Genomic DNA, 109399 nt, shown 5'->3' with positions numbered 1-109399 from the left:
TACCCCGCCGCCCCCCCCCCCCCCCCCCCCCCCCCCCCCCCCCCCCCCCCCCCCCCCCCCCCCCCCCCCCCCCCTGCGCGTACCCCGCAGCGGCCGTGCGACAGGGAAGTTGCGAGGTGTGCGGGGCGGAGTAGCCTGGATTTGATCGACGCCACCCGGTTCTGGAGGTAGGCGATGTTCATCCGATTGCTGCGGCTGCGTATGCCGCGTGGCCTTGTTCTTCTCGGCGGTGGCCGTCTGATCCGGGGTTACAGCGGCGGCGACTACGACGGTCACGGGTACCAGGCCTGAGTCCGTGCACCGGGGCGTGGGAGGTTGTGCGGTGACACAGGACCCCGAAGCCCTGGTGGCCATGACACGGATCCTCAAACCGCACTGCCGCGTCACCAGGCTGTCCGCGGGGGCGCTCATCGCCGACTGGAAGCGGACGCGATTTCTCGGAATGACGGCGGCGGACGTCGAGAAGTTCGCCGCCGGAAGCCACGAGAGCGACGAAAGGTCCGAGGAACGTGCGGAACTCGTCGCCGGTCTCGTCCGAGCCGGATGCGCGACGCCCCGCCGGCAGGCGGACACGGACGCCGAGGTCGGACTCTGGCTGCGCAGCGCGCACCTGACGATCCGCACGCTCGGGTTCGGGCGGGTCCTTCGGCTCATGCCCTTGGCGGCCCCCGCGTACGGCCGGACGGACACCCCTTGTGCGGCGGACGTGGCACGGTTGAAGCGGGCGGTTCACACGCACAGCCGGAGAAGCTGGCTCGTCAACGGCGACTGCAAGGCCGAGGCCGTCACGGCCTTCGTCCTGTTGCGGCGGCGCGGTTTCGAGGCCGTCCTCCATGTCGGTGTGCGCGAGCACCCGTTCGCCCTGCACGCCTGGACGTCCGCGGCCGGCCTGTGCATCCCGGACGCCGATCCGCGAGGGCACGCCTTCACACCGGTCCTCTCGATCGGCTGCTGAGGGCGTCGACGTGGAAGCGCTCCGAGTCGAGTTCGCCGGGGGCGCCCCCGTGCTCCGGACGGCCGAGGCCATGGTCCGGCAGGGACTCGTGACGACGGTGTCCTCGCCGGCCGGCACCGCGGCGGTCGTCGGCTGGACCGGCTCGGTCCACGACCGCGTGGCGGGCGCACGTGCTCTCCTCGGCGCCTTCGCCCGGCCGGGGTCCGAACCGCCACTGCCGCCCGGTGACTACGCCGCGGTCCTGGTGTACCAGGACCGCGTCCTGCTGATGCGGGACGAGCAGGCACGTATCCCGTTGTTCTTCAGGCAGTCCGGCGGCCGGGTGAGCGCGGTCAGCACCTCGGCCCGCGGCCTGGGCAGCGCCACGGAGCTGGAACGCCGCTACTTCTGCCGGTACCTGACCGGGAACATGGCGCAACCGCACACGGAGCTGAGCCCGTTCACCGGGGTGCACCGGATCCTCGGCGGCGAGGTGGTCGAGCTGTCCGGCACCGGGCGGAGGCGCGGCCGGCGGCTGAGCCATACCGCCGCGTGCACCGACGTTCAGCGGATGGCGGACGGATCCGGTCCGGGGCAGGAGTTGCGCCGCGCGCTGGAGCACGCCGTCGGGCGCCGCCTCGGCCGGACGGTCGCCTGCCATGTCTCCGGCGGCACCGACTCCACCAGCGTCGCGTTGCTCACGGCGCGTCTCCTGGCCGCGGGACGAGGCGCCACCGGGGACCTGGTCCTGCTCACCGGGCGCTTCGGCGGGGGAGAGCTGGCCGGGGAGCGGCCGTACCTGGAGGAGGCGGTGGAGGCGGTCCGCGGACTGGCACCCGACGCCCGCCCGGTGATCGTCGACGCCGACGACGTGGCCGACTTCGATGACTTCCTGTACCACGCAGGGGACTCGGACGAGCCTCACGCCCACGCCTTCCGTGCCCCGTTCTGGAGCAGGCTGCACGCCGCCGCGGCGGAGCTGGGCTGTGACACCCTCCTGACCGGATGCGGCGCCGATCCGATCGTGGACGCCAACCTGTTCCATCTGCACCGGCTGGCCCGCTCCGGGCGACTCCGGCAGATGACGCGGCAGTCGCGGGCGTGGGCAGTGGCGAGCGAACGGGGGGTGCGGGACGTCGTCCGCACCCACGTGGTGGGCCCGGCGTTTCCGTTGACGGCCGAACGGATCACCAGGCTCGTCCACCGTGGCACGGTCCTCGGGGGCCTCGGCCACTTCACCCGCCCGCCCTGGCTCCGACGCGCATTCGCGCGGGATCACGGCTACCACGCGGAGGCCGTCGACGAGAGCCGCTTCCTGTTCGGGCGCGAGCCGGAACAGTCGCTCTACGACGCGGCGAACTACCTCGCCGCACCCGACCCGCTGTCCTGGCGCTGCGCACGGCAGAACGGGTTCTTCCTCTCGCACCCCTTCCTCGACCCGGAGGTCATCGCCGTGATGCGCCGCCTCCCCGCCGACGCCACCTTCCGTCCGGGCCCTCCGAAGGCGGTGCTGCGTGAGGCCATGGCGGATCTGCTCCCGCCCCGGATCCGCGACCGAACGGACAAGATCCCCTTCAACGAGCCCTACGTCCGTGGCCTGCGGGCGTACGGCGACCAACTCATCGACCTCTGCCGCTCGGCACGGCACCCGCTCATCGCGGAGATGTTCGACATCGACACGCTCTGCCAGGCGGTGCGGGAGGCCCGGCTGGGCCTGGGCGACTCCGCCTCCTGGGACCGTATGAACGGCTCGCTCGCTCTGGTGGTGTGGCTCGAGCGGCTGCTGGACGAGCGTCCATCAGCGCCCGGCGCGGCCGTGCCGGTCATCGTTGGTCCTTGATGTCCCACAGAGTTCTCTGGACCGGGCCCGTCTCGACCGAGCGCACGCCGTAGCGGTTCTCCACCACTTCCTGGGGCTCGTCCTTGTCCTCCGCCGCTTTGATCGATTCGCTGATGATGACGCCATGCTGACCGAACCGCCAGTAAACGGTGATGGTCCGAGGCTTCCTCGTTCTCGCGTCGATCGAGTTGTTCTCCCTGATCCGACCCGCGTAGACGATGGCGTCGAAGTCGTCCTTTTTCACCCATCCGGGCACGTGGGCGTCTTCCCAGGAATACCCCTTCCGGTCGAGTTGCCGCAGAGAAGAGAGGTCCTTGCGTGTGAGGTGCGCACTGGCGTAGAAAGTCAGCTGGTCGTACGGGGTGTCGAGGGGGAGTTGTACGACGACTCGCGCCGAGAACGTGTCCTTGGCGTAGAACCACCGTCCGAAGGGCATCCATGGCTGAGCCGACACCAACAGTCCGGGCTGGTGGATCTCCCAGCGGGAGACTGGATTGGACGCCCGGTACTTCGCCCATGCCTTCGCGTCGGCTCGCCACTTCTGAGGGGGCCGGTCCTCCGGGCTCAGCGGTACGTGCTCCCCCATGGCGTGGAATTCAGTGCCCAGAACGTAGAAAGCCGCATCCCCGGGGTTATCGATCTTGATGTCCACCGGCACGGAGAACGTCGTGCGGTTCGCATTCTTCATGGGTTTTCCCACGTTCAGTTCGATGACAGGCGTGGTTTCGTGCTGGGACGGCTGGTAGAGGTTCTGGTAGCCGAAGTTCGCCACCGCGATGACCGTGGTGACGACCAGCGTGGCGGCCACCCGCTTGGGAGCGGGGATCGCGACCGATGTGCGGCACACCGCGAAGACGGCCCAGGCCGAGCCCACCGTGAGGAGGATGAACAGCGCCTTGAAGTACCAGTAATCGCCGTCCTTGAGGATCTCGGCCATGACGAGGAGGTTGGTCAGCGCGGCAGCGAACGCGCCGATCAGCGTGACCACGCCGGAGTGCTCGTACTTGTGCCACAGCCAGTGGTCCGCGGCCGCGAAGGCGCCCAGCAGCGCGGTGAAGGCCACCACGATGAGTACGGCACCGGTGATGCGGCCGTCGAACGTCAGCGCGCCCATGAAGTCCTCGTAGCCGAACCAGCCCAACAGGCCGGCCGTAGCCAGGAGGACCAGGATGATCAGTGCCAGGGACACCCGCGAGGGCCGGCACTCCGCTTTCGCCAGCGTGCGCTGCGCCCGCAAGCGCGAGCTGTTGGCTGCATTGGGGTGAATCCTCACACCACCACCGCCGGTAAGAGCACAACGGGTCCGAACCGGCGCGACTCAACGCTTTCCACGGGGTGCCTCCTTCGCGGCCCGCGGCGGACCGGCAGATCTGCCACCAGGGATGCGTACTCATCCTCGGTGGTGATCGGTCCGCTCGCCATCCCCGTGCCTCCGGACGGGCGCTGGGTTCCCTCGGCAGGCTGCGTGGTCAGTCCCGCTCCACGGTGACGGTGACCTCGCTGTCCGGGGCGGCCAGCACCCGGGCCCGGCCCGCCGGCCCGCGCAGGACGCGTGCGTCGCCGTCGGCCGTGATCCGCCAAGTGCCGGGCGGGAGGGACAGGGCGGTCACCCGGGGCCCGGCGGGGGTCGTGCGGTAGGACAGCCGGTACACGCCGGTCCCGGAGTCGTACCCGGCGGAGCGGACCGTGCCCGCCACGGTCTCCGCGTACGGCTCGGCGGTCAGCTCCTTGTTGGTGCGGAAGGCGCCCGTGTCGTCCACCGCGCAGTACCCGCCGCCGTAGCACCAGACGTAGCCCGCCCAGCCGGAGGCGTAGCGGCTCAGGGAGGCCATCGCGTCACGGTAGAAGCGGTTCATGTGGGGCAGGGCGTTGTTCAGCGGACCCCATTCGCCGACCACCACCGGGACCCCGTACCGCTTCGGGTACTCGGTGACGGCCCGCTCGTAGGCCTCGATCCAGCCGGCTCCGGGATCGTAGTCGGCGCCCGCCTCCATGGCGGTGTTGTAGAAGTGCGGCGCGTACACGACCCGGGGATCCTCGATGCGGCCCAGACCCGTGGGCACGCCCTCACCCACGATCGGGGTCGGCTCGACGAACAGCCAGGCGTCCCGGTCGGCCGGACGGACGGCGCCCGCAAGGCGGTTGTACATCGGGGTGAGCTGGTCGCGTTCGATGCGGCGCGCGGCCGTCGCCAGGTCCTCTCCCGGTTTCTGTTCACCCATCGGCTCGTTGATCAGGTCGTAGCCGAGCACGGCCGGATGGTGGGCGAAGCGGGCGGCCAGCGTGCGCCACATCGCGGCCTGGGCGCGCCGGAGGTCCGCGTCCCGGTAGAGGTGGGTGAAGGCGCGCTGCACGGCGGGCTCGAAGTACTCGGCGAACCAGTCGTCCGGGTGCGGGGTGAAGGGCAGTCCGTCGGTCCTGGTCGCCCACTCGGGTATGCCGCGGTGGCCGAAGGCGGGGCCGAACACGTCCTGGTGGGCGTCGATGACGACCTTCACGTCATGGCGGTGGGCCCAGTCCAGGACGCGCTCGATCTTCCGGAGGTAACCGCGGCTGTAGTGCCCGGGGGTCGGCTCCAGGTCGTCCCAGAAGACCAGCAGCCGGGCGAAGTCGAAGCCCTGGGCCCGCATGTCGCGCAGGTGGCGTTCGGTGATGGCGGTCAGGGCCGCCTCGCCTCGGTGCGTCTTGTCCTCGATGTTCCAGCCGTGCAGGGTGAGCACCCGCCCCTGCCGGTCGGTGAGCGGCGGGATGCCCGGCCCGGTCTCCTCGGCGTGGGCGGTGGCGGGGGCCAGCAGGGCGGCGAGGACCGCGCCCGCCGTGAGTATCGCTCGCAACACAGGAAACCTCCGGGGAGCCGGCCTAAGTTCTGTGACTTCGCGTGCAGTTCGAGCTGAACACTCCCGTGCTATCAGCCGAGCGAGGAGAGAACCAGTACGAAGGCCCGGCTGGACGCGGGTCACTGACCGCGCGGCTCCCGGACCACGGCCACGTCCCCGGGCGCGACGGCGACCGTGCGGGCGGTCTCCTTGCCGGTGAGCAGTTCCAACGAGCCAGGCGCCACCGGAAGTTCGGCTCCCTGGCCGGTGTGGTCGATCACGAACAGGTAGTCCGCCTCGGGGCCGCGCCGGCGGACCACCTCCACACCGGGTGGGGCCGTGCGTACCGGCTCCACGCCCGCCTCCGCACGGATGCGGTCCAGCAGCGCGGCCAGCGTGGCCGGGTCCGGCAGGGTGGCCAGGTACCAGGCGCTGCCGGTGCCGTGCGGGCGGCGGGTCACCGCGGGGACACCGGTCAAGGGGCCGTCCGCGTACGAGACGACCGTGTCGGCGCCCGCCGGTCGCAGCCGCTCCGACCACAGCGTGCCCGTCGCCCCTTCCGGGACCGCACCGGTCAGCGCGACCGACTCGCCGGGCAGCAGGGGGAACGGTTCGTCGGAGCGGACGCCCAGTACCTCCCGGAAGGCTCCCGGGTGACCACCCAGCCGCACATGGCAGTTCTCGTCCACGGTCCCGCTGTGGAAACCGACGGCGAGGGTGCCGCCGCGCTCGGCGTACCCGGACAGGTTCGCCGCGCCCGCGTCGTCGACCAGGTACAGGTTCGGGGCGAGCACCAGCCGGTACGCCGACAGGTCCGCGTCCGGCGCCACGAAGTCCACGGCCACCCCGGCCCGCCACAGCGGCTCGTACCAGGCCCGCACCAGGTCCAGGTGGCGCAGCTCGCCGCTGGGCTGGGCGGGCAGCTCCAGCGCCCAGCGGGCGGTGTAGTCCCAGACGATCGCCACCTCGGCCGGGGAGGTGCTGCCGCGCACCTCCGCCAGTGCCTTCAGGTCGGCGCCCAGGCGGACCACGTCCTGCCAGATCCGGCTGTCCGTCCCGGCATGAGGCACCATCGCCGAGTGCCACTGCTCGGCACCCGCCTTCGACTGCCGCCACTGGAAGAACGCGATGCCGTCCGCGCCGCGCGCCACGTGCGCGAGCGCGTTGCGCCGCAACTCGCCCGGCTTCTTCGCCCGGTTGACCGGCTGCCAGTTCACCGCGCCGGTGGAGTGTTCCATCAGCAGCCACGGACCGCCCGCCAGCGAACGGGTCAGATCGCCGCTCAGCGCTATGTCGATCTGCGACTCGGGGTCGGTGGAGATCAGGTAGTGGTCGTTGGAGACGATGTCCAGCTCCGGCGCCCAGCGCCGGTAGTCGAGGGCGTCGAAGGTCGCCATCACCATGAAGTTGGTGGTGGCGGGGACCGCCGGCGCCGCCGCCCGCAGCACGTCCCGTTCCGCCGTGCACAGCGACAGCAGCTCGTCGGAGCAGAACCGCCGCCAGTCCAGCTGGTGCGTCGGGTTGGGTACGGCACCGGTGGCGCGCGGCGGGAGGATCTCCTCCCAGTCGTAGTACCACTGGGACCAGAAGGCCGTCCCCCAGGCGTCGTTGAGGGCGGCCAGGTCGTCGCCGTACCGCTCCCGCAGCCAGCGCCGGAAGGCCGCCGCGCTGGTGTCGCAGTAGCAGGCCGCGTTGTGGCAGCCGTACTCGTTGTGCACGTGCCACATGCGGACCGCCGGGTGGTCCGCGTACCGCTCGGCGAGCGCGCCCGCGATGCGCAGCGCGGCCCGACGGTAGGCGGGCGAGGAGGGGCAGAAGGTCTGGCGGCTGCCGTAGGAGAGGGTACGGCCGTCCCGGTCCACCGGCAGCGCCTCGGGATGGGCGCGGAAGAACCAGGCCGGCGGTGCCGCCGTGGGCGTGGCCAGGTCGGCGGCGATGCCGTTCTCGTGCAGCAGATCCAGGATCTTGTCCATGCGCGAGAAGTCGTACACGCCCTCGGCCGGCTCCAGCAGCGCCCAGGAGAAGATGCCGACGCTGACCAGGTTCACCCCGGCCTCGCGCATCAGGCGCATGTCCTCGGCCCACACCTCCTCGGGCCACTGCTCGGGGTTGTAGTCGCCGCCGTAGGCGAGACCGGGGACGGACAGGGTGCGCTTCACGGTGATCTCTTTCCGGTGCGGGCGCCTCAGCCCTTGTTGGAGCCCAGGGTCAGGCCGCTGACGAACTGGCGCTGGAGCGCGAAGTAGACCACCAGGGTCGGGATCGCGGTCAGCAGGGATCCGGCGGCGACCAGGTTGGGGTCGGTGAAGTACTGGCCGGAGAGGTTGTTCAGCGCCGAGGTGATCGGCATGTTCTCGCCCGTCGAGATCAGCACGAGGGCCCAGAAGAAGTCGTTGTAGATCCAGATGGACAGCAGGGTCGCCAGGGCGGCCATCGCCGGCTTGCACAGCGGCAGCGTGATCTGCCAGTACAGCCGCCACACCGAGGCGCCGTCGACCAGCGCGGCCTCGGTCAGCTCGTGCGGCAGCGAGCGCATGTAGTTGCTCAGCACGAACGCGCAGAACCCGGACTGGAACGCCACATGGATCAGCACCAGGCCCAGCGCCGAGTCGTACAGCTTGCCGCTCGCGGTGATGCCCGGCAGGTCGGTGAGCAGGTACAGCCGGTACAGCGGGGTGATGATGACCTGCTGCGGGAGCAGGTTGCCGGCCGTGAACACCAGCAGCAGCGCGAGGTTGAGGCGGAAGTCGAACCGGCTGACGTAGAAGGCGACGCAGGAGGACAGGAACAGCGTCAGCAGCACCGCGGGGATCGCGATGACCAGCGTGTTGCCGAAGTAGTGGAGCATGTCCGACTGCTGGAACGCGTTGGTGAAGTTGTCGAAGCCGAGCTTGTCCGGCCAGGAGACGTAGCCCTTGGCGCTGGTCTCGCTGTACGGGCGCAGGGCCGAGAAGACCGCCCAGAGCAGGGGCGCCAGCCAGGCCAGGGCGGTGCCGGCGAGGAAGACGTGCAGCAGGATCCGGGCCGGCCGGATCGGGGCACGCCGCTTCCCCAGCGCGCTCACGGTGCTCATGCGCGCCGCTCCTTCCGGAAGGTGGCGATCAGGTACGGGATGATGACGGCGAGGGAGATCACCAGCAGGACGACGGCGATGGCGGAGCCGTATCCGATGCGGCTGGACTCGCCGATGATGTTGTTGGTGACCAGGATCGACAGCAACTCGGTGCCCTGGGCGCCCTTGTTGAAGACGAAGACCAGGTCGAAGGCGCGCAGGGCCTCGATGATGGTGACGACCAGGACGACCGTGTTGGTCGGGCGCAGGGTCGGGAAGATGACGTTCTTGAACGTCTGCCACTCGTTGGCCCCGTCCAGGGCGGAGGCCTCGCGCAGTGACGGGTCGACGCTCTTCAGACCGGCCAGGTAAAGGATCATCATGTAACCGGTGTGCCGCCAGGACGCGGCGATCAGGACGGCCCACAGGTTGAGGTCGGGGTCGCCGATCCAGTCGATGTAGTGGCCGGGTTCGTTGGCACCGATGATGCTGTTGATCAGGCCCGTGTCCGGGTTGTAGACCAGCTGCCAGACGAATCCGATGCACGCCATCGAGATGACGACGGGCAGGAAGAACGCGGTCTGGTAGACGCGGCTGAACCGGATCCGCTTGTCCAGCTGGACGGCGAGGAACAGGCCGAACGGCGTCGGGATCAGGATCAGTACGACGAACCAGATGACGTTGTGCTGGACGGCCGGCCAGAACTGCGGGTTGTCGGTGAAGAGCTGTTCGAAGTTGTCTAGGCCGACCCACTTGATCGAGTCGAACCCGATGCCGTCCCAGGTGGTGAAGGCGAGGAAGATCGAGGCGAGGGCGGTGACCCAGACGAGGATCACGTGCAGGACCGTGGGCACGCCCGCCATCACGGCGAGCGTGAACCGGTCACGGCGGGTCAGCAGGCGCCGGTGGCCCCCTGTGACCCGCTTCTTCCGGGGCGCGGCCCCCGGAGCCGGCACGGCCGCCGGCTCCGGGGTCTTCGTCGTCGTGTCGGTGGTCATCGGGCCGCTCACGAGGACGCGAAGATGGTCTTCTTCTGGCGTTCGACGGACGACAGCAGGCTGTCCACGCCCTTGGGGTTCTGGAGGAACTTCTGCAGGCCGGGCTGCATCACCGTGGAGGTGAAGTCGGGGCGGCTGTCGCGGTCCATGAACTGGGTGAGGCTCTTGGCGCCGCCGATCATCTCGAAGGCCTTCTTCTGCAGCGGCGAGTACGCGGCGGTGGAGGCCTTGTCGGAGGCGGCCACCACGCTCGGGTCGCTCTTCAGGTAGATCTCCTCGGCCTGCGGGGTGCCGAGGAACTCGAGCAGCTTCAGCACACCGGCGTGGTTCTTCGGCGACTTGCTGACCATGAAGCCGTCGGTGGGCGCCTCGACGGTGTCCTGGCCGTACGCGGAGTTGATCTCCGGGAAGGGGAAGAAGTCCAGGTCGTCCAGGTCGGCCTTGTTCGTGAACTGCTGGGCCACGAAGGAGCCGAGGAGGTACATGCCGGCCTTCTTCGCCACCAGCGTCTGCGCGGCGTCCTGCCAGGTACGGCCCATGAAGCCGTCCTGGTGGTAGGGGAGGATCTCGGCCCAGTGGTCGAAGACGCCCTTCACCTTGGCGTCGGTCCAGGACGCCTTGCCCGCCATCAGCTCGACGTGGAAGTCGTAGCCGTTGAGGCGGAAGTTGATCTGGTCGAAGGTGCCCATCGCCGGCCAGGCGTCCTTGTCGCCGAAGGCGATCGGGACCAGGCCGTCCTTCTTCATCTGCTTGCACAGGGCGACCAACTGGTCCCAGGTGGCGGGGACTTCGTAGCCATGCTGCCGGAAGACGCTCTTGCGGTAGAAGACCGCCCAGGGATACGTGGTCAGCGGCACGAAGTAGTACTTGCCGTCCGCGCCCTTGCTGAGCTTCTTCATCGCCTCGGGGAAGTTGCCCCCGATCTTCTCCCACACGTCGTCGATCGGGGAGGCCAGGCCCTTGGACGCGAAGAACTGCATGCGGTAACCGGCGAACCAGTTGAACAGGTCGTCCGGCGTGCCCTGCAGATACGAGTTGATCTGCTCCTGGAAGGTGTTGTGGTCCTTGGTGTTCACGTCGACCGTGATGCCGGACTGCTTGGTGAAGGCCGTGTAGATCTCACCGTAGGCCTTCTTCGGCACGGCGTCGGACTGGTTGGAGCCGAGGGTGACGGTCTTCGGGTCAGAGCCGGAACCGCTTCCTCCACAGGCGGACAGCAGGGGTATGCCGGCCCCGGCGAGCAGGGCGGTGCCGCCGGCTCCGCGGAGCAGGGAACGGCGGCTGGGACCGGGGACGGAAAGACCGGAGGGGGAGAGGCGCATGGCGGCTCCTGAGGAATACAGGGTTCGGCCAAGGGGATGAGTTGATCACCGAAAGGTCTTCGAAACCGATCAGAAACCAACTCGACCGAACATCGTGGGCGTAATAACAGCCCCATGTCCGCTCATGCGTCAATAGCTCCGGTCGCAACGACGGGTCTCTTGCCCGAAACGTAATCGTCACCGTAATCGTCACCGTCACCTGCGCCGTTGCGGGCGATTCCGGCTTCTGGTCAGGCCCGCGTCGTCGCAGGTGGTGCGCTCCCTGGTGAGCGGGGCCGCGCCCTCCCGCTCGTCCAGCAGGGCGGCCTCCTCGGCTCCGGCGGACCGGGCGCCGCTGGACTGCCGGGCGCGGTGCAGCGTGATCCCTGCGGAGCGCGGCATCCGGTGCAGGCCCGTCGACTCCAGCCGCTCGGTGCCGAGTTCCAGGAGGGGCGCGGGCAGGTGGTCGCGCAGGAACGCCACCGGCTGTCCGTGGGTGCGGCGCGGCCGCTTCGGCACGGTGATCTGGGCACCCACGGGGAGGCGGCCACGTCGGCGGGCGCCGGGATCCGCTCGTTGCGCTGCACCCTGGTGGCCGGGCCCTGTCCGGCCGCCTCCACGTCGTCGTAGAGGCTGCTGAGTTCCAGCGCGCGTTTGACCTTGCTGTGCACGACCCGCGTGCCCATCCGCGGCGGCGCGCGAGCAGCCCCTTGTCGGCCAGGGACTGGTTCGCCTGGCGGACGGTCGGCCGGGACGGCCCGAGCCGCGCGGACAGGTCGATCTCGTTGCCCAGGAGGTTGCCGGGAGTCGGGACGCCCTGTTCGATGGCCGCCTCCAGCTGCTGGGCGAGCTGGTGGCACAGCGGCACCGGGCTCGCGCGGTCCGGCGTGAAGGTCAGGGGGCGAGTGCGCGATCACCCGGTGCCGTTCGGTGCGGGGTGCGGTGTACTGGGCTCATGCCCCTCAGGTGTAGGCCGCGCGCGAGGGGAGTGTCCATGGTTTGTACTTACATTCGGACCACCGCGTGAAATGATGTCTTAACAAAGTATTGACAGCGGGCTCGACAGAGGCTTGTATCCCGTCCCAACGCAACCAGCGTCCCTTGCCCCGTCGCACGCACAGTGAGGTGCAGGAAAGATGGACCGCTCTTCTCGCCCCCGTTCCCGCAGACTGGCCCCCCTCGTGGCCGTGGCCGCTGCGGCAGCCCTCACCCTGGCCGGCTGTTCCAGCAGTTCCGGCGGCAAGAAGGCCGAGGAGGGCGCGGCGAACGCCTCCGCGGGCAAGGCCGACACCCCGCGCATGACCGTCGCGCTGGTCACCCACCAGCCGCCCGGCGACACCTTCTGGGACACCGTCCGCAAGGGCGCCGAGGCCGCCGCGGCCAAGGACAACATCAAACTGATCTACTCCTCCGACCCGAACGCGGGCAACCAGGCCAACCTGGTGCAGAACGCGATCGACCAGAACGTCGACGGGATCGCGGTCACCCTGGCCAAGCCCGACGCCATGAAGGGCGTGCTCGGCAAGGCGAAGCAGGCCGGCATCCCGGTGGTCGGCCTCAACTCGGGACTGAGCGACTGGAAGAAGCTCGGCCTGCTGGAGTTCTTCGGGCAGGACGAGAGCGTGGCGGGCGAGGCGTTCGGCAACAAGCTCAACACCACCGGCGCCAAGAAGATCGTCTGTGTGATCCACGAGCAGGGCAACGTGGGCCTCACCCAGCGCTGCGACGGCGTGAAGAAGACGTTCAAGGGCACCACTGAGACCCTGTATGTGAACGGCACCGACAAGCCGTCCGTGAAGTCGACCATCACGGCCAAGCTGACGCAGGACAAGGACATCGACACGGTCGTCACGCTCGGCGCGCCCTTCGCCCTGACCGCGGTGGACTCGCTGCGCGACGCGGGCAGCAAGGCCAAGGTCGCCACGTTCGACCTCGACAAAGAGCTGGTCAAGGCGGTGCAGAAGGGTTCCGTCGAGTTCGCCGTCGACCAGCAGCCCTATCTGCAGGGCTACCTGGCGATCGACTCGCTGTGGCTCTACAAGAACAACGGCAACTACAGCGGCGGCGGTGAGGAGCCGGTGCTCACCGGCCCGGCCTTCGTCGACAAGTCCAACGTCGACAAGGTCGCCGAGTTCGCCGCGAAGGGCACCCGGTGATGAGCATGACCCAGCAGGCTGAGCCGGCGGTGGGCAGGCCGCCGGCGTCCGGCCCGAAGCAGACCGACGGCCGCACCGCCCGGCGCCCGCTGGCCCTCAGGCTGCTGGCCCGGCCCGAGGTGGGCGTCTTCCTCGGCGCCGTCGCCGTCCTGGTCTTCTTCCTGATCACCGCTCCGCCGGTGCGCGACGGCAGCTCGATGGCGAACATCCTCTACCAGTCCTCGACCATCGGCATCATGGCCCTCCCGGTGGCCCTGCTCATGATCGGCGGCGAGTTCGACCTGTCCTCCGGCGTCGCCGTGATCTCCTCGGCGCTCACCGCGAGCATGCTCAGCTACCAGCTGACCGTGAACGTGTGGACCGGTGTGATCGTTGCCCTGATCGTGTCCCTCGCGATCGGCGCCTTCAACGGCTGGATGGTGGTGAAGACCGGGCTGCCCAGCTTCCTGGTCACCCTGGGGACCTTCCTGATCCTCCAGGGTGCCAACCTCGCCGTGACCAAGCTGGTCACCGGCAACGTCGCCACCGACGACATCAGCGACATGGACGGCTTCGACCAGGCCAGGAAGATCTTCGCCTCCACCTTCGAGGTCGGCGGCGTCCAGGTGAAGATCACCGTCATCTGGTGGCTGGTCTTCGCGGTCCTCGCCACCTGGGTGCTGCTGCGCACCAGGTACGGCAACTGGATCTTCGCCGTCGGCGGCAACAAGGACAGCGCCCGCGCGGTCGGCGTCCCGGTGAGGTTCACCAAGATCTCCCTGTTCATGCTGGTCGGCTTCGGCGCCTGGTTCGTCGGCATGCACAACCTGTTCTCGTTCAACACCGTGCAGTCCGGCGAGGGCGTCGGCCAGGAGCTGATCTACATCGCCGCCGCCGTCATCGGCGGCTGTCTGCTCACCGGCGGCTACGGCTCCGCGATCGGCCCGGTCTTCGGCGCGTTCATGTTCGGCATGGTGCAGCAGGGCATCGTCTACGCCGGCTGGAACCCCGACTGGTTCAAGGCCTTCCTCGGCGTGATGCTGCTCGGCGCCGTCCTGATCAATCTGTGGGTCCAGCGCACGGCGACCCGGAGGTGACCGATGACTGACAAGAAGACCCATGGCGCCGTCCTGCAGGACAGCGCCCCCGCCGCCGACGGCCCCCTGGTCGAACTGCGCGGCGCCGGCAAGTCCTACGGCAACATCCGCGCCCTGCACGGCGTCGACCTGAAGGTCCACGCCGGCCAGGTCACCTGCGTGCTCGGCGACAACGGCGCCGGCAAGTCCACCCTCATCAAGATCATCTCGGGGCTGCACCAGCACACCGAGGGTGAGTTCCTCGTGGACGGCACTCCGGTGCGCTTCTCCACCCCGCGCGAGGCCCTCGACCGCGGCATCGCCACCGTCTACCAGGACCTCGCCACCGTTCCGCTGATGCCGGTGTGGCGGAACTTCTTCCTCGGCTCCGAGATGACCAAGGGCCCCTGGCCCCTGCGCCGGCTGGACATCGCCCGGATGAAGGAGACCGCCGACCAGGAACTGCGCAACATGGGCATCGTCCTGGACGACCTGGAACAGCCCATCGGCACCCTCTCCGGCGGCCAGCGCCAGTGCGTGGCCATCGCCCGCGCCGTCTACTTCGGCGCCCGCGTCCTCATCCTGGACGAGCCGACCGCCGCCCTCGGCGTCAAGCAGTCCGGCGTGGTCCTGAAGTACATCGCCGCCGCCCGCGACCGCGGCCTCGGCGTCATCTTCATCACCCACAACCCCCACCACGCCTACATGGTCGGCGACCACTTCAGCGTGCTGCGCCTCGGCACCCTGGAACTGAGCGCCGAACGCAGCGAGATCGGCCTCGAAGAGCTGACCAACCACATGGCCGGCGGCGCCGAACTCGCCGCGCTCAAGCACGAACTGGCCCAGGTGCGCGGCGTCGACACCGAGGAGCTGCCCGAGGAGGGCGACCTCACCGCACCCGTGGCGACCACCCCCGAAGGGACCTCCTGACCATGCCCCACGCCCTCGACCGCATCCGGGTCGGCTCCGCCCCCGACTCCTGGGGCGTCTGGTTCCCCGACGACCCGCAGCAGGTGCCCTGGGAACGCTTCCTCGACGAGGTCGCCGAGGCCGGCTACGACTGGATCGAACTCGGCCCGTACGGCTACCTGCCCACCGACCCGGCCCGGCTCGCCGACGAGGTGGCCAAGCGGAACCTGAAGGTCTCGGCGGGCACGGTCTTCACCGGCATGCACCGCGGCCCCGCCGTCTGGGAGGAGACCTGGGCGCACGTCAGCCAGGTCGCCGCGCTCACCCAGGCGATGGGCGCGAAGCACCTGGTGGTCATCCCCTCCTTCTGGCGGGACGACAAGACCGCCGAGATCCTGGAGCCGCCCGAGCTGACCGCCGGACAGTGGGCGCACCTGACCAAGGGCATGGAGCGGCTCGGCCACGAGGTGAGGGAGACCTACGGCCTGGACATCGTCGTGCACCCGCACGCCGACACCCACATCGACACCGAGGAACACGTCGAACGGTTCCTGGACTCGACCGACTCCGAGCTGGTCAACCTGTGCCTGGACACCGGGCACTACGCCTACTGCGGCGGGGACAGCGTCAAGCTGATCGAGACCTACGGCGAGCGCATCGGATACCTGCACCTCAAGCAGGTCGACCCCGACATCCTCGCCGAAGTCGTCGCGGGCGGCGTGCCGTTCGGGCCGGCGGTGCGGCGCGGGGTGATGTGCGAACCGCCCTCCGGGGTCCCGGAACTCGGGCCGGTGCTCGAGGCCGCGCAGCGGCTGGGCGTCGAACTGTTCGCGATCGTCGAGCAGGACATGTACCCGTGCGAGCCGGACAAGCCGCTGCCGATCGCGGTACGCACCCGGCGCTTCCTGCGGTCCTGCGGGGCCTGAGGAGCCGGCTGGTCCCACGGAACCGGGCCGCGGTGGTGACCGCGCCCCGGTTCCTGCGCTGTCCCGAGGGATTCGGTCACCGGGCGGCCGGGAACCAACGGGGGCACGCGGGCGTTCTGACTGACAACGGGGAACGCCCGCGCAGACGGGAGGACGAGATGACACACCGTACGGACGCTCGCAGCACCACCCAGGACCCGGCCGACGCCGAGGCCCGGCGCCGCGACCGCTTCGGCGCGCTGCCCGAGCGGATACGCCCGCAGGACACGGTGGAGACGAAGCCGGCGACGGTGCCGGACCCGGCGCGGGACACCTACAACCCGGACGAGTGGCTGATCCGCTACTGCGGCTGACCGGCACGCCGACGGCGCCGGGCGGGTGCCCGGCGCCGTCTCCCTGGCCAAGCCCCGGCTCAGCCCCGCCGCACCTCCGCCAGTGTCACCGGCCGGTGCTCGTGCAGGGACAGCGTGCAGGCCTCGGCGATCCAGCCGGCCTCCAGGGCGTCCTCGATCGTGCACGGGGAGGGCCGGGTGCCGGCCACGACCTCGGTGAACGCGGTCAGTTCGGCGCGGTAGGCGTCGGTGAAGCGGTCCATGAAGAAGTCGTGCGGGGTGCCGGACGGAAAGGTCACACCGGGCTCGACCGAGCGCAGCGGCAGCTTGTCGTCCAGGCCGACGGCGATGGAGTCGGCGAAGCCGTGCAGTTCCATGCGTACGTCATAACCGCGCTTGTTGTGCCGGGAGTTGGACACCACCGCGATCGTGCCGTCGTCCAGGGTCAGGATCGCGCCGGTGGTGTCCGCGTCGCCCGCCGCCCTGATGTAGTCGGCGCCCCGGTTGCCGCCCACCGCGTACACCTCGGTGACCTCACGGCCCGTCACCCAGCGGATGATGTCGAAGTCGTGTACGGAGCAGTCGCGGAAGATACCACCGGACGCGGCGATGTACGCGGCCGGCGGCGGCGCCGGGTCCAGCGTCGTGGACCGCACGGTGTGCAGCGTGCCCAGCTCACCGGCCTGGACGGCGGCCCGCGCGGCGACGAAGCCCGCGTCGAAGCGCCGGTTGTAGCCGATCTGGATCGGCACGTCGCCGCCCTGGACGGCCCTCAGGACCTCGACGCCCTCGCCCATCGTCCTGGCGACGGGCTTCTCGCAGAAGACCGGCACGCCGGCCTCGACACCGGCCAGGATCAGGGCGGGGTGGGCGTCGGTGGCCGCCGCGACGACGAGACCGTCCACGCCGGCCGCCAGCAGGGCCTCGGGCGAGTCCGCGACCTCGGCCCCGAACCGCTCGGCGGCGGCCTTGGCCGCGTCCGCGAACGGGTCGGCGACGACGAGCGACTCGACGGCGTCGAGGCCGGAGAGGGTCTCGGCGTGGAAGGCGCCGATACGGCCGAGGCCGAGGATTCCGATACGCATGCGGTACTGCTCCTAGGGTGGGTGCTTCAGTTCTGGTCGAGGCCGCCGAGCACGTTCTGCTCCCAGTCGATCACCGACCCCGTGACCACCCCGGACCGCTCGGACGGCAGGAGGACCACGAAGTCGGCGATTTCGTCCGGCTGGCCGATCCGGATCCGGTCCCAGCGGTGCGCGTGCGCGGGGTAGGCGGCGGCCACCGCGTCGCTGAGGAAGCCCAGGTGGTGGTCCCGGTGCGCGGTCTGCCGCGAACCGCCCGGGTTGACCACGTTGACCTGCGAGGTGACCTGGTGGCCCGGGCCCAGCCAGGCCGTGGCGAGCCGCGCCAGGACCTCGCCGGCGGCCCGCTGCTCGGCGATCAGCGCCTCGAAGACCGCCGTGACCCGGTCGACGACGGCCGCGTCCGGGAAGGCGCCCCGGACGACGACGATCCCGGCGCCGTGCGCGAGCGCCCGCACCAGCTCGGCCCGCAGGACGTCCGGATCATCGGCGGCGCGCAGCCGCTCACCCTCGTACACCAGGACGTTCTCCGCCACCGAGGCGGCCTGCGGGTAGTCCGCGAGGTGCGTCGCGCGGCCGACGGGCGCGCGGAAGGTGCCGAGGTCGCAGTCCTGCTCGGGCAGCCGGGTGCGGTCCGGCAGGGAGGAGACGGACATCGGTGTCCCTCTTTCGGTCACGGAAGCCGGCCTTCGGCGACGGGCGCGGCGCGGCCCTGTCATTCTTGTCAGTACAAACCCCTCGAACAACCAGCAGGCAGCCATCAAAAACCCCTCAAAGAGCCGAGGAGCCGGTCCATGGGCCATCCGTTCCCCATTCGCGAGATCGCACGTCAGGCCGGTCTCAGCGAGGCCACCGTGGACCGCGTGCTGAACGGCAGGGGAGGGGTGCGGGAGAACACCGCGCGCGAGGTGCACCGGGCCATCGCCGACCTCGACCGGCAGCGCACCCAGGTCCGGCTGGTCGGCCGTACCTTCATGGTCGACATCGTGGCGCAGGCGCCCGAGCGGTTCACCACCGCCGTACGCGCCGCCCTGGAGGCCGAACTGCCCGCACTGCACCCGGCCGTCGTCCGCTCCCGCTTCCACTTCCGCGAGACCGGCCCGGTGCGGGATCTGGTCGGCACGCTGGACCGGATCGCGCGGCGCGGCTCACAGGGCGTGATCCTCAAGGCGCCGGACGTCCCCGAGGTCACCGCGGCCGTCGGCCGGCTCGCCGCCGCCGGCGTCCCGGTCGTCACCCTCGTCACCGACCTGCCCGCGAGCGGACGCGTCGGCTACGTCGGCATCGACAACCGGGCGGCCGGCGCGACCGCCGCCTACCTGATGGGCCAGTGGCTCGGCGACCGGCCCGGCAACGTCCTCACCAGCCTCAGCAGCGGCTTCTTCCGCAACGAGGAGGAGCGCGAGATGGGCTTCCGCAGCGTGATGCGGGTCCGGCACCCGCAGCGCGCGCTGGTGGAGATCGCCGAGGGACAGGGCCTGGACGCCACCCAGTACGACCTGGTCCGCGCCGCCCTGGAACGGGACCCGGAGATCCGCGCGGTGTACTCCATCGGCGGCGGCAACAACGCGACCCTGCGGGCCTTCGCCGACCTCGGCCGCGACTGCGCGGTGTTCATCGCGCACGACCTGGACCACGACAACACCCGCCTGCTGCGCGAACACCGCCTGTCCGCCGTGCTCCACCACGACCTGCGGCACGATCTGCGCGAGGCCTGCCACGAGGTGATGCGCTTCCACGGTGCCCTGCCGCCGGCCGGGCCGGTCCTGCCGTCCGCGATCCAGGTGGTCACGCCGTACAACATGCCTACAGGCTGACCCACCGGCCGCTCGCCGCCGACTGCGTCATCGCGTCGAGCACGGTGGCGCTGCGCACCGCGTCCGCGAGGGTGGCGCCGTACGGCGTGCCCTCGGCGATGGAGCGGACGAAACGGTAGGCCTCGATCACCTTCAGGTCGTCGTAGCCCATCGCGTTGGCCGCGCCCGGCTGGAACGCGGCGAACTCGCCGGCGCCGGGGCCGACGTACACCGTGCTCACCGGCTGGTCCTGGTACGTCGTACCGCGGCTGACCCTCAGTTCGTTCATCCGGCGGAAGTCCCAGAACACCGCGCCCCTGGTGCCGTGCACCTCGAAGCCGTAGTTGTTCTGTTCGCCGACCGAGACCCGGCAGGCCTCCAGGACGCCACGGGCGCCGGAGGCGAAGCGCAGCAGGCAGCTGACGTAGTCCTCGTTCTCGACCGGGCCCCGCTCGCCGCCGGCGGCCAGGGCGTGACCGGCCGTGGCACCGCTCGGACGGGCGCGCTCCGGGACGAAGACCGCCGTGTCGGCGGTGACCGAGGCGATGTCGCCGAGCAGGAAACGGGCCAGGTCGGCGCCGTGCGAGGCGAGGTCGCCGAGCACCCCGCTGCCGCCGCGCTCGCGCTCGTACCGCCAGGTCAGGGCACCCTCCGGGTGGGCCGCGTAGTCGCTGAAGAGGCGGATGCGGACGTGCGTGACGGTGCCGATCCCGCCGGAGGCGATCAGCTCGCGGGCGGCCTCCACGGCGGGCGCGTTGCGGTAGTTGAAGCCGACCGTGCCCTGGACACCGGCCTCGGTGACCGCGTCGGCGACCGCGCGGGCGTCCCCGGCGGTCAGGCCCACCGGCTTCTCGATCCACAGGTGCTTGCCGGCCTCGGCCATCGCCACGCCGATCTCCCGGTGCAGGAAGTTCGGAGCGGTGACGCTCACGGCCTGGACGCGCGGGTCGGCGGCCACCTCGCGCCAGTCCCGGGTCGCCGAGGCGAACCCGAACCGCTCGGCGGCCTCCTCCGCCCGCCCCGGCACCTCCTCGGCGACCGTGACCAGCCGGGGCCGCAGCGGGAGCCGCGGATAGTGGTGGGGGAGGCGGGCGTAGGCCTGGGTGTGTACCCGGCCCATCCAGCCGAACCCGATGACGGCGACACCGAGCGCGTCCGCCATGACAGCCTCCCTTTTTGGACCGGTCCACATGCGATCCAGGCCACCTTTGTTCGGACATGACCAGCGTGTCAACCCTTTGACAGCCCGGCACGCCGCATGGAACGGTCCACGCATGAGACCGCCGACCATCCGTGATGTGGCCGAACGCGCCGGCGTGTCGAAGTCGCTGGTGTCGCTGGTGCTGCGCGGCTCGGGCCCGGTGCGGCCCGAGAAGCGGGAGGCCGTCCTGCGGGCCGTGCGCGAGCTGGGCTACCGGCCGAACGCGGCGGCCCGCAGCCTCAGCGAGCAGCGCACCCGCACGGTCGGCGTCCTCCTGGACGACCTGCGCAACCCCTGGTTCGTGGAGTTGCTCGACGGGCTCAACTCCCCGCTGCACGCGGCCGGTCTGCACATGCTCCTCGCCGACGCGCGGCTGAACCGCCGGATGGGCCACGACCTCGCCGAACCCTTCCTGGACCTCGGCGTCGACGGCCTGGTGGTCGTCGGCACTGTCCCGGACGCGGGCGCGCTCGGCGCGCTCGCGCGGCGGATGCCGGTGGTCGTGGCGGGCGCGCGCGAGGCCCAGCCGCCGGCGGTGGACGTCGTCGCCGGCGACGACGAGCGGGGCGCCCGGCTCGCCACCGAGCACCTGCTGGGGCTCGGCCACCGCCGGATCGCGCACCTCGCGGGCCACGGCGCCGTCGGCGCACTGCGCCGGCGGGGCTACGAGGCAGCGATGCGGGCGCACGGCGCCGAGCCGCTGGTCGAGCCCGGCGACCTGACCGAGGAGGGCGGTTACCGCGGGACCGTACGCCTGCTCAGCCGCCCCGAACGGCCCACGGCCCTCTTCGCCGTCAACGACATGGCCGCGGTGGGCGCGCTGTCGGCGGCCGGGGAGCTGGGGCTGCGGGTGCCCCACGACCTGTCGGTGACCGGGTACGACAACACCAGCATCGCCAGGCTGCGGCACGTCTGGCTGACCACCGTCGACACCTCGCCGCACGAGATGGGCCGACGCGCCGCGCGCTGCCTGCTGGACCGCTTCGAGGGGCCGACGGGCGAGGGGCGGGTGCACCTGGCCGTGCCGGCCCTGGAGATCCGGGGGACGACGGGACCGCCCGGGGACGGCCTCACAGGGTGATGGCGTAGGCCTTGCGCAGCGTCTCGTGCACGGTCCACGTCGTACGGTCGCCCGCGCGGAGCACCGCCATGTCGCCGGGTCCCACCGTCAGCGTCGGCCCGTCCGCCACCTCGATCGTCGCCGACCCGCTGATCACCACGAACAGCTCGTCCGCCTCCGTGTCGGTGACCACGCCCGGGGTGATCTGCCAGATCCCCCGGATCTGGCGGCCGTCCGCCGACTCCCAGACCACCTTCCCGGTCACCTCGGGGTTCCCGGAGACGATCTGCGCCGGGTCCAGGGGCTCGGGTTCGAGGTCGGCGTCGGGGATGTGGAGCGCGAAGCTGTGCGTCATGCGGCCGACCCTAGTGGGCGTGCGAGCCGTGCCGCCGTGGACAGTGTGTGGGGCATCGGGCCTGGTCGGAGGACACTTCGTCGGGGCGCGCGAAGTGGCGGGGGCGCCCGGTCCGGGTGATCGTGAGGACATGGCTGACTCCCCGGCGGCCGGCACGGCACCGTCTCGGCACCACGACACGCGCGAGGTCGTCCTCTTCGGCGGGGTGTACGGCGCCGTCCTCGCCAGCTCGCTGGTCGCGGCGCTCACCCAGTACGGGCACACCTCGGCCGAGGTCCGCGGCTACGACGCCGCCTGGGTGCTGGTGACCGCGTGCGCCTCCGCCCTCGCCCACGGCTACGCCCACTACATCGCCGAACGCACCCCGCACCGCCGCCGGGACGTCCTGCTGGCGATGCGCAACGAGTGGCCGCTCGTCACGGCCGTGCTGCCCACGGTCTTCCTGCTCTCGGGCGCGCGCTGGGGGTGGTGGCCCGCGAAGGGGGTCGAGTACGCGGCGTTCGTCCTCAACATCACGATCCTGTTCGGGCTCGGCCTCGTCACCGCCCGCTGGTCGGCGCGGAGCTGGCCGGTCGCCGTCCTCGTGGGACTGGGGGACGCGCTGCTCGGGCTGATCGTGGTGGTGGCGAACGCGCTGATCAAGTAGCCGGGCGCGGTCAGCGGCCCGTGCGGACCCCGTCCAGGGCGATCGACAGGACCCGGTCGCGCTGGGCGTCGCTCTCGAAGGCCGTGGCCGTGATCCCAGCGACCATCCGCAGCAGATCGCCGAAGTCCATGTCCGCCCGGGCGACGCCGGCCTGCTGGGCACGCTCCAGCAGCGGGCCGCCGGCCGCGTACATGGAGTCGCGGCAGGACTGGAAGATGTCCGACTCGCCGTCCAGGGCCTCGCGCACCGCGCGCTTGGTGACCATGTACCCGGTGAACCGGTTCAGCCAGGCCGTCAGCGCTTCCCACGGCTCCCGCTCGGCCAGCTCGACGGCCGCCCGGCACAGGGCGTTGACCTCGTCGGCGTACACGCTCTCGAACAGGTCGCGGCGGGTCGGGAAGTTCCGGTAGAGGGTGCCGATGCCGACGCCCGCGCGGCGGGCGATGTCCTCCAGGGAGGCGTCCGAGCCGTGCTCCGCGAACGCCTCGCGGGCCGCGGTGAGCAGGGCGTCGTAGTTGCGGGCGGCGTCCTTACGGTGCGGCCGGCGAGCCGCCACGATCTCGCTGACGGGGAACGGCGTGGCCGTCACTGCTGCCTCCCGGGGAGGGGAATCGACTGGAACCGGAGGTCCACCTCCGCTACAGTGGAGGGGTACCTCCACTTTAACAGTGCGGGGTCGGCTCCGCCGTGGCCGGACGCGGCCCGCCCAGCCGGCTCCCCACCTCCACGGCACGGCCCGTACGACCGTGCCCCTCGGCTTTCCGATTCCCCGCGTCCCCGATCCGGGAGAGGCCTCTCCATGCCCCGCGCGTCAACCCGCGTCACCTTCACGGTCCTCGCGACCGGTGCCGGCGTGTTCTCCATGCTGCAGTCGCTGATCGCACCGGCCCTGCCGACCGTCCAGCACGCCCTGCACACCTCCCAGTCCACCGCGACCTGGGTGATGACGGCCTATCTGCTGTCCGCCTCGGTCTCCACCCCGATCCTCGGCCGGGTCGGCGACCTCGTCGGCAAGAAACGGACCCTCGTCGCGGTCCTGGTGGCCGTCCTCGCGGGCTGCCTCGTCGCCGCGCTGGCCCCGAACATCGGCGTGCTCATCGTCGCCCGGGTCGTCCAGGGCGTCGGCGGCGCCCTGTTCCCGCTCTCCTTCGGCATCATCCGGGACGAGTTCGCCCCGGGCGAGGTCAGCGGGAGCATCAGCAACCTCTCCGCCGTGATCGCCGCCGGCGGCGGGGTCGGCATGGTGGCCGCCGGGCCGATCGTGTCCGCGCTCGACTACCGCTGGCTGTTCTGGATCCCGGTGGCCATCGTCGCCGCGACGGTGCTGATCGCCCTGCGCTACGTCCCCGAGTCGCCCAAGAGGGCCGACGGCAGGGTCAGTTGGGGCGGCGCCCTGCTGCTCTCCGGCTGGCTGGTCGCCCTGCTGCTGCCGCTGAGCCAGGCCGGGCGGTGGGGCTGGGGCTCGGCGAGGGTGCTCGGCCTGCTCGCCGCCGCCGTCGTGCTGTTCGCGGTGTGGCTGACGGCCGAGGCCCGCTCGCGCACCCCGCTCATCGACCTGCGGGTGCTGCGGCTGCCCGCGGTGTGGACGACCAACGCGGCCGCCCTGCTGTTCGGCGCCGGCATGTACTCGATCTGGTCCTTCCTGCCGGGCTTCGTCCAGACGCCGACCGAGGCCGGCTACGGCTTCGGCGCCAGCGTGACCGCGTCCGGCCTGCTCATGCTGCCGATGCTCGTCGCGATGTTCCTCTCCGGCGTGCTGTCGGGCCGCCTGGAGCCGCGCGTCGGCGCCAAGGCGCTGCTCACCACGGGTGCCGCCCTCGGCGCGCTGGCCTGCGGCTTCCTCACGCTGTGGCATGACGCCCCGTGGCAGATAGCCGTCGTCGCCGGTCTGTTCGGCCTCGGCATCGGACTCGCCTTCGCCTCGATGGCCAACCTCATCGTGGGCAGCGTGCCGGCGGAACAGACGGGCGCCGCGACCGGCATGAACGCCAACATCCGCACCATCGGCGGCTCCATCGGCGCCGCGCTCACCAGCGTCCTGGTCACCGGCCGGCTCCAGCCCTCGGGCCTGCCGTACGGCTCCGGCTACACCCACGGCTGGGCCCTGCTCGCCCTGCTCTGCCTCGCCGCGGCCGGCGCCGCCCTCCTGGTCCCGGTCCGCCGCACCACCCGCCCGGCCACGACGGCCCCCGCACCGGCCCCGACGCGGGCACCCGCCCAGGTGCGGTAGTGTTGACCTGCGTGATCACGCGGAACGCCCCGCGTGAGACCGCAACGGGACGTGGCGCAGCTTGGTAGCGCACTTGACTGGGGGTCAAGGGGTCGCAGGTTCAAATCCTGTCGTCCCGACGGGAGCACCGCTCCGACGTCGCAGATCAGGGCCCTGCCTCACCATGGTGAGGCAGGGCCCTTCTGCATGCTCCGGAGGGCGGCTCAGCCGGCGCCGGGCCTGGCCACGGCCTGTTCCCAGAGGTCCAGTCCCGCGCGGAGGAGTTCGCGCACGGCCGCGGTCTCCTCCTCCGTCCAGGCTCCGTCCCCCACGGTCGGTTCGAGAGCTTCGCCGCCGAAGATCTTTTCGTAGGCGTCGTCGTGGATCGCCCCTCGGGAGGGAAGGGGTGGGACGGCCTTCAGGCTGTGGGAGAGGTCCTCGAAGAAGTTCCACGCGTCCAGCAGCAGTCCTGCCGGGACCGGGCCAGGGGCAGGGTGCTCGAACCACCGCCGCACGACGGCCAGATCGAGAGCGGCTCCGTCCTCCCCATCAAGTTTCCAGGCGTTGCGATCACCGTGTTCCTGCAGCGCCTCGAGGTCGTGGAACGTGAGGAGTCTTCCGAGTGCGTCCACGAGGAACTCATCGGGGGCGTCGCCCTCTCCCGGCCGCCAGACCAGCGTCAGGTCCTCCCCTTTCCTGGTCGTGACGCGGTACGGATAGTAGTCAGCCATGCGGGGTCTCCCTGGTGCTGCGGCGGCACGTGCCGCAGGGGTCATCCTGCCGTGCGATGTCTACGCCACGCTCGGCACGTACGGGCACTTGGTCCGCGACCTGGAGATGTTGCTGAGATCCGCCAGTGACGGGCAGAGGAACCGGGTGTAGCGGGTGTCGTTGTCGATGAAGATCTTCAGCCAGGGGATCATGCGGCGCGTCACGTTCGAGTTCCCCCATGTCGGGAAAGCGTGGCCGCCGCTGGTGAGTTCCAGGAACGCGCTCTGTGTGCCGGCCGGCACGCCGGCGTAGAGGCCGTCGAGGTAGGACGGGGTGACGGTGCCGTCGTCCCGCGCGCCCATGATCATCGTCGGCACCCGCAGGGTGGACAGGTTCTGCGAGGGCGAGAAGGGCGCGAGCGGGACGGCGGCCTTCAGTGACGGCCGCCGTTCGGCCGCGCTGATGGCACCGCCGCCGCCCATGGAGTGGCCGATCACGCCCAGCCGGTTGGGATCGACCCGGTCGCGCACCGGGCTCTTGCGGGTGAGGTAGTCCAGTGCGGCGAGAAGCTGGGTTCCGCGAGCGGTGTCCCAGTCGGTGGGGCTGTTGGTGTCGATGCCGATCACGACGAACCCGAAGGAGGCGAGCCAGTGCCCCATCCAGGCGCCTTCCGCGTCGAACCGGGCGGTGTAGCCGGGCACGATCGCGACCGCGCCCCAGGTGCCGAGGCTGGTGTCCGTCGGGTAGTAGATCCGCCCGCCATTGAAGCCGTTCCCGGGCGGCACCCGAAGCTCCGCGGTGGCGAACGTGCCCCTCTGGGCGGCGACACTGCTCACCGTGGGATCCGGGCCCCGCTGGTAGGGGTTGTCCTGGGCCGAAGCCGCCGGCGCCGACACCAGCACGGCGATCAGGCCGATCACGGCCGCGACGACGACCGCCCTCACACGTATGACAAGGGGGAGCATTCTCCTGTCCTCCGTACTCTTGTCGAGTCCTGCTACCTGAGATGCGCGGCGAGCGGCAGGTTCTGCCGGCGTACGTCACCCGCGACGAGCCCGGCGATCCGCTGGGCGCCGTAGGCTTCGAAGTGCGTGTGGTCGTCGCAGAAGAACGCGCCGACGGGGCCCGATGCGTAGTCGCCGTCGTTCGGGCAGAAGCGCAGGCTGTTGTAGAGGGAGATGCTCAGCGTCTGGAGGTCGACGACCGGCGCGCCGGTGGCGCCCCCGGCCGCGAAGGTCTCCGTGACGAAGCCGCGGTTCCTGGTCGCCGTGCTGCCGGAACAGGTGATGGCGGCCACCGGGGTGAGCAGCACCGGGTGTGCGCCCCGGGCCAGCGCGGCCCGCGCCATCATGGTCATCAGCTGTTGGTAACGGGCCGCGCCGACGTGCCGGGGGCAGGTGCGGGAGGAGTCGTTGATGCCGAACTGGATGAACAGGTAGTCGCCGGCCTTCATCCCGGTGGTGGCGTCCAGCATCGCCTGCCAGCGTGCCGAGTACGTGGGGGACGTGAGGACGCACTCGCCGTCGGAGCCCATGGTGCCGCTCACGTTCGACTCGTACAACCAGGTCTGGATGCTGCGTCCGGCAACGGCCTGGTTCTTGACGGTCACGCCGCTGTCGAACAGGGCGGCGAACCGGCTGCCCCAGCCGACCGGGCAGCGGCTGCTCGGATTGGCCATGGTGGAATCGCCGGCCAGCCAGACGGTGACCGGCTCGGCCGCCGCTCGTACGGCCGGTGCCGCGGCGCGGGAGGCGCCGGTGCAGTTCGCCGCAGTGCTGCCGGCCGCCGAGGCGGCGCGGACGCCGAGGCTCGACAGGGCGATCACCAGTGCGGTCGTGAGGAGGATCCGAAGCCTTTTCACCGGGGTTTCTCCAGGGACGGGCGCCGCCGGGCGTCGGTCAGCGCAGATGGGTGGCCAGGGGCAGCCGTTGCTCCCGGATGCTCTGGAGCACCAGCTCGCCCATCCGGGTCGCGCCGTACTGCGAGAAGTGGGTGTTGTCCGTGACACCGTCGACGGAGGAGCGGAGGAAGAGCTGGGCGGAGGCGGAGGGGCCGAGGGACTCGACCAGCGCCTTGCTCCTGGCGGTCAGATCGATGACCGGCACCTGCTGCGCCGCGCCGACCGAGCGCATCTGGGCGGGCAGGTCGACCCCGAGACCGTTGACGTGGAGGGCCGTGGGCGTGAGCCGGTCACCGTCGAAGAGCCGGCGGACCGGTGGCGTCACCAGGACCGGTACGCCGCCTCTGGCACGCACCTGCGTGATCATGGAGGTGAGGTTGCTCCGGTAGGCGGAGGCGCTGGTCTGCTTGTCGTTGTGGCCGAACTGGACGAAGACCGGGTCGTTCGGCCGGATCTTCGCCGCCAGGGCGGGGAACAGCGCCGGGTTGCTCAGGAAGCTGCCCGAACTCTCGCCCGAGTCGGCGTAGTTGGCGATGGCCGCCCCCGGTGCCACCGCAGTGGTGAGCGTCTGGCCCCACCCGGTGTAGGGAGCGGCCGGCTGGTCGCACACGGTCGAGTCGCCGGCCAGGTAGGCGACCAGGGGCTGGGTCGCCGGTCGCACGGAGACGGCCGAGACCTGTGGGCCGGAGCCCGTGAACCGGAGGTCCAGGCCGGGGTTCCCGGTGCCGCCCTGACCGGTCGGCTGCCCCTCCGGCTGCCGTACGTTGATCGTGAAGGAGTAGGTGGCGACGGCTCCCGCCGCGGTCCTCGTCACCGGGAGCATCAGCCGCCGTGCCTCCGCCCACATCCCGGTCTGCCCGGCGACGGCCCCGCCGACGGAGACCGTGACGTCGTACTCTCCGGGCGGGACCGCGTAGTGGCAGGTGATCGACGAGGTGCCGGAACAGCCGGCCGGGAGGGCCCGCGGTGCGGCCGCGCCGGCATGCGCCGCGCTCGTACCGGCTACGGCCGCGAGGGTCAGGAGCCCCGCTGTTCCCAGCCGGGCCGCGTGTCGGCCTCGGCGCATTGATGTCATGCCCATTACAATCAAGTCTTCGCCTCCTGGACCTGAGGACGGGGCGGGGGGAGGTCCGACGGCCTGTTGTTCAGGCCTGGGTGAAGCCGTTCATGATGACCGTGGGCCGCTGGGTGGCCGAGTCCCAGGCGCCCATGGCGTAACCGGTGAACGGGGACATGCACTCCGGCTCCCAGTAGAAGATGCCCTGCCCGCCGGTGGCCTTCAGGGCCTTGATGTAGGCGACCAGCGCGGCTTGGGTGGAGGAGGCCCGGTCGACCCGGCCGCCGAACTCGCTCTGCAGGAACGGTTTGCCGTGCGCGGCGGAGATCTTCTGCATGTTGGCCACGATCCCGGGGGCGTACTCGGCGCTGCCGTAGGAGGAGAACACCGACATGTCCCACTTGCCGCCGTTCGCGGCGTAGCCGTCGAAGAACGTCGTCATCACGTCGTACTTCTGCGGCTGGGCCAGGTGGATGCACACCGTCGTGTTCGGGGACACCGCCTTGACCTGGTCGTACGCGGCGTTGAGCAGCCCGGTCATCTGCGCCGGGTTGGAGACGCTGCCGACGGGCCGGCAGATCCCGCTGTTGATCTCGTTGCCGATCTGCACCCAGGCGGGGAGCACGTCGTTGTTCTTCATGACGGTCATCGTCTGGTTCACGTACGCGCTCATCGCGGTCCGCATCTGGCTGTAGGACATGTTCTTCCAGGCGGCGGGCGGGTTCTGCACGCCGACGGAGTTCCATGTGTCGCCGAACATGTAGTCCAGCATGATCGACATTCCGGCGGCCTTGACGCGCTTGGCGAAGGCGGCGACCTCGTTGATGCCGCAGTGCCCGTTTGCCGGGTCGCCGGACGGGTTGACGAACGTGCGCAGCCGTACGGCGGTGATGCCGTACCCCTTGAGGACGGCCAGCACATCCTGCCGCTGCCCACTGGCGTTCCGCCAGAAGTAGCCGTGCGCCTCCATCTGCGGGACCCAGCTGATGTCGACGCCCTTGACGAACGGGGTGGCGGCCGCGGCCGGCGTCTCGAACTCGGCGAGCGCGGCAGCCGTGGCGATCGTGCCGGCGGTCGCGGTGCCGGCCTTGAGCAGGGTCCGGCGGCTGATCCGCCCGGAACCGGGCGGGGGGATCGGGGGCATGGTCGCTCCTTTCCGCGCACGGGTCGCAGCGGAGGCGCCGCGGGCTGCGCGGAGTTGGCCGTGGGGGGTACCGGGATGTGGGGGTGGGGGAGCGGTGCCGACCGTGATCCGAGTGCGGCTTGTGAGCGTTCCCAGAAATCAACAGAGAGCAGGGTCTTTTACGGTCGTGGTCGGCTGGGATCGTTCCCGCAACGCCCTTACGCACCACGCAGTTTCCCGACCGGACTCCTGACTGTCAATCAACTGCGCACAACAAAGTCACGGATCCGAACATTGTCCAACATCGACGTCACGGAGTCCTTGATCGTGGGTGGTGAAACGGTCGCCGGCCGGGAGCTGTTGCTTTGGTTGGGGGGTGCGTACACTCCACTGCGACGTGTGATCATCGCGGTCGGAGGACGCGGCATGGGTGCACCTGGGACTCCTCGGCGTGAAGTGGTCACGGGGACTCCGCGTGGCAGCCGTGCGGTCCGGGGAGGCCGTGCGGCCCCCGGCCCCGCCGTCGACTCCCTCGCCCTGCGGATCCTGATGCGTCGTCAACTCCGGCTGGGCATCACGGCCTTCGGAGTACTCGTCGCCCTGCTCGGGCTGCTGCCCCTCGTCTTCACGGCCCTGCCGGACCCGGCGGACTCGCCGGGCAGCGCCCTGATCGTGTGGGCCCTGCTCGGTGTGGCCGCGTACCCCGCACTCGTCGTCATCGGCCGGTGGTACGTCGTACGCGCCGAACGCAACGAACGGGACGCCGTGGACCGCACCGAAGGGGACTGACGGTGACCGGCGTTCGGCTGGACCGGCCCGGCCGCGCATCCGGGGCGGCCGGGTGAACCAGGCGTACGGCATCGTGGCCGTCTCGGCGGCGGTCGTCGCGACGCTGGTGATCGGCTCGACGGGACTGCGCATCTCCCGCACCACCTCCGACTTCTACGTCGCCTCCCGTACCGTCCCGCCGTACCTCAACGCCATGGCCATCAGCGGCGAGTACCTCTCCGCGGCCTCATTCCTCGGCATCGCCGGACTCGTCGCCGCCCAGGGCGTCGAGATGCTCTGGTTCCCCGTCGGCTACGCCGCCGGCTATCTCGTCCTGCTCGTGTTCGTCGCCGCCCCGCTGCGCCGCTCCGGGGCCTACACGCTGCCCGACTTCGCCGACTCACGGCTGGAGTCCCGGGCCGCCCGGCGCGTGGCCAGCGTGCTCGTCGTCGGTGTCGGCTGGCTCTACCTGCTGCCCCAGCTCCAGGGCGCGGGCCTCACCCTCGGCCTGGTCACCGGCGCGCCGCGGTGGCTCGGCGGGGTGCTCGTCGCCGTCGTCGTCACCCTGGCCGTGGCCGCCGGCGGCATGCGCAGCATCACCTTCGTCCAGGCCTTCCAGTACTGCCTGAAACTGACCGCGCTCCTCGTGCCCGCGGTCTTCCTGGTGCTCGCCTGGCACGGTGACCCACGCCCCGCCGGCGCCCTGGACGAGCCGCCCACCTTCCGCCGGCACACCCAGGTCACCGTCGAGACCACCGTCCGGATCAGGATCGAGGCTCCGCTGCGGGCGGTGGTGAGCGGTGCCGTGGACGGGCGGGGGTACGACGACGGCCGCCTGGTGCTGGAGCCCGGCGTGCACGAGGTACGGGGCGGGACGACGCTCCGGTTCGCGCCCGACACCCCTGTGCCCGAGCGCGAGAGCGGGGACGGGCGGCGGGACGGGGCGTCCAGCTGGGCGGCACCGCTGTCGGGCGGCCGGGACGACCATCCGCTGTACACGACGTACGGGCTGATCTTCGCCACCTTCCTCGGCACCATGGGGCTGCCCCACGTCCTCGTCCGCTTCTACACCAACCCCGACGGCCGCGCCGCCCGGCGCACCACGGTGATCGTGCTCGCCCTGGTCGGCGGCTTCTACCTGCTGCCGCCGCTCTACGGCCTGCTCGGCCGCATCTACGCCCCCGACCTGCTGCTCACCGGCACCACGGACGCCGCCGTGCTCGTCCTGCCGGAACGTCTCGTCGGCGGCCTCGGCGGCGACCTGCTCGGCGCCCTCATCGCCGCCGGCGCCTGTGCCGCCTTCCTGTCCACCGCCTCCGGGCTCACCCTCTCCGTCGCGGGCGTGCTCAGCCAGGACGTGCTGCCCTCGCTCGGCGTCCGCCACTTCCGGCTGGCGACACTCCTGGCCGTCGCCGTGCCCGTCACGGTGAGCGTGGCCGCCAGCAAGCTCCCCGTCGCCAACGCCGTGGGGCTCGCCTTCGCGGTGGCCGCCTCCTCCTTCTGCCCGCTCCTGCTCCTCGGCATCTGGTGGCGCGGCCTCACCGCGCCCGGCGCGATCGCGGGGCTGCTGACCGGCGGGGGCAGCGCCCTCACCGCGGTCGCCCTGACCATCGCCGGCCCCCTGACCGGGCCCCTGTCCGACGGCTGGGCGCACACCCTGCTCGCCTGGCCGGCCGTGTGGTCGGTACCGCTCGGCTTCCTGACCATGATCCTGGTCTCGCTGGCCACCCGGGACCGGATCCCGGCCGGCACCGAGGCCGTCATGGCCCGCCTCCACCTGCCCGAACGCCCGGTCGGCCAGGGCGCGTCCGCCACCCGCCGAGGAGTGACCACCCCATGAGAATCCGCCGGCCCGCCGTCCCCGGGACCCCCGCGTGAACGGGCTCGCCCTCCTCGCCGCCGGAGCCCCCGTGCTGTTCGCCGCCGGCCTCGTCGCCGGCCGCCTCCTGGCGCGCCGGACCGACCGGGACGGCACCGACCACGGCACCCCCGTGGAACGCGCCACCTTCCGCACCCTGCACACCGCGTCCATGGCCGCGCCCCCGCTGCGCGCCGGACTGACCGAGGACGCGGCCCGCAAGGCGGTACGACGGCTCCGGCCGCTGTTCGCCACGGCCGCGCTCGGCCTCACCGCCGAGGACCGGCTGCTGGCCTGGGACGGACCGGGCCGGCACCACACGGACACCGTCCTGGACCGGGTCCGCCAGGTGCTGGACACCGGCCGTACCCAGACCTTCACCGTCGGCTGCCCGGACCCGGACTGCCCCGTACGCCGGGGCGCCGCCGCCCCGCTCACCGTCGACGGACGGGTGCTCGGCGCCCTCGTCGTGCTGGGCGCCGGGGGATCGGCGTCCGTGGTGCGGGCCACCGAGGAGGTGGCGCGCTGGGTCTCCGTACAGCTCGAACTCGCCGAACTCGACCGGACCCGCACAGGACTGATCGAGGCGGAGATCCGGGCGCTGCGCGCGCAGATATCGCCGCACTTCATCTACAACTCGCTGGCGGCGATCGCCTCGTTCGTGCGGACCGATCCCGAGCGGGCCCGGGAACTCCTGCTGGAGTTCGCCGACTTCACCCGCTACTCCTTCCGCCGGCACGGTGAGTTCACCACGCTGGCCGAGGAGTTGCGCTCCATCGAGCAGTTCCTGGAGCTGGTCCGCGCCCGGTTCGGGCAGCGGCTGCAGGTGACCTTGCAGATCGCCCCCGAGGTACTTCCTGTGGCGGTGCCCTTCCTGTGCCTCCAGCCCCTGGTGGAGAACGCGGTCAAACACGGGCTGGAGGAGAGCGTCGAGCGCAGCCGCATCGGCATCACCGCGCAGGACGAGGGGGCGACGGCCCGGATCGTCATCGAGGACAACGGAGTCGGCATGGAACCGGACCGGCTGCGCCGCATCCTGCGCGGCGAGGGCAGCCCCTCGGCGGGCATCGGGCTGCGCAACGTGGACGAGCGGCTGCGCCAGGTCTACGGCGACGAGCACGGGCTGGTGATCGAGACCGGTGTCGGAGCCGGGATGAAGATCACGATCCGTGTCCCCAAGTACCGGACCGGAGTGCACAGCGCGCCCCCGCGTCCCGCGTCCGGGAGCGCGAGGGCGTCCGCGCCCGGCGTCGCGTCGAGCGACGGCACGGCGCCCGGCAACGGCTGACGGGCCGCCGCCGGGGAGGGCCACCGGTTTACGGTGCCTCGACCGCCGATGGCTGCTTCCGTTGGCGCAGGGCCGCCATCACCGCGTAGACGATGATGCCGATGAAGAGGAACAGCACGCCCTGGTAGACCGCCGCGTAGCCCGCGCCCGCCATCAGCCAGATCGAGAAGGCGGCGGCCACCGCGGTGATCACCGAGTCCCGTACCAGTCGTGCCCGGTCCACCGTCTCGCCGCGGCCGGAGACCAGGTGGAAGATCTGCGCGGCGGTGGCCAGGAGATACGGGACGGTCGCGGTGAACGTGGTGACCAGGACCAGGATCTCGAAGACCTTGCCCGAGCCGGAGGCGTAGTTGTAGACGGTGAGCAGCGAGGCGAGCACGACCGTGACGCCGACGCCGACCGTGGGCACGCCCCGCCGCCGGCGCGTGAAGGCGCTCGGGAACAGGCCGTCGCGGGCCGCCGCGTACGGCGTCTGGGCGCTCAGCAGGGTCCAGCCGTTGAGGCAGCCGGTCATCGACACCAGGGCGGCGAGCGCCACCGCCGTACCGCCCCAGCTGCCGCCGAACATCGTGTTGACGGCGTCCGAGAACGGTGCGGTGGAGGTCACCAGACGGTCGTGCGCGACCGTGCCGAACACGGACACCGTGCCCAGCAGGTACACCAGTGCCGCGCCCGCGGTGCCGATCACGGTGGCCCGCCCCACGTTGCGGCGGGCGTTCTCGACCTCGCCCGCGCTGACGGCGGCGGACTCCACCCCGAGGTAGGAGAAGAGCAGCAGGGCGGCGGAGGCGGACACCGCGCCGATCGCGCCCTGGCCGCTGGTGCTGAACGGCCCGAGCCGGTCCGGGTCGAAGAAGAACAGTCCGCCGACCGCGACGAGCAGCAGCGGTACGAACTTCAGCACCGTCGACACCAGCTGGACGGCGCCCACGTACCGGGTGCCCGCGAAGTTGGCGAGCGCGGGCAGCCACTGCAGGGCCAGCGCGGCCAGGCAGGCGGTCCAGCGGTGTCCGTTCACCGGGACCAGCACGTCGAGGTAGCCGACGGCGGCCACGGCGAGCGCGGCGTTCGACACCCAGGTGGTGATCCAGTACGACCAGGCCGCGAGGAATCCCGCGAAGTCGCCGAACGCCTCGCGGGCGTAGACGTAGGGGCCGCCGGTGCGCGGGTCGCGCGCCGCGAGCCGGCCGAAGACCAGGGCGAGCGCGATGGCGCCGACGGTCAGCACGCCGAAGGCGACCAGGCTGACCGTGCCGTACGGGGCGATGGAGGCGGGGAGCAGGAAGATGCCCCCGCCGATGATGTTGCCCATGACCAGCGCGGTGGCGACGGGCAGGCCGAACCGGCGGGCATGCCTGCCGGTGTCGCCGTGCGGGTCCTCGGCGGGAAGCGTGGGGGACTGGGCGGGGACCCCCGCGGGGGCCGGAGCCGACTGCGGGACGGTTCCGGTGCTGTGCATGGGTGGTGCGCCTCTCATGGAACTGACGTTCCCGGGATCGCCGGGACGGCCCCATGGTCGGGGATGCGTCGATGTGGCTCAAAATCGCCGTTTGTTGTTCTGTGCGGGCCGCCTGATCGCGGAAAAAGCGTCGTGGCGCGGCCCTCACGCCGCGAGATGTCCGGCGGGGTCAGTCCCGCGCCGCCCAGAGGCTGCGCACATGCCCCAGGTGCCGGGTCATGATCGCGTGCACGGCCTTCTCGTCGCGCTCCAGCAGCGCGTCCAGCAGCTCCAGGTGCTCCTCGGCGGAGGCGAGCAGCCGGCCCGCCTCCACCAGCGCGGTCAGGCCGTACAGACGGGAGCGTTTGCGCAGGTCGGCGACGACCTCGACCAGGTGGGCGTTGCCGGCCAGGGCGAGCAGCCCGAGGTGGAAGCGGGTGTCGGCCTCGACGTAGCCGATCAGGTCGCCCGCCACCGCGGCGGTGACGATCTCCCGGGCCGCCGGGCGCAGCGCCTCCAGCGAGACGCGGTCGGCCGTGCGGGCCAGCTCCACCACGGTGGGGATCTCGATCAGCGCCCGGATGTGCGTGTACTCGTCCAGCTGCTTGTCGGAGACGACGGTGACCCGGAAGCCCTTGTTGGGCACGGTGTCGACCAGCCCCTCCTTGGCCAGGTCGAGCATCGCCTCCCGCACCGGCGTCGCCGAGACGCCGAACCGGGTGGCCAGCGAGGGCGCCGAGTACACCTCGCCCGGCCGCAGCTCGCCCGCGATCAGCGCGGCGCGCAGGGCGTCCGCGACCCGCTCGCGGTAGCTGCTCCGCCGGCCGCCCAGCCGGGGGAGCGCGGGCAGCTCCGCGCCCCGCGCGTCCTGAGCCGTGTTCTGTGCCATGTCACGCATCACCGGGTGAGTCTAGAGGAGCCCTAGAGGACGAACCCCTCGGGGAACGGGTCGGCCGGGTCCAGCAGGTACTGCGCGGTGCCCGTGATCCAGGCGCGCCCGGTGAAGCTGGGCAGTACGGCCGGCACGCCGGCGACCTCCGTCGTCCCCAGCAGCCGGCCGGTGAACCGGGTGCCGATGAAGGACTCGTTCACGAACTCGGTGTGCAACGGGAGTTCACCGCGCGCGTGCAGCTGGGCCATGCGCGCGCTGGTGCCCGTGCCGCACGGGGAGCGGTCGAACCAGCCCGGGTGGATGACCATGGCGTGCCGGGAGTGCCGGGCCGTGGCGCCGGGCGCGTACAGGTGGACGTGGTGGCAGCCGCGGATGGACGGGTCCTCGGGATGCACCGGCTCCGACTGCTCGTTGATCGCCGTCATCAGGGACAGGCCGGCCGCCAGGATGTCGTCCTTGCGGGCGCGGTCGAAGGGGAGCCCGAAGGTGTCGAGCGGCAGGATCGCGTAGAAGTTGCCGCCGTAGGCCAGGTCGTAGGTGACGGTACGGCCGTCGGGCAGGGTGGCCTTGCGGTCCAGGCCGGCCGCGAACGACGGGACGTTCCGCAGCGTCACGTCGCGCGCGGCGCCGTTCTCCACCGCGACCTCGGCGACGACGAGCCCCGCCGGGGTGTCGAGCCGGATGACGGTCACCGGCTCGGTGACCTCCACCATGCCGGTCTCGACCAGTACGGTGGCCACCCCGATCGTGCCGTGCCCGCACATCGGCAGATAGCCGGAGACCTCGATGTAGACCACGCCCCAGTCGCAGTCGGGGCGGGTGGGCGGCTGCAGGATCGCTCCGCTCATGGCGGAGTGGCCGCGCGGCTCGTTCATCAGCAACTGCTTGACGCCGTCGCGGTGTTCGCGGAACCACAGCCGCCGTTCGTTCATGGTCGCCCCCGGGACGGTGCCGATCCCGCCGGTGATCACACGGGTCGGCATGCCCTCGGTGTGCGAGTCGACGGCGTGCAGGACGAGCTTGCTGCGCATGGTCCGGCTCCTTACGCGAGGCCCGCGGCGACGGCCTTCTCGGTGGCCGCGCGGACCGCCACCTCCTGTTCGGGCAGCAGCGGCACCCGCGGTGGGCGCACCGGGCCGCCGTACCGTCCGACGACGTCCATGGAGAGCTTGATCGCCTGTACGAACTCCACCTTCGAGTCCCAGCGCAGCAGCGGGTGCAGCTGCCGGTACAGCGGGAGCGCGGTGGTGAGGTCACCGGCCAGCGCGGCGCGGTACAGCTCCGCCGAGGCCCGGGGGAGCGCGTTCGGGTAGCCGGCCACCCAGCCCTTGGCGCCGGCCACCGCCAGCTCCAGCAGCACGTCGTCGGCGCCGATCAACAGGTCCAGTTCCGGGACGAGTTCGGCGATGCGGTAGGCGCGGCGGACGTCACCGGAGAACTCCTTGACGGCGCGCACGAGCCCCTCGCCGTGCAGCCGGGCGAGGAGTTCGGGCACCAGGTCGACCTTGGTGTCGATCGGGTTGTTGTACGCCACCACGGGCAGGCCCGCCTTCGCGACCTCCGCGTAGTGGGCGAGCACCGACCGCTCGTCGGCGCGGTAGGCGTTGGGCGGCAGCAGCATCACCGACGCGCAGCCGGCCTCGGCCGCCTGCTCGGCCCAGCGGCGGGCCTCGGCCGAGCCGTACGCGGCGACCCCCGGCATCACCCGCTCGCCGCCGATCGCGGCCACGGCGGTCTCCACCACCCGGGCCCGCTCCTCGGGGGTGAGCACTTGGTACTCGCCGAGCGAGCCGTTCGGTACGACGCCGTCGCAGCCGTTCGCGACGAGCCAGGCGCAGTGCTCGGCGTAGCGGTCGTGATCGACCGAGAGGTCGGCGCGCAGCGGGAGGGCGGTGGCGACGAGGATGCCGCGCCAGGGACGGTGCTGTGCCTCGGACATGGATGATCCCTCTTCAGTAGGGTGTGACATATTACTGAGCGGTCAGGCGTGCCGCCCTCAGTCCGTCTCCGGCAGGGCGGCCAGGACCCCGAGCGGTACCGGCCTGGCGAACGGTCGGCGTCCGGCGGCGAGCGGGCAGCCGGCCAGGCCCGCCACCGCGGGCCCGCACATCCGGCCCTGGCACCAGCCCATCCCGGCCCGGGTGAGCAGCTTCACCGTGCGCAGGTCACCGGCGCCGAGCGGGCCGGTGGACTCGCGGACCCGTCCAGCGGTGACCTCCTCGCAGCGGCAGACCACCGTGTCGTCCGGGACCCGGTCCGCCCAGCCCGCCGGCGGGGCGTACACCGCGTCCAGCGCCGTGGCGAACTCCCGCAGCCGGGTCCGGGCCCGGTCGGCGGCGGCCCAGCGGCGCGGGTCGGGGGCGGTGCCGTGCAGCCGGGCGGCGGCCGAGCGGCCGGCGATGTGCCCCTCGGCGAGCGCGAGCGCCGCCCCGCCGACGCCGGTGGCCTCCCCGGCGGCCCAGACGCCGGGCACGTCGGTGCGCTGCTCGGCGTCCACCCGTACGGCGGTGCCGGACAGGGTGCAGCCGAGGGTCTCGGCGAGGTCGGTGTGCGGCAGCATGCCGTGGCCGACGGCGAGGGTGTCGCAGGGGATGCGCCGGACGCTGCCGGGCCGGAGGTTCCCCTCCCGGTCGAGCGCGGCCACCGTCACCGCCTCCAGCCGGTCGGTGCCGTGCGCCGCGACGACGGTGTGCCGGGTCAGGGTGCGCACGCCGTGCCGCAGCAGCCGGGCCGCGTATCCGGCGCCCTCGGCGAGTTTGCCGGGCTGTGCGGCCAGGGCGGGCGCCCGGCGCAGCAGCGCGGCCGGATCGGCGGACTCGACCAGCGCGGCGACCCGGGCACCGGCCGCGGCCAGCCCGGTGGCCACCGGCAGCAGCAGCGGCCCGGTCCCGGCGACCACGGCGGTCCGGCCGGGCAGCACCAGGCCGCCCTTGAGCATGGCCTGCGCGCCGCCCGCCGTGACGACCCCGGGCAGCGTCCAGCCCGGGAAGGGCAGCACCCGCTCGTACCCGCCGGTGGCGAGCAGCACGGCGTCGGCCCGGACGGTGACGCCCTCCTCCTGCGCGGGGCCGCGCAGGGCGTGCACGGCGATCGACCCGGAGCCGGACTCCCGCCGCACGCACCAGACGTGATGGTCCGTCAGGTGGATGATCCGGCCGGCCGCGCGGTGCCGGTCCAGCGCGTCCCGCAGCCGCTCCCAGGTGCGCCACTGGTGGTGCAGGGCCTGCGGCCGGCGTGCGCCGAGGGCCGGGGCGGGCTGCCGGTAGAACTGCCCGCCGGCCTGCTCGGCCGCGTCGACCAGGGTCACCCGGACGCCCCGTGCCGCTGCCGCCAGCGCCCCGGCGAGGCCCGCCGGGCCCGCGCCGACGACGGCGAGTCGCGGTGGTTCAGTCATCGCCCCGGCCCGTCCCCTCCTGTGTGCGGATCACGTCTCCCGGGCGCACCGGCACCAGGCAAGCCCGTTGGCCGGGACGGTCGTTGACGGTCACCAGACAGTCGAAGCACACCCCGATCCCGCAGAACACCCCGCGGGGGCCGCCGGTGCCGCGCGTGCTGCGCCAGGCCGTCACGCCCGCCGCCCACAGCGCCGCCGCGACCGTCTGGCCCGGCAGCGCCGGCAGGGGCCGGCCGTCGAAGGTGACGGTGCAGGCCTCGCCCGGCCGGGCCCGGACCAGCTCCATCGGATTCACCGTGCGTCGCCTCCCTCGGTGTCGAACCGCTCCGGCCGGAACGGCGTGAGATCCAGCTCGGGTGCCTTCCCGGTGAGCGCCTGCGCGATCAACTGCCCTGTGCCGGGGGCGAGTCCGATGCCGGCGCCCTCGTGCCCGCAGGCGTGGAACAGGCCGGGCGCCCGCGGATCGGGGCCGATCGCCGGCAGGTGGTCGGGCAGGTACGGCCGGAAGCCCGCGTACGTCCGCAGTGCGCGGACCCGCTCCAGGAACGGGAACAGCCCGATCGCCCCGGCCGCGAGCGCCCGTACCGCGTTCAGCGACAGCGAGCGGTCGAAGCCCACCCGTTCCCGGGTGGCGCCGATCAGCACCGGACCGGCGGCCGTGCCCTCCACGACCGGCGAACTGCGCAGGGCGGCCGAGTCGCTGGCCACGTCGGCCACGTAGTCCGCGGCGTACACCTTGTGCCGGACCATCCGCGGCAGCGGCTCGGTGACCAGCACGAAGCCGCGCCGCGGCATGACCGGCAGCCGGACACCGGCGAGCGCGGCGAGGTCGCCGCCCCAGGTGCCGGCCGCGTTCACCACCGCCGGTGCGTGGATCTCGCCCCGGTCGGTGCGGACGCCGTACACCGTGCCGTCCGCCGTGCGCAGCACCCCGGTCACGGCCCGCCCGGTGTGCAGGGCGGCACCCGAGGCGCGGGCCAGGTGGGCGGCGGCCAACGCGGGCATGACCTGGGCGTCCTGCGGGTAGTGCACGCCGCCCGCCATGCCCGGTGCCAAGTGCGGTTCCAGTCCGGCGAGTCGGTCACCGTCGACGGGTACGGCGGTGACGCCGGCGTCGCGCTGGCCGGCCGCGAAGTCCTCCAGCGCGGCCAGGGCTCCGGGAGTGGAGGCGACCACGAGGCCGCCCTTGGGCTCGTACTCGATCGCGGCGCCGTGCTCACGCGCCAGCTCGGCCCACAACCGGGCGGACAGCAGGGCGAGTTCGAGTTCCGGGCCCGGTTCCTTGTCGGACACGAGCAGGTTGCCCTCGCCGGCGCCGGTGGTGCCGCCGGACACCGGGCCCCGGTCCACCAGCCGCACGTCGAGTCCGGCGCGCGCGGCGTACCACGCACAGGCGGCGCCCACCATTCCGGCTCCGACGACCACGACATCGCAGGTCAGTCGCTTCGTCACGGCAGTACTATGTCACATGTTCCTCGCTCTGAGGAGTCCCCCGCGCCGGCCCCGAGTCCCAGGCGTGGACACCCCCTTGACGTCGTACCACGCCGGATTGACACTCCAGAGAGGGAATCCTAGTGAACAGGTAGGGAATCATGACGCGCCTCGCGACGGGCACCGGCCGTACGGGCCGGACGCCGTTGCGCGCTCCCCTGCTCACCTCCCGCCGCCACATCGACCTGCAGCGCGTCTGCAGCGCGATCAGCCGCCACCGCTGACCCGGGCGCCCCTTCGCCCCCCCCGCCGACCGGCCCAGTCCGCGCCGGCGCGCCCGTCCGCACGCCCACCATCCGGGGAGACGCATGTCCATCACTCCGCTCGCCGCCGTCCCGTCCACCCGCCGCACTGCCCCCCTCTTCCGGGGCCGGATCGGCCGGGACGCGCGCAGCGGCCACTACGCCGTGCCGCACCGCTACCGGCTCCATCTGTCCACCGCCTGCCCCGACGGACTGCGCCTCGCCGTCGGCCACAGCCTGCTCGGCCCCGACACCGACTGTCCCGTCACCCTCCTGCCCGCCGTCCCGGACTGTCCCGACGGCGGCCACTCGGCCCTGCGCCCGCTGTACGAGGCGAGCGCCCACCACTACACCGGCCCCGCCCTCGGGCCCGTGCTCAGCGACGACTGGTCCGGACGCATCGTCAGCACCCATACGCCCGACATCCTGCGCGACCTGGACCGGTTCCGGCCGGGCGGCGGCGCCCGCCTGTACCCCGCCGGACTGGAGTCCGTGATCGAGGCCGTCGAGCGGATGTGCGCCGAGGGCATCGAGGAGGCAGCGCAGCGCGCCGGCCGGGCCGGTGCCGACCCGGCCGAGCGGGCCGCCGCCCTCGACGTGCTGCTCGACACCCTGGGCCGGCTGGAGCGGCGGCTGGACGGGGAGCCGTACCTCACCGACGACCGGCTCACCGCCGCCGACATCGAGCTGTGGGTGACCCTGGTGCAGCTCGACACCGTCCACCGCTGCCATCTCGACGCCTCCGCCGTGCACCGCATCGCCGGCCACCGCGCCCTGTGGGCCTACGCCCGCCGGCTGGCCGCCCACCCCGCGTTCGGCCGCCACCTCGACCTGGACGGCATCGCCCGCCGCCACCACGGCCGTTGCCAGGGTCTGGAGGCCGCCGGAGCCGCTGTCCAGATCCTGGACTGGGCGGGCCACGCCGCGGAAGCCCCGGATGCTTCCCGCAGGTGAGAGCGATTCCCCGAGGTCCAGTGGGCGGACGGCCGTTGACAATCGAACGGGCAACTGCCTTACTTACGGCTCAAGAACGGTCATGAGCGTCAGCGCCAAGCCCTGGCTCGCTGACCGGCAACCCTCGCATCGCGGTGGGGTGCCCCAGGTGACGACCGGACCGGATGACGTTTCGGTAAGCGCGCGGCCCCATGGGGCCCGGAACAGTGACAGGTGACGCCATGTACGCAGCTCCCAGGACGGCCGCGAGCCGCCCCCAGGGCTGCGTACCGTCGTACGCCGGTCTCCTCGTCGCCGACCGCGCCGTCGATCTGCTCCGCGTGAACAGCGCACTGTGTACCGCACCGGGCTCTGCCCGCCGTCAGGGCTGACGTCTCCTCCCAGCCCCCGCGTTCCCGCCGCACACCGTCCCCGCGGTGTGCCGCTGTCCGCCCAGCCCCCGGTTCCGTGCCTGTCCGTGCGCCGCCCCGTGCCGTAGTGCCGCCGTGGCCCACGCCCGCTCGTGCGCGGCCCCCGGGGTGTCCGACTTCGCCGGAGCCTGCCATGAGTGAACCACCGGGCGCCGCCGTCTCGCTGGCCGAGGCGCCGCCGACACCGACCGACACACCGTCAAAGCCCTTGTCCGCGCAGCGGGTTCAGCCGCTGCGCCGGCCCGGCCGGTGGATCGTCACCGCCGTCGTCCTCGTGCTCGTCGCCCAGATCCTGCACGGACTGGTCACGAACCCCTTCTACCAGTGGGACCGCTTCCGCTACTGGTTCCTGCGCCCCACCGTCCTCGACGGCCTCCTCATCACCCTCGAAGTCGCCGCGCTCAGCGCCGTCCTGGGACTCCTCGGCGGCATCCTGCTGGCCCTCGGACGGCTCTCCGGCAGCCCGGTGCTGCGCGCGGTCAGCTGGACGTACACCTGGCTGTTCCGCTCCGTGCCGCTGATCGTGGTGCTGATCTTCCTCTACAACTTCGGTGCCCTGTACAAGACGTTGAGCCTCGGTGTGCCCTTCGGCCCCGCCTTCGTCACCTTCGACGAGTCGAAGCCGGCCACCGACATGACCATCGCCGTCATCGGCCTCAGCCTCAACGAGGCGGCGTACGCGGCCGAGGTGGTGCGCGGCGGCATCCTCTCCGTCGACCAGGGACAGCACGAGGCTGCCGCCGCGCTCGGCCTGCCCAAGGGCTACCAGTTCCGCCGGATCGTCTTCCCGCAGGCCCTCCGGTCGATCACCCCGAACTACGTCAACCAGCTGATCGGCCTCATCAAGAGCACGTCCCTGGTCTTCTACGTGTCCCTGCTCGACCTCTTCGGCACCGTCCAGTCGATGAGCAGCACGTACCCCGGTGACGTCGTGCCGCTGCTGATGGTCGCCACCGTCTGGTACCTGATCCTCACCAGCGCCGTGTCCGTCGTCCAGTTCCACGTCGAGCGGTACTACGCCCGGGGCGCCACCCGCACCCTGCCGCCGACCCCCTTGCAGAAGGCCCGGGCCGGCCTGGCCTCGCTGCGCGACCGGCTGCGCAGGGAGGCCGCCGTATGACCACCGCACAGCACCTCGAAAAGACCGCGGCCGCCGCACTGGAGGTGCACGGCGTCCACAAGTGGTACGGCGCCCACCGCGTCCTCGACGGCATCGACCTGACCGTCCGCCCCGGCGAGGTCACGGTGATCCTCGGGCCCTCCGGCTCCGGCAAGTCCACGCTGCTCAGGGTCATCAACCACCTGGAGAAGCCGGAGATCGGCCACGTCAGTGTGGGCGGCGAGCTGATCGGGGTGAAGCGGCACGGGGACCGGCTCAAGGAACTCGGCGAGCGCACCATCCTCGCCCAGCGCAGCCGGATCGGCTTCGTCTTCCAGAACTTCAACCTCTTCCCGCACCTGACCGTCCTCGACAACGTCGCCGCCGCCCCCGTCGCCACCGGCAGGCTCAGCGGGCCGGCCGCCCGGGAACTGGCCCGCGAACTGCTCGACCGGGTCGGCCTCGGCGACCGGACCGGCGCCTACCCGCGGCAGTTGTCCGGCGGCCAGCAGCAGCGCGTCGCCATCGCCCGCGCCCTGGCCCTGCGGCCCGGGATCATCCTCTTCGACGAGCCGACCTCGGCACTCGACCCCGAACTCGTCGGCGAGGTGCTGGCCGTCATCAAGGACCTGGCGACCAGCGGCACCACCCTCGTCATCGTCACCCACGAGATCGGCTTCGCCCGCGAGGTCGCCGACCGGGTCGTCTTCATCGACGGCGGCCGGATCGTCGAACAGGGCCCACCCGGCCAGGTGCTGGACCACCCGCGGCACCAGCGGACCCGGGAGTTCCTCGCCAAGGTGCTCTGACCGCACGCCCGTTGTCACACCCCGCTCCCCACGCACGCCCCCCCACGCACGCCCCCCCACGCACGCCCCCCCACGCACGCCTCCCACTCACGGCCCCCACCTACGACCTTCTCCACGACCCCCCGGACGACAAGGACAGCCATGCCCAGCCAGCTCACCCGACGCGGCCTCCTGCGCGGCCTCACCGCGGCCACCGCTGCCTTCTCCCTCGCCGGCGGGCTCACCGCCTGCGGTGGCGACAGCGAGGCCGCCGCCACGACCGACACCACGGGCACGGTGACCGTGGGGCGGCTGTCCAACGGAGCCGCCACGGAGACCCGGCTGAAGGTCTCGGAAGTGAAGTCCATCAGCGCCCACCTGCCCGCGTCCGTCCGCAGGAGCGGCAGACTCGTCATCGGCATCGGAGCCCTGCCCTCGGGCTCCGCGCCGCTGACCTTCCTCGGCAGCGACCAGAAGACCCTCACCGGCTCCGAGCCCGACCTCGGCCGCCTGGTGGCCGCGGTACTCGGGCTCGAACCCGAGATCAGGAACTCGACCTGGGAGAACCTCTTCGTCGGTATCGACAGCGGCAAGGTCGACGTGGCCTTCTCCAACGTCACCGTCACCGAGGAACGCAAGACGAAGTACGAGTTCGCCTCCTACCGGAAGGACAACCTGGCCTTCGAGGTGCTGAAGAAGAACCCCTGGAACTTCGACGGCCGGTACCAGAACCTCGCCGGCAAGACGGTCAGCGTGGGCTCCGGCACCAACCAGGAGAAGATCCTGCTGGAGTGGAAGGCCAGGCTCGCCAAGGAGGGCAAGAAGCTCACCGTCAAGTACTTCCCGGACCAGAACGCCACCGACCTGGCGCTGAAGAGCGGCAAGATCGACGCCTACTTCGGCCCCAACCCCACGGTCTCCTACCGCGTCCGGCAGACCGCGAAGACGCCCGAGCCGACCCGCAACGCGGGTACCTTCTCCGGCGCCGGCGCGACGCTCCAGGGCCTGATCGCCGCCACCGCCAAGAAGGACAGCGGGCTCGCCGAGCCGGTCGCCGAGGCCGTCAACTACCTGATCGGGCACGGCCAGTACGGCAGGTTGCTGGCCGCGTACGGCCTCTCCACCGAGTCCTTGGCGAAGTCGCAGGTCAACCCGCCCGGGCTGCCGTTGGACAACTCCTGACGGACGCCGGTCCGACGACGTCCGGCTCGCCGGGCAGGGCACCGGGAACAACCGGCGCCGGCCGGGCGTTGAACGTGACGACGAGGTCCGCATCCGACGGAGGGAGGTGACGGCCGTGACCCGAGTGCCCCCGCAGGCACGCCCGCCGCGCGCCGTGCCCCCGTACCGCTCCGTCCGTCTGCACTCCCGGCCGCACATAGACCTCCAGCGCGTGTCCGCCGCGCTCTGTCGCCCCTGACCTTCCCCCGGCCCTCTTCCGCCCGGCCCGGGTCTCCTCCCGCCGCGCTCGCCCGCGGCCGACGCCGCCTGCCCCGGCGGCCGCCGCCGGCACCGCGAGCCGTGTTCTCGTACGGACATCAAGGAAGGCACCGACGTGTCCTCAGCTTCCCTCGCACCTCTGCACCTCGCCGTCGCCCTGGACGGCACCGGCTGGCACCCCGCGTCCTGGCGCGAGCCGGTCGCCCGCCCCCGGGACCTGTTCACCGCCGGCTACTGGGCCGACCTGATCACCGAGGCCGAACGCGGCCTGCTCGACTTCGTCACCATCGAGGACGGCCTCGGCCCCCAGTCCTCCCTCCCCTTCGCGCCCGACGAGCGCACCGACCAGGTCCGCGGCCGGCTCGACGCGGTCCTCATCGCCTCCCGCGTCGCCCCGCTCACCCGGCACATAGGCCTGGTGCCGACCGCGGTGACCACACACACCGAGCCGTTCCACCTCTCCAAGGCGATCGCCACCCTCGACTACGTCAGCGCCGGGCGCGCCGGCCTGCGCGTGCGGACCACCTTCCGCCCGGACGAGGCCGCGCACTTCGGCCGGCGCACCGTCCCCCGGTTCGACGGCTTCGACGGCCCCGACGCACAGAAGGCGCTCACCGAACTCTTCGACGAGGCCGCCGACTACGTGGAAGTGGTCCGCCGGCTCTGGGACAGCTGGGAGGACGACGCCGAGATACGGGACGCGGCGACCGGCCGCTTCATCGACCGGGACAAGCTGCACTACATCGACTTCGAGGGCCGCTTCTTCAGCGTCAAGGGGCCCTCCGTCACGCCCCGCCCGCCGCAGGGCCAGCCGCTGGTCACCGCCCTCGCCCACCAGACCGTCCCGTACCGGCTCGTGGCCCGGCAGGCCGACATCGGCTACGTCACCCCGCGGGACGCGGACCACGCCCGGGCGATCGTCACCGAGATCCGCGCCGAGCAGGAGGCGGCGGGCCGCGCCGGGGAGACCCTGCACGTCTTCGGCGACCTCGTCGTCTTCCTGGACGACAGCCAGGCCGAGGCGGAGGCCCGCCGGGACCGCCTCGACACGCTCGCGGGCGAGCCGTACACCAGCGACGCCCGGGTCTTCACCGGCACGGCCGCCCAACTCGCCGACCTGCTGGAGGAATGGGCGGACAGCGGGCTGAGCGGATTCCGGCTGCGGCCCGCGGTCGCCGGCCACGACCTGCCGCGGATCACCCGGGACCTGGTCCCCGAGCTGCAGCGCCGCCACCGCTTCCGGGACGCCTACGAGACCGGCACCCTGCGCGGTCTCCTCGGCCTCACCCGCCCCGCCAACCGCTACGCAGCCGCCTGAAACGCCGGAGAGGACGACCGTACGCCATGAGCAAGCCGCTGAAGCAGATCCACCTGGCCGCCCACTTCCCCGGCGTCAACAACACCACCGTGTGGAGCGACCCGGCCGCCGGCAGCCACATCGAGTTCTGCTCCTTCGTCCACTTCGCGCGGACCGCCGAACGCGCCAAGTTCGACTTCCTGTTCCTCGCCGAGGGACTCCGGCTCCGCGAACAGGGCGGCCAGATCTACGACCTGGACGTGGTCGGCCGCCCCGACACCTTCACCGTGCTGGCCGCGCTGGCCGCCGTCACCGACCGGCTCGGCCTGACCGGCACCATCAACTCCACGTTCAACGAGCCGTACGAGGTGGCCCGCCAGTTCGCCAGCCTCGACCACCTCTCCGACGGCCGGTCCGCGTGGAACGTGGTCACCTCCTGGGACGCCTTCACCGGCGAGAACTTCCGGCGCGGCGGCTTCCTGCCGCAGGAGGAGCGCTACTCCCGCGCCAAGGAGTTCCTCGCCACCGCGCACGAGCTGTTCGACTCCTGGCACGGCGACGAGATCCTCGCCGACCAGTCCACCGGCACCTTCCTGAGGGACGCCCGGGCCGGCGCCTTCGTGCACCGGGGGCAGCACTTCGACATCCACGGCCGGTTCAACGTCCCCCGCTCCCCGCAGGGCCGCCCGGTCATCTTCCAGGCCGGGGACTCGGACGAGGGCCGCGAGTTCGCCGCCGCCGGCGCCGACGCGATCTTCAGCCGGTACGCCACGCTGAAGGAGGGCCAGGCCTTCTACACGGACGTCAAGTCCCGCCTCGCCAGGTACGGCCGCCGCCCCGACCAGCTCCTGATCCTGCCCGCCGCGACCTTCGTGCTCGGCGACACCGACCAGGAGGCCGCCGAACTCGCCCGGGAGGTCCGCCGGCAGCAGGTCAGCGGAGCCACCGCCATCAAGCACCTGGAGTTCGTCTGGAACCGGGACCTGTCGGCGTACGACCCGGAGGGCCCGCTGCCCGACGTCGACCCGGTGGTGAGCGAGGAGCACATAGCCCGGGGCCGCGCCCAGGTGCGGATGTACCGGGACCCGGTCGCCATCGCCCGCGAGTGGCGGCAGCTCGCCGAGGCCAACAAGTGGTCCATCCGCGACCTGGTCATCAACACCGGCAACCGGCAGACGTTCATCGGCTCCCCGGCCACCGTCGCGCAGACCATCAACGACTTCGTGCAGGCCGACGCCTCCGACGGCTTCATCCTGGTCCCGCACATCACCCCCGGCGGACTCGACCCGTTCGCCGACAGGGTCGTCCCGCTGCTCCAGGAACAGGGCGTCTTCCGCACCGACTACGAGGGCACGACCCTGCGCGACCACCTGGGCCTCGCCCACCCCGACGCCGGTGCCGCGCCGGAGCGGGCCGCGTCCTGAAGTCCCCGCAAGGCGTACGGATCCAACGGCGTGGGGGGGGGGGGGGGTGGCGTGCCCCCCCCCCCCCCCCCCCCCCCCCCCCCCGCCCCTTCCCCCGGCGCCGGACTGTGGTTCCCCGCCGTCCGTGTGCTGTCACCAGCACATGACCGCTGTCTCTCCCGACCCCCACGTGGAGTACAGGCGGACCCGGACGACGTAGCGGCGGCCCTTGACGAGCCGGACCCGGACGGCGGCGTTGTCCGGCCTGCCGCCGTCGTCGTGGCCCGCGAGGAAACGAGGCTCCCCGTCCCGCTCCTCGAAGACCACCAGCACGGTGTCGGCGTCGCCGAAGGTGCCCACGGTGTACGCGCGGGTCTCCGGCGGCTCGACGGTGAAGTCGGCCTGCTCGCCCGGCCCGAGACCGAGCGGAGCGGACCGGAACGGCACCAGCGCGGCCGGCCCGGAGGGCGCGGCGGGCGGGTACCAGCGGAGCACGAACTCCTTGTCCGCCGGGGAGGGGGTGCCGGGCGGACGCAGTCCCCCGCGGTACTGCTCCGGCTCCAGCACCAGCCCCGGCCCGAACGGCAGCGTCATGACCGACTGCGGGTCCCACACCGAGGCCCCCGCCTCGCAGGCGTCCAGCGGACGCAGCACGTTCGTGTACGTCGTCTCCCGGCTCCAGAAGTTCGGCGGGCCCGCCAGCTCGGCGTACACGGCCTCGTCGTCCCAGTGCAGCCCGGCGAACGGACTCTGGTGCTCGTGCACCATCCCGAGCGCGTGCCCGATCTGGTGCAGGACGGTCCCGCGCTCCCCGGGCGCGGTCACGTCCCAGCCGAGGTTCATGGTGCGCTCGCCCCGGCCGGCCGACAGCGCGTCCCGGCCCACCGCCGACCAGGACCCGGCACCCGCCTGGAACCCGATCCGCAGCTCCGCCTCCTGGCGGTCGCCGACCTCGGCGAAGGTGACGCCGATGCCGAGGTCCTGCCACTCGCGCAGGCACTCGCGGACCACGTCCCGCTGCTCCTCGCCGCCCGCCCACGGCACCCGGCGCAGCTCCCCGGTCCCGGGGACCGGGACGACCGAGGCGTCGGTGGGGGCGTCCAGGAAGCAGTAGTGCAGCACCGTGCCGTTGACCCACATCCGCCGCCCGGCGAGCAGCGCGCCCAGCCGCTCGGCGGTCAGCCCCGGTGCGAACGACGGGGCCGGCTGCCGCGGAAGCGAGCAGAGGCGTCGGGTCATGCGGCCAGCGTGCCGCCCGCCCCGTCCGGACGCCTGAGTCGGGGGCTACTCAAGTCGCCCTGTATCAAACCTGAGTACGCGCGCTCTGCTTGGTGTGAGGACTTACGGACAGGACGCGAAGACCGCGAAGACCCTGGAGCTGCCGTGGCCGTTCACCGGCCGCGCGGACGAACTGGAGCGGGTGCGCGCCGCGCTGACCGCCGGCCGGCCCGGCATCGTGGTGACCGGGCCGGCGGGCCGCGGCAAGACCCGGCTGATCACGGAGGCGGTCCGGGGCATGGACCACGCCCGGGTGACCGGCACGCCCGAGGCCCGCGACCTGCCCCTCGCGGCCTTCGCGCACCTGCTCCCGGACACCGTCTCGCTGCACCGCGCGGTCCGCGCGCTGTCCGGCGTACGGCTCCTCGTCGTGGACGACGCCCAGCTGCTGGACGAGACCTCCGCCGCCCTGGTCCACCAGCTGGCCGTGCAGGGCCGCACCCGGCTCGTCGTGGCCGCGGCGGACGGGCCGCCCGCGCCGGGCGCGGTGTCCCGGCTGTGGACCGGGGAGCTGCTGCCCCGGCTGTCCCTCGACCCGCTGTCCCACGAGGACACCGCCCAGCTCCTCGCCGGTGCGGGTCTGGAGCCGCTCACCGTGCGCCGGCTGCACCGGGCGTGCCGGGGCGATCTGCGGCTGCTGCGCGACCTGGTGACCGCACTCACCGGGTCCGGCCGGCTGACGCCCGTCCCGGGCACCGGCGAGCGGGCCTGGCGGGGCGCGCTGCCGGTCACCCCGGCCGTCCGCGAGCGGCTCGCCCCCGGCCTGGAGCGGACCGTGCCCGGAGAACGCGAGGTCCTGCAACGCCTCGCCTTCGCCGAACCCCTGCCGCTGCCGGCGGACGAGCTGGACCTCGACGCCCTCGAACGCCTGGAGGCGGACGGCCTGATCGACGTCGACGAGCAGGGCTCCGTCACCCTCGCCCACCCCCTGCACGGGCCCGCGCTGCGCGCCACCGCCGGCCGGCTGCGAGCCCGGCGGCTGGCCCGCGCGCCTTTCGCGTACGGTCCCGCGCTGGCCGCCGAACAGCGCACCCTGGCCCGGCGGATGGACCAGCTCGACGTCCGGCCGGTGCCGACGCCGGTGGGGGACTGGCTGCTGGCGGAGGGCGGCCCGCTGCCGGCCCGGTACGCCGAGGTCCGCGCCCGCTTCGCCCGCCTGCGCGGCGAACTGCGGGAGGCGGCGGCCTGGGCCCGGGAGGGGCTGCGGGGGGCTCCGTCGGACAGCGGGTGTCTGAGCCAACTCTCCCTGACCACAGCGAAGTTGGGTGAGGTGGCCGATCCGGACGGCGTCCACGCGCTCTACGACGCCGTACGCCTCGGCGAGCCGGAGCGGGCGGTCGGGCGCCTGCCGGCCGGGAGTGTGTTCGCCCGGCACGCGGACGCGCTCGCGCGCGGGGACGGGGCCGCGCTGGACCGGGCCGCGGAGGCGCTGGCGGAACGCGGGTTCCTGCTGTACGCGGCGGAGGCGCACGCGCAGGCGGTACGGGTGCACCGGGATCCGCGGGCCGCGCGGCTGTCCCGTACCCGGGCCGTCGCTCTGGCCCGGCGGTGTCCGGGGGCGAGCACGCCCGCGCTGGCCGGGCTGGTGCTCGGTGAACTCACCGCCCGGCAGCGGCAGATCGTCACACTGGCCGCGGCGGGGCTGAGCAACCGGGAGATCGCGGAGAGGCTGACCCTGTCGGTCCGGACGGTGGGAAACCATCTGTACAGCGCGTACACGCGGCTCGGTACGGGGGACCGGGGGGCGTTGCCCTGGCTGGTGGACGTGCCGGAAACGGCATAGCGGGTCCTGAGCGGACCGTCACGCCGCCCCGAACGCCGCGAATGCCCACCCCGTCGCCTGGTGCACCGCGTCCCCGGGCAGCGCCGCGCGCGCGTCCCGGAGGGACTCGGCCAGGGACAGGCCCGCGCCGAGGCCCTTGTGCAGGGCCAGCATCAGCGGGACCACCGCCGCGTCGTTGACCGGCGCGCTGCTCGCCACCACCCCGGCCGTGCCCAGCGGCAGCAACGCGGTGACCACGCCGAGGAGTTCGTCGGCGCCGACCGTGGCCAGGCGGGCGGTGTCGCAGCTGGAGAGGATGATCCGGTACGGGCTGCGGGCCAGGCGCTCGAAGTCGTGGACGATCAGCGGGCCGTCGGCCATCCGGAGGGCGGAGAACAGGGGGCTGTCGGCGCGGAACGTGCCGTGCGCCGCGAGGTGGGCGAGGCACGCGCCGTCGAGTTCCGCCAGCACCCGCGGCACCTGGGCGGCGTCGCCCTCCAGGACCGTCGCCGTGCCGTACCGGTCCGCCAGTTCGGGGACCTCCGCACCGCCCGTCGCGAGACCGGGGCCGCGCACCAGCACCGGCCGGCCGTCCCCGTCCGGCGGCGCCGGGGTCTCGCGGGCGCGCAGCCAGCTGCCCGCCGAAGGCGACACGCTGAGCACCCGCTCCCGCAGCGCGGGCAGCAGCGCCCACGGCACCCGGTGCAGCGCGCCCGGCGGCACGATCACCACCTCGCCCGAGCCGAGGTGCGGCACCGCCCCGGCCAGCAGGAGTTCCTGCAGGCGCAGGCCCGCGGCCTCCACCAGCGGCAGCCGTGCCTCGGCCCCGGGGTGCGCGAGCCGCCGCAGTCCGGCCTGTACGTGCTCGGCCTCGGCCACCGCCTCCGCCAGCGAACCGCCCGCGAACCGCCGTACCCGGCCCTGCCCGCACAGCAGGACGTGCACCCGGCCGTCCACCACGGCGAGTTCGACCAGCCGTCCGTCACCGAGCCGGTCCAGCAGCCGGCCCACGTCGAAACGGTCGCACGCGTCGGCGGCGGCCCCGCCCATGTGCCGGGTGCGGGAGCGGATCTCCCGTTCCAGGCGCCGCTTCTCGCGCTCCAGCGCGGGCACCGGGCGGCCCTCCATCCGGGCGGCCTCCGCGCGGGCCGCGATCTCCCGGTAGCCGGTCAGCCCGCTCAGCAGCGCCGGATCCTCCGGCGGCCGGGTCGGCGGGGTGGACAGCACGGTCGCCCGCCACCGCTCACTCCACTCCAGCAGCCGCCGCGGGCTGCCCTGGGCGAGGGTCACCTCCTGGGCCAGCGCGGCCAGTTCGGCGCCCTGCGCGGTCGCGTGGGCGCGCAGCTCCGAGGCGCCCAGCGTCATCCGGTGGTCGTCCAGCACGTCCAGGCCGCGCCGGCACGCCTCCAGCACACCCCGCCGGGAGCCGGCCGCCCGCGCCCGCAGCGCCTGCGCCGCCCAGCCCGTCATCCGGGCCGGCGGCGGGCCGCCGTGCCGGCTGCGCGCGGCCACCGCCAAGTGCCGTTCCGCGTCCGCCGTCCAGCCCAGCGCCAGCGCGATCCGGCCCGCGACCAGCGAGGCCTGGGGTGCGGCGGGCGAGCCGAAGGAGTCCAGCCGCTCGGCGACCGCCGCCGCGTCCGCGACCATCCGCCCCGACCGGCGCCCGGCCGCCACCCGCGCCTCCAGCAGCACCAGCCGGGCGTGCGTCTCCCACCACGTCCGGCGCTGCGCCGCGAACAGCCGTACGGCGACGGCGGCGCGGGCTGTGGCGGTGTGCGCGTCGCCCGCCGAGCGGGCCGCCCACGAGGCGGCGAGCAGCAGCTCGGCCTTGCGGGTGGACTGCCCGCCGATCCGGTCCAGCAGCGCGATCGCCGCGTCCGCCTCGGCCAGCGCCTCCGGGGCGAGCCCCGCCGCCATCAGCACCTCGCAGCGCCGGATCGACAGGTTGTACGTCGGGGTGCCCAGCTTGGCGTAGCGCTCCTCGGCCTCGTCCAGCAGCCGCAGCGCCGCCGGGATGTCCCCGGACCGGAACGCGGCGAGGCCCCGGCTCTCCACCGCGTCCGCCTTGTCGTGCTCCTGGCCGGTGGTGTCCCACAGCCGCTCCGCCGCCGTGAAGTCGGCGACGGCCCGGTCCACCGTGCCCAGCGCCAGATGCACGGTGGCCCGCAGGGTCAGCGCCCGCGCGGTCCAGATGTCGTCGGCGGCCTGCCGCAGGACGGGAAGGGCCCGTCGTACGTCCTCCAGGGCCTCCCGGTGATGCCCCAGCACCCACCACACATAGGCCCGCCGGTACAGCACCCGGGCCCGGGTGTGGCCGCTGCCCCGGGCGACGCCCCGCTCGAAGGACGCGAGCCCCTGCCGCGTGCGCCCCGCGTGCACCAGTGCGACCCCCAGCGTCGCCAGCACATCGGCCTCCCGGTCGGCCGACTCGGCGCGCGCGGCCAGGTCCCGGGCCCGCCGCAGGTGCCTGAGCGCGATCCGCAGATCGCCGAAGTCCCGCTGCCAGATGCCCAGCACCTGGTGGGCCACGCTGGCGTGCAACGGCGGCGGACCGGCTCCCAGGACCTGTTCGGCGCGTGCCCGGGCCTCGCCCGGGTCGGCGAACACCAAGGGCAGCAGTTCGAGAACCGACTCGCTTCCCGCTGTCACGTCTCGCATGGTAGTGGCCTGCTGTATCAGACGGTGGCCCCACGACTCTCACTGTCGAACGCCGTCTTGAGGGGGAGGACACCACATGGCACCACAGCGATTCCACGAGCAGTTCCACCACATCCAGCGCTCCCTGCCGGACGTACCCCTGACCATGGGGCCGGACGACTCGGCAGGGTTCCTCTACGAGAAGGGTGTCGTCCTGGTCCGGGACGGCGAGGAGGCCCGGTACGTCGAGGACGCCGTGCGCACCCACTTCACCGAGACCCAGGGCCTCGTCCCCGACCATGTGCGCCGCGTCGGCCCGCGGGCCGGCCGTACCGGCGTCACCCGGATCCGGGTCGGCGACCCGGCCGAGGGCGAGGACACCGTGCCGCACGCCCTGCGCGCGGTGCGGGAGGCCGAGGAACGCCAGGGCCGGCGGCTCGTCGGCCGCAACCATGTGGTGCACATCGCGGTCAACGCCTGCCCCGGCGACGAGCCGGTGCCCGTCCCGCGCACCGAGCCCGCCAACCCGGCCGCCGCCGAGGGCAGTTACGACCCGGCCACCGCGGTCGGCGTGCTCGTGGTCGACACCGGCCTGGTGCACGACCACCGCTCCTACCCGCTGCTCGCCCACACCACCGGCGACGCCCAGCTGACCGAGACCGACGGCGACGGAGTGCTCCGCCAGTACGTCGGCCACGGCACGTTCATCGCCGGGGTCCTCGCGGCCGTGGCGCCCAACACCGACATCACCGTGCGCGGCACGCTCAACGACGCCGGGGCCGTGCTGGAGTCCGAGTTCGGCGGGCTGCTCTTCGAAGCCGTCGACCGGGACGGCTGGCCGGACATCCTCAGCCTCTCCGCGGGCACGCCCAGCACGGACACCGACGGCCTGATCGGCCTGGACGCGTTCATGCGGGAACTGCGCGAGCAGCGCACCCTGCTGGTGGCCGCCGCCGGCAACAACGGCAGCGACACCCCGTTCTGGCCCGCCGCCTACGCCGCCCTGCCCGAGTACGCCGACTGCGTGCTGTCGGTCGGCGCCCTCCGCGCGGACGGCGAGTTCGGAGCCTGCTTCACCAACCACGGGCCCTGGGTACGCGTCCACGCCCCCGGCGAGCGCCTCACCAGCGCCCTCACCGGCTTCACCACGCCCGTGCCGTACGTCTACCAGCACTCCACCTACGACAGCTGCCGCTTCGGCGACACCGACTACCCCTGCACCTGCCAGTACCCGCGCCACACCGGTGTGCTGAGCGAGGGCCGGGAGAGCACCGGTGCCAAGCCGGACCAGGTGATGTTCGACGGCCTCGCGCAGTGGAGCGGCACCTCCTTCGCCACCCCGGTGGCCGCGGGGCTCGTCGCCGCGCGGATGACGGCGTACCGGGAGCGCGACCCGCGTGCGGCCGGCGCCGGGCTGCTGGCGGCGGCCACGGACCGGGCCGAGGTGCGCGGGGCGCGTGTGACGGCGCTCCGTCCGCCCACCTGGCGACCCGTCCCGGCCATGATCCCGGCACTGCCCGCATGAGGGCCGGAACGCTCCGCTCCACGGCGTACGATGACAGGCCGTACACAAGGGGTGGAGCCGTGGACCGAGCAGAGGTCGGCGCGTTGGTCCAGTCCGCCGTCGACGGGGACGCCGCGGCCTGGAAGGCGCTGGTGGAAGGGATGAGTCCGCTGGTGTGGTCGGTGGTGCGCGCACACCGGCTGTCGGACGCCGACGGGCACGAGGTCTTCCAGACCACGTGGTTCCGCTTCGCCCAGCATCTGGGCCGGATACGGGAACCCGACAAGGCCGGTGCCTGGCTGGCCAGTACGGCCCGGCACGAGTGCCTGAAGGTGCTCAAGGGCCTGGCGCGGCTGACCCTGACCGACGATCCGCGGGTGCTGGACCGGGCCAGCGAGGAACGGACGCCCGAGGAGTCGCTGATCGACTCGGAGGAGGAGGCGGACCGGGCCGAGCGGGTCCGCCGCCTGTGGCAGGAACTGGACGGACTGGGCGAGCGCTGCCGGCAGTTGCTGCGTGTGCTGATGGCCTCGCCGCCGCCCAGCTACGGGGAGATCTCGGCCGCGCTCGGTATCGCGGTCGGCAGCATCGGTCCGCTGCGCCAGCGCTGTCTGCGCCGGCTGCGGGCCCGGATGAACGCGCGGGGTGCGGTGTGAACGGCGACGGGATGCCCGAGGGGCCGGAGGAGTTCGCGGACGCCCTGCTGGAGGAGGAGCTGCGCCAGGCCGCCGCCGTCCTGGACCCGGTCCCGGCCGAGCTGCTCCAGACGGCCCTGGACGCCTTCGCGTTGCACGACCTGGACGCCCGCCTGGCCGAGCTGACCTTCGACTCGCTCGTGGACGCGCTGCCGGTCCGGGGGGTCACGGACGCGCCGCGCATGCTCACGTTCCGCGCGGGCGGGACGACCGTCGACGTGGAGGTCACCGAGGACGGCCTGATCGGCCAGCTGCTGCCACCGCAGTCGGCCCGCATCGAGGTCCTCGGCGGCCCCCAGGCCACCCGTCCGCTCACCGCCGATCCCCTGGGCCGCTTCACCAGCGACACCCCACCGTCCGGTCCGTTCGCCCTGCGCCTGCGGACCGGCGCGGAGCTGATCGTCACGGAGTGGCTCAGGGCCTGACCGAGTCGACGAGCGCGGCCAGCGCGGTGGCGAGCCGGTCCAGGCCGGGACCGGCGGGGCCGCCCGGCTCCGTCATGTACGTGTCCCGGCGGATCTCCACCATCAGGGCGCTGACCCGGGCGTCCGTGCCGTAGAAGTCCAGCGGTACGTATGTGCCGGCGAACGGGCTGTCCAGGCCCGTCCCGCCGCAGGCGGCGAACGCCTCGCGGGCGGACGCCGTCAGCCCCGGCGGGGTGTGGAAGGTGTCCGTGCCGAGGCAGACCGGAGGGCGCGGGCCGGCGCCGTGGAGTTCGTACGGGAGCGGTTCGGCCGGGTACGAGTGGACATCGATGATCACGGCCCGGCCGGTCGCGGCCAGCCGGTCGGCCACCGCCTGCGTCATGGCCGCGGCGTACGGCCGGAAGTAGCGGGCGAGCAGGGGCTCCGGGTCGGTGTCCGCGGGCCGCAGCTCGGACCGGTGCGTGGTCCGCGTGTACACCGCGCCCATGCCGACGGCCGTCATCTCCTCCCGCTCGTCCGGGAACCGCTCCGGGTCCACCACCAGCCGCGAGAGCCGGTTCACGAACCGCCAGGGGCGGACCCCGGCGAGCGCGGCGGCCCGCTCGGCGATCTCGGCGGTGTGCGCGTCCGTGATGTGGTCCAGCTCCCGCTCCAGCTCCGCGCCGTCCAGCACGATGCCGGCCCGCACGTCGTCCGGTATCGCCCGCGCGGAATGCGGCACATGCAGCAGCACCGGCGAGTCGGCGGCACCGGGGAGGAGTGCGAACGAGGGGGCGGTCTGGGACACCGGCTGCTCCTGGGGTGGTGGGGGCGTGCACGATCAAGGTGCCATACGGCACCGACAACGGCTCCCGCCCCGCACGCCTCCGCCCCGGCCGGGGGTTCCCGGCCGGGGCGGAGGGCACGTCGGCTCGGCGGCCCAGGCGCCGCAGGCGCCGGCTCAGGCCGCCGCAGGCACTAGCTCAGGGACGCCAGCGCCTCGTTCCAGGTGGCCGACGGGCGCATGACCGCGTCCGCCTTGGCCTTGTCGACCTGGTAGTAGCCGCCGATGTCGGCCGGCTTGCCCTGGACCGCGTTCAGCTCCTCCACGATCTTCTGCTCGTTGGCCGCGAGGGTCTCGGCGAGCGGCGCGAAGGCCTTCGCGAGGTCGGCGTCCTCGGTCTGCCGGGCCAGCTCCTGCGCCCAGTACAGGGACAGGTAGAAGTGGCTGCCGCGGTTGTCGATGCCGCCGACGCGGCGGGTCGGGGACTTGTCCTCGTTGAGGAAGGTCGCCGTGGCGCGGTCGAGGGCGTCGGCGAGGACCTTGGCGCGGGTGTTGCCGGTGGCCTCCGCGTACTGCTCGAAGGACGGGACCAGGGCGAAGAACTCACCGAGGGAGTCCCAGCGCAGGTAGTTCTCCTTGACCAGCTGCTGGACGTGCTTCGGCGCGGAGCCGCCGGCGCCCGTCTCGAACAGGCCGCCGCCCGCCATCAGCGGGACGACCGACAGCATCTTGGCGCTGGTGCCCAGCTCCAGGATGGGGAAGAGGTCGGTCAGGTAGTCGCGCAGCACGTTGCCGGTCACCGAGATGGTGTTCTCGCCGCGGCGGATGCGCTCCACCGACAGCTTGGTGGCCTCGACCGGGGACAGGATGCGGATGTCCAGGCCCTCGGTGTCGTGCTCCGGCAGGTACTGCTTGACCTTGGCGATCAGCTGCGCGTCGTGGGCGCGGTTCTCGTCCAGCCAGAACACCGCCGGGTCGCCGGTGGCGCGGGCGCGGGTGACGGCCAGCTTGACCCAGTCGCGGATCGGGGCGTCCTTGGTCTGGCAGGCGCGGAAGATGTCGCCCTGCGCGACCGGCTGCTCGATCAGCACGTTGCCGGCCTGGTCGGTCAGGCGGACCGTGCCGGCGGCCGGGATCTCGAAGGTCTTGTCGTGGGAGCCGTACTCCTCGGCCTTCTGCGCCATCAGGCCGACGTTCGGGACCGAGCCCATGGTCGACGGGTCGTAGGCGCCGTTGGCCCGGCAGTCGTCGATGACGGCCTGGTAGACGCCGGCGTAGGAGGAGTCCGGGATCACGGCGAGGGCGTCGTGCTCCTGGCCGTCCGCGCCCCACATGTGGCCGGAGGTGCGGATCATGGCCGGCATCGAGGCGTCGATGATGACGTCCGACGGCACGTGCAGGTTGGTGATGCCCTTGTCCGAGTCGACCATGGCCAGGTCCGGGCCCTCGGCGATCTCGGCGTCGAAGGAGGCCTTGATCTCGGCGCCCTCGGGCAGGCTCTCCAGGCCCTTGAGGATGCCGCCGAGGCCGTCGTTCGGGGTGAGGCCGGCGGCCTTGAGGGTCTCGCCGTACTTCGCGAACGTCTTCGGGAAGAAGGCGCGCACCACGTGACCGAAGATGATCGGGTCGGAGACCTTCATCATCGTGGCCTTCAGGTGCACGGAGAACAGGACGCCCTCCGCCTTGGCGCGGGCGACCTGCGCGGCGAGGAAGGTGTTCAGCTCGGCGACGCGCATGACGGAGGCGTCGACGACCTCGCCCGCCCGGACCGGTACGGACTCCTTCAGCACGGTGGTGGTGCCGTCCTCGCCGACCAGCTCGATCTTCAGCGTGCCGTCCTCGGAGACGACGACGGACTTCTCGGTGGAGCGGAAGTCGTTCTCACCCATGGTCGCCACGTTGGTCTTGGACTCGGGGGTCCAGGCGCCCATGCGGTGCGGGTGGGTCTTGGCGTAGTTCTTCACCGAGGCGGGGGCGCGGCGGTCGGAGTTGCCCTCGCGCAGGACCGGGTTGACGGCGGAGCCCTTGATCTTGTCGTAGCGGGCGCGGATCTCGCGCTCCTCGTCGGTCTTCGGGTCGTCCGGGTAGTCCGGGAGCGCGTAGCCCTTGCCCTGCAACTCGGCGATGGCGGCCTTCAGCTGCGGGATGGACGCCGAGATGTTCGGCAGCTTGATGATGTTGGCGGCCGGGGTCTTGGCCAGCTCACCCAGCTCGGTCAGCGCGTCGGGGATGCGCTGGTCCTCGTTCAGGTACTCCGGGAAGACGGCGATGATGCGCCCGGCCAGCGAGATGTCGCGCGTCTCCACGGGCACACCGGCCTGCGAGGCGTACGCCTGGATCACCGGCAGGAACGAGTGCGTCGCCAGGGCCGGGGCCTCGTCTGTGTAGGTGTAGATGATGGTCGAGTCAGTCACCGGGTGCTCCGCTCCACGTCTGTAACATTGCTCGACATCAAGATATCTCGTGATCGGGGTCGGCTCGACAGGGGTCCTGGCCGGAAAAAGTGCCGTCCGCCATCTCGCGCGCGATCCAGCGGCAGATCACGTCCACCACGTACACGTGTTCGGGCCGGGTCAGCTCCCGCCCCTTGGGGATGCCGTGCCAGCGCTCCAGGCAGCTCCGGCAGCAGGTGGCGGTCGCGTGCTGGGCCACGAACACCGGGTGACCGCGGTACGGCGTCTGCTTCCCGTCCTTGTACGGCTCGGCCGGCGCCAGCCGCCGCGCGATCAGGTCGTAGGCGTGCCACCGGATGGTCGCCGGCCCTTTCAGCCGGGCGGTCGCCCGGTCCCGGCCGCGCAGGTGGAACCTCGCCCGGAACGGCTGGCGCGCGAGGGCGTCCAGGCGCTGGTCCAGCGCCCGGGGATCGGGGGAGGGCCGCCCGGGCGAGCCGGGGCCGGGGGAGGAGGTCATGCTGCTTCGAGCGTAGCCCGGGTCCGGGCCGTCCGGTCAGGGCCCGACATCCGTCCGGTGCCAGGGGCTGTGGCCCGTGCCCAGGTGCCAGGCCCGGAGGTCGTCGCCGTTCACGCAGACGATCCCGCACATCCGGGCGTACTCCAGAGCGGGCTCGGTGAAGTCGCTGGTGGTGACGACCGCCGCGACATCGGCCTCGTGGATGGTGAAGCAGGTTCCCCCGAAGCGCTGCATGTCCTGGGAACCGACCTTGTTGTCGTCACCGTACTGCTTACACTGGATGACCAGACGCCGCCCGTCCGGGGTGACCGCGACGACGTCCGCCCCGAGGTCGCCGGCTCCTCCCACCACCTCCACGTCGCGGCAGCCGCCGCGGACACACAGCTCCGCCACGGCCTGCTCGAAGGCGTCGGGGGCCAGCTCGGCGTAGTCGGCCGTGAGCGGGAAGGGGGCGGGCTCGTCCGCCGGTGCCGCCGCTCCGTCCGGCGCCGTGGCGCGGAGTGTGCCGGCGGCGGTGTCGGCGGCTTCCTCCAGCGCCCGGGCGGCCCGGCGCGCGTACCTCCAGGCGGAGAAGCGGCGCCGCCCGGAACGGAACCTCAGCGCGGCGGCCAGGCCGAGTACCGCCAGCACACAGGCCCACAGCGGGCGGCGTTCGACCATGCCGGCAGCCGTACGCGCCACGAACGCCAGGACGCACAGGATGATCGCGAGCAGGACGAAGAACATCGCGGTGCTGCGCAGATCGAAGCGCCGCCGGCGCTCCGCCCGACGGATGCGGCGCACGGGTATGGTCATGCCGGCTCCTCCTGACAGCGACGACGATCTCTGGCTACGGATGCCCAAGATCGCCGACTGCTCCCATGAGGAGGGGCGGCGACGGGGCGCCGCCGGCCGCTCCTAGTCGGACAGGGCCGCCTCGTCGGCGATGTCCTGCCCGCTGCGCTGCTGCGGAATCACCACCGAGCCCTGCTGGAGGGAGACCGTGCGAGCGGGGGCCGGGATGCGGATGCCCTCCTCGCGGTAGCGGCGGTGGAGGCGCTTGATGAACTCGTGCTTGATCCGGTACTGGTCGCTGAACTCGCCGACGCCGAGGATCACCGTGAAGCCGATCCGGGAGTCGCCGAAGGTGTGGAAGCGGATGGCGGGTTCGTGGTCGGGCACGGCGCCCGTGACGTCCGTCATGACCTCCGTGACCACCTCCGCGGTCACCCGCTCGACGTGCTCCAGGTCGGAGTCGTAGCTCACCCCGACCTGCACCAGGACGGTCAGTTCCTGCTCGGGGCGCGTGTAGTTGGTCATGTTCGCCTTGGCGAGCTGGCCGTTGGGGATGACCACCAGGTTGTTGGAGAGCTGGCGGACCGTCGTCTGGCGCCAGTTGATGTCGACGACGTAGCCCTCCTCACCGCTGCTCAGCCGGATGTAGTCGCCCGGCTGGACGGTCTTGGAGGCGAGGATGTGGATGCCCGCGAAGAGGTTGGCGAGCGTGTCCTGCAGGGCCAGGGCGACGGCCAGACCGCCCACGCCCAGGGCGGTGAGCAGCGGCGCTATGGAGATGCCGAGGGTCTGGAGGACCACCAGGAACCCGATCGCCAGGACCAGGACCCGGGTGATGTTGACGAAGATGGTCGCCGAGCCCGCGACCCCCGAGCGGGACTGGGTGACCGAGCGGACCAGGCCGGCGATCACCCGGGCCGCGGAGAAGGTCACCACGACGATCAGCCAGACCTCGAGCACCTGGTCGACGTGGTGCTGGACGGTCCGGGTGAACGGCAGTACGACCGTCGCCGCCGCCGCGCCGCCCGCGATCGCCGCCCACGGGACGACCGAGCGCAGCGCGTCCACGATGACGTCGTCGCCGCTCCACCGGGTTCGCTTGGCGTGCTTGGCGAGCCAGCGCAGCAGGGTGCGCGACATGAAGGCGAGCACCAGGCCGGCCGCCAGGGCGATACCGGCGAGGACGAGGTCGTCCAGGGTCAGCGCGCGGTTCACCGGTCACCTCCGGGGCGCGCGGCCGCTGCGGAGAGCCGTTTGTGAAGTCTCGTCACGTTGTCACCTGCTCGATGTCCGGGATGTGCGATCGCGCCGGCCGAAAGGAACTCCGGTGACCGGCGCGCTCGTTCATCCTGCCGTATCCGGCACTCCAGTTCGTACCGGGACCGGTGCTCTTCGGGCAGTCGGGCTCAGATGATGCCCTCGGCGAGTTCCGCCTGGTCGCGGTCGCTGCCGTACGCCGCCGTGGTGGGGGTGCCGTACGAGCGGCGGGCGACGTACCACCAGACGCTGGCGAGGACGAGGACCACGGCGAGGGCGACGGAGGCGTAGTTCATCGTGCCGACCGTGACCGGCGACGCCTGCGGCAGGCAGAACAGCACCGTCACACAGGCCACCCAGACGACCGCGATCCAGCCGATGGGCCTGCTCCAGCGGCCCAGGTGCCACGGACCCGGCTGGAAACGGTCGCCGGCGCGCAGCCGCAGGAACACCGGGATGGCGTAGGCCGGGGTGATGCCGATGACGTTGATGGCGGTCACCGCGTTGTACGCCGTCGCCGAGTACAGCGACGGCAGCGCGAGGACGCAGGCCACGACGACGGACAGCCAGACGGCGGCCACCGGGGTCTGGGTGCGGCCGCTCACCTTGCGCCACAGGTGCGAGCCGGGCAGCGCGCCGTCCCGGCTGAACGCGAACACCATCCGGCTGGCCGCGGCGACCTCGGCGTTCCCGCAGAACAGCTGCGCGACGACGACCACGAGGAGCAGGGCGCCGGCGCCGTCGGTGCCGAGCCCGTCCAGCAGGATCTGGGCGGGCGGCACACCGGTGTCGGTGGTGCGCGTGGCGTCGTAGTCCTGGATGGCGAAGGTGAGTCCGGCCAGCAGCACGAAGCCGGCGAGCCAGGACGCCCAGATGGCGCGGACGATGCCTCGGGACGCGGCCACCGAGGCGTGCGAGGTCTCCTCCGAGAGGTGGGCGGAGGCGTCGTAGCCGGAGAAGGTGTACTGCGCGAGGAGCAGGCCGATCGCGGCGACGTACAGCGGGTTGTCCCAGCCGGTCTCGTTGACGAACTCGGTGAACACGAAGGACGGCGACCGGTGGTGGTCGGGGAAGATCGCCAGCGCGCCGACGATCAGCGCGACGCCGGCCAGGTGCCACCACACGCTGACCGAGTTCAGCAGGCTGACCAGGCGGACGCCGAACAGGTTCAGCACCGCGTGCAGCAGCAGGATGGCGCAGAAGATCAGCATGGTCCTGCCGGGCGTCGGCACGAAGCCCCACTGGAGGTTGGCGAACGCGCCGGCGAACAGGGCGGCGCCGTAGTCGATGCCGGCGATCGCGCCGAGCAGGCCGAGCAGGTTCAGCCAGCCGGTGTACCAGCCCCAGCGCCGGCCGCCGAGCCGGTCCGCCATGTAGTACAGCGCGCCGGAGGTCGGGTAGGCGCTGGTGACCTCGGCGAGCGCGAGGCCGACGCACAGCACGAACAGGCCGACGCCGGCCCAGCCCCACAGCATCACGGCGGGGCCGCCGGTGTTCAGGCCGAAGCCGTACAGGGTCATGCAGCCGGACAGGATCGAGATCACCGAGAAGCTGATCGCGAAGTTGCCGAAGCCGCCCATGCGGCGGGCCAGCACGGGCCGGTAGCCGAGTTCGCGCAGCCGCTGCTCCTCGTCCTGCTGCGGCAGACCGGGGGAGGGCGCTGGATCGGGGGTGCGGGACATGCGGAAACCTCCGGGATCGACAGGCTTGCGAACGGGAGCGCGTACGCGTGGTGAGTTCAGGGGCCCGAGCCCTCCGCGGCGGCCCGGCAGCGCTCCCGGGCCTGTACGAAGACCTCCACGGCACGCTCCCGGTCCGGGGTGCGGTACATCCAGGGCGGGGGCGTGAAGTAAGGGCCGATCGCCTCGAACACCCGTGCCGCTTCCCGGAACTGAAGGGAGCCCCACAGGGCGTGGGCCAGGTGGTTGAGGTCCGGCAGCGCGCGCTCGGCGGGCCGGGTCCGCTCGAACCAGGAGTGCAGCGCGCGCCGCGCCTCCCGGGCCGCCTCCTCCACCACCCAGTGCAGGTCCAGCGCCGCGTCGTGCCCGCTGTCCCGGCGGTACCGCTCGACCCGGACGTACAGCGGCAGCAGGTGCAGCGCGGAACCGGGCGGGGCCTGGCCGGCGGCCCACTGCGCGTACCCGGCGGCCTCCGCGAGCCGGCCGGAACCACCGCGGGCGTACAGGAACTGCAGCATCCGGTGGTGGGCCTCGCGGTTGAACGGGTCGCGCCGGCCGGCCTCGGCCAGCAGCCCCCAGGGGCCCGGCGGCAGAACCGGCTCGGGCGCGGCGGCCCGGTGCTCCTCCCAGCGCTGCTCCGGATCGAGCTGGGCCAGCGCCAGCAGGCACACCCAGGGCACCGGGTCCCGCGGGGCGGCCGCGGTGGCCGACTGGGCCGCGTCCCACGCCTCGATCCACAACTCGTGGGTACGACGGTGCCGTTCCCGCCGGGCGCGCAGGGCCCGCTCCACGCCGACCCGGGCGTGCATCACCACCGCGTGGGCGCTGCCCGGCTCCTCGGCGAGCCAGGCCCGCACCACGTCGGTGCCGGCCGCGGCCGCCGCGAGGACCTGGGTGCGCTGGGTCCACTGCCACCACTGCGTGGTCTCCGCGAGCAGGGTGCGCATGGCCATCCAGCGGCCGGTGCGCAGATCCTGGAGGGCGGCGCGCAGGGCGTGGTCGGGTCCGGCGGGGTCGTAGGAGGGGCGGGCTCCGTCTCTGGCCATCAGCCGCAGGCCCCCGGCCACGGGCGCACGGGCGTGGTGGCGGGGTGACGTTGCAACAGCCCTCCCCTGGGCGGTGACGGAGATACCTCGTGTGGTCGGCGGTCACTATAGAGGTGCGGGTTGCGACGGACCATTGTTGCCAACTCAACAACCGGGTCCGCGAGTTGGTGGCCGGGAGGAAGACCTTGACTCCGGGACCGGGGCGGCGGCAGGCTGGCGCGGTGATCTTCGGGACGGGAGCGGAGGACGTGTGATGACCGGGCCGGTGCTCGCTGTGGACCAGGGCACGTCCGGCACCAAGGCGCTCGTGGTCTGCCCGGAACGCGGGATCCTCGGCAGCGGATTCGCCGAGGTGCGCCCCCGTCATCTGCCCGGCGGCCTGGTCGAGGTGGATCCGACGCAGTTGTACGACTCGGTGGTCGAGGCCGGCCGGCGTGCGCTCGCCGAGGCCGGTGAGGACGTCGTCGCGCTCGGCCTCGCCAACCAGGGCGAGACCGTCCTCGCCTGGGACCCGGCCACCGGCCGCCCGCTGACCGACGCCCTGGTCTGGCAGGACCGGCGGGCCGAGACCGTCTGTGCCGGACTCGCCGACCACGCGGAGGAGTTGCGGCAGCTGACCGGGCTGCCCCTCGACCCCTACTTCGCCGCGCCCAAGATGGCCTGGATCCGCCGCCACCTCACCCGCGAGGGCGTCGTCACCACCTCCGACGCCTGGCTGGTCCACCGCCTCACCGGCGCCTTCGCCACCGACGCCGCCACCGCCGGCCGCACCCAGCTCCTGGACCTGGACCGCGCCGAGTGGTCCCCGCGCGCCCTCGACCTCTACGGCCTGGCCGGCGAGGACCTGCCCGAGGTGACCGACGCCGCGCAACCGGTCGGCACCACCCGGGCGTTCGGCCCCGAGATCCCGCTCACCGGACTCATCGTCGACCAGCAGGCCGCCCTGCTCGCCCAGCGCGTCACCGCCCCCGGCACCGCCAAGTGCACCTACGGCACCGGCGCGTTCCTGCTCGCGCACACCGGCGACCGCCCCCGGCGCGGCGGCTCCGGCCTGGTCAGCTGCGTGGCCTGGCGGCTCGCCGGAACCACCAGCTACTGCCTGGACGGCCAGGTCTACACGGCCGCCTCCGCCGTCCGCTGGCTCACCGACCTCGGTGTCATCTCCTCCGCCGCCGACCTCGACCGGGTCGGCGACGCCGTCCCCGACAGCGGCGGGGTCACCTTCGTCCCGGCCCTCGCCGGACTCGCCGCCCCCTGGTGGCGGGGCGACGTACGCGGCTCCCTCACCGGACTCGGCCTCGACACCACCCCCGGGCACCTCGTGCGCGCCCTGTGCGAGGGCATCGCCGCCCAGGTCGCCGAACTCGCCGAGGCCGCCGCCGGCGACCTGGGCGCGCCGCTGACCACGCTCCGCGTCGACGGCGGACTCACCCGCTCCGCGCTCCTCATGCAGACCCAGGCCGACCTGCTGCAACGCCCCGTCGAGGTGTCATCGCTGCCCGACGCCACCGCGCTCGGCGCCGCCACCCTCGCCCGCCTCGGCGCGCACCCTGGGCTGGGCGTCGAGGAGGCCCTGCCCGAGGGAAAGCCCGCCGTCGTGTACGAGCCCCGTGTCCCGGCCGGTCAGGCGGCCGAGCGTCGTGCCCGGTTTCGTGGTGCCGTCGCGGGTCTTCTGGGCTCGTGAGGGTCACCGCGGGCGGTCCGCTGCCGTCGACGCCGTACGACGTGGCGATCGTCGGCGCCGGCGTGGTGGGCTGCGCCATCGCCCGTGAACTGGCCCGCCGGCCCCGGCTGCGCGTCGCCCTGGTCGAGGCCCAGGACGACGTCGGCCAGGGCACCTCCAAGGCCAACACCGCGATCCTGCACACCGGTTTCGACGCGACCCCCGGCACCCTGGAGGCCCGGCTGGTCCGCGAGGGGTACGCGCGGCTCGGCGCCTACGCGGCCGAGACCGGCATCCCCGTCGAACGGGTCGGCGCGCTGCTGGTCGCCTGGGACGAGGAGCAACTCGCCGCGCTGCCCCGGCTGGCCGAGAAGGCCGAGCGCAACGCGTACCCGGACACCGTCCTGCTCGGCCCCGAGGAGCTGTACGCCCGCGAGCCGCATCTCGGCCCGGGCGCGCTCGGCGCCCTGCACGTCCCCGGCGAGAGCATCATCTGCCCCTGGACCACGACCCTCGCCTACGCCACCCAGGCGGTCCGCGCCGGAGCCGACCTGCACCTGAACACGGCCGTCCGGCAGGTGCGTCCGGCGGACGGGCACCTGCTGACCACCAGCCGGGGCACCCTGCGCGCCCGCCACCTGGTCAACGCGGCCGGGCTGCACGCCGACACCCTGGACCGCGCCCTCGGCCACGACGACTTCACCGTCACCCCGCGCCGCGGCCAGCTCCTCGTCCACGACAAGCTCGCCCGCCCCCTCGTCCGGCACATCCTCCTGCCCGTGCCGACCGCCCTCGGCAAGGGCGTCCTGGTCGCCCCGACCGTCTACGGCAACGTCCTGCTCGGCCCCACCGCCGAGGACCTGCACGACAAACGGGCCACCGGATCCACCGCCGACGGGCTGGCCGCGCTGCGGGACAAGGGCCGGCGCATCCTGCCCGCCCTGCTGGAGGAGGAGGTCACCGCCGTCTACGCCGGGCTGCGCGCGGCCACCGGACACGAGGACTACCGCATCACCGCGCACCCCGGGCAGGCGTACGTCACCGTCGGCGGCATCCGCTCCACCGGGCTGACCGCGTCCCTGGCCATCGCCGCCCACGTCACCGGCCTGCTCGCGGAGAACGGACTCGACCTCGGGCCGGTACGCGAGCCGGAGCCACTGACCATGCCCAACCTCGGCGAGGCCTTCCCGCGCCCCTACCAGCGGCCCGACCTCATCGCCGCCGACCCCGAGTACGGCACCCTCGTCTGCCACTGCGAGCGCGTCTCCCGCGGGGAGATCCGCGACGCCCTCGCCAGTACCGTCCCGCCCCGCAGCCTGGAGGGCCTGCGCCGCCGCACCCGCGCCGGGGCCGGCCGCTGCCAGGGCTTCTACTGCGGGGCGGCCGTACGGGAGTTGTTCGAGCGGGGGCTGACGTCATGACGACCCCGCGTCACGTGGACGTCCTCGTCGTCGGCGCCGGTCCCGCCGGGCTCGCCGCCGCCGCGCGGCTGGCCGCCGCCGGTGCCGGACGCGTGGAGGTGCTGGAGCGGGAGCAGCAGCCCGGCGGAGTGCCCCGGACGTGCGCGCACGGCGGCTTCGGCACCTGGACGCACCCACTGACCGGGCCCCGCTACGCCCGCCTGCTCACGGAGGCCGCCGAGCGGGCCGGTGCCACCCTCCGGACCGGGGTGACGGCGCTGGACTGGGCGACGGCGGGACCCGTGCTCACCACCGTGGGGCCCGGCGGCCCGGAGACCGTCGAGGCGCGGGCGGTCGTCCTCGCCACCGGCGCCCGCGAACGCCCGCGCGCCGCCCGCCTGGTGCCCGGCACCCGCCCCGCCGGCGTCTACACCACCGGCGAACTCCAGCAGGCGGTCCACCTGTTCGGGCAACCCATCGGCACCCGCGCCGTCGTGGTCGGTGCGGCGGACGTCTCCTACGCGGCGGCCGGCACCGTCCGCGCGGCCGGCGCCGAGGTCGTCGCGCTGGTCACCGAGCACCCGCGCGCCCAGACCGGTCGCGCCCGTGCCCGGACGGCCCGGCTGCGCCACGGCATCCCCCTGCTGACCGACACCACCGTCACCGAACTCCTCGGCCAGGGACGGCTGTCCGGCGTCCGCGTCCGCCACCGGGACGGCCGTACGACCGTACTGCCCTGTGACACCGTGGTGTTCACCGGCGACTTCGTGCCCGAGCACGAACTGGCCCGGCGTGGCGGCCTCACCCTGGACCCGGGCACCCGCGGTCCCGCCGTCGGCGCCACCCTGCACACCTCACGCCCCGGTGTCTTCGCCGCCGGCAACGTGCTGCACGCCGTGGAGCCCGCCGGCACCGCGGCCCGCGAGGGCGTCCGGGCGGCCGGCGCGGTGCTGGAGTTCCTGGCGGGCGCGCCCTGGCCGGACCCGGGCGTCCCCGTGGCCGTCGAGGCGCCGCTGCGCTGGATCGCCCCGAACCGCGTCACCCCGGCCGGCCCGCCGACCCGTCACGTGCTGCGCACCGGCATCCCGCTGCCCCGCCCGGTCCTGTACGTCCACCAGGACGGCCGCCTCCTCCACCGGGAGCGAGGCGCCACCGCCCTGCCCGACCGCACCGTGACCCTCACCGCCCGCTGGCACGACCGCGTCGACCCCGGGGGCGGGGAGGTACGGGTGAGCACCGGCTGACCGCGGGGCTGCCGGGGGAGCGGCGGTTCACGAGTCCGTGAACGACCCGTGCCGTCCGGCACCCGACGCGAACCGGGCGGCGCCCCGCGCGCTCTCGGCCAGCACACCCATGCCCCACCGGAGTTCGCCGCGCAGCGCCGTCTCCTCGTCCTGCCCCTCCTGGTTCAGGACCGACGCCCGGTCACCGCGCAGACAGGCCTGCGGGAAGCGGGCGATCTGCGCCGCCAGCGCCTCCGCCTCGGCGCGGGCCCGTCCGGTGGGGACCAGCCGGTTCGCCAGACCCATCTCGTGCGCCTCGCGGGCCGGGACCGGGCGGCCGGTGAGGATCATGTCCAGGGCCCGGCCGGTGCCGATCAGCCGGGGCAGCCGTACCGTGCCGCCGTCGATCAGGGGCACGCCCCAGCGGCGGCAGAACACCCCGAACACCGCGTCCTCCTCGACGACCCGCAGATCGCACCACAGGGCCAGTTCGAGCCCGCCCGCGACCGCGTGCCCGGCCACCGCCGCGATCACCGGCTTGGACAGCCGCATCCGCGTCGGCCCCATCGGCCCGTCGCCTTCCTCCGCCACCCGGTTGCCGCGTTCCGTGCCGATCGCCTTCAGGTCCGCGCCCGCGCAGAAGGTGCCGCCCTCGCCCCACAGCACCGCCACCCGGGCGCCGTCGTCCGCCTCGAACTCCCGGAACGCGGCGGCGAGTTCGGCGGCCGTCGGACCGTCCACCGCGTTGCGGGCCTCCGGCCGGGACAGGACGACCGTGGTGACGTACTCCTTGCGTTCTGCGCGGACCGGCACGGTGCGTGCTCCTTCTCCGGGGGCGGCTCGGAGGGCCACTGTGCCTCAGATGACCTTCAGCCGCACCAGCGCCCCCAGCGTCAGCGCCCCCGGCACCAGCGGCAGCCACACGGTGATGATCCGGTAGGCCGGCACCACCGCCGTGGCCACCGCCGCCGGGCCGCCCACCGCGATCAGCGCCACCACCAGCGCCGCCTCCACGGAACCCAGCCCGCCGGGCGTCGGCACCAGCGCCACCGCGACCGTCGCGGCGAGGTAGGCCAGCACCGTGTGCGCGGGCGGCACCGGCAGCCGCAGCGCCTGCCCGACGGCCGCCAGCCCGGCCGCCTGGAGCGCGGGGAAGGCCGGCGAGCCGCCCCACAGCGCCAGCGCGCGGGCCGGCCGGGAGTGCACCGACCGCGCCTCACCGACGGCGTCCCGCGCGAGCGCGAGCACGCGCGTGCGGAACCGGCGTACGACCGCGAGCACGGCCCCCGCGACGACCAGCAGGCCGGCCGCGCCCAGCAGCAGCGGGAGCGCCGAGCCGTCCGGCAGCAGGATGCCGAGCCGCAGCGCGTCCGGGAACGCGATCAGCAGCGCGGCCAGCAGCCCGAGCCGGCCCACGCACTCGGCCAGCAGGTACAGCGCGAGCGCGGCCGAGGAACGCGCCGGCGGCACCCCGCACACGGTCATGAAGCGCAGGTTCACGGCGCCCGCGCCCAGCCCGGTCGGCAGCAGATGGTTGGCCGCGGCCGCCGCGAACTGGGCGGCCAGCAGCCGTCCCTTCGGCAGCGGCTGGAGCACCGCGCCCTGCCGGGTGACGGCGGCGGCGACCCAGGTCAGACAGGTGGCCCCGGCCGCCGCCAGCAGCCACGGCCAGGAGGCGGTCCGCAGCTGCCCGAAGCCCTCGGCGAGCACCGAGCGGTGCCGTACGGCGGCCACGGCGACGAGCACGAGCGGCAGCAGGCACAGCACCGGGCGGACGGGGAGGCGACGGGGCGGGCGCCGGCGGGGGAGGGGGACGGCAGTCACATCCGCACAGGTTCTCCGCGGCACCCCGACAACGGGTGAACCGTCGCGGACATTGACCTCAACGAACCTTGAGGTTCTACGGTCTCTTCCATGAGCATGGAGACCACCGCCTGGACGCAGCTGCACAGCGTGATGAACGCGCAGTCCGAGCGTCGCCCGTTCGCCCGCGCCACGCTGCGCCGCATCGCCGCCTTCGCCCGTCCGCACCGCGCCGGCATCGTCCGGTTCGTCCTGCTCGGGGTGGTGACCGCCCTGCTCGCCGTGGCGACCCCCGTGCTCGCCGGCCGCGTCGTCGACGCGATCGTGGCGGGGCACGACTCCGGCACGGTGGTCCGGCTCTCCCTGCTCATCGCGCTCGTGGCGCTCGTGGAGGCGGGGCTCGGCATCCTCGGCCGCCGGCTGTCGGCGACGCTCGGGGAGGGACTCATCCTCGACCTCCGCACGGCCGTGTTCGATCATGTGCAGCGCATGCCCGTCGCGTTCTTCACACGTACCCGTACGGGAGCGCTGGTCAGCCGTCTCAACAATGACGTGATCGGCGCCCAGCGGGCGTTCGCCAACACCCTCTCCGGTGTCGTCAGCAACCTGGTCACCCTGCTGCTCACCCTCGCGGTGATGCTCACCCTGTCCTGGCAGATCACCCTGCTCGCACTCGTTCTCCTGCCGGTGTTCGTGCTGCCCGCCCGCCGCATGGGCAGCCGGATGGCCCGCATGCAGCGGGAGGCGGCGGCGCTGAACGCGGCCATGGGCACCCGGATGACCGAGCGGTTCTCCGCCCCCGGCGCCACCCTGGTCAAGCTGTTCGGGCGCCCGGAGGAGGAGTCGGCGGAGTTCGCTGCGCGGGCCGCCCAGGTCCGGGACATCGGCGTCCGCACGGCGACGGCCCAGTCGGTCTTCATCACCTCCCTCACCCTCGTCTCCGCCCTCGCCCTGGCCCTCGTCTACGGCCTCGGCGGCTGGTTCGCGCTGCGCGGCACCCTGGAGGCCGGCGCGGTCGTCTCCCTCGCCCTGCTGCTGACCCGGCTGTACGCCCCGCTGACCGCGCTCGCCGGGGCCCGGGTCGAGGTCATGAGCGCGATCGTCAGCTTCGAGCGGGTCTTCGAGGTGCTCGACCTCGAGCCGCTCATCGCCGAGAAGCCGGACGCCCGCGAGGTCCCCGACGGCCCGGTGGCCGTCGAGTTCGACGACGTCCGCTTCTCCTACCCCGCCGCCGACCAGGTCTCCCTCGCCTCCCTGGAGGAGGTCGCCGCGCTCGACACCCGCGGCGGCACCGAGGTGCTGCACGGCATCTCCTTCCGCGCCGAACCCGGCCGGACCGTCGCCCTCGTCGGCTCCTCCGGCGCCGGCAAGTCGACCATCGCCCAGCTGCTGCCGCGCCTGTACGACGTCGACGCCGGCGCGGTCCGCATCGGCGGGGTCGACGTCCGGGACCTGACCGCCGCCTCCCTCCGGGCGACCCTCGGCATGGTCACCCAGGACGGCCACCTCTTCCACGACACCGTCCGCGCCAACCTGCTGCTGGCCCGCCCGGACGCGAGTGACGACGAGCTGTGGGACGCCCTCGGCCGCGCCCGCCTCGCCGACGTCGTACGGTCCCTGCCCGACGGTCTGGACACGGTCGTCGGCGAGCGCGGCTACCGGCTCTCCGGCGGCGAACGCCAGCGCATGACCATCGCCCGGCTGCTGCTGGCCCGCCAGCGCGTGGTCATCCTGGACGAGGCCACCGCCCACCTCGACAACACCTCCGAGGCGGCCGTCCAGGAGGCGCTCACCGAGGCCCTGGAGGGCCGCACCGCCGTGGTCATCGCCCACCGCCTGTCCACGGTCCGGGCCGCCGACCAGATCCTCGTCGTGGAGTCCGGCCGCATCGTGGAACGGGGTACGCACGAGGAGCTGCTGGCGGCGGACGGACGGTACGCGGAGCTGTACCGCACGCAGTTCGCGGGCCGGGACGAGACGGAGGGGGCGGGAGGGCCGGCGGTCTGAGCGGGCGGGGGTGCGGGCGGTCTGAGGGGGCGGGCGTGCCGGGTCGTCCGCCGGTCGCGGCCGGCAGGGCCTGGGACGCCTCGGCACGGACCCAGGGCTCGCCCTCGGCGGTCAGCGCCCGGAGCCGGTCCGCCCAGGGAGCGGCGTGCGGGCCCGGGCCGGCCAGTCCGCGCCGGGTCTCCAGCGGGACGTGCCAGGAGCGGGCCGGGCTCCCCGGTGACCTTCCAGTACGCCCGGACAGCGAGGTCCGCGTCCGGGCCGGCGCCGGCACCGGCACCGTCAGTCACGTCAGGGGATGACCTTCCGGACGTGTGAGCCCGGCGTGAGCTGGATACGCGGTCTGCACGGCTCCACCGCCCGTCCGGAAGGTCGTCCCCGCCATGACCAGCGCATCCCGGCCCGGCCACCACTCCGAGGTCACCCTCCGGGTCAACGGAAAACCCCACACCCTGCGCGTCGACCACCGGCGCGTCCTGCTGGACCTGCTCCGTGAGGACCTGGATCTCACCGGGTCCAAGAAGGGCTGCGACCACGGCCAGTGCGGTGCCTGCACCGTGCTGGTCGACGGGCGCCGCGTCAACAGCTGTCTGCTGCTCGCCGTGACCCTCGACGGCAGCGAGGTCACCACCGTCGAGGGCCTGGGCGGCGACGGCGAGGAGCCGCACCCGCTGCAGCGGGCCTTCCTGGACCGCGACGCCTTCCAGTGCGGCTACTGCACCCCCGGCCAGCTCTGCTCCGCCGTGGGCATGCTCGCCGAGGCCGCCGCCGGGCACCCCTCCCACGTCACCGACCCGACGGCCCCCATGGAGGGGCCCGTACCGCTGGACCGGCCCGAGATCCGCGAGCGGATGAGCGGCAACCTGTGCCGCTGCGGCGCCTACCCGCGCATCGTCGAGGCGATCGAGGACGTGATCTGAGTGAACGGCTTCGGATACCTCAGGCCCGGCAGCGTCCAGGAGGCCGTCGAGGCCTACGCCGCCCACCCCGGCGCCCGCTATCTGGCCGGCGGCACCAACCTGGTCGACCTGCTGAAACTCGGCGTGGAACGGCCCGCCCTCCTCATCGACATCGGCCGGCTGCCGCTGGACGGCATCGAGGAGCTGCCCGACGGCTCCCTGCGGGTCGGCGCCACCGTCCGCAACAGCGACCTCGCCGCCGACCCGCGGGTCCGCGAGCGCTGGCCGGCCCTGTCCCAGGCGCTCCTCGCGGGCGCCTCCGCGCAGCTGCGCAACGCCGCCACCACCGGCGGCAACCTGCTCCAGCGCACCCGCTGCCCCTACTTCCAGGACCTGGGCAAACCCTGCAACAAACGGGAGCCGGGCAGCGGCTGCGGCGCCCGGGACGGCGTCCACCGCGACCACGCTGTCCTGGGCCACTCCGAGCTGTGCATCGCCACCCACCCCTCGGACATGGCCGTCGCCCTCGCCGCCCTGGATGCCCAGGTCGAGCTGTACGGCACCGACGGCCCCCGGCGCCTGCCGGTGGCCGACTTCCACCGGCTGCCCGGCGAGCACCCCGAGCGGGACACCTGGATCGGCCCCGGCGAACTCATCACCGGCGTGCTGCTCCCGGCCGCCACCGCCGGCGTGCCCTCCGCCTACCGCAAGGCCCGGGACCGGGCGTCGTACGCCTTCGCGCTGGCCTCCGTGGCCGTCGTGCTGCGCGTCGCGGACGGCGTCATCGACCAGGTCGGGGTCGCCTTCGGCGGGCTCGCCCACAAGCCCTGGCGGGCCCGGCACACCGAGCTGGCCCTGTTGGGCGCCCCCGCCACCCACGCCGCCTTCGAAGGGGCCGTCGACCTGGAACTCGCGCACGCCGAGCCCCTGCGGGACAACGCCTACAAGGTGTCCCTCGCCCACAACCTCGCTCTCGACGTCCTGAACCGTCTCGCCCCGGCCCCCGCACCGGCCTGAGCCGTCACAGCCCGCGAGCCCGTCACAGCCCGAGCCGTCACAGGAGGAGCAGGAGGACCCCATGACCGGCACGACCGGCAGCCCCCTGGGCGCCCCCGCCGAGCGCCGCGAAGGACGTCAGAAGGTCACCGGCGCCGCCCGCTACGCCGCCGAGTACACCCTGCCCGGCCGCGCCCACGCCTGGCCCGTGCCCGCCGCCGTCGCCCACGGCCGGGTCCGCGCCGTCGACACCTCGGCCGCCCTCGCCCTGCCCGGCGTCCTCACCGTCCTCACCCCCTTCGACGCCCCCCGGCTCGCCGAACCCGAGGACGGCACGCTCGCCGTGCTCCAGCGCCCGGACGTGCCGCACCGCGGCTGGTGCGTCGCCCTGGCCGTCGCCGACACCCTGGAGGCCGCCCGCGCCGCCGCCCGGGCCGTCCGGGTCACCTACGACAGCGCGCCTCACGACACCGGCCCCCTCGAAGGCCACCCGGGCGGCTACGAGCCCGAGGACGTCAACGGCCAGCCCGGCCGGGTCGAGCACGGCGACCCCGACGCCGCCTTCGCCTCGGCCGAGGTCCGCGTCGACGTCACCTACCGGGTGCCGCCGCTGCACAACCACCCCATGGAGCCGCACGCGAGCACGGCCCACTGGGACGGGGACCGGCTCACCGTGTACACCTCCAGCCAGGGCGGTACGGCCGTGCGGTCCGTGCTCGCCCAGCTGTTCCGGCTGCCCGAGGAGCGGATCACCGTCGTCGCCGAGCACGTCGGCGGCGGCTTCGGCTCCAAGGGGACCCCGCGCCCCGACGTCGTCCTCGCCGCGCTGGCCGCCCGGCACACCGGCCGGCCCGTCACCCTGGCCTACCCCCGCCGGTACCTGCCGACCGTCGTCGGCCACCGCGCCCCCACCGTGCAGCGGCTGCGGCTCGGCGCACAGCCGGACGGCCGGCTCACCGCCGTACTGCACGAGGTCACCACCCAGACCTCCCGGGTCAGGGAGTTCGTGGAACACGCCGGCGTGGTCTCCCGCGTCATGTACGCCACACCGAACCTGCGCAGCACCCACCGCGTGGTGCCGCTGGACGTGCCCAGTCCGTCCTGGATGCGGGCCCCTGGCGAGGCACCCGGCATGTACGCCCTGGAGTCCGCCCTGGACGAACTCGCCGACGCGCTCGGCCTGGACCCGGTGGAGCTGCGTGTCCGCAACGAACCGGAGCGGGAGCCGGAGAGCGGCAGGCCGTTCAGCAGCCGGCATGTCGTGGAGTGCCTGCGCGAGGGCGCCCGCCGCTTCGGCTGGGACGGCCGCGACCCGCGCCCCGGCGTCCGCCGCGAGGGCCCGCTGCTGCTCGGCACCGGCGTCGCCGCCGCCACCTACCCCGTGCAGGTCGCCCCGTCCACCGCCACCGCCGAGGCCCGGCCCGACGGCACCTTCGTCGTCCGGCTCAACGCGGCCGACATCGGCACCGGAGCCCGTACCGTCCTCGCCCAGATCGCCGCCGACGCCCTCGGCGTGCCCCTGGACCGGGTGCGCACCGAGGTCGGCCACACCGATCTGCCGCCCGCACCGCTGGCCGGCGGCTCCATGGGCACCGCCTCCTGGGGCTGGGCCGTGCACGAGGCGTGCGCCCGGCTCGCCGCCCACCCCGAGGAGGGGCCGACGGTCCGCGCGGACACCACCGGGACCGCCGACGCCGACAGTCCCTACGCGCGGCACGCGTTCGGCGCCCACTTCGCCGAGGTCGCCGTCGACACCGTCACCGGCGAGATCCGGGTACGCCGGCTGCTGGGGATCTTCGCCGCCGGACGGATCCTCAACGCCCGCACGGCACGCTCCCAGTTCACCGGTGCCATGATCATGGGCCTGGGCATGGCCCTCACCGAGCACAGCACCCTGGACCGGGCGTTCGGCGACTTCCCCGAGGCCGACCTCGCCTCCTACCACGTGCCCGTGCACGCCGACGTCCCCGCCGTCGAGGCCGACTGGATCGACGAGGACGACCCCCACCTCAACCCCATGGGGAGCAAGGGCATCGGCGAGATCGGCATCGTCGGCACCGCCGCCGCCCTCGGCAACGCCGTCCACCACGCCACCGGCATCCGCTTCCGCACCCTCCCCCTCACCCCCGACCGGATCCTCGCCCGCCTGCTGTCCGAGGGCTGACGGTGGACGGGCCCAGCTGGGAGTACGAGGGCTACCGTCCCGCCGAGGAACGCCTGCGGGAGTCGCTGTGCACCCTCGGCAACGGCTACTTCGCCACACGCGGGGCGCTGCCCGAGTGCACCGCGGACCACGTCCACTACCCGGGCACCTACGCGGCCGGCTGCTACAACCGGCTCACCTCCGAGATCGCCGGGCGCCGGGTCGAGAACGAGGACATGGTCAACCTGCCCAACTGGCTGCCACTGCGCTTCCGGCCCGCCGGCGGGGACTGGCTCACCCCGGACACCACCCCCGTCGCCGAGCACCACCAGATGCTCCACCTCGATCCCGGCCTCCTGGAGCGCCGCACCCGCTACCCCCTCGGTGCCGGCGCCAGCCTCGTCGTCCGGCAGGAGCGCCTGGTCCATCTGGACGACCCTCATCTCGCCGCGCTGCGCACCGAGTTCACCGCCGAGGGCCGCACCGTCGACCTGGACGTGGAGGCCGCCCTCGACGGGAGTGTCACCAACTCCGGTGTCGCCCGCTACCGGGACCTGGACGGCCGGCACCTCACCCACGTCCAGGTCGGCACCGCCGCACCCGGCGTCGTCTGGCTGCGCTGTCGTACCCGGACCTCCGACATCGGTTTCGGACTGGCCGCCCGGCTGACCGCCGAGGAGCCGGTCACCCATGCCAACGAGGTCCACCGCGCGGTACAGCGGCTGCGGCTGCGGCTGCCGCCCGGGCGGACCGTCACCGTCGACAAGACCATCGCCCTGCACACCTCCCGCGACCCCGCGATCAGCGACCCGCTGCGCGCGGCCGTCGACCGGGCCGCCGCCGCGCCCGGCTTCGAGGAACTGCGGGAGACGCACCGCGTGGCCTGGGAGCAGCTGTGGCGGCGCACCGCCCTCGACGTGCCCGGCGAGGCGGGCAGCATCCTGCGCCTGCACCTGTTCCACGTGCTGCAGACCCTCTCGCCGCACACCGCCGACCTGGACGTCGGCGTCCCCGCCCGCGGACTGCACGGCGAGTCCTACCGCGGGCACGTCTTCTGGGACGAACTCTTCGTCCTGCCCTACCTCAACCTCCATCTGCCCGAGGTCTCCCGCGCCCTGCTCCGCTACCGCCACCGCCGCCTGGACGCGGCCTGCCACGCGGCCCGGGAACTCGGCCGGTGCGGCGCGCTCTACCCGTGGCAGAGCGGCAGCGACGGCCGCGAGGAGACCCAGCAGGTCCACCTCAACCCGCGCTCCGGCCGCTGGATCCCGGACCACTCCCGGCTCCAGCACCACGTCGGCTCGGCCGTGGCCTACAACGTCTGGCAGTACTGCGAGGCGACCGGTGACATCGACTTCCGCAACGGCGAGGGCGCCGAGATGCTCCTGCAGATCGCCCGCTTCTGGGGGCAGTCGGCGGTCTGGGACGGCCATCTCGGCCGGTACCGCATCCGGGGCGTGGTCGGCCCCGACGAGTACCACGACGCCTATCCGGGCGCGGCCCGGCCCGGCCTGGACGACAACGCGTACACGAACGTCACCGCCGCCTGGGTGCTCAGCCGCGCCCTGGAGCTGCTGCACGGCCTGCCCGAGCCGCGCCGCCGCGAACTCCAGGAACACACCGGCCTCGCCGAGGACGAGCCGGCCCGCTGGGCGGAGGTCTCCCGCGCCCTGCACGTCCCCTTCCACGACGGGGTGATCAGCCAGTTCGACGGCTACGGCGACCTCGCCGAACTGGACTGGGACGGCTACCGCACGCGGTACCCGGACATCCGGCGCCTGGACCGGATCCTGGAGGCCGAGGGCGACACCGTCAACCGCTACAAGGCGTCCAAACAGGCCGACGTCCTGATGCTCGGCTACCTCTTCTCACCCGCCGAACTGCGCGGACTCTTCCAGCAGTTGGGCCACCACCTGGACGAGCACACCTGGCATTCGACCGTGGACCACTACCTGCACCGCACCAGCCACGGCTCCACCCTCAGCGGCCTGGTCCACGGCTGGATCCTGGCCCGCGCCCGCCGCGCCGACGCCTGGAGCTTCGTCCAGGAGGCGCTGCGCGGTGACATCGCCGACCTGCAGGGCGGCACCACCGGCGAGGGCATCCACCTCGGCGCGATGGCCGGCACGCTCGACCTCGTGCAGCGCGGGCTGACCGGTCTGGAGACCGGCGGCGGCGGCCTGTGCCTCGACCCCGTCCCGCTGCCCGAGCTGTCCTCCTACGGCTTCAGCATCCGCTACCACGGCCACTGGGGCGTGCGGCTGCGGCTGCGCAGCGGACTGCTGGAGATCGCCGTACCGGAGTCCGACCAGTCACCCATCGACGTCCGTCTGCGTGACTGGGTGATACCGGTGATGCCGGGGGAGACCGCCCGGCTGGTCCTGCCCGACTGAGCCGGGGCCTTCACCTTGCTGCCCGGCGACAGCCGTCACGCGGGGCCGGGGGGCAGGTGGACGGTCATGATCAGGTAGCAGGTCTCGGTGCCCGCGCCGCGGTAGGTGTGAGGGGCGTCGGCCTCGAAGGTGGCGGTCTGACCGGCTTCGACAGAGTGCTCGGTGCCGTCGACGACGAGTGTCATCCGGCCGGCGGTGACGCTGACGGTTTCGGTCACGCCGGCCTGGTGGGGGTGGCTGGGGTACTCCTCGCCGGGTTCGAGTGTCCAGCGCCAGACCTCGGTCGCCGCCGGGCCGCTGGTGGTCAGCATGAGCCGGGCCTCGCTGCCGTGCTCGCCCTTCCACAGGGGCATGACGGTGTCGGCGCTCACCACCCGGACTCGTTCTTCGGCTCGGCCTTCCATCAGGGCCGAGACGGAGACGCCGAGGGTGTCGGCGAGGCGGACCAGGGTGGCGAAGTTCGGGTTGCCCTGGGCCTTCTCCAGCCCGACCAGGGCGCCCTTGCTGACCTTGGCGCGGCGGCCGAGTTCGTCCAGGGACAGCCCGGCGCGGGTACGGGCCGCCCGGACGTTGTGCGCCAGCGTCCGCAGGGCCGCCTCGGTCTCGGTCATCGCTTCACCCCTCCAGGACGGTCGGTGGAATGCACCACACGGTCGTTCGGTTGACGGACGGCGGTCGATGCGTTGTACGGTGCAGTCGTTCCATTGATAGTAAGGGATGTACCCGTGACCGCTCTGCTGCTGGCCCTGGGCAGTTCCCTGGCCTACGGATGTGCCGACTTCCTGGGCGGCCTCGGCGCCCGCCACCCTCGCGTGGGGCGCGGCGTCCGGTGTGGCGTCGGCGGCCGCGTTCGCCCTGCTCTACCGCACGCTGGCGATCGGCCCGATGAACGTCCTGTCGCCGGTCACCGCGCTGGTCTCGGCGATGCTGCCGGTCGCGGTCGGGCTGGTGCAGGGCGAGCACCTGGGGCCGGCCGGGCTGATCGGCCTGCCGCTGGCGCCGGCGGCGGTGGTGCTGGTCAGCGCCGGACACGGCGCGAAGTCGGCCCGCCCGTCGCACACCGCGCTGCTGCCGGCCTTCGGTGCCGGAGCCGCCATCGCCCTGCAGCTGGTCTTCCTGCACCAGGCGCCGTCCGACAGCGGCGTCGGCCCGCTGATCACCGGCCGCGCCGTGTCCTCCGCCGTCACCCTGGCCGCCGCCGGACTCATGTACCGCCGGCTGGGCCCGGAGAAGCCGGCGTACGCGATCTCGGCGACGGCCGGCGTGCTGGACTCGGTGGCCAACCTGCTGTTCCTGCTCGCCGCCCGCAGCGGCGACCTGGCCGTTGTCGCCGTGATCACCGCCCTGTACCCGGCCGGCACCGTCCTGCTCGCCCGCGGCGTGCTGGCCGAGCGCGTCCACCGCGCCCAGCTGATCGGCCTGGGCACCGCCGCCGTCGCCGTCAGCCTCCTCGCCCTCACCTGACCCCGCACCACGCCCGGAGGAACCGCGCATGTTCATCCAGCCCTGGGACACCGCCCTGGACGACGCCGAGTGGCAGACCTGGATCGCCGACGGCCATGACTTCGGCGTCCTCAGCGTCAACGGCCCGCCCGGCCAGGCACCGATCGTCGTGCCCACCCACTTCACCGCCGACGGCAGCACCCTGCTGATCCACCTCGCCCGTCCCAACCCGGTCTGGAAGCCGATCGAGGCCGACCCGAACGTCACCTTCACCGTCACCGGCGACTACGCCTTCATCCCCGGCCCGTGGCGCGCGGGGCCCGGCATCCCGCCCACCGACGGTGTCCCGACCAGCTACTACGCGGCCGTCCAGTTCACCTGCCGGGCCGCGATCATCGACGAGCCCGGGGCCAAGGCCGAGCTGCTGCGCCGCCAGATGGCCCACTTCCAGCCCGAAGGCGATCACGCCCCCATCGAGGTCGACCAGCCGCCGTACGGGCGGATGCTGCCCGGAATCCGCGGCCTGCGCCTGGACGTCACCGAGGTACGGGCGAAGTTCAAGTACGACGACCACAAGCCCGTCGAGCAGCGCACCGACACCGCCCGCCGGCTCACCGAACGCGGCACCGCCCTGGACGCGACCACGGCCGACCGACAACTACGCCGTCTCGACCGCATCGGCACCTGGAAACCCTGACCCGATCTCCCGCCCGCTCTCGCACCATCCTGGAACGGACCTCCTGTGACCACCTTCCGCCTCAGCCCCGCCGTCGCGGACGCCTTCCCCGACACCCTCATCGCCGTCGTCACCACCGCCGGCCTGCGCGGCCACGAACACTGGCCCGCCACCACCACCGCCCTTCAGGACCTGGAACAGCGGCTCGCCGCCGGCGCGTGGCGGCCCGCCGACGAGAGCGACCCGCGCATCGAGGCATGGCACGCCGCCTACCGCTCCTTCGGCACCAACCCCCGCCGGACCCGGCCCAGCGTCGACGCCCTCGGCCGCCGCCTGGCCAAGAAGGGCACCCTGCCCCGTATCAACCCGGCCGTCGACTCCTACAACGCCGTCTCCGTCCGCCACGGTCTGCCCGCCGGCGCCTTCGACCTCGACCACGTCACCGGCGCCGTCGACATCCGCCATGCCGACGGCACCGAGACCTTCACCCCGCTCGGCGAACCCGACACGGTCGAGAACCCCAAGCCGGGCGAGATCATCTACACCGACACCACCGACGTGCTCACCAGGCACTGGAACCACCGCGACGCGCACCGCACCCGCGTCACCCCCCACTCCACCCGCGTCGCCTTCGTCCTGGAGACCGTCGCCGCCGCCCGCGACGGGCACCTGCTCAAGGCCGCGGCCGACGACCTGCAGACCCTGCTCCAGCCGCACTGCGAGACGAGCACCGTGCACTACCTCAGCCCGGCACACCCCGACACCACCACCTGACCCCGCGCTGCGGCCCGGTACCCGTTCGCGGCCAGGTGGCGGGCGGGCTCGCCGGTGCCGCAGCCGGCGCCCGGCGGGCCCAGCGGCCGGAACCGGCCCCCGTCCGCGTGTGCCACCGGGTCTCCTGGTGCCGGCCGTTGCGCGGACCAGGGGATCATCGGCGGGTCACGGCCCGGACACACCACCGTCCGTGATCTCGACGGCGCCCGCCCGCGGGACCACCATGGGAGAGCGGCCGAGGACGGAAGGAGCTGCCGGACATGAGGGTGACCGACGTGCCCTTGCGCGTCCTGGCCGTGGACGACGAGGAACCCGCGCTGGCAGAGCTGCTGTACCTGCTGGGGGAGGACCCGCGGGTCGGCACCGTCGTACCCGCCCCGGCGGCCACCGAGGCGCTGCGCCTGCTGAGCCGGGCCGCGGCGGAGGGCCCCGACGGCACGGACGGCTTCGACGTCGTCTTCCTCGACATCGACATGCCCGGCCTCAGCGGCCTCGAACTGGCCCGGCTGCTGGGCGGGTTCGCCGCACCACCGCTGATCGTCTTCGTCACCGCCTACGAGGACTTCGCCGTGCGCGCCTTCGACCTGAAGGCCGTGGACTACCTGCTCAAGCCGCTCCGCAAGGAGCGCTTCGCCGAGGCGGTACGGCGGGTCGCCGAGCTGGTCCGGGCCGGTCAGGGGCCCCGCCCGGCCGCCCCCGCGGCGCCCGGACCCGCGGCGGCCCCCTTCGGCGACCAGGTGCCGGTGGAACTGGGCGGGGTCACCCGGTTCGTGCCCCTCGCCGACATCACCTACGTCGAGGCGCAGGGCGACTACGCCCGGCTGCACACCGGCCACGGCAGCCATCTGGTGCGGATACCGCTGTCCACACTGGAGGAGCAGTGGCGCCCGCGCGGCTTCGTCCGGATCCACCGCAGCCGGCTCGTCGCCCTCGGCCGGATCGAGGAACTCCGCGTGGACGGCGGCAACCTGACCGTCCGGATCGGGGACCGGGTTCTCGCCGTCAGCCGGCGCAACGCCCGGGAGCTGCGGGACCTGCTGGCCGGCCGCGCGGCGGGCCGGGTGCGCTGACCCGGCGCCGCGCTTCGGCCACGGTGGCCGAACCCGGCCGTACCGGTCTCGGCCGAACGGCGTCCGGCGCCCGTGGCGTTGGTCACGTTCACGAAGGCGCCGACCGGGGCAGGGCTACTCCCCGGGACGTGCGGGACGGCGAGCCGCCTTGCCACTCCCGCAGGGGTGGGACTTGTGTGGGGGAATGGTGAACGCCGACCGCGGCCGAGCACACTCCGGGTCAGTCGTCGAGGAGCGTTAACGGCAGCGTCACAGCGATTCGTGGTACTTCACCGAATGAATACGTATCGTTGTGCGAAGGATCGACGAGTAGGTGGCGAGAGCGTTATATCTCGCCAGCCTTGTGACGTTCGTGCGCGACTGCGTTCATCACACGTGTAGGCAACACGGACAACTGGGTCACAGGCCAGGGGGGTTACTTGATGTCCTGCACCAATTCGGACTGTTCCAGGCGGTGTTCGCTTCGCCGGGCCGGGTTCCGCAGACGGTGCGTTCCCGGAGCGAGGCCGACCGGGCGCTGACGCACCGGCGGTGAGGTGCGTGATCGTGCTGGACGGCGGACGCGCGCGGACGCAAGACACCTTTCGGCAATTCCGGGCCGGGCCCTGGACTGCCGTACCAGGGGAGAGGGCACCGCCGACGGCCGGATGCGGCCGGATCACATACGCGACGGGGATGACGGGAGCAGCGTATGCGCGGTCCGGGAGAAACGGTCGACGGGTAAGAGCGCGACTACCCCACGAGTTCAGAACGCCACCCGATTACACGTCAGAGGTTGTAGTGCCCCCGCGATATTCAGTCATATCCGAGCAAACTCTTCTGGAATCGTCTTCCGAGCCAGGCCGTTCTGTCGCACAATCCGCACTCTTCTGGCTCGACGGGCGGCTCGGCAAAAGCATGGAGTTAGCAGCCGCCGCATCGGAGCCGGCCACGGGCGAACGCCCCGCCCGAGAGGCGCCGCTGGAGGCGCGCGTCTGGTACGCGACGCTGCTGACGCGCGTCCGCGGCCTCCGGCCGGCCGAACGCCTCCTCGCCGGCGAGGACACCGCCGCCCACGGACCACACCGACCGGAGGCGCAGGCGGCACGGCTGCTGTGCGAGGCGGAGATCCATCTGGCCGGGGGCAGACTCACCGAGGCGACCGCGGCGGCCGAAGCCGGGCTCCGGCTGGCCTCCCAGGCCGGCAACCGCGGACTCCCCCCACGCGGCCACGTGGTCATGGCCGTGTGCTCCGTGCGCTCCCTGGACCTGACGACCGGCCTGCTGTACGCCAACCGGCTGCGGGACGCGGCGCTGCTCGGGCAGGAGAACCTCATGCCGGGCCAGTGCGTCTGGGCCGCCGCGCAGGCCCTGGAGGCGCGTGACGGCATGGAGAGCGTGGCCCACCTGCTCAAGGGCATCGTCCACGACGACGTCCTCACCCGCGAGCTGCTCCTCTCCCAGCCCGCCGCGGCCCCCTGGCTGGTCCGGGCCGGACACCGGCTCGGCGACACCGACCTCGCCGAACGCACCGTCCGCACCATGAGCCGGCTCGCCCTGACGAACCGCAGCTTCCGCAGCGTCCAGGCCGCGGCCGAGCACGCCTCCGGGCTGTACGCCGGCGACGCGGACGCCCTGGAGGCCGCCTCGGAACGGCACCTGGACGCATGGGCCCGCGCGTCCGCCCTGGAGGACGCGAGCCGGGTGCGCTCCGCGCGCGTCCCGGAACGCGACCGGGCGGTCGACCTGCTCCGGCGCGCGGCCGACGCCTATCTGAGCGCCGGGTCCTCCCGGGACCTCGCACGGGTCCAGAGCCGGCTCCGCGAACTCGACGACCACGGCGGCCGGCCGGCCCGCAGCCGGACCCGGGTCAGCCGGCTCACCGACACCGAGTTCGCCGTGGCCGAGCTGGTCAGCCAGGGCCTCACCAACGGCCGGGTCGGCAGCCAGCTCTACATCTCCCCGCACACGGTGGCGTTCCACCTGAAGAAGATCTTCCGCAAGCTCGACGTGACCTCCCGCGTGGAACTGGCCCGCTCCTGGAACCGGATCCTGGTGGAGGAACGCGCCGACCGGCCCGCCACCACGCCCGAACCCGACTTCCTGGTCCGCCCCTCCATGGTCCGGCAGGCCGGGTAGCCACCGGCCGGCGCGGGACCGTCAGCGCAGGTGACGGCTCCGCGCCGCCCCCACCACCACCGCCCTACCAACCTGAGGGATGCCGCCGCGGCGGTCCCCCCACGTAGCCTCCACGAGGGAAGCACCACTCCTCACCGTGTCGTGCCGTCCCGCCGGCGAGCGCCGGCCGGAAGGGACCGGGCGGGTTGCCGAACAGCCATACCGATTGGCCAGGAGTCATGTCATGACCCATCTTCTGCACGTCGACGCGAGCATCCGCTCCGGCGAGTCCGTGACGCGGCAACTCACCGCCGAGTTCGTCACCCAGTGGCGGCAGAACCACCCGGACGCCGGCTACACCTACCGCGACCTCGGTGCCGAGCCCATCCCGCACATCACGCACGAGGTGCGCGAATGGCTCTTCGACCCCACCGGCGACCTGCACGGCGTCAGCCCCGAGGAGAAGGCGCTCACCGAGGCCCTGCACGCCGAGGTACGCGAGGCGACCACGATCGTGTTCGGCATCCCGATGTACAACTACACGATCCCGTCGTCCATCAAGGCCTGGATCGACCGGCTGGTCACCCCCGCGCACATGCTGCCCCCGGGCGCCGAGTCCGGCGCGCTGAGCGGCAAGAACGTCATCGTCGTCACCGCCCGCGGCGGTTCCTACGCCCCCGGTACCCCGCGCGAGGGCTGGGACTACCAGGAGCCCTACCTGAAGGCCGTGCTCAGCGCCATCGGCCTCGCCGACAACCTGACGTTCGTGCACGCCGAACTCACCTTCGCGGCCATCGTGCCCGCCATGGCGCAGCTGAAGCCGCTGGGTGAGAAGTCCCTCGCCGACGCCCGCGACACCCTGCGCAAACTGGCCCTCGAAGGTGCCTCATGAGCGAGATGCTGTCCTACGAGGACGTCTGGTCACGCACCCATCACTTCGACCCTCCCGCGATCTTCGACAAGCTGCGTGAGGACCGCCCGCTCGCCAGAATGACCTATCCGGACGGCCACGTCGGCTGGTTCGCCACCAGTCACCGGATCGTCCGGGAGGTCCTCAGCGACCCCCGCTTCAGCCACAGCCTGGAGATCGGGCACTTCCCCGTCACCAAGTACGGCGCCCCCGTACCGCAGTTCCCGGCGATGCCCGGCATGTTCATCCACATGGACCCGCCGGACCACACCAAGTTCCGTCGCATGCTGGCCCGCGAGTTCACCGTCCGGCGCATCGCCGAACTCGCCCCGCACGTCGAGTCGGTGGCCGCCGGGCAGATCGAGGAGATGCGCGAGCACGGCGCACCCGCCGACCTGCTCACCACCTTCGCCAAGCCGCTCGTCCTGCGGGTCCTGTCCGACCTGGTCGGCCTGCCGTACGAGGAGCGCGAACGGTACGCCGACGCGCCCGCCATCACCCACGACCCCGACGGGGACGCCGAGGAGTCGATGGCGGTCTACCAGCAGGTCGGCGCGCTCATCGGGGAGACCGTCGAGCGCAAGCGCAGGCAGCCCGGTGACGACATCATCAGCCGGCTCCTGGCCGCCGGCGAGCTGACCGACGAGGAACTCGGCAACATCGTGGCCCTGTTGCTGTTCGCGGGTTACGAGACCACCGAGAGCGCTCTCAGTGTCGGCGTCATGGCGCTGCTGCACCACCCCGAGCAACTCGCCGCCCTGCGCGCCGACCTGTCCCGGGTGGACGCGGCGGTGGAGGAGATCCTCCGCTACATCACCGTCAACCAGTACGAGATCTTCCGCACCGCGCTGGAGGACGTCGAGCTGGACGGCCAACTGGTGAAGAAGGGCGAGACCGTCACGGTGTCCCTGCCGGCCGCCAACCGCGACCCGGCGAAGTACGGCTGCCCCGCCCACCTCGACCTCGACCGGGACACCGCCGGCCACCTGGCCTTCGGCCACGGCATCCACCAGTGCGTCGGCCAGAACCTGGCCCGCCTCGAACTCCGCACCGGACTGCGCGCGTTGCTGCAGGCCTTCCCCGACCTGCGGGCGGCCACCCCGGCCGAGGAGGTCCCGCTGCGCACCCGCGGCTCCGTCTTCGGCCTCAAGAGCCTCCCGGTCGCCTGGTGAGCCTGCCCGGTCCACCCGTGGGCCCCTCCTTTCTCCCGTAGCAGGCCAGTAGTACGCCCGAAGTACGTCCGTACGCCCGAAGTACGTCCGCCCTTCCGACCACGTCCGGCGGTACGGCGGTCCTCCGCGCGACCTCGTGCGGAGGGCCGTGACCGCCCCGCTCCGGACCGGCCCTCCCGGCCGTCCGGGGCGGTGGGAACGGCCCCCGCCCCGGTGGCGGTGACCGGCCGCTCCCGCCCTTTTCCGGGCGCCTGTCCGCCGCGCGCACCGCCGTGGCGGAGGGATGTCTGCTCCCGTCGTTCCGGACGACGGCCGGCTGTCCACCGTCGTACAGCCGCTCGTGCCGCGTCCGGAGACCGCCCCCGACCCGCTGCTCCCGGTACCCGCTGCCGCCCTGTGGAAGGAGTCCGAGGCGTGCGTCCCGACCTGGTCACACCGCTTGCGGTCACGCTGCACGAGCACGCTCTCCACATCCCGGAGAAGGTCGCCTTCGCCGACGACCGGCGCGCGGTCACCTACGCGGAGCTGGAGGCGCGGACGCGGCGGCTCGCCGGACACCTCGTCCGCCTCGGGCTGCGCCGCGGCGACCGGGTGGCGCTCTGTCTCGGCAACTCCGTGGCCATGGTGGAGGGATACCTCGCGGTCGTGCGCGCCGGCGGCGTCGGTGTGCCGGTGAACCCGCGGTCCGCGCCCGCGGAGCTGGAGTATCTCCTCGCCGACAGCGGCGCGAGGTTCGTCCTCGCCGCGGCGAGCAGTGCAGTGACGTTTCTGCACGTCGTGTCGAGCACCGCCCCCGACACCACCGTCCTCGTGGCCGGCACCACCGACGTGCCACCGGGCGCCCACGCCTACGACGACCTCGCGGCCACCGACCCCGGCACACCCGCCCCCGACGACCTCGGCCTGGACGAGGTGGCCTGGATGTTCTACACATCCGGCACCACCGGACGCCCCAAGGGCGTGCTGTCCACCCAGCGCAACTGCCTCTGGTCGGTCGCCGCCAGCTACGTACCCATCCCGGACCTGCGCCAGGACGACCGGGTGGTGTGGCCGCTGCCCCTCTTCCACAGCCTGTCCCACATCGCCTGCCTGCTCTCCGTGACCTCCGTCGGGGCCACCGCCCGCATCACGGACGGCAGTTCCGCCGACGACGTGCTGGACCTCCTCCGCACCGAGCGGGCCACCTTCCTCGCCGGCGTCCCCACCACCTACCACCACCTCGTCGCCACCGCCCGCCACACCGGCCTCGCCCTGCCGCACCTGCGCATCGGACTCGTCGGCGGCGCCGTCACCGGCTCCGAGCTGCGCCGCTCCTTCGAGGAGACCTTCGGCGTCCCGCTGGTCGACGCCTACGGCTCCACCGAGACCTGCGGCGCGATCACCATGAACCCGCCGGACGGCGCCCGCGTCGAGGGCTCCTGCGGGCTGCCCGTCCCGGGCGTCGACGTCCGCATCGTCGACCCCGACACCGGTCAGGACATGCCCACCGGGCAGGAGGGCGAGGTCTGGGTCAGCGGCCCCAACGTCATGGTCGGCTACCACAACAGCCCCGAGGCGACCGAAGCCGCGCTGCGCGACGGCTGGTTCCGCACCGGCGACCTCGCCCGCCGCGACGAGGCCGGCTACTTCACCGTCTGCGGCCGGCTCAAGGACCTGATCATCCGCGGCGGCGAGAACATCCACCCCGACGAGGTCGAGGCGGTGCTGCGCACCGCCCCCGGGGTCGCCGACGCCGGCGTCGCCGGGGCCGCCCACGACACCCTGGGCGAGGTGCCCGTCGCCTGGCTGGTCCCCGGACCGGACGGCCTCGACATCGCCGCCCTGCTCGACCACTGCCGCGCCCGGCTGTCCGCGTACAAGATCCCCGAGCGGATCCACGAGGTCAGCGGCATCCCGCGCACCGCCTCCGGGAAGATCGTCCGCCGGCTCCTCACCGCCCAGCCGTACTGGCCCCGCCACACGGCCGACGGCCACCACGACGCCCTGCTGACCCCCGCGTGGCTCCCCGCTCCGGCGGGCACCGGCCACGGTGTACGCCCGGCCGCGTGTGCCGTGGTCGGGGAGGACACCGCCCGGCTGGTCGAAGCGCTGCGCGCGGCCGGGGTGCACGCGGAAGCCCACCCCGACCTGGTGTCCGCGGCGGGTACGGCTCCCGGCCTGACGGTGCTGTCGCCGCCGGCCGACCACGCCGAGCCCTTCGCCGAGGCCCGGCTCCTCACCGAACAGGTGACCAGCGGAAACGCCGCCGGACCGCTGGTGGTCCTCACCCGGAACGCCACACCCGTCGGCGCCGCGCTGTGGGCCGCCGTACGGTCGCTCCAGGCGGACGGGCACCAGGGGCTGACCGTGGTCGACCTCGACACCGACGGCCCGGACGCGGAGACGCTGCTCACCGCGGTCACCTCCGGCGAACCCCAACTCGCTGTGCGAGACGGCCGGTTGCTGGTGCCCCGACTGCTGCGCACCCCCGTGGACGGCCGGCCCCGCCCCGCCGCCGCCCTCACCGGCCCCGGAACCGTCGTCGTCACCGGAACCGACACGCCGGCCGGCGCCGCGCTCGCCCACCACCTCGCCGCCCTGCACCAGGCCACGGACCTGCTGCTCGTCCACGCCCCCGGCACGACCGACCGCACCGACCCGGACGCCTGGCCCGCCGGCACCCGCGTCCGCGGCGTCACCGCCGACGCGTCCGGCCTGAGCGAAGTCCTGGACGGCGTGGTGAGCCTGGCGGTGCACACCGCCGACGACCCCGCCCTGGCCCACGCCCTCGACGAACTCATCGGCGACACCGCCGAGTTCATCACCGTCACCGACGGCTCAGCGACCCTGGGCGCCCCCGGCGACCCGGACCGCGCGGTGCGCGGCGCCCTCACCGAGGCGGTCACGCACGCCCGCCGGCTGCGGGGGCCGGCCGCCCACCTCGTCTGGGCGGCGGGCGACGACACGACGCAACTCGCCGACCTTCTCGCCGCGTTCGACGTCCTGCTCGCCGGCCGGGCCCCGGCCCTCCTCGCCCCGCGCCCGGCCCTGCCCGACCCCGCCCGGCCGGTTCCCGCGATCCTCCGCGCCCTGACCGAGCCCGCCCCGCAGGCCCGCCCCGACGAAGCCGTCACCGCCGCCCTGCGCACGCGCCTGGCCGCCCTGGACGAGCGCGCCCAACTGGACCTGCTCGAACACCTGGTCCGCGCCCAGGCCGCCACCGTCCTGCACGGCCCCGACGCGGCCCCCCTCCCCGCCGACCGCGCCTTCCGTGACCTCGGCCTGACCTCGGTCGCCGTCGTCGCCCTGCGCGACCGCCTCACCGAGCACACCGGGCTGCGCCTGCCCACCACCGTCACCTTCGACCACCCGACCCCGCGGGAGCTGGCGGCCCACCTGCGCACCGCCGTCCTCGGCCTGGCCGGCACCCCCGCGAACCCCGGACAGCAGGCCTCGGACGCCGACCCGCAAGAACCCATCGCCATCGTCGGCATGGCCTGCCGCCTGCCCGGCGGCGTCAACAACCCCGGCGAGCTGTGGCAGTTGCTGGCCGAAGGCCGGGACGCCGTCGCGGACTTCCCCACCGACCGGGGCTGGGACCTCGACGGCCTGTTCGCCCCGGACCCGGACCGGCCCGGCACCTCCTACGTCGACCAGGGCGGCTTCCTGCCGGACGCCGGCCAGTTCGACGCCGGATTCTTCGGCATCTCGCCGCGCGAGGCGCTGGCGATGGACCCGCAGCAGCGGCTCCTGTTGGAAACCTCCTGGGAGGCCCTGGAGCGGGCCGGCATCGACCCCCGTGCGCTGAAGGGCACGGACGTCGGCGTGTTCGCCGGCGTCATGGGCCAGGGCTACGGCTCCGGGGGCGCGCTCCCCGCCGAACTCGAAGGCTTCGTCACCACCGGAACCGCGTCCAGCGTGGCCTCCGGCCGGGTCGCCTACGTCTTCGGCCTCGAAGGCCCCGCCGTCACCGTGGACACCGCCTGCTCCTCCTCCCTGGTCGCCCTCCACCTGGCCGCCCAGGCCCTGCGGCGCGGCGAGTGCTCCATGGCCCTGGCCGGCGGCGCCACGGTCATGGCCACCCCGGGCACCTTCGTGGAGTTCTCCCGGCAGCGCGCGCTGGCCGCCGACGGCCGCTGCAAGTCGTACGCGGACGCGGCCGACGGGACCGGCTGGGCCGAGGGCGCGGGCGTGCTCGTCCTGGAGCGGCTGTCCGAGGCCCGCCGCAACGGGCACCGGGTGCTGGCGGTGGTCCGGGGCAGCGCGATCAACCAGGACGGCGCCTCCAACGGCCTGACCGCCCCGAGCGGACCCGCCCAACAGCGCGTCATCCGCAGGGCCTTGGCCGACGCCGGGCTGACCCCGGCCGACGTCGACGCGGTGGAGGGACACGGCACCGGAACGACCCTCGGCGACCCGATCGAGGCCCAGGCCCTCCTCGCCACCTACGGCCAGGACCGTTCCGCGAACGCGCCGCTGTGGCTCGGCTCGTTGAAGTCCAACATCGGCCACACCCAGGCCGCCGCCGGTGTCGCCGGCGTCATCAAGATGGTCCAGGCGATGCGGCACGGCGTCCTGCCCGCCACCCTGCACGTCGACACCCCCTCCTCCCAGGTCGACTGGTCGGCCGGCGCCGTCGAACTGCTCACGGAGTCCCGTCAGTGGCCCGAGACCGGACGTCCGCGCCGGGCCGGTGTCTCCTCGTTCGGCGTGAGCGGCACGAACGCCCACGTGATCCTGGAGCAGGTGCCGGAGGAGCCCGTCGTTTCCCGCGAGCCGCACGACGGTGTGGTGCCGCTGGTGGTGTCGGCGGCGTCCGAGGGTTCGCTGGCGGGGCAGGCGGAGCGGCTGGCCCCGTTCGTCCGCGACACCGACGCGTCTGTGACGGACCTCGCGGGTGCTCTGGTGCGGCGGCGGGCGGTGCTGTCGGAGCGCGCCGTGGTGGTCGCCGGCTCGCGGGATGAGGCGGTCGCCGGGCTGAGCGCGCTGGCGCGAGGGGAGTCCGCGGCCGGTCTGGTCACCGGTGGTGCGGGTGCGGTGTCCGGGCGGACGGTGCTGGTGTTCCCGGGGCAGGGGTCGCAGTGGCTGGGGATGGGCCGGGAGTTGCTGGAGTCCTCGCCGGTGTTCGCGGAGCGGGTCGGGGAGTGTGCCCGGGCTCTGGGGCCGTGGGTGGACTGGGACTTGACGGCCGTTCTTCGGGGGGATGTCGACCTGCTGGGTCGGGTGGATGTCGTCCAGCCGGCGAGTTTCGCGGTGATGGTCGGTCTGGCGGCTGTGTGGGCGTCGGTGGGTGTGGTGCCGGATGCGGTGGTGGGTCACTCGCAGGGGGAGATCGCGGCCGCTTGTGTCGCCGGGGCGCTGTCCTTGGAGGACGCGGCGCGGATTGTCGCGGTTCGTAGTCAGGTGATCGCGGGGGAGTTGGCGGGCCGGGGCGGGATGGCGTCGGTGGCGCTGTCCGAGGCGGAGGCTTCCGCTCGTATTGCCGCCTGGGCTGGGCGGGTGGAGGTAGCGGCCGTCAACGGTCCGACGTCCGTGGTGATCGCCGGTGACGCCGAGGCGTTGGACGAGGCACTCGCCGCGCTGGAGGCCGACGGTGTCCGCGTCCGTCGCGTGGCGGTGGACTACGCTTCCCACACCCGCCATGTGGAGGCGATCGAGGGCGCGTTGGCGGATGCCTTCTCCGACATCCGCAGCCAGGCGCCGCTGGTGCCGTTCTTCTCCACGGTGACTGGTGAGTGGGTGCGTGAGGCGGGCGTCCTCGACGGCGGTTACTGGTACCGCAACCTGCGCAGTCAGGTCCGTTTCGGCCCGGCTGTCGAGGCCCTCCTCGCCGAGGGTCACACGGTGTTCATCGAGTCCAGTGCCCACCCGGTCCTGGTCCAGCCGGTCAGCGAGATCGTCGACGCCACGCGCGCGGACGCGGTGGTCACCGGGTCCCTGCGCCGCGAAGAGGGCGGCCTGCGGCGGCTGTTGACGTCGATGGCCGAGGTGTTCGTCCGGGGCGTGGCCGTCGGCTGGGCCGGTGTCCTGCCCGAGGGTGCCGGTGACACCCCTGTCGACCTGCCGACGTACGCCTTCGACCACCGCCACTACTGGCTGAAGCCCGCCCCCGCGGCGGACGCGGCCTCCCTCGGGCAGACCGGTAACGACCACCCTCTGCTCGGTGCGGTGGTCGGGCGGCCGGACTCCGGCGGGTTCATGACGACCTCGCGGTGGTCGCTGCGCTCGCAGCCGTGGCTGGGCGAGCATCTCGTCGGGGACGACGCGGTGCTGGTGCCGAACGCGGCCCTCGTGGAGCTGGCGGTCCGGCTCGGCGACGAGGCCGGCGTGCCGGTGGTGGCGGAGCTGACCGTCGACCGGTCCGTGGTCCTGCCGGTGCGCGGCGGGCGGGCCGTCCAGACCGTGGTGGGCGAGGCCGACGGCAGCGGACGGCGTACGGTCGAGGTGTACTCGCGCCCGGACGACTCCGCCCCGGACGCCGCCTGGACGCGGCACGCGCACGGCACGCTCGCGCCCGCCGCCCCGGCGGAGGCGGACGGTGACCGGCCGGCCGGCGGGCCCGGCGTCGAGGTGGCCCTCGGCGAGACCGCCGGGGACGCCGACCGGTACGGCGTACACCCCACGCTGCTCGACGCGGCCGTGCGGACGGCACTGCCCGCCGGGAGCCTCGCGGTCACCTGGCGCGGGGTCAGCCTGCTGGCTTCCGGGGCGACCGCCGTCACCGTGCGGTCGGCGGGGGCGGCCGGTGAGGGCACCCGGCTCGCTCTGACCGACCCGGCCGGGCGGCCCGTGCTGACCGTCGACGCGGTGCTGTCCGAACCGTTCGACCCGGCGCGCGCCGGACTCGCCGAGGCGCTCACCCACGACACGCTGTTCCGCGTCGACTGGGCGGAGCTGTCCCTGCCGGCGGGTGACGGTACGCCGTCCGTCGTCACCGTACGGACCGCCCGCGACGTCGGCGCCGGGGCGGCGGACGCGGACGTCCTGCTGTACGGCGTCGACGCGGCGGTGACCGATCCGCGTACGGCCCTGACCGCCGCGCTCGCGGTCCTCCAGGCGTGGCTGGCCGAACCCGCGCTGGAGCGGACCCGGTTGGTCGTGACGGCCGGCGCGGACGGTACCGACCTCGCCACGGCCGCCGTGCGGGGGCTGCTGCGGTCCGCGCAGTCCGAGCATCCCGGCCGGATCGTGCTGGTCGAGTACGACGGGCTGGGAGAGCTGGGAGAGGGGCAGGAGGCCGACGCGGCGGTGCGGGCCGCGCTGCCCGGACTGCTGGCCTCCGGTGAACCGGTGATACGCCTGAGGGCCGCGGGCGCTGACGTGCCACGGCTGGTACGGGCCGAGGTTCCGGCGGGGGAGGGCGGCACCCCGCGGCCGGGCCGGGCCCTCGATCCGGACGGGACCGTGCTGATCACCGGCGGTACCGGCACGCTCGGCGCGCTGACCGCCCGGCACCTGGTCACCGAGCACGGCGTCCGCCGTCTGCTGCTGCTCAGCCGGCGCGGCCCCGAGGCGGACGGCGCGGCCGCGCTGTGCGAGGAACTGACCGCGCTCGGCGCCACCGTCACCATCGTCGCCTGCGACACCGGCGACCGGGACCGGCTCGAGGCCGTCCTGGACGCCGTACCCGCCGGCCACCCGCTGACCGCCGTCCTGCACACCGCCGGTGTCCTGGACGACGGCGTGGTCACCGCGCTCACCCCGGAGCGCGTCGACACCGTACTGCGGCCCAAACTGGACGCGGCCCTGCTGCTCGACGAGCTGACGCGGGAGTGCGACCTCGCGGCGTTCATCCTGTTCTCCTCGGCCGCCAACGTCTTCGGCAACCCGGGCCAGGCCAACTACGCCGCCGCCAACGCCGCCCTGGACGCGCTCGCCCGGCGCCGCCGTGAACAGGGGCTGCCCGGCATCTCGCTGGCCTGGGGCTACTGGGAGCGGACCAGCGGCATGACCGGGCACCTCGGCGCCGCCGACCTGCACCGCAACCGGCGGCTCGGCATGGCCGCGCTGTCCGAGGCCGAGGGCATGGCCCTGCTGGACCTCGCCCTGCGCCCCGGCAGCGCGCTGCCCGCCGCCCCCGTGGCCGCCAAACTGGACCTGCCCGCCCTGCGCGCGGCGGCCCGTACGGCGCCCGTGGCACCCCTGCTGCGGGGCCTCGCGCCCACGCCGCGCTCGCTGGCCCGCGCCGCCGGCACCGGTGACCACGGCGGCCTGCGCGACCGGGTGGCCGCGCTGGACCCGGCGGCCCAGCTGGCCCTGCTACTGGAACTGGTCCGGCGCAACGCCGCCGGCGTGCTCGGCCACGGCAGCGCAGACGCCGTCCGCGCCGACCGGGCCTTCAAGGACGCCGGGTTCGACTCGCTGACCGCGGTGGAGCTGCGCAACCGGCTGGCGACCGCCACCGGTCTCACCCTGCCCTCGGCCGTCGTCTTCGACTACCCCAAGCCGACCGCGCTCGCCGAGCACCTGCGCGCCCGGCTCGTCGGTGACACCCGTCCCGCCGCCCCCGCCGCCTCGGCCGCTCCGGCCACCGCGTCCGACGAGCCGATCGCGATCGTCGCCATGGCCTGCCGCTTCCCGGCGGGCGTGCACAGCCCGGAGGACCTGTGGCGGGTCGTGGCCGACGGGGTCGACGCCGTCACCGAGTTCCCCGCCGACCGGGGCTGGGACATCGACCGGCTCTACGACGCCGATCCCGACAAGGCCGGCACGACCTACGTGCGGCACGGCGCGTTCCTCGACGACGCGCCCGGATTCGACGCCGCCTTCTTCGGTATCTCCCCGAACGAAGCCCTCGCCATGGACCCGCAGCAGCGGCTGCTGCTGGAGACGTCCTGGGAGGCGTTCGAACGCGCCGCGATCGACCCCACCGGGCTGGGCGGCCGGGACATCGGCGTCTTCGTCGGCGTCAACAGCCACGACTACACCGTGCGGATGCACCACGCGACCGACGCCGAGGGCTTCCGGCTCACCGGCGGCTCCGGCAGCGTCGTGTCGGGCCGGGTCGCCTACCACTTCGGGTTCGAGGGCCCGGCCGTCACGATCGACACCGCCTGCTCCTCCTCCCTGGTCGCCCTGCACCTCGCCGCCCAGGCGCTGCGCAACGGGGAGTGCTCCATGGCGCTCGCCGGCGGTGTGATGGTGATGGGCAACGTGGAGACGTTCATCGAGTTCTCCCGGCAGCGCGGGCTGGCCCCCGACGGACGGTGCAAGGCGTTCGCGGACGGCGCGGACGGCACCGGCTGGTCCGAGGGCGTGGGCGTGCTGCTGGTCGAGCGGCTGTCCGAGGCGCAGCGGCAGGGACACCAGGTCCTCGCCGTCATCCGGGGCAGCGCGGTCAACCAGGACGGCGCGTCCAACGGCCTCACCGCCCCCAACGGGCCCTCACAGCAGCGGGTCATCCGCAGGGCGCTCGCGAACGCCGGGCTGACCACGGCGGACGTGGACGCGGTGGAGGCGCACGGCACGGGCACCGTCCTCGGTGACCCGATCGAGGCCCAGGCCCTGCTCGCCACCTACGGCCAGGACCGCGAGGAGCCGCTCTGGATCGGGTCGGTGAAGTCCAACCTCGGGCACACCCAGGCCGCCGCCGGTGTCGCCGGCGTCATCAAGATGGTCATGGCGATGCGGCACGGCCTGCTGCCCCGCACCCTGCACGTGGACCGGCCGTCCCGCCACGTGGACTGGTCGGCGGGCGCGGTCGAGGTGCTCACCGAGTCCCGCACCTGGCCGGAGACCGGCCGCCCGCGCCGCGCCGGCGTCTCCGCCTTCGGTATCGGCGGCACCAACGCCCACCTGGTCCTGGAACAGGCACCGGCGACGGAGCGGGCATCTTCGGCCGAGCGGGCATCCGCAGGCGGAGCGGCATCAGCGGCCGGAGCGGCATCCGCGGCCGGGCAGGCGCTCGTGGCCGAGTCGGCGTCCGTGGCCGGGCAGGTACTCGCGGGCCCGCACGCACTCGCGGGCGAGCCGGCATCCGCGGCCGGAGCGACGTCCGTGGCCGGGCAGGCTCTGGCGGGCGAGCCGGCATCCGCAGGCGAGCCGGCATCCGCGGCCGGACCGGCATCCGCGGGCGGGCAGGTAGACGTGGCCGGGCAGGCGCTCGTGGCCGAGTCGGCGTCCGTGACCGGCCAGGCACTCGCGGGCAAGCAGGCAGTCGCCGGAGCGCCGGCATCCGCAGCCGGAGCGGCATCAGCGGCCGGAGCGGCATCCGCGGCCAGTCAGACACTCGCGGGCCAGCACGCACTTGCGGGCAAGTCGGCGCTCGCGGGTGAGTCGGCGGGTGGTGAGGGGGCGGGCGTCGTCGACCGGGCCTCGCTCCTTCCCTTCCCCCTCTCCGCCCGTACCGCCGCCGGGCTGCGGGGGCAGGCCGGGCGGCTCGCGGACTGGGTGGCGGAGCGGGCCGGTACGCCGCTCGTGGCCACCGCGCACGCGCTCGGCACCGCCCGCGCCCACCTCGACCACCGCGCCGTCGTCCTGGCCGCCGACCGGCAGCGGCTCACCGACGCCCTGCGCGCGCTCGCCGAAGGCGCCGCCGGCGCGGACACGGTCACCGGCGGCCCGGTCGACGGCAAGCTCGCCTTCCTGTTCACCGGACAGGGCAGCCAGTGGGCCGGCATGGGCCGCGAACTCGCCGCCGCCCACCCCGTGTTCCGCGACGCGTTCGACGCCGCCTGCACCGCCGTGGAACGGCACCTGGACGACCTCGAACACACCCTGAAGGACGTGGTGTTCGCCGAACCCGGCACCGAACAGGCAGCCCTGCTCGACCAGACGCTCTACACCCAGGCCGCCCTGTTCGCCCTGGAGACCGCGCTGTTCCGGCTGTTCGCCTCCTGGGGCGTACGGCCCGACCTGCTCGCGGGCCACTCGGTCGGCGAGATCGCCGCAGCGCACGCCGCCGGCATCCTGGACCTGGCGGACGCCGGGGAACTGGTCGCGGCGCGCGGCCGGTTGATGCAGGCCCTGCCCGAGGGCGGGGCGATGATCGCCGTCGAGGCGACCGAGGCCGAGGTGGCCCCGCTGCTCGCCGAGGCACCGGGCACCGTCGGGATCGCGGCGGTCAACGGGCCGCGGGCGCTGGTCCTGTCCGGCGCCGAGGACGCCGTACTCGGCGTCGCCGCACGCCTCGCCCAGGACGGCCACCGCACCCGCCGGCTGACCGTCAGCCACGCCTTCCACTCCGCGCTGATGGAGCCGATGCTCGACGAACTGCGCGCCGTGGCCGCCCGCCTCCGCTACCGGCCGGGCACCCTCCCCGTCGTCTCCACGCTCACCGGCGCCCTCGCCGAGGACGGGCTGCTCGCCACCCCCGCATACTGGGTGGACCAGGCCCGGCACGCCGTGCGGTTCGCCGACGCCGTCACCACCCTGCGCGACCAAGGCGCCGTCACCCACCTGGAGCTGGGACCCGGCGGCGTGCTCAGCGCCATGGCCCTCGGCACGCTCGGGCCGGACACCCGCGGCTGCGTCACCACGCTGCGCCGGGACACCTCCGAGGACACCGCCGTGTCCACCGCGCTCGCCGAACTGCACGTACGGGGCGTGCCGGTCGACTGGACCGCCGTCCTCGGCCGTCCGGACCGGGCCGTCGGCCCCGACCTGCCCACCTACGCCTTCCAGCACCAGCGGTACTGGGTGGAGGGCGGCACCGCCACCGACGCGGAGGCGCTGGGCGCCCGGTCCGCCGGCCACCCGCTGCTGGGCGGCGTCGTGGAGGTCCCCGGGGAGCACGGCGGCACCGGCGTCGTCCTCACCGGCCGGCTCTCCCGGCGCAGCCCCGGCCTGCACGTCGGCGGGGCAGGGACCGTACAGGCCGGCGTCCTGCTGGAGCTGCTGGTCCGGGCCGGCGACGAGACCGGCGGCGGCACGGTCGAGCGGATCACCGTCGACGCGCCCCTCGCCGTCCCCGCCCACGGTGACGTCCAGCTCCGCGTCTTCGTGGACGCGCCCGGACCCGACGGGGTGCGCGCGGTCACCGTGCACAGCCGGCCGGCCGGACACGAGGGCGAACCATGGCTGCGGCACGCCCGCGCCACCCTGACGCCCGGCGTCCCCGAGCACGCCTTCGACCTGCGCACCTGGCCGGACGAGCCCGCCGAGGCCGGCGCCCCGGCCGGGGTGGGCGGTGTGTGGCGGCAGGACGGACGGACCCTCGCCGACATCGCACTGCCCGCCGAACTCACCGGCCAGGCCGACGCGTTCACCCTGCATCCGGTGCTCCTCGACGCCGCCCTGCGGACAGCCGCCGATGACGCCGCCGTCGCCCTGACCGAGTGCGCCACCCTCGCCGTGTACGCGGTCGGCGCCACCGAGCTGCGGGCACGCGTCACCCCGGACGCCGACGGCCGGCACCTGGTGGAGCTGGCCGACCCCGACGGCCGGCCCGTGGCCCTGCTCGGCCCGGTGACGCTGACGACCACCGAAGCGGCCGTACCGGAAGCCGTCGTACCGGAAGCCGCCGTACCCGAGGACACCGTCCGCGAAGCTCCCGTACCCCAAGCCGCCCCCGCCCGCCGTGTCATCCGCCGCACCCCGGCCGCCGACGGCAACGAGCTGGCCGCCCGGCTGGCCGGGCTCGCCGACGCCGAACAGCGCCGGGTCCTGCTGGACCTGGTCCGGGAGAGCACCGCGGTCGTCCTCGGCCACCGGGACACGGACGACTTCGACGAGGGGCAGCCGTTCAAGAACCTCGGCTTCGACTCGCTGACCGCCGTCAAACTCCGCAACCGGCTGCACGACTTCACCGGCGTCGGCCTGCCCAGCAGCCTGGTCTTCGACCACCCGACGCCGGCCCTGCTCGCCGACCACCTGCGCGGCGAACTCCTCGGCACCCACCCGGAGACCCCCGCTCCCGTCCGGCGCGCCACCGCGGACCCGGACGAGCCGATCGCCATCATCGCCATGAGCAGCAGGCTGCCCGGCGGCGTCAACAGCCCCGAGGACCTGTGGCAGTTGGTCATGGACGGACGCGACGCCATCTCCGGCTTCCCCACCGACCGTGACTGGGACATCGACCGGCTCTACCACCCCGACCCGGCCCACCCGGGCACCAGCTACACCCGGGCGGGCGGCTTCCTGCACGACGCCGCACGGTTCGACGCCCAGCTCTTCGGCATCTCACCGCGCGAGGCGCTGGCCATGGACCCGCAGCAGCGACTGCTGCTGGAGACCTCCTGGGAGGCCATGGAACGGGCCGGCATCGACCCGCTGTCCGCCCGCGGCCAGGACATCGGGGTGTTCACCGGCATCGTCCACCACGACTACGTAACCCGGCTGCGCCAGGTCCCCGAGGACGTCCAGGGCTACACGATGACCGGTACGGCCGCGAGCGTGGCCTCGGGCCGGGTGTCGTACGTCTTCGGCTTCGAGGGCCCGGCGGTCACCGTCGACACCGCCTGCTCCTCCTCCCTGGTCGCCATGCACCTGGCCGCCCAGGCCCTGCGGGGCGGCGAGTGCTCCCTCGCGCTCGCCGGGGGCGCCACCGTCATGGCCACCCCGGACGCCTTCCTGGAGTTCTCCCGGCAGCGCGGCCTGTCCGCCGACGGCCGCTGCAAGGCGTACTCGTCCACCGCGGACGGCACCGGCTGGGCCGAGGGCGTCGGCGTGGTCCTGCTGGAGCGGCTGTCCGAGGCGCGGCGCAACGGCCACCGGGTGCTGGCGGTGCTGCGCGGCAGCGCGGTCAACCAGGACGGCGCCTCCAACGGCCTGACCGCCCCCAACGGACCCTCCCAGCAGCGGGTGATCCGCAGCGCGCTGGCCTCCGCCGGGCTGAACCCGGCCGACGTGGACGTGGTGGAGGGCCACGGCACCGGCACCGTCCTCGGCGACCCGATCGAGGTCCAGGCGCTGCTCGCCACCTACGGCCAGGACCGTTCGGCGGACGCGCCGCTGTGGCTCGGCTCGGTGAAGTCGAACATCGGGCACACACAGGCCGCCGCCGGCGTCGCCGGGGTGATCAAGATGGTGGAGGCGATGCGGCACGGCGTCCTTCCGCCCACCCTGAACGTCACCGAGCCCACCCCGCAGGTGGACTGGTCGGCGGGCGCGGTCGAACTGCTCACCGAGGCCCGCGAGTGGACCCGCACCGGCCGGCCGCGCCGGGCCGCCGTCTCCTCGTTCGGCGCGAGCGGCACCAACGCGCACGTCATCCTGGAGGAGGCGCCCGACACCGAGCCGGTCACCCGGCCGACGGTCCCCGCCGGCGTCGTACCGCTGGTGGTGTCGGCCCGCAGCACGGCCGCCCTCGCCGCCCAGGCCGGGCGCCTGGCGGCGTTCGTCACCGGCACCCAAGCCGCCCCGGCCGAGGTCGCGGGGGCCCTCGTCGCCCGGCGGGCCCTGCTGTCCGAGCGGGCCGTGGTCGTCGCCGGGTCGCGCGACGAGGCACTGGCCGGGCTGGGCGCGCTGGGCCGGGGCGAGAGCAGCCCCCTCGTCGTGACCGGAACCGTCGCCGGCTCCGGCGGCCCCGGCAGGACCGTGCTCGTCTTCCCCGGCCAGGGTTCGCAGTGGCCGGGCATGGGCCGGGCGCTGCTGGAGACCTCCCCGGTGTTCGCCGAGCGGATCGAGGAGTGCGCCCGGGCCCTGGAGCCCTGGGTGGACTGGGACCTGACGGCCGTCCTGCGCGGGGACGCCGACCTGCTGGCCCGGGTGGACGTCGTCCAGCCGGCGAGCTTCGCCGTGAACGTCGCCCTGGCGGCCGTCTGGGCGTCCGTGGGCGTCGTACCGGACGCGGTGGTCGGTCACTCGCAGGGCGAGATCGCGGCCGCCTGTGTCGCCGGGGCGCTGTCCTTGGAGGACGCCGCGCAGATCGTGGCCGTACGCAGCCAGGTGATCGCCGGTGAGCTGGCGGGCCGGGGCGGGATGGCGTCGGTGGCGCTGTCCGAGACCGAGGCCGCCGCTCGCATCGCCGCGTGGGACGGGCGCGTCGAGGTCGCCGCCGTCAACGGGCCGTCGTCGGTCGTGGTCGCCGGTGACGCCGAGGCCCTGGACGAGGCGCTCGCCGCGCTGGAGGCCGACGGCGTCCGCGTGCGCCGGGTCGCCGTGGACTACGCCTCCCACACCCGGCACGTCGAGGCGATCGAAGGGGCGTTGGGCAAGGCGTTCGCCGACATCCGCAGCCAGGCACCGCTGGTGCCGTTCCTCTCCACGGTCACCGGCGACTGGGTGCGCGAGGCGGGCGTGCTCGACGGCGACTACTGGTACCGGAACCTGCGCGGCCAGGTCCGCTTCGGCCCGGCCGTGGCCTCGCTGCTGGCCCAGGGACACACGGTGTTCGTCGAGTCCAGCGCCCACCCCGTCCTCCTCCAGCCCGTGAACGAGGTCTTCGACGAGGCCGCCGACGACAAGGTCAGGCTCCGTGCCGTCGCCGCCGGGTCCCTGCGGCGCGAAGAAGGCGGCCTACGGCGGCTGCTCGCGTCGATGGCCGAGCTGTTCGTCCGGGGTGTGGCCGTGGACTGGACGGGCGTCCTGCCCGCCGGAGCGCGGGACGCCGACGTGGACCTGCCGACGTACGCCTTCGACCGGCAGCACTTCTGGCTGCGGGAGGCGGACTCCGGCACGGACCGCGCCCCCGCCGCCGAGGGCCCCGAGACCGACTTCTGGACCGCCGTCGAACAGGCCGACGCCGACTCCCTCGCCCGGCTGCTCGACCTGGCCGCCGCCGACCAGCGCGAGGCGCTGCGCACCGTCGTACCCGTGCTGGCCGACTGGCGCGGCCGGCGGCGCGAGCGGTCGGCGGCCGAGAAACTGCGCTACCACGTCACCTGGCGACCCCTCGACCAGGAGGGCACCGGCGTCCCCGGCGGCACCTGGCTGGCCGTCGTACCGGCCGCCCGGCCGGCCGACTCGCCGCTGGAGGAACTGCTGCGGGAACTCACCGCACAGGGACTCGACCTCCTCCCCCTGGAGGTCACCGCGGCCGACACCGACCGCGCCCGGCTCGGCGAGCGCCTGTCGGCCGCTCTCGCCGACCACGACGTGACCGGCGTACTCTCGCTGCTCGCCCTCGCACCCGGCGACGAGAACGGCCCGCAGGACCCGGTCCCGCTGACCGCGGCCACCCTCGCCCTGGTGCAGGCGCTCGGCGACATCGGAGCCGCACAGCCGCTGTGGTGCCTGACCCGGGGCGCGGTCAACACCGGTGTCCAGGACACCGTCACGGCCCCGGCCCAGGCGGCCGTCTGGGGCATCGGCCGGGCCGCCGCCCTGGAGCGCGGCGACCGCTGGGGCGGGCTGATCGACCTGCCCGCCACCCTCGACACCCGCGCCGTCCGCCATCTGCTCGGCGCGCTCGACCACCCCGGCGACGACGACCAGCTGGCCGTACGCCGGTCCGGAGTGCACACCCGAAGGCTGCTCCGCAAGACCGCCCCCGACCCGGCCGCCGGCTCCGGCTGGCAGCCGGCCGGCACCGTCCTGGTGACCGGCGGCGCCGAGGGCCTCGGCCGGCACGCCTCCCTGTGGCTCGCCCGGTCCGGCGCCCGGCGCCTCCTCGTCACCACCACGGCCGGCGCACCCGACGGCGCGCTCGACGCGCTCACCGCCGAAGTCGCCGCGCTCGGCACCGGCACCACCGTCGAGAGCTGCGCCGACACCGACCGGGCCGCCATCGAGCGGCTGCTCGCCGAGACCCCCGGCGACCAGCCCCTCACCGCCGTCGTGCACACCGCCGACATCGCCCGCACCAGCACCGTCGACGACACCGGCGTACCCGAACTCACCGAGGTGTTCACCGCCAAGGTCGACACCGCCCGCTGGCTCGCCGAACGGTTCGCCGACACCCCCCTCGACGCGTTCGTGGTGTTCTCCTCGATCGCCGGCATCTGGGGCGGCGGCGGGCAGGGACCGTCCGGCGCGGCCAACGCCGTCCTCGACGCCCTCGTGGAGTGGCGGCGCGGCCACGGACACACGGCCACCGCGATCGCCTGGGGCGCCCTGGACGAGACCGGCGTCGGCATGGACGAGGACACCCTCACCCAGCTGCGCCGGCGCGGTGTCCTGCCGATGGCCCCGCAGATCGCCCTCACCGCCCTCGAACAGGCCGTCCAGGCCCAGGAGAAGGCCGTCACGGTGGTCGACATGGACTGGGGCGCCTTCATCCCGGCGTTCACCTCCGTCCGGCCCAGCCCGCTCTTCGCCGACCTGCCCGAGGCACGGGAAGCGCTGCGGGCCACCCAGCCGGACACCGAGAACGGCGACACCACCGCCGGCCTCGTGGACTCCCTGCGCGACGTGCCCGAGGCCGAGCAGAACCGCATCCTGCTCCGGCTGGTGTGCGGACACGCCGCCACGGTCCTCGGGCACAGCGGCGCCGAGAGCATCGGGCCCCTCCAGGCCTTCCAGGAGGTCGGCTTCGACTCGCTCGCCGCCGTCAACCTGCGCAACAGCCTCCATGTGGCGACCGGCCTCAGGCTGCCCGCCACCCTCATCTTCGACTACCCCACGCCGGACGCCCTCGTCGGCTACCTGCGCTCCGAACTGATCCGGGACGCGGACGACGGGCTCGACGGGCGGGAGGACGACCTCAGGCGGGCCCTCGCCACCGTCCCCCTCGCCCGGTTCAGGGACGCCGGCGTCCTGGACACCCTGCTCGGCCTCGTGGACACCGAGGACGCCCCGGCGTCCCGGACGCCCGAAGGGGCGGCCCCGGCCGAGGACGACGAGACCCTGATCGACGCCATGGACGTTGCCGATCTCGTGCAGCGTGCTCTGGGCAGGACGAGCTGACCCCATGACAGCGGACGCACCACGGAGGACGGATATGTCGGGCCCGGACGACCAGATCGTCAACGCGCTGCGCGCCTCCCTCAAGGAGAACGCGCGCCTGCAGCAGGAGAACACCAAACTCGCGGCGGCCGTTGCCGAGCCCATCGCCATCGTCTCCATGGCCTGCCGGTACGCGGGGGGCATCCGCACCCCCGAGGACCTGTGGCGGGTGGTGACCGACGGCACCGACGTCTACACGACGTTCCCGGAGGACCGCGGCTGGGACCTGGAGGGCCTCTACCACCCCGACCCGGACCACCCCGGCACGACGTACGTCCGCGAGGGCGCCTTCCTGCACGACGCCGGCGAGTTCGACGCCGCGTTCTTCGGCATCTCGCCGCGCGAGGCCCTCGCCATGGACCCGCAGCAGCGCCAGCTCCTCGAAGTGTCCTGGGAGACCCTGGAACGCGCCGGCATCGACCCGCACTCGGTGCGCGGCAGCGACACCGGCGTCTTCGCCGGCATCGTCCACCAGGACTACGCCCCCGACCTCAGCGGCCACGAGGGCTTCCTCAGCCTGGAGCGGGCCCTCGGCACCGCGGGCGGCGTCGCCTCCGGCCGCGTCGCCTACACCCTGGGCCTCGAGGGGCCCGCGGTCACCGTCGACACCATGTGCTCCTCCTCCCTGGTCGCCATCCACCTCGCCATGCAGGCGCTGCGCCGCGGCGAGTGCTCCATGGCGCTCGCCGGCGGCTCCACCGTGATGTCCACGCCCGGCGGCTTCGTCGGCTTCGCCCGCCAGCGCGGCCTCGCCTTCGACGGCCGCTGCAAGTCCTACGCCGCCGCCGCCGACGGCTCCAGCTGGGCCGAGGGCGTCGGTGTCGTCCTCCTCGAGACGCTGTCCCAGGCCCGCGAGCGCGGCCACCGCGTCCTCGCCGTCATCCGCGGCTCCGCCGTCAACCAGGACGGCGCCTCCAACGGCCTCACCGCCCCCAACGGCCCCTCCCAGCAGCGCGTCATCCGCAAGGCCCTGGCCGGCGCCGGACTGACCACCGCCGACGTCGACATGGTCGAGGGCCACGGCACCGGCACCGTCCTCGGCGACCCCATCGAGGCCCAGGCCATCCTCGCCACCTACGGCCAGGACCGCCCCGCCGGACAGCCGCTGCGGCTGGGCTCCGTCAAGTCCGTCATCGGCCACACCCAGGCCGCCTCCGGTGTCGCCGGCGTCATCAACATGGTCCAGGCACTGCGCCACGGCCTGATGCCGGCCACCCGGCACATCGACGCCCCCACCCCGCAGGTCGACTGGTCCTCCGGAGCCGTCGAACTGCTCACCGAGGCACAGCAGTGGCCCGACACCGGGCGTCCGCGCCGCGCCGGCGTGTCCTCGTTCGGCGCCAGCGGCACCAACGCCCACCTGATCCTGGAACAGGCCCCCGAGGAACCCGCCGCCCCCCGCGAGCCGTACGACGGTGTGCTGCCGCTGGTCGTGTCCGCCGCCTCCGCCGCCTCCCTCACCGGCCAGGCCGGCCGTCTCGCCTCCTTCCTGGACAGCGCCCCGGACACCCCGCTCGCGGACATCGCCGGCACCCTCGCCACCCGGCGCGCCGTCCTCGGCGAACGCGCGGTCGTCGTCGCGGAATCCCACGACGAGGCCCTGGCGGCGCTCACCGCCCTCGCCCGCGACGAACAGGCACCCGGCACCGTCCGCGGCGCCGCCACCGCGGCCGGCGCCGGCAAGACCGTCCTGGTCTTCCCCGGACAGGGCACCCAGTGGATCGGCATGGGCCGCGAACTCCTCGACAGCTCACCGGTGTTCGCCGCCCGCATCGAGGAGTGCGCCCAGGCCCTGGAACGCTGGGTCGACTGGGACCTGAAGGCCGTCCTGCGCGGCGAGGCCGACACCGGCCTGCTGACCCGCGTGGACGTCGTCCAGCCCGCGAGCTTCGCCGTGGCCGTCGGCCTGGCCGCCGTCTGGGCCTCCGCCGGCGTCGTACCGGACGCGGTGGTCGGCCATTCCCAGGGCGAGATCGCCGCCGCCTGCGTGGCCGGCGCGCTCACCCTGGACGACGCCGCCCGCATCGTCGCCGTCCGCAGCCAGGTCATCCGCGGCCGGCTCGCCGGGCTCGGCGGCATGGCGTCCGTCGCGCTCACCGAGGACGACGTCACCGCCCGGTTGGAGCGCTGGGCCGGCCGGGTCGAGGTCGCCGCCGTCAACGGGCCCGCCTCGGTCGTGATCGCCGGCGACGCCGAGGCCCTCGACGAGGTCCTGGACACCCTGGAGGACCAGGGCGTGCGGGTGCGCCGCATCGCCGTGGACTACGCCTCGCACAGCCGCCATGTCCAGGCCGTCCAGGAAGCTCTCACCGAGGCCTTCGCGGACATCCGCGGCCAGGCACCGGCGGTCCCCTTCCTGTCCACCGTGACGGGCGATTGGGTCCGCGAGGCCGGCGTCCTCGACGGCGGCTACTGGTACCGCAACCTCCGTCAGCAGGTCCGCTTCGGCCCCGCCGTCGCCACCCTCCTCGCCGAGGGCCACACGGTGTTCGTGGAGTCCAGCGCCCACCCCGTCCTCGTCCAGCCCGTCACCGAGATCGCCGACGCCACGGACGGCGTCGACGCCGTGGTCACCGGCTCCCTGCGCCGCGACGACGGCGGCCTGCGCCGGCTCCTCACCTCCCTGGCCGAGGTCTTCACGGCCGGTGCCGCCGTCGACTGGCAGGGCATCCTCCCCGAGGCCGCCCGCACCGCCCGCACCGACCTGCCGACGTACGCCTTCGACCACCGCCACTACTGGCTCCAGCTCACCGCGAACGGCGGTGACGCCGCCTCCCTCGGCGTCACCGGCAGCGACCACCCGCTGCTCGGCGCCGTCGTCCATCTGCCCCAGACCGACGGACTGGTCTTCACCTCCCGGCTCTCCCTGCGCACCCACCCCTGGCTCGCCGACCACGCCATGCAGGGCGTCGTCATCGTCCCCGGCACCGTCTACGTCGACCTCGCCGTCCGCGCCGGCGACGAGTTCGGCTGCGGCACCCTCGAAGAACTCGTCATCGAAGCCCCCCTCGTCCTGCCCGCACAGGGCGCCGTCCGCGTCCAGGTCGCCGTCGGCGGCGCCACCCCGAACGGCTCCCGCACCGTCGACGTCTACTCGCTGCGCGAGGACGCCACCGACGACGACGGCCACGGAGAGTGGACCCGGCACGCCACCGGCCTGCTGTCCGGCAGCCCCGCGCAGTTCACCACGCCCGCCGTCGACTACGCCGCCTGGCCGCCGCCCGGCGCCGAACCCGTCGGCATCGACGACTTCTACGCCGACCTCGTCGCCCGCGGCTACTCCTACGGCCCCGCCTTCCAGGGCCTGCGCGGCGTGTGGCGGCGCGGCGACGAACTCTTCGCCGAGGCCGCCCTGCCGCAGGACCACCGGGAGAACGCCGACAGGTTCGCCATCCACCCGGCCCTCCTCGACGCCGCCCTGCACACCAACGCCTTCGCCAACCCCGACGACGACCGCAACGTCCTGCCGTTCGCCTGGAACGGACTCGTCCTGCACGCCGAGGGCGCCACCGCCCTCCGCGTCCGGGTCGCGCCCGCCGGCCCCGACGCCCTCTCCTTCCAGGCCGCCGACGAGACCGGCGCCCTCGTCCTCACCATGGACTCCCTGGTCTCCCTGCCGGTCTCCGCCGAGCAGCTCGGCGCCGCCGCCGGCACCGACCGGGACGCCCTGTTCGCCGTCGACTGGGTACAGCTGCCCGCCGCCGAAGGCGTGACCACCGCGCCCACCTGGGTGCCCGTCACGGACGCCGACGACGTCACCGCGCTCACCGCCCGCGAGACCGCCCCCGCCGCCGCGATCCTCGACGCCTACAGCGACGGCGCCGACGCCCAGACCCTGACGAGTCGTGTCCTGAGCGTCCTCCAGGCCTGGCTCGCCACCCCCGGACCGGAGGCCGCCCGGCTCGTGGTGGCCACCCGGGGCGCGGTCGCCGCCGGCGGCGACACCGCCGTCCCCGCCCCCGCCCGCGCCGCCGCCTTGGGGCTCTTCCCCCCCCCCCCCGCCCAAAACCCCAACCAAGTGGCCCCAGCCGCCACCGACC

At 73.4% G+C, this 109399-nt stretch carries 78 protein-coding genes, 1 tRNA gene, 2 pseudogenes and 1 riboswitch; of the genes and pseudogenes, 45 read left to right on the top strand and 36 right to left on the bottom strand.

Annotated features, from left to right (window positions below):
* Positions 1–322 precede the first annotated feature (322 nt).
* On the top strand, positions 323–955 hold the full coding sequence (locus ACZ4U1_RS05835) for a lasso peptide biosynthesis B2 protein (RefSeq protein ID WP_467899994.1): 633 nt from the start codon (positions 323–325) through the stop codon (positions 953–955).
* 10 nt (positions 956–965) lie between these two features.
* On the top strand, positions 966–2774 hold the full coding sequence (locus ACZ4U1_RS05830) for an asparagine synthase-related protein (RefSeq protein WP_467899991.1): 1809 nt from the start codon (positions 966–968) through the stop codon (positions 2772–2774).
* Here the strand turns inward: ACZ4U1_RS05830 and ACZ4U1_RS05825 are convergent.
* The 7 genes and pseudogenes from ACZ4U1_RS05825 to ACZ4U1_RS05795 all read right to left on the bottom strand — a co-directional run.
* Positions 2758–4047, bottom strand: a complete 1290-nt coding sequence (locus tag ACZ4U1_RS05825; protein ID WP_467899989.1) for a hypothetical protein — start codon at positions 4045–4047, stop codon at positions 2758–2760. The genes ACZ4U1_RS05830 and ACZ4U1_RS05825 overlap by 17 nt on opposite strands.
* Before the next feature lie 196 nt (positions 4048–4243).
* The gene (locus tag ACZ4U1_RS05820) at positions 4244–5611 is read right to left on the bottom strand and encodes a cellulase family glycosylhydrolase (protein WP_467899987.1); all 1368 of its coding nucleotides are present in this window, start codon (positions 5609–5611) and stop codon (positions 4244–4246) included.
* Between the two features lie 119 nt (positions 5612–5730).
* Positions 5731–7749, bottom strand: coding sequence for a beta-galactosidase (locus ACZ4U1_RS05815; protein ID WP_467899985.1), 2019 nt, complete (start codon positions 7747–7749; stop codon positions 5731–5733).
* Between the two features lie 26 nt (positions 7750–7775).
* Positions 7776–8663 (bottom strand): carbohydrate ABC transporter permease, encoded by an 888-nt coding sequence (locus tag ACZ4U1_RS05810; RefSeq protein ID WP_467899983.1) that lies wholly within the window; start codon positions 8661–8663, stop codon positions 7776–7778.
* A complete protein-coding gene (locus ACZ4U1_RS05805) occupies positions 8660–9640 on the bottom strand; it encodes a carbohydrate ABC transporter permease (RefSeq protein ID WP_467899981.1) in 981 nt (326 codons plus the stop codon). The genes ACZ4U1_RS05810 and ACZ4U1_RS05805 overlap by 4 nt, the downstream gene beginning before the upstream one ends.
* 8 nt (positions 9641–9648) lie before the next feature.
* On the bottom strand, positions 9649–10962 hold the full coding sequence (locus ACZ4U1_RS05800; protein ID WP_467899979.1) for an ABC transporter substrate-binding protein: 1314 nt from the start codon (positions 10960–10962) through the stop codon (positions 9649–9651).
* Positions 10963–11196: 234 nt separating this feature from the next.
* Positions 11197–11839 (bottom strand): annotated as a pseudogene (locus tag ACZ4U1_RS05795) (GntR family transcriptional regulator); the annotation flags it as partial.
* 238 nt (positions 11840–12077) lie between these two features.
* On the opposite strand from ACZ4U1_RS05795, the gene ACZ4U1_RS05790 reads away from it, so the two are divergent.
* The 5 genes from ACZ4U1_RS05790 (at position 12078) to ACZ4U1_RS05770 (ending at position 16340) form a co-directional block, all read left to right on the top strand.
* Positions 12078–13097 carry a sugar ABC transporter substrate-binding protein gene (locus ACZ4U1_RS05790; protein ID WP_467899977.1) on the top strand — a complete coding sequence of 340 codons (1020 nt, stop codon included), beginning with the start codon at positions 12078–12080 and terminating at the stop codon, positions 13095–13097.
* Positions 13097–14173, top strand: coding sequence for an ABC transporter permease (locus ACZ4U1_RS05785; protein WP_467899975.1), 1077 nt, complete (start codon positions 13097–13099; stop codon positions 14171–14173). The genes ACZ4U1_RS05790 and ACZ4U1_RS05785 overlap by 1 nt, the downstream gene beginning before the upstream one ends.
* A 3-nt stretch (positions 14174–14176) precedes the next feature.
* Positions 14177–15082 carry an ATP-binding cassette domain-containing protein gene (locus ACZ4U1_RS05780; RefSeq protein ID WP_467899973.1) on the top strand — a complete coding sequence of 302 codons (906 nt, stop codon included), beginning with the start codon at positions 14177–14179 and terminating at the stop codon, positions 15080–15082.
* Between the two features lie 2 nt (positions 15083–15084).
* Positions 15085–15987, top strand: coding sequence for a sugar phosphate isomerase/epimerase family protein (locus ACZ4U1_RS05775; RefSeq protein ID WP_467899971.1), 903 nt, complete (start codon positions 15085–15087; stop codon positions 15985–15987).
* Positions 15988–16145: 158 nt separating this feature from the next.
* Positions 16146–16340, top strand: coding sequence for a hypothetical protein (locus ACZ4U1_RS05770; protein WP_467899969.1), 195 nt, complete (start codon positions 16146–16148; stop codon positions 16338–16340).
* Between the two features lie 59 nt (positions 16341–16399).
* Here ACZ4U1_RS05770 and ACZ4U1_RS05765 read toward each other — a convergent pair whose 3' ends face one another.
* Positions 16400–17404, bottom strand: coding sequence for a Gfo/Idh/MocA family protein (locus tag ACZ4U1_RS05765; protein ID WP_467899967.1), 1005 nt, complete (start codon positions 17402–17404; stop codon positions 16400–16402).
* 26 nt (positions 17405–17430) lie between these two features.
* A complete protein-coding gene (locus tag ACZ4U1_RS05760) occupies positions 17431–18057 on the bottom strand; it encodes a hypothetical protein (RefSeq protein ID WP_467899965.1) in 627 nt (208 codons plus the stop codon).
* 138 nt (positions 18058–18195) lie between these two features.
* Here ACZ4U1_RS05760 and ACZ4U1_RS05755 point away from each other — a divergent pair, with 138 nt between their 5' ends.
* Positions 18196–19218 (top strand): LacI family DNA-binding transcriptional regulator, encoded by a 1023-nt coding sequence (locus ACZ4U1_RS05755; RefSeq protein WP_467899963.1) that lies wholly within the window; start codon positions 18196–18198, stop codon positions 19216–19218.
* Here the strand turns inward: ACZ4U1_RS05755 and ACZ4U1_RS05750 are convergent.
* The gene (locus ACZ4U1_RS05750) at positions 19208–20359 is read right to left on the bottom strand and encodes a Gfo/Idh/MocA family protein (protein ID WP_467899960.1); all 1152 of its coding nucleotides are present in this window, start codon (positions 20357–20359) and stop codon (positions 19208–19210) included. The genes ACZ4U1_RS05755 and ACZ4U1_RS05750 overlap by 11 nt on opposite strands.
* 112 nt (positions 20360–20471) lie before the next feature.
* Between ACZ4U1_RS05750 and ACZ4U1_RS05745 the strand changes: the two genes are divergently transcribed.
* Positions 20472–21479: a LacI family DNA-binding transcriptional regulator gene (locus ACZ4U1_RS05745; RefSeq protein WP_467899958.1), complete on the top strand. Its 1008-nt coding sequence runs from the start codon at positions 20472–20474 to the stop codon at positions 21477–21479.
* Here ACZ4U1_RS05745 and ACZ4U1_RS05740 read toward each other — a convergent pair.
* Entirely contained in the window at positions 21469–21813 is a 345-nt protein-coding gene (locus ACZ4U1_RS05740; protein WP_467899955.1) for a cupin domain-containing protein, read from the bottom strand. The two genes, ACZ4U1_RS05745 and ACZ4U1_RS05740, sit on opposite strands and share 11 nt — an antisense overlap.
* A 130-nt stretch (positions 21814–21943) precedes the next feature.
* Between ACZ4U1_RS05740 and ACZ4U1_RS05735 the strand changes: the two genes are divergently transcribed.
* Entirely contained in the window at positions 21944–22459 is a 516-nt protein-coding gene (locus tag ACZ4U1_RS05735; protein ID WP_467899952.1) for a hypothetical protein, read from the top strand.
* Positions 22460–22469: 10 nt separating this feature from the next.
* On the opposite strand, the gene ACZ4U1_RS05730 is transcribed toward ACZ4U1_RS05735, so the two are convergent.
* Positions 22470–23048, bottom strand: coding sequence for a TetR/AcrR family transcriptional regulator (locus ACZ4U1_RS05730; RefSeq protein WP_467899950.1), 579 nt, complete (start codon positions 23046–23048; stop codon positions 22470–22472).
* Positions 23049–23258: 210 nt separating this feature from the next.
* On the opposite strand from ACZ4U1_RS05730, the gene ACZ4U1_RS05725 reads away from it, so the two are divergent.
* Positions 23259–24689, top strand: a complete 1431-nt coding sequence (locus ACZ4U1_RS05725; protein WP_467899948.1) for an MFS transporter — start codon at positions 23259–23261, stop codon at positions 24687–24689.
* Positions 24690–24734: 45 nt separating this feature from the next.
* Positions 24735–24808 (top strand) — tRNA-Pro (locus tag ACZ4U1_RS05720).
* Between the two features lie 84 nt (positions 24809–24892).
* On the opposite strand, the gene ACZ4U1_RS05715 is transcribed toward ACZ4U1_RS05720, so the two are convergent.
* The 5 genes from ACZ4U1_RS05715 to ACZ4U1_RS05695 all read right to left on the bottom strand — a co-directional run bounded on the left by ACZ4U1_RS05715 (position 24893) and on the right by ACZ4U1_RS05695 (position 29480).
* A complete protein-coding gene (locus ACZ4U1_RS05715; protein ID WP_467899945.1) occupies positions 24893–25399 on the bottom strand; it encodes a hypothetical protein in 507 nt (168 codons plus the stop codon).
* Positions 25400–25459: 60 nt separating this feature from the next.
* Positions 25460–26344: a dienelactone hydrolase family protein gene (locus ACZ4U1_RS05710; RefSeq protein WP_467899943.1), complete on the bottom strand. Its 885-nt coding sequence runs from the start codon at positions 26342–26344 to the stop codon at positions 25460–25462.
* A 32-nt stretch (positions 26345–26376) separates the two neighbouring features.
* Positions 26377–27240: a GDSL-type esterase/lipase family protein gene (locus tag ACZ4U1_RS05705; RefSeq protein ID WP_467899940.1), complete on the bottom strand. Its 864-nt coding sequence runs from the start codon at positions 27238–27240 to the stop codon at positions 26377–26379.
* A 37-nt stretch (positions 27241–27277) separates the two neighbouring features.
* On the bottom strand, positions 27278–28345 hold the full coding sequence (locus ACZ4U1_RS05700) for a rhamnogalacturonan acetylesterase (protein WP_467899937.1): 1068 nt from the start codon (positions 28343–28345) through the stop codon (positions 27278–27280).
* A gap of 79 nt (positions 28346–28424) precedes the next feature.
* On the bottom strand, positions 28425–29480 hold the full coding sequence (locus ACZ4U1_RS05695) for a glycosyl hydrolase 53 family protein (RefSeq protein WP_467899936.1): 1056 nt from the start codon (positions 29478–29480) through the stop codon (positions 28425–28427).
* Positions 29481–29885: 405 nt separating this feature from the next.
* Here ACZ4U1_RS05695 and ACZ4U1_RS05690 point away from each other — a divergent pair, with 405 nt between their 5' ends.
* From ACZ4U1_RS05690 to ACZ4U1_RS05680, 3 genes are read left to right on the top strand one after another with little or no spacing between them, the layout of a single operon-like run.
* A complete protein-coding gene (locus ACZ4U1_RS05690; protein ID WP_467899934.1) occupies positions 29886–30248 on the top strand; it encodes a hypothetical protein in 363 nt (120 codons plus the stop codon).
* Between the two features lie 52 nt (positions 30249–30300).
* Entirely contained in the window at positions 30301–32067 is a 1767-nt protein-coding gene (locus tag ACZ4U1_RS05685) for a sodium/solute symporter (RefSeq protein WP_467899931.1), read from the top strand.
* A 34-nt stretch (positions 32068–32101) separates the two neighbouring features.
* Positions 32102–33373, top strand: a complete 1272-nt coding sequence (locus ACZ4U1_RS05680) for a sensor histidine kinase (RefSeq protein ID WP_467899928.1) — start codon at positions 32102–32104, stop codon at positions 33371–33373.
* A gap of 28 nt (positions 33374–33401) precedes the next feature.
* Here ACZ4U1_RS05680 and ACZ4U1_RS05675 read toward each other — a convergent pair whose 3' ends face one another.
* The 7 genes from ACZ4U1_RS05675 to ACZ4U1_RS05645 form a co-directional block, all read right to left on the bottom strand.
* The gene (locus tag ACZ4U1_RS05675; protein ID WP_467899926.1) at positions 33402–34832 is read right to left on the bottom strand and encodes an amino acid permease; all 1431 of its coding nucleotides are present in this window, start codon (positions 34830–34832) and stop codon (positions 33402–33404) included.
* Positions 34833–35001: 169 nt separating this feature from the next.
* Positions 35002–35709, bottom strand: a complete 708-nt coding sequence (locus ACZ4U1_RS05670; RefSeq protein WP_467899924.1) for a GntR family transcriptional regulator — start codon at positions 35707–35709, stop codon at positions 35002–35004.
* 23 nt (positions 35710–35732) lie between these two features.
* A complete protein-coding gene (locus tag ACZ4U1_RS05665; protein ID WP_467899922.1) occupies positions 35733–36734 on the bottom strand; it encodes a proline racemase family protein in 1002 nt (333 codons plus the stop codon).
* Positions 36735–36745: 11 nt separating this feature from the next.
* The gene (locus tag ACZ4U1_RS05660) at positions 36746–37642 is read right to left on the bottom strand and encodes a dihydrodipicolinate synthase family protein (RefSeq protein ID WP_467899920.1); all 897 of its coding nucleotides are present in this window, start codon (positions 37640–37642) and stop codon (positions 36746–36748) included.
* 57 nt (positions 37643–37699) lie between these two features.
* Complete coding sequence (locus ACZ4U1_RS05655; protein ID WP_467899918.1) at positions 37700–39097, bottom strand: FAD-dependent oxidoreductase; 1398 nt, start codon at positions 39095–39097, stop codon at positions 37700–37702.
* Positions 39090–39392: a (2Fe-2S)-binding protein gene (locus tag ACZ4U1_RS05650; protein WP_467899915.1), complete on the bottom strand. Its 303-nt coding sequence runs from the start codon at positions 39390–39392 to the stop codon at positions 39090–39092. Before ACZ4U1_RS05650 ends, ACZ4U1_RS05655 begins: the two co-directional genes overlap by 8 nt.
* A complete protein-coding gene (locus ACZ4U1_RS05645; RefSeq protein WP_467899913.1) occupies positions 39389–40549 on the bottom strand; it encodes an NAD(P)/FAD-dependent oxidoreductase in 1161 nt (386 codons plus the stop codon). The genes ACZ4U1_RS05650 and ACZ4U1_RS05645 overlap by 4 nt, the downstream gene beginning before the upstream one ends.
* Positions 40550–40689: 140 nt before the next feature.
* Between ACZ4U1_RS05645 and ACZ4U1_RS05640 the strand changes: the two genes are divergently transcribed.
* The 9 genes from ACZ4U1_RS05640 to ACZ4U1_RS05600 all read left to right on the top strand — a co-directional run bounded on the left by ACZ4U1_RS05640 (position 40690) and on the right by ACZ4U1_RS05600 (position 48242).
* Positions 40690–40812 (top strand): putative leader peptide, encoded by a 123-nt coding sequence (locus tag ACZ4U1_RS05640; RefSeq protein ID WP_256464654.1) that lies wholly within the window; start codon positions 40690–40692, stop codon positions 40810–40812.
* 84 nt (positions 40813–40896) lie between these two features.
* The gene (locus tag ACZ4U1_RS05635) at positions 40897–41784 is read left to right on the top strand and encodes a glutathione S-transferase C-terminal domain-containing protein (RefSeq protein WP_467899910.1); all 888 of its coding nucleotides are present in this window, start codon (positions 40897–40899) and stop codon (positions 41782–41784) included.
* Positions 41785–41862: 78 nt separating this feature from the next.
* Positions 41863–41972: riboswitch (SAM riboswitch) on the top strand.
* Positions 41973–42005: 33 nt separating this feature from the next.
* Complete coding sequence (locus tag ACZ4U1_RS05630; RefSeq protein WP_467899907.1) at positions 42006–42155, top strand: hypothetical protein; 150 nt, start codon at positions 42006–42008, stop codon at positions 42153–42155.
* Positions 42156–42327: 172 nt separating this feature from the next.
* A complete protein-coding gene (locus ACZ4U1_RS05625; RefSeq protein ID WP_467899904.1) occupies positions 42328–43314 on the top strand; it encodes an amino acid ABC transporter permease in 987 nt (328 codons plus the stop codon).
* Positions 43311–44102 (top strand): amino acid ABC transporter ATP-binding protein, encoded by a 792-nt coding sequence (locus ACZ4U1_RS05620; RefSeq protein WP_467899902.1) that lies wholly within the window; start codon positions 43311–43313, stop codon positions 44100–44102. The genes ACZ4U1_RS05625 and ACZ4U1_RS05620 overlap by 4 nt, the downstream gene beginning before the upstream one ends.
* A gap of 141 nt (positions 44103–44243) precedes the next feature.
* Positions 44244–45263 (top strand): ABC transporter substrate-binding protein, encoded by a 1020-nt coding sequence (locus ACZ4U1_RS05615; RefSeq protein ID WP_467899900.1) that lies wholly within the window; start codon positions 44244–44246, stop codon positions 45261–45263.
* A 106-nt stretch (positions 45264–45369) separates the two neighbouring features.
* A complete protein-coding gene (locus tag ACZ4U1_RS05610; RefSeq protein ID WP_388317582.1) occupies positions 45370–45501 on the top strand; it encodes a putative leader peptide in 132 nt (43 codons plus the stop codon).
* Between the two features lie 135 nt (positions 45502–45636).
* Positions 45637–46839: an LLM class flavin-dependent oxidoreductase gene (locus tag ACZ4U1_RS05605; protein ID WP_467899897.1), complete on the top strand. Its 1203-nt coding sequence runs from the start codon at positions 45637–45639 to the stop codon at positions 46837–46839.
* A 26-nt stretch (positions 46840–46865) separates the two neighbouring features.
* Positions 46866–48242: an NtaA/DmoA family FMN-dependent monooxygenase gene (locus tag ACZ4U1_RS05600; RefSeq protein WP_467899894.1), complete on the top strand. Its 1377-nt coding sequence runs from the start codon at positions 46866–46868 to the stop codon at positions 48240–48242.
* A 132-nt stretch (positions 48243–48374) separates the two neighbouring features.
* Here ACZ4U1_RS05600 and absR1 read toward each other — a convergent pair whose 3' ends face one another.
* Entirely contained in the window at positions 48375–49460 is a 1086-nt protein-coding gene (absR1, locus tag ACZ4U1_RS05595; protein ID WP_467899892.1) for a beta-glucuronidase AbsR1, read from the bottom strand.
* 94 nt (positions 49461–49554) lie between these two features.
* Here absR1 and ACZ4U1_RS05590 point away from each other — a divergent pair, with 94 nt between their 5' ends.
* Positions 49555–51282 carry a LuxR family transcriptional regulator AbsR2 gene (locus ACZ4U1_RS05590; RefSeq protein ID WP_467899890.1) on the top strand — a complete coding sequence of 576 codons (1728 nt, stop codon included), beginning with the start codon at positions 49555–49557 and terminating at the stop codon, positions 51280–51282.
* Between the two features lie 18 nt (positions 51283–51300).
* Here ACZ4U1_RS05590 and ACZ4U1_RS05585 read toward each other — a convergent pair whose 3' ends face one another.
* Complete coding sequence (locus ACZ4U1_RS05585; protein ID WP_467899888.1) at positions 51301–53910, bottom strand: CHAT domain-containing protein; 2610 nt, start codon at positions 53908–53910, stop codon at positions 51301–51303.
* An 85-nt stretch (positions 53911–53995) separates the two neighbouring features.
* Between ACZ4U1_RS05585 and ACZ4U1_RS05580 the strand changes: the two genes are divergently transcribed.
* Genes ACZ4U1_RS05580 through ACZ4U1_RS05570 form a run of 3 tightly spaced genes read left to right on the top strand, consistent with a single transcriptional unit; the run spans position 53996 to position 56522 of the window.
* Positions 53996–55423 carry a S8/S53 family peptidase gene (locus ACZ4U1_RS05580; RefSeq protein WP_467899886.1) on the top strand — a complete coding sequence of 476 codons (1428 nt, stop codon included), beginning with the start codon at positions 53996–53998 and terminating at the stop codon, positions 55421–55423.
* Positions 55420–56058, top strand: a complete 639-nt coding sequence (locus ACZ4U1_RS05575) for an RNA polymerase sigma factor (RefSeq protein WP_467899883.1) — start codon at positions 55420–55422, stop codon at positions 56056–56058. The genes ACZ4U1_RS05580 and ACZ4U1_RS05575 overlap by 4 nt, the downstream gene beginning before the upstream one ends.
* An 11-nt stretch (positions 56059–56069) precedes the next feature.
* On the top strand, positions 56070–56522 hold the full coding sequence (locus tag ACZ4U1_RS05570) for a hypothetical protein (protein ID WP_467900100.1): 453 nt from the start codon (positions 56070–56072) through the stop codon (positions 56520–56522).
* Here ACZ4U1_RS05570 and ACZ4U1_RS05565 read toward each other — a convergent pair.
* The 7 genes from ACZ4U1_RS05565 to ACZ4U1_RS05535 form a co-directional block, all read right to left on the bottom strand.
* Positions 56512–57309 carry an N-formylglutamate amidohydrolase gene (locus ACZ4U1_RS05565; RefSeq protein ID WP_467899882.1) on the bottom strand — a complete coding sequence of 266 codons (798 nt, stop codon included), beginning with the start codon at positions 57307–57309 and terminating at the stop codon, positions 56512–56514. The genes ACZ4U1_RS05570 and ACZ4U1_RS05565 overlap by 11 nt on opposite strands.
* A 170-nt stretch (positions 57310–57479) precedes the next feature.
* A complete protein-coding gene (locus ACZ4U1_RS05560) occupies positions 57480–59699 on the bottom strand; it encodes an NADP-dependent isocitrate dehydrogenase (protein WP_467899880.1) in 2220 nt (739 codons plus the stop codon).
* 37 nt (positions 59700–59736) lie between these two features.
* On the bottom strand, positions 59737–60195 hold the full coding sequence (locus tag ACZ4U1_RS05555; protein WP_467899879.1) for a DUF4186 domain-containing protein: 459 nt from the start codon (positions 60193–60195) through the stop codon (positions 59737–59739).
* A 36-nt stretch (positions 60196–60231) separates the two neighbouring features.
* The gene (locus ACZ4U1_RS05550) at positions 60232–60990 is read right to left on the bottom strand and encodes a restriction endonuclease (protein ID WP_467899877.1); all 759 of its coding nucleotides are present in this window, start codon (positions 60988–60990) and stop codon (positions 60232–60234) included.
* Between the two features lie 102 nt (positions 60991–61092).
* The gene (locus ACZ4U1_RS05545) at positions 61093–62184 is read right to left on the bottom strand and encodes a mechanosensitive ion channel family protein (RefSeq protein WP_467899874.1); all 1092 of its coding nucleotides are present in this window, start codon (positions 62182–62184) and stop codon (positions 61093–61095) included.
* A gap of 191 nt (positions 62185–62375) precedes the next feature.
* Positions 62376–63908: an amino acid permease gene (locus ACZ4U1_RS05540; protein ID WP_467899872.1), complete on the bottom strand. Its 1533-nt coding sequence runs from the start codon at positions 63906–63908 to the stop codon at positions 62376–62378.
* Between the two features lie 56 nt (positions 63909–63964).
* Positions 63965–64951, bottom strand: a complete 987-nt coding sequence (locus ACZ4U1_RS05535) for a hypothetical protein (RefSeq protein WP_467899869.1) — start codon at positions 64949–64951, stop codon at positions 63965–63967.
* Between the two features lie 253 nt (positions 64952–65204).
* Here ACZ4U1_RS05535 and ACZ4U1_RS05530 point away from each other — a divergent pair, with 253 nt between their 5' ends.
* Genes ACZ4U1_RS05530 through ACZ4U1_RS05520 form a run of 3 tightly spaced genes read left to right on the top strand, consistent with a single transcriptional unit; the run spans position 65205 to position 69258 of the window.
* Positions 65205–66635 (top strand): FGGY family carbohydrate kinase, encoded by a 1431-nt coding sequence (locus tag ACZ4U1_RS05530; protein WP_467899867.1) that lies wholly within the window; start codon positions 65205–65207, stop codon positions 66633–66635.
* Positions 66632–68035 carry an FAD-dependent oxidoreductase gene (locus ACZ4U1_RS05525; RefSeq protein ID WP_467899865.1) on the top strand — a complete coding sequence of 468 codons (1404 nt, stop codon included), beginning with the start codon at positions 66632–66634 and terminating at the stop codon, positions 68033–68035. Before ACZ4U1_RS05530 ends, ACZ4U1_RS05525 begins: the two co-directional genes overlap by 4 nt.
* The gene (locus tag ACZ4U1_RS05520; RefSeq protein WP_467899864.1) at positions 68032–69258 is read left to right on the top strand and encodes an NAD(P)/FAD-dependent oxidoreductase; all 1227 of its coding nucleotides are present in this window, start codon (positions 68032–68034) and stop codon (positions 69256–69258) included. Before ACZ4U1_RS05525 ends, ACZ4U1_RS05520 begins: the two co-directional genes overlap by 4 nt.
* A gap of 27 nt (positions 69259–69285) precedes the next feature.
* On the opposite strand, the gene ACZ4U1_RS05515 is transcribed toward ACZ4U1_RS05520, so the two are convergent.
* Together ACZ4U1_RS05515 and ACZ4U1_RS05510 are read right to left on the bottom strand one after the other, a co-directional pair.
* The gene (locus tag ACZ4U1_RS05515; RefSeq protein WP_467899862.1) at positions 69286–70050 is read right to left on the bottom strand and encodes a crotonase/enoyl-CoA hydratase family protein; all 765 of its coding nucleotides are present in this window, start codon (positions 70048–70050) and stop codon (positions 69286–69288) included.
* A 45-nt stretch (positions 70051–70095) separates the two neighbouring features.
* Positions 70096–71061: a lysylphosphatidylglycerol synthase transmembrane domain-containing protein gene (locus ACZ4U1_RS05510; protein ID WP_467899860.1), complete on the bottom strand. Its 966-nt coding sequence runs from the start codon at positions 71059–71061 to the stop codon at positions 70096–70098.
* Positions 71062–71157: 96 nt separating this feature from the next.
* Between ACZ4U1_RS05510 and ACZ4U1_RS05505 the strand changes: the two genes are divergently transcribed.
* The 5 genes from ACZ4U1_RS05505 (at position 71158) to ACZ4U1_RS05485 (ending at position 79475) form a co-directional block, all read left to right on the top strand.
* A complete protein-coding gene (locus tag ACZ4U1_RS05505; RefSeq protein WP_467900098.1) occupies positions 71158–73047 on the top strand; it encodes an ABC transporter ATP-binding protein in 1890 nt (629 codons plus the stop codon).
* Between the two features lie 380 nt (positions 73048–73427).
* Positions 73428–73964 carry a 2Fe-2S iron-sulfur cluster-binding protein gene (locus tag ACZ4U1_RS05500; protein ID WP_467899857.1) on the top strand — a complete coding sequence of 179 codons (537 nt, stop codon included), beginning with the start codon at positions 73428–73430 and terminating at the stop codon, positions 73962–73964.
* Positions 73965–74960 carry an FAD binding domain-containing protein gene (locus tag ACZ4U1_RS05495; RefSeq protein WP_467899855.1) on the top strand — a complete coding sequence of 332 codons (996 nt, stop codon included), beginning with the start codon at positions 73965–73967 and terminating at the stop codon, positions 74958–74960.
* 61 nt (positions 74961–75021) lie between these two features.
* Positions 75022–77103 (top strand): xanthine dehydrogenase family protein molybdopterin-binding subunit, encoded by a 2082-nt coding sequence (locus tag ACZ4U1_RS05490; protein WP_467899853.1) that lies wholly within the window; start codon positions 75022–75024, stop codon positions 77101–77103.
* 2 nt (positions 77104–77105) lie between these two features.
* A complete protein-coding gene (locus ACZ4U1_RS05485) occupies positions 77106–79475 on the top strand; it encodes a glycoside hydrolase family 65 protein (RefSeq protein WP_467899851.1) in 2370 nt (789 codons plus the stop codon).
* 35 nt (positions 79476–79510) lie between these two features.
* On the opposite strand, the gene ACZ4U1_RS05480 is transcribed toward ACZ4U1_RS05485, so the two are convergent.
* Positions 79511–80086, bottom strand: a complete 576-nt coding sequence (locus tag ACZ4U1_RS05480; protein ID WP_467899848.1) for a helix-turn-helix domain-containing protein — start codon at positions 80084–80086, stop codon at positions 79511–79513.
* Between the two features lie 114 nt (positions 80087–80200).
* Between ACZ4U1_RS05480 and ACZ4U1_RS05475 the strand changes: the two are divergent.
* The 9 genes and pseudogenes from ACZ4U1_RS05475 to ACZ4U1_RS05435 all read left to right on the top strand — a co-directional run.
* Positions 80201–80939 (top strand): annotated as a pseudogene (locus tag ACZ4U1_RS05475) (EamA family transporter).
* 28 nt (positions 80940–80967) lie between these two features.
* Positions 80968–81615: an FMN-binding negative transcriptional regulator gene (locus tag ACZ4U1_RS05470; protein WP_467899846.1), complete on the top strand. Its 648-nt coding sequence runs from the start codon at positions 80968–80970 to the stop codon at positions 81613–81615.
* A 45-nt stretch (positions 81616–81660) separates the two neighbouring features.
* Positions 81661–82368 carry a B3/B4 domain-containing protein gene (locus ACZ4U1_RS05465; protein ID WP_467899844.1) on the top strand — a complete coding sequence of 236 codons (708 nt, stop codon included), beginning with the start codon at positions 81661–81663 and terminating at the stop codon, positions 82366–82368.
* 260 nt (positions 82369–82628) lie between these two features.
* Positions 82629–83438 (top strand): LytR/AlgR family response regulator transcription factor, encoded by an 810-nt coding sequence (locus ACZ4U1_RS05460; RefSeq protein ID WP_467899842.1) that lies wholly within the window; start codon positions 82629–82631, stop codon positions 83436–83438.
* Positions 83439–84335: 897 nt separating this feature from the next.
* Entirely contained in the window at positions 84336–85556 is a 1221-nt protein-coding gene (locus ACZ4U1_RS05455; protein WP_467899839.1) for a helix-turn-helix transcriptional regulator, read from the top strand.
* A 223-nt stretch (positions 85557–85779) separates the two neighbouring features.
* The gene (locus ACZ4U1_RS05450) at positions 85780–86427 is read left to right on the top strand and encodes an FMN-dependent NADH-azoreductase (RefSeq protein ID WP_467899837.1); all 648 of its coding nucleotides are present in this window, start codon (positions 85780–85782) and stop codon (positions 86425–86427) included.
* Positions 86424–87617: a cytochrome P450 gene (locus tag ACZ4U1_RS05445; RefSeq protein ID WP_467899834.1), complete on the top strand. Its 1194-nt coding sequence runs from the start codon at positions 86424–86426 to the stop codon at positions 87615–87617. Before ACZ4U1_RS05450 ends, ACZ4U1_RS05445 begins: the two co-directional genes overlap by 4 nt.
* A 414-nt stretch (positions 87618–88031) precedes the next feature.
* A complete protein-coding gene (locus tag ACZ4U1_RS05440) occupies positions 88032–105320 on the top strand; it encodes a type I polyketide synthase (RefSeq protein ID WP_467899832.1) in 17289 nt (5762 codons plus the stop codon).
* A 34-nt stretch (positions 105321–105354) separates the two neighbouring features.
* The coding region (locus tag ACZ4U1_RS05435; RefSeq protein ID WP_467899829.1) for a type I polyketide synthase at positions 105355–109399 on the top strand (4045 nt) is incomplete at its 3' end.

The sequence above is a fragment of the Streptomyces sp. NPDC028928 genome (genome assembly GCF_055564915.1).
Note: the sequence above shows the minus strand (reverse complement) of the source record. Positions and strands in the feature narration are given on the sequence as shown.

Coding starts and splice junctions, on each gene's coding strand:
- ACZ4U1_RS05810 (WP_467899983.1), bottom strand. CDS start 8,663: ATGAGCACCGTGAGCGCGCTGGGGAAGCGGCGTGCCCCGATCCGGCCG.
- ACZ4U1_RS05805 (WP_467899981.1), bottom strand. CDS start 9,640: ATGACCACCGACACGACGACGAAGACCCCGGAGCCGGCGGCCGTGCCG.
- ACZ4U1_RS05800 (WP_467899979.1), bottom strand. CDS start 10,962: ATGCGCCTCTCCCCCTCCGGTCTTTCCGTCCCCGGTCCCAGCCGCCGT.
- ACZ4U1_RS05790 (WP_467899977.1), top strand. CDS start 12,078: ATGGACCGCTCTTCTCGCCCCCGTTCCCGCAGACTGGCCCCCCTCGTG.
- ACZ4U1_RS05785 (WP_467899975.1), top strand. CDS start 13,097: ATGAGCATGACCCAGCAGGCTGAGCCGGCGGTGGGCAGGCCGCCGGCG.
- ACZ4U1_RS05780 (WP_467899973.1), top strand. CDS start 14,177: ATGACTGACAAGAAGACCCATGGCGCCGTCCTGCAGGACAGCGCCCCC.
- ACZ4U1_RS05775 (WP_467899971.1), top strand. CDS start 15,085: ATGCCCCACGCCCTCGACCGCATCCGGGTCGGCTCCGCCCCCGACTCC.
- ACZ4U1_RS05770 (WP_467899969.1), top strand. CDS start 16,146: ATGACACACCGTACGGACGCTCGCAGCACCACCCAGGACCCGGCCGAC.
- ACZ4U1_RS05765 (WP_467899967.1), bottom strand. CDS start 17,404: ATGCGTATCGGAATCCTCGGCCTCGGCCGTATCGGCGCCTTCCACGCC.
- ACZ4U1_RS05760 (WP_467899965.1), bottom strand. CDS start 18,057: ATGTCCGTCTCCTCCCTGCCGGACCGCACCCGGCTGCCCGAGCAGGAC.
- ACZ4U1_RS05755 (WP_467899963.1), top strand. CDS start 18,196: ATGGGCCATCCGTTCCCCATTCGCGAGATCGCACGTCAGGCCGGTCTC.
- ACZ4U1_RS05750 (WP_467899960.1), bottom strand. CDS start 20,359: ATGGCGGACGCGCTCGGTGTCGCCGTCATCGGGTTCGGCTGGATGGGC.
- ACZ4U1_RS05745 (WP_467899958.1), top strand. CDS start 20,472: ATGAGACCGCCGACCATCCGTGATGTGGCCGAACGCGCCGGCGTGTCG.
- ACZ4U1_RS05740 (WP_467899955.1), bottom strand. CDS start 21,813: ATGACGCACAGCTTCGCGCTCCACATCCCCGACGCCGACCTCGAACCC.
- ACZ4U1_RS05735 (WP_467899952.1), top strand. CDS start 21,944: ATGGCTGACTCCCCGGCGGCCGGCACGGCACCGTCTCGGCACCACGAC.
- ACZ4U1_RS05725 (WP_467899948.1), top strand. CDS start 23,259: ATGCCCCGCGCGTCAACCCGCGTCACCTTCACGGTCCTCGCGACCGGT.
- ACZ4U1_RS05715 (WP_467899945.1), bottom strand. CDS start 25,399: ATGGCTGACTACTATCCGTACCGCGTCACGACCAGGAAAGGGGAGGAC.
- ACZ4U1_RS05710 (WP_467899943.1), bottom strand. CDS start 26,344: ATGCTCCCCCTTGTCATACGTGTGAGGGCGGTCGTCGTCGCGGCCGTG.
- ACZ4U1_RS05700 (WP_467899937.1), bottom strand. CDS start 28,345: ATGCGCCGAGGCCGACACGCGGCCCGGCTGGGAACAGCGGGGCTCCTG.
- ACZ4U1_RS05695 (WP_467899936.1), bottom strand. CDS start 29,480: ATGCCCCCGATCCCCCCGCCCGGTTCCGGGCGGATCAGCCGCCGGACC.
- ACZ4U1_RS05690 (WP_467899934.1), top strand. CDS start 29,886: ATGGGTGCACCTGGGACTCCTCGGCGTGAAGTGGTCACGGGGACTCCG.
- ACZ4U1_RS05675 (WP_467899926.1), bottom strand. CDS start 34,832: ATGCACAGCACCGGAACCGTCCCGCAGTCGGCTCCGGCCCCCGCGGGG.
- ACZ4U1_RS05670 (WP_467899924.1), bottom strand. CDS start 35,709: ATGCGTGACATGGCACAGAACACGGCTCAGGACGCGCGGGGCGCGGAG.
- ACZ4U1_RS05665 (WP_467899922.1), bottom strand. CDS start 36,734: ATGCGCAGCAAGCTCGTCCTGCACGCCGTCGACTCGCACACCGAGGGC.
- ACZ4U1_RS05660 (WP_467899920.1), bottom strand. CDS start 37,642: ATGTCCGAGGCACAGCACCGTCCCTGGCGCGGCATCCTCGTCGCCACC.
- ACZ4U1_RS05655 (WP_467899918.1), bottom strand. CDS start 39,097: ATGACTGAACCACCGCGACTCGCCGTCGTCGGCGCGGGCCCGGCGGGC.
- ACZ4U1_RS05640 (WP_256464654.1), top strand. CDS start 40,690: ATGACGCGCCTCGCGACGGGCACCGGCCGTACGGGCCGGACGCCGTTG.
- ACZ4U1_RS05635 (WP_467899910.1), top strand. CDS start 40,897: ATGTCCATCACTCCGCTCGCCGCCGTCCCGTCCACCCGCCGCACTGCC.
- ACZ4U1_RS05630 (WP_467899907.1), top strand. CDS start 42,006: ATGTACGCAGCTCCCAGGACGGCCGCGAGCCGCCCCCAGGGCTGCGTA.
- ACZ4U1_RS05625 (WP_467899904.1), top strand. CDS start 42,328: ATGAGTGAACCACCGGGCGCCGCCGTCTCGCTGGCCGAGGCGCCGCCG.
- ACZ4U1_RS05620 (WP_467899902.1), top strand. CDS start 43,311: ATGACCACCGCACAGCACCTCGAAAAGACCGCGGCCGCCGCACTGGAG.
- ACZ4U1_RS05615 (WP_467899900.1), top strand. CDS start 44,244: ATGCCCAGCCAGCTCACCCGACGCGGCCTCCTGCGCGGCCTCACCGCG.
- ACZ4U1_RS05600 (WP_467899894.1), top strand. CDS start 46,866: ATGAGCAAGCCGCTGAAGCAGATCCACCTGGCCGCCCACTTCCCCGGC.
- absR1 (WP_467899892.1), bottom strand. CDS start 49,460: ATGACCCGACGCCTCTGCTCGCTTCCGCGGCAGCCGGCCCCGTCGTTC.
- ACZ4U1_RS05580 (WP_467899886.1), top strand. CDS start 53,996: ATGGCACCACAGCGATTCCACGAGCAGTTCCACCACATCCAGCGCTCC.
- ACZ4U1_RS05575 (WP_467899883.1), top strand. CDS start 55,420: ATGAGGGCCGGAACGCTCCGCTCCACGGCGTACGATGACAGGCCGTAC.
- ACZ4U1_RS05570 (WP_467900100.1), top strand. CDS start 56,070: ATGCCCGAGGGGCCGGAGGAGTTCGCGGACGCCCTGCTGGAGGAGGAG.
- ACZ4U1_RS05555 (WP_467899879.1), bottom strand. CDS start 60,195: ATGACCTCCTCCCCCGGCCCCGGCTCGCCCGGGCGGCCCTCCCCCGAT.
- ACZ4U1_RS05550 (WP_467899877.1), bottom strand. CDS start 60,990: ATGACCATACCCGTGCGCCGCATCCGTCGGGCGGAGCGCCGGCGGCGC.
- ACZ4U1_RS05540 (WP_467899872.1), bottom strand. CDS start 63,908: ATGTCCCGCACCCCCGATCCAGCGCCCTCCCCCGGTCTGCCGCAGCAG.
- ACZ4U1_RS05535 (WP_467899869.1), bottom strand. CDS start 64,951: ATGGCCAGAGACGGAGCCCGCCCCTCCTACGACCCCGCCGGACCCGAC.
- ACZ4U1_RS05530 (WP_467899867.1), top strand. CDS start 65,205: ATGACCGGGCCGGTGCTCGCTGTGGACCAGGGCACGTCCGGCACCAAG.
- ACZ4U1_RS05520 (WP_467899864.1), top strand. CDS start 68,032: ATGACGACCCCGCGTCACGTGGACGTCCTCGTCGTCGGCGCCGGTCCC.
- ACZ4U1_RS05505 (WP_467900098.1), top strand. CDS start 71,158: ATGGAGACCACCGCCTGGACGCAGCTGCACAGCGTGATGAACGCGCAG.
- ACZ4U1_RS05500 (WP_467899857.1), top strand. CDS start 73,428: ATGACCAGCGCATCCCGGCCCGGCCACCACTCCGAGGTCACCCTCCGG.
- ACZ4U1_RS05490 (WP_467899853.1), top strand. CDS start 75,022: ATGACCGGCACGACCGGCAGCCCCCTGGGCGCCCCCGCCGAGCGCCGC.
- ACZ4U1_RS05480 (WP_467899848.1), bottom strand. CDS start 80,086: ATGACCGAGACCGAGGCGGCCCTGCGGACGCTGGCGCACAACGTCCGG.
- ACZ4U1_RS05470 (WP_467899846.1), top strand. CDS start 80,968: ATGTTCATCCAGCCCTGGGACACCGCCCTGGACGACGCCGAGTGGCAG.
- ACZ4U1_RS05460 (WP_467899842.1), top strand. CDS start 82,629: ATGAGGGTGACCGACGTGCCCTTGCGCGTCCTGGCCGTGGACGACGAG.
- ACZ4U1_RS05455 (WP_467899839.1), top strand. CDS start 84,336: ATGGAGTTAGCAGCCGCCGCATCGGAGCCGGCCACGGGCGAACGCCCC.
- ACZ4U1_RS05450 (WP_467899837.1), top strand. CDS start 85,780: ATGACCCATCTTCTGCACGTCGACGCGAGCATCCGCTCCGGCGAGTCC.
- ACZ4U1_RS05445 (WP_467899834.1), top strand. CDS start 86,424: ATGAGCGAGATGCTGTCCTACGAGGACGTCTGGTCACGCACCCATCAC.